The sequence below is a fragment of the Bythopirellula goksoeyrii genome, from assembly GCF_008065115.1.
Lineage (GTDB): Bacteria > Planctomycetota > Planctomycetia > Pirellulales > Lacipirellulaceae > Bythopirellula > Bythopirellula goksoeyrii.
In genome coordinates this window covers 2,726,789-2,842,131 of record NZ_CP042913.1, presented here as the reverse complement: position 1 = coordinate 2,842,131, position 115,343 = coordinate 2,726,789, and the positions used below count along the sequence as shown (strand labels likewise).

At 53.0% G+C, this 115,343-nt stretch carries 93 protein-coding genes and 2 tRNA genes (2 of these 95 running past the window's edge); 61 read left to right on the top strand and 34 right to left on the bottom strand.

The window, feature by feature from the left end; translation table 11 throughout:
* Positions 1 to 1,102 carry the final stretch of a M56 family metallopeptidase gene (locus Pr1d_RS11245; protein ID WP_148073612.1) on the top strand. Its footprint begins 1,667 nt before the window's first position, so 1,102 of the gene's 2,769 nt are visible here — the last part of the coding sequence; the start codon falls outside the window, past its left edge; it ends in the stop codon at positions 1,100 to 1,102.
* A 348-nt stretch (positions 1,103 to 1,450) separates the two neighbouring features.
* Here Pr1d_RS11245 and Pr1d_RS11240 read toward each other — a convergent pair whose 3' ends face one another.
* Positions 1,451 to 2,806, bottom strand: a complete 1,356-nt coding sequence (locus tag Pr1d_RS11240) for a PQQ-binding-like beta-propeller repeat protein (RefSeq protein WP_148073611.1) — start codon at positions 2,804 to 2,806, stop codon at positions 1,451 to 1,453.
* Positions 2,807 to 3,041: 235 nt separating this feature from the next.
* Here Pr1d_RS11240 and Pr1d_RS11235 point away from each other — a divergent pair, with 235 nt between their 5' ends.
* From Pr1d_RS11235 to Pr1d_RS11170, 14 genes are all read left to right on the top strand, one after another.
* On the top strand, positions 3,042 to 4,994 hold the full coding sequence (locus Pr1d_RS11235) for a prenyltransferase/squalene oxidase repeat-containing protein (protein ID WP_148073610.1): 1,953 nt from the start codon (positions 3,042 to 3,044) through the stop codon (positions 4,992 to 4,994).
* Positions 4,995 to 5,141: 147 nt separating this feature from the next.
* Positions 5,142 to 6,905, top strand: coding sequence for a polyprenyl synthetase family protein (locus Pr1d_RS11230; RefSeq protein ID WP_148073609.1), 1,764 nt, complete (start codon positions 5,142 to 5,144; stop codon positions 6,903 to 6,905).
* A 158-nt stretch (positions 6,906 to 7,063) separates the two neighbouring features.
* Positions 7,064 to 7,579 carry a hypothetical protein gene (locus Pr1d_RS11225; protein WP_148073608.1) on the top strand — a complete coding sequence of 172 codons (516 nt, stop codon included), beginning with the start codon at positions 7,064 to 7,066 and terminating at the stop codon, positions 7,577 to 7,579.
* Positions 7,580 to 7,596: 17 nt separating this feature from the next.
* Positions 7,597 to 8,856, top strand: coding sequence for an NAD(P)/FAD-dependent oxidoreductase (locus Pr1d_RS11220; RefSeq protein WP_148073607.1), 1,260 nt, complete (start codon positions 7,597 to 7,599; stop codon positions 8,854 to 8,856).
* Between the two features lie 10 nt (positions 8,857 to 8,866).
* Positions 8,867 to 9,301, top strand: a complete 435-nt coding sequence (locus tag Pr1d_RS11215) for an NINE protein (RefSeq protein ID WP_148073606.1) — start codon at positions 8,867 to 8,869, stop codon at positions 9,299 to 9,301.
* A complete protein-coding gene (locus tag Pr1d_RS11210) occupies positions 9,301 to 10,608 on the top strand; it encodes a glycosyltransferase family 4 protein (protein WP_148073605.1) in 1,308 nt (435 codons plus the stop codon). The genes Pr1d_RS11215 and Pr1d_RS11210 overlap by 1 nt, the downstream gene beginning before the upstream one ends.
* Before the next feature lie 82 nt (positions 10,609 to 10,690).
* Positions 10,691 to 12,664: a PAS domain-containing sensor histidine kinase gene (locus tag Pr1d_RS11205; RefSeq protein WP_148073604.1), complete on the top strand. Its 1,974-nt coding sequence runs from the start codon at positions 10,691 to 10,693 to the stop codon at positions 12,662 to 12,664.
* Positions 12,661 to 13,299, top strand: a complete 639-nt coding sequence (locus Pr1d_RS11200; RefSeq protein WP_148073603.1) for a response regulator transcription factor — start codon at positions 12,661 to 12,663, stop codon at positions 13,297 to 13,299. Before Pr1d_RS11205 ends, Pr1d_RS11200 begins: the two co-directional genes overlap by 4 nt.
* Positions 13,300 to 13,479: 180 nt before the next feature.
* Positions 13,480 to 13,553: transfer RNA gene (locus Pr1d_RS11195), tRNA-Thr, on the top strand.
* Positions 13,554 to 13,787: 234 nt separating this feature from the next.
* The gene (locus Pr1d_RS11190) at positions 13,788 to 15,113 is read left to right on the top strand and encodes a DNA-directed RNA polymerase subunit alpha C-terminal domain-containing protein (protein ID WP_148073602.1); all 1,326 of its coding nucleotides are present in this window, start codon (positions 13,788 to 13,790) and stop codon (positions 15,111 to 15,113) included.
* 14 nt (positions 15,114 to 15,127) lie between these two features.
* On the top strand, positions 15,128 to 16,255 hold the full coding sequence (gene tgt, locus Pr1d_RS11185) for a tRNA guanosine(34) transglycosylase Tgt (protein WP_148073601.1): 1,128 nt from the start codon (positions 15,128 to 15,130) through the stop codon (positions 16,253 to 16,255).
* 215 nt (positions 16,256 to 16,470) lie between these two features.
* Positions 16,471 to 16,845, top strand: coding sequence for a preprotein translocase subunit YajC (gene yajC / locus Pr1d_RS11180; RefSeq protein ID WP_148073600.1), 375 nt, complete (start codon positions 16,471 to 16,473; stop codon positions 16,843 to 16,845).
* A gap of 70 nt (positions 16,846 to 16,915) precedes the next feature.
* Positions 16,916 to 20,152, top strand: coding sequence for a protein translocase subunit SecD (gene secD / locus Pr1d_RS11175; protein WP_168205181.1), 3,237 nt, complete (start codon positions 16,916 to 16,918; stop codon positions 20,150 to 20,152).
* 177 nt (positions 20,153 to 20,329) lie between these two features.
* Entirely contained in the window at positions 20,330 to 20,947 is a 618-nt protein-coding gene (locus Pr1d_RS11170) for a LysM peptidoglycan-binding domain-containing protein (protein ID WP_148073598.1), read from the top strand.
* A gap of 153 nt (positions 20,948 to 21,100) precedes the next feature.
* On the opposite strand, the gene Pr1d_RS11165 is transcribed toward Pr1d_RS11170, so the two are convergent.
* From Pr1d_RS11165 to rny, 5 genes are all read right to left on the bottom strand, one after another.
* Positions 21,101 to 22,051, bottom strand: coding sequence for an alpha/beta hydrolase (locus tag Pr1d_RS11165; RefSeq protein WP_168205180.1), 951 nt, complete (start codon positions 22,049 to 22,051; stop codon positions 21,101 to 21,103).
* 114 nt (positions 22,052 to 22,165) lie between these two features.
* Positions 22,166 to 22,861 (bottom strand): hypothetical protein, encoded by a 696-nt coding sequence (locus tag Pr1d_RS11160; protein ID WP_148073596.1) that lies wholly within the window; start codon positions 22,859 to 22,861, stop codon positions 22,166 to 22,168.
* 119 nt (positions 22,862 to 22,980) lie between these two features.
* Positions 22,981 to 23,418 carry a DUF2752 domain-containing protein gene (locus Pr1d_RS11155; protein ID WP_148073595.1) on the bottom strand — a complete coding sequence of 146 codons (438 nt, stop codon included), beginning with the start codon at positions 23,416 to 23,418 and terminating at the stop codon, positions 22,981 to 22,983.
* Between the two features lie 83 nt (positions 23,419 to 23,501).
* Positions 23,502 to 24,326, bottom strand: coding sequence for a TIGR00282 family metallophosphoesterase (locus tag Pr1d_RS11150; protein WP_148073594.1), 825 nt, complete (start codon positions 24,324 to 24,326; stop codon positions 23,502 to 23,504).
* Between the two features lie 59 nt (positions 24,327 to 24,385).
* The gene (gene rny, locus Pr1d_RS11145) at positions 24,386 to 25,990 is read right to left on the bottom strand and encodes a ribonuclease Y (protein ID WP_238476688.1); all 1,605 of its coding nucleotides are present in this window, start codon (positions 25,988 to 25,990) and stop codon (positions 24,386 to 24,388) included.
* A 918-nt stretch (positions 25,991 to 26,908) separates the two neighbouring features.
* On the opposite strand from rny, the gene tilS reads away from it, so the two are divergent.
* From tilS to Pr1d_RS11130, 3 genes are all read left to right on the top strand, one after another.
* Positions 26,909 to 27,934 carry a tRNA lysidine(34) synthetase TilS gene (gene tilS / locus Pr1d_RS11140; RefSeq protein WP_148073593.1) on the top strand — a complete coding sequence of 342 codons (1,026 nt, stop codon included), beginning with the start codon at positions 26,909 to 26,911 and terminating at the stop codon, positions 27,932 to 27,934.
* A 211-nt stretch (positions 27,935 to 28,145) separates the two neighbouring features.
* Entirely contained in the window at positions 28,146 to 31,361 is a 3,216-nt protein-coding gene (locus Pr1d_RS11135) for an AsmA-like C-terminal region-containing protein (protein ID WP_148073592.1), read from the top strand.
* 101 nt (positions 31,362 to 31,462) lie between these two features.
* On the top strand, positions 31,463 to 31,795 hold the full coding sequence (locus Pr1d_RS11130; protein WP_148073591.1) for a hypothetical protein: 333 nt from the start codon (positions 31,463 to 31,465) through the stop codon (positions 31,793 to 31,795).
* A gap of 1,192 nt (positions 31,796 to 32,987) precedes the next feature.
* Here the strand turns inward: Pr1d_RS11130 and Pr1d_RS11125 are convergent.
* Together Pr1d_RS11125 and Pr1d_RS11120 are read right to left on the bottom strand one after the other, a co-directional pair.
* Positions 32,988 to 34,037 (bottom strand): CPBP family intramembrane glutamic endopeptidase, encoded by a 1,050-nt coding sequence (locus Pr1d_RS11125; RefSeq protein WP_168205179.1) that lies wholly within the window; start codon positions 34,035 to 34,037, stop codon positions 32,988 to 32,990.
* 602 nt (positions 34,038 to 34,639) lie between these two features.
* A complete protein-coding gene (locus Pr1d_RS11120; protein ID WP_148073589.1) occupies positions 34,640 to 35,677 on the bottom strand; it encodes a transposase in 1,038 nt (345 codons plus the stop codon).
* Between the two features lie 113 nt (positions 35,678 to 35,790).
* Here Pr1d_RS11120 and Pr1d_RS11115 point away from each other — a divergent pair, with 113 nt between their 5' ends.
* The 7 genes from Pr1d_RS11115 (at position 35,791) to Pr1d_RS11085 (ending at position 43,267) form a co-directional block, all read left to right on the top strand.
* The gene (locus Pr1d_RS11115) at positions 35,791 to 36,639 is read left to right on the top strand and encodes a lamin tail domain-containing protein (RefSeq protein ID WP_210417955.1); all 849 of its coding nucleotides are present in this window, start codon (positions 35,791 to 35,793) and stop codon (positions 36,637 to 36,639) included.
* A 298-nt stretch (positions 36,640 to 36,937) separates the two neighbouring features.
* Positions 36,938 to 38,200: an exodeoxyribonuclease VII large subunit gene (gene xseA, locus Pr1d_RS11110; protein ID WP_148073588.1), complete on the top strand. Its 1,263-nt coding sequence runs from the start codon at positions 36,938 to 36,940 to the stop codon at positions 38,198 to 38,200.
* A gap of 13 nt (positions 38,201 to 38,213) precedes the next feature.
* Entirely contained in the window at positions 38,214 to 38,567 is a 354-nt protein-coding gene (gene xseB, locus Pr1d_RS11105; protein ID WP_168205178.1) for an exodeoxyribonuclease VII small subunit, read from the top strand.
* Between the two features lie 10 nt (positions 38,568 to 38,577).
* Positions 38,578 to 39,465, top strand: a complete 888-nt coding sequence (locus tag Pr1d_RS11100) for a polyprenyl synthetase family protein (RefSeq protein WP_148073586.1) — start codon at positions 38,578 to 38,580, stop codon at positions 39,463 to 39,465.
* On the top strand, positions 39,462 to 41,375 hold the full coding sequence (dxs, locus tag Pr1d_RS11095) for a 1-deoxy-D-xylulose-5-phosphate synthase (RefSeq protein ID WP_148073585.1): 1,914 nt from the start codon (positions 39,462 to 39,464) through the stop codon (positions 41,373 to 41,375). The genes Pr1d_RS11100 and dxs overlap by 4 nt, the downstream gene beginning before the upstream one ends.
* 50 nt (positions 41,376 to 41,425) lie before the next feature.
* Positions 41,426 to 42,295, top strand: a complete 870-nt coding sequence (locus tag Pr1d_RS11090) for an NAD(+)/NADH kinase (protein WP_238476687.1) — start codon at positions 41,426 to 41,428, stop codon at positions 42,293 to 42,295.
* An 84-nt stretch (positions 42,296 to 42,379) separates the two neighbouring features.
* The gene (locus tag Pr1d_RS11085) at positions 42,380 to 43,267 is read left to right on the top strand and encodes a hypothetical protein (protein WP_148073584.1); all 888 of its coding nucleotides are present in this window, start codon (positions 42,380 to 42,382) and stop codon (positions 43,265 to 43,267) included.
* A gap of 37 nt (positions 43,268 to 43,304) precedes the next feature.
* Here Pr1d_RS11085 and Pr1d_RS11080 read toward each other — a convergent pair whose 3' ends face one another.
* The 4 genes from Pr1d_RS11080 to Pr1d_RS11065 all read right to left on the bottom strand — a co-directional run bounded on the left by Pr1d_RS11080 (position 43,305) and on the right by Pr1d_RS11065 (position 46,878).
* Complete coding sequence (locus Pr1d_RS11080; RefSeq protein ID WP_148073583.1) at positions 43,305 to 44,423, bottom strand: Gfo/Idh/MocA family protein; 1,119 nt, start codon at positions 44,421 to 44,423, stop codon at positions 43,305 to 43,307.
* Complete coding sequence (gene lpxA, locus Pr1d_RS11075) at positions 44,420 to 45,226, bottom strand: acyl-ACP--UDP-N-acetylglucosamine O-acyltransferase (protein ID WP_148073582.1); 807 nt, start codon at positions 45,224 to 45,226, stop codon at positions 44,420 to 44,422. Before lpxA ends, Pr1d_RS11080 begins: the two co-directional genes overlap by 4 nt.
* 58 nt (positions 45,227 to 45,284) lie before the next feature.
* Entirely contained in the window at positions 45,285 to 46,157 is an 873-nt protein-coding gene (lpxC, locus tag Pr1d_RS11070) for a UDP-3-O-acyl-N-acetylglucosamine deacetylase (protein ID WP_148073581.1), read from the bottom strand.
* Positions 46,158 to 46,242: 85 nt separating this feature from the next.
* Positions 46,243 to 46,878 (bottom strand): OmpH family outer membrane protein, encoded by a 636-nt coding sequence (locus tag Pr1d_RS11065; protein WP_148073580.1) that lies wholly within the window; start codon positions 46,876 to 46,878, stop codon positions 46,243 to 46,245.
* A 631-nt stretch (positions 46,879 to 47,509) separates the two neighbouring features.
* Here Pr1d_RS11065 and Pr1d_RS11060 point away from each other — a divergent pair.
* Positions 47,510 to 49,285: an ATP-binding protein gene (locus tag Pr1d_RS11060; RefSeq protein WP_148073579.1), complete on the top strand. Its 1,776-nt coding sequence runs from the start codon at positions 47,510 to 47,512 to the stop codon at positions 49,283 to 49,285.
* 23 nt (positions 49,286 to 49,308) lie between these two features.
* Here Pr1d_RS11060 and Pr1d_RS11055 read toward each other — a convergent pair whose 3' ends face one another.
* Positions 49,309 to 49,977, bottom strand: coding sequence for an MBL fold metallo-hydrolase (locus tag Pr1d_RS11055; RefSeq protein ID WP_148073578.1), 669 nt, complete (start codon positions 49,975 to 49,977; stop codon positions 49,309 to 49,311).
* 205 nt (positions 49,978 to 50,182) lie between these two features.
* Here Pr1d_RS11055 and Pr1d_RS11050 point away from each other — a divergent pair, with 205 nt between their 5' ends.
* The gene (locus tag Pr1d_RS11050) at positions 50,183 to 51,109 is read left to right on the top strand and encodes a DUF1571 domain-containing protein (protein WP_148073577.1); all 927 of its coding nucleotides are present in this window, start codon (positions 50,183 to 50,185) and stop codon (positions 51,107 to 51,109) included.
* 69 nt (positions 51,110 to 51,178) lie between these two features.
* On the opposite strand, the gene xylB is transcribed toward Pr1d_RS11050, so the two are convergent.
* On the bottom strand, positions 51,179 to 52,684 hold the full coding sequence (gene xylB / locus Pr1d_RS11045; protein ID WP_148073576.1) for a xylulokinase: 1,506 nt from the start codon (positions 52,682 to 52,684) through the stop codon (positions 51,179 to 51,181).
* A gap of 123 nt (positions 52,685 to 52,807) precedes the next feature.
* Between xylB and Pr1d_RS11040 the strand changes: the two genes are divergently transcribed.
* From Pr1d_RS11040 to Pr1d_RS10995, 10 genes are all read left to right on the top strand, one after another.
* Positions 52,808 to 54,091 (top strand): type 2 periplasmic-binding domain-containing protein, encoded by a 1,284-nt coding sequence (locus Pr1d_RS11040; RefSeq protein WP_148073575.1) that lies wholly within the window; start codon positions 52,808 to 52,810, stop codon positions 54,089 to 54,091.
* A 143-nt stretch (positions 54,092 to 54,234) separates the two neighbouring features.
* Entirely contained in the window at positions 54,235 to 55,479 is a 1,245-nt protein-coding gene (locus Pr1d_RS11035) for a beta-ketoacyl-[acyl-carrier-protein] synthase family protein (RefSeq protein WP_148073574.1), read from the top strand.
* Positions 55,480 to 55,557: 78 nt separating this feature from the next.
* Positions 55,558 to 55,821, top strand: coding sequence for an acyl carrier protein (locus tag Pr1d_RS11030; protein WP_148073573.1), 264 nt, complete (start codon positions 55,558 to 55,560; stop codon positions 55,819 to 55,821).
* 63 nt (positions 55,822 to 55,884) lie between these two features.
* Positions 55,885 to 57,267, top strand: coding sequence for a phytoene desaturase family protein (locus tag Pr1d_RS11025; protein WP_148073572.1), 1,383 nt, complete (start codon positions 55,885 to 55,887; stop codon positions 57,265 to 57,267).
* Between the two features lie 113 nt (positions 57,268 to 57,380).
* On the top strand, positions 57,381 to 57,599 hold the full coding sequence (locus Pr1d_RS11020; RefSeq protein WP_148073571.1) for a hypothetical protein: 219 nt from the start codon (positions 57,381 to 57,383) through the stop codon (positions 57,597 to 57,599).
* 82 nt (positions 57,600 to 57,681) lie between these two features.
* A complete protein-coding gene (locus tag Pr1d_RS11015; RefSeq protein WP_148073570.1) occupies positions 57,682 to 58,338 on the top strand; it encodes a hypothetical protein in 657 nt (218 codons plus the stop codon).
* A 79-nt stretch (positions 58,339 to 58,417) separates the two neighbouring features.
* Positions 58,418 to 59,866, top strand: coding sequence for a phytoene desaturase family protein (locus tag Pr1d_RS11010; protein WP_148073569.1), 1,449 nt, complete (start codon positions 58,418 to 58,420; stop codon positions 59,864 to 59,866).
* A gap of 11 nt (positions 59,867 to 59,877) precedes the next feature.
* Complete coding sequence (locus Pr1d_RS11005; RefSeq protein WP_148073568.1) at positions 59,878 to 60,312, top strand: 3-hydroxyacyl-ACP dehydratase FabZ family protein; 435 nt, start codon at positions 59,878 to 59,880, stop codon at positions 60,310 to 60,312.
* Positions 60,312 to 61,133, top strand: a complete 822-nt coding sequence (locus tag Pr1d_RS11000) for an enoyl-ACP reductase FabI (RefSeq protein ID WP_148073567.1) — start codon at positions 60,312 to 60,314, stop codon at positions 61,131 to 61,133. Before Pr1d_RS11005 ends, Pr1d_RS11000 begins: the two co-directional genes overlap by 1 nt.
* Positions 61,134 to 61,483: 350 nt before the next feature.
* Positions 61,484 to 63,034: a serine/threonine-protein kinase gene (locus Pr1d_RS10995; RefSeq protein WP_238476686.1), complete on the top strand. Its 1,551-nt coding sequence runs from the start codon at positions 61,484 to 61,486 to the stop codon at positions 63,032 to 63,034.
* A 47-nt stretch (positions 63,035 to 63,081) separates the two neighbouring features.
* Here Pr1d_RS10995 and Pr1d_RS10990 read toward each other — a convergent pair whose 3' ends face one another.
* Positions 63,082 to 64,140, bottom strand: a complete 1,059-nt coding sequence (locus tag Pr1d_RS10990) for a 3-oxoacyl-ACP synthase III (protein WP_148073566.1) — start codon at positions 64,138 to 64,140, stop codon at positions 63,082 to 63,084.
* Between Pr1d_RS10990 and Pr1d_RS10985 the strand changes: the two genes are divergently transcribed.
* Entirely contained in the window at positions 64,139 to 64,978 is an 840-nt protein-coding gene (locus Pr1d_RS10985; RefSeq protein WP_148073565.1) for a CPBP family intramembrane glutamic endopeptidase, read from the top strand. The genes Pr1d_RS10990 and Pr1d_RS10985 overlap by 2 nt on opposite strands.
* 477 nt (positions 64,979 to 65,455) lie before the next feature.
* Entirely contained in the window at positions 65,456 to 66,199 is a 744-nt protein-coding gene (locus Pr1d_RS10980) for a gamma-glutamyl-gamma-aminobutyrate hydrolase family protein (RefSeq protein ID WP_148073564.1), read from the top strand.
* A gap of 230 nt (positions 66,200 to 66,429) precedes the next feature.
* Here the strand turns inward: Pr1d_RS10980 and Pr1d_RS10975 are convergent, their stop codons facing one another.
* Complete coding sequence (locus Pr1d_RS10975) at positions 66,430 to 67,005, bottom strand: DJ-1/PfpI family protein (RefSeq protein WP_148073563.1); 576 nt, start codon at positions 67,003 to 67,005, stop codon at positions 66,430 to 66,432.
* Positions 67,006 to 67,061: 56 nt separating this feature from the next.
* Positions 67,062 to 67,445: an acyl-CoA thioesterase gene (locus tag Pr1d_RS10970; RefSeq protein WP_148073562.1), complete on the bottom strand. Its 384-nt coding sequence runs from the start codon at positions 67,443 to 67,445 to the stop codon at positions 67,062 to 67,064.
* Positions 67,446 to 67,826: 381 nt separating this feature from the next.
* Here Pr1d_RS10970 and Pr1d_RS10965 point away from each other — a divergent pair, with 381 nt between their 5' ends.
* The 4 genes from Pr1d_RS10965 (at position 67,827) to Pr1d_RS10950 (ending at position 72,964) form a co-directional block, all read left to right on the top strand.
* On the top strand, positions 67,827 to 68,327 hold the full coding sequence (locus tag Pr1d_RS10965; RefSeq protein ID WP_390622078.1) for an acetolactate synthase: 501 nt from the start codon (positions 67,827 to 67,829) through the stop codon (positions 68,325 to 68,327).
* 61 nt (positions 68,328 to 68,388) lie between these two features.
* The gene (locus Pr1d_RS10960) at positions 68,389 to 69,096 is read left to right on the top strand and encodes a hypothetical protein (RefSeq protein ID WP_148073561.1); all 708 of its coding nucleotides are present in this window, start codon (positions 68,389 to 68,391) and stop codon (positions 69,094 to 69,096) included.
* 10 nt (positions 69,097 to 69,106) lie between these two features.
* Positions 69,107 to 70,438: an HD domain-containing protein gene (locus Pr1d_RS10955; RefSeq protein WP_148073560.1), complete on the top strand. Its 1,332-nt coding sequence runs from the start codon at positions 69,107 to 69,109 to the stop codon at positions 70,436 to 70,438.
* Between the two features lie 456 nt (positions 70,439 to 70,894).
* The gene (locus tag Pr1d_RS10950) at positions 70,895 to 72,964 is read left to right on the top strand and encodes a protein-disulfide reductase DsbD family protein (protein WP_148073559.1); all 2,070 of its coding nucleotides are present in this window, start codon (positions 70,895 to 70,897) and stop codon (positions 72,962 to 72,964) included.
* A 24-nt stretch (positions 72,965 to 72,988) separates the two neighbouring features.
* On the opposite strand, the gene purM is transcribed toward Pr1d_RS10950, so the two are convergent.
* Positions 72,989 to 74,050, bottom strand: a complete 1,062-nt coding sequence (purM, locus tag Pr1d_RS10945; RefSeq protein ID WP_148073558.1) for a phosphoribosylformylglycinamidine cyclo-ligase — start codon at positions 74,048 to 74,050, stop codon at positions 72,989 to 72,991.
* Positions 74,051 to 74,540: 490 nt separating this feature from the next.
* Between purM and glgX the strand changes: the two genes are divergently transcribed.
* Positions 74,541 to 76,601 (top strand): glycogen debranching protein GlgX, encoded by a 2,061-nt coding sequence (gene glgX / locus Pr1d_RS10940; RefSeq protein ID WP_238476717.1) that lies wholly within the window; start codon positions 74,541 to 74,543, stop codon positions 76,599 to 76,601.
* A 77-nt stretch (positions 76,602 to 76,678) separates the two neighbouring features.
* On the opposite strand, the gene Pr1d_RS10935 is transcribed toward glgX, so the two are convergent.
* From Pr1d_RS10935 to Pr1d_RS10920, 4 genes are all read right to left on the bottom strand, one after another.
* Positions 76,679 to 78,277 (bottom strand): aspartate:alanine exchanger family transporter, encoded by a 1,599-nt coding sequence (locus tag Pr1d_RS10935; RefSeq protein WP_148073556.1) that lies wholly within the window; start codon positions 78,275 to 78,277, stop codon positions 76,679 to 76,681.
* A gap of 258 nt (positions 78,278 to 78,535) precedes the next feature.
* Positions 78,536 to 79,897, bottom strand: a complete 1,362-nt coding sequence (locus Pr1d_RS10930) for a PQQ-binding-like beta-propeller repeat protein (RefSeq protein WP_148073555.1) — start codon at positions 79,895 to 79,897, stop codon at positions 78,536 to 78,538.
* A 173-nt stretch (positions 79,898 to 80,070) separates the two neighbouring features.
* Positions 80,071 to 81,591 carry a cytochrome P450 gene (locus Pr1d_RS10925; protein ID WP_148073554.1) on the bottom strand — a complete coding sequence of 507 codons (1,521 nt, stop codon included), beginning with the start codon at positions 81,589 to 81,591 and terminating at the stop codon, positions 80,071 to 80,073.
* A gap of 17 nt (positions 81,592 to 81,608) precedes the next feature.
* Positions 81,609 to 82,160 (bottom strand): DUF1579 domain-containing protein, encoded by a 552-nt coding sequence (locus Pr1d_RS10920; protein WP_148073553.1) that lies wholly within the window; start codon positions 82,158 to 82,160, stop codon positions 81,609 to 81,611.
* Positions 82,161 to 82,437: 277 nt separating this feature from the next.
* On the opposite strand from Pr1d_RS10920, the gene cbiE reads away from it, so the two are divergent.
* Positions 82,438 to 83,679 carry a precorrin-6y C5,15-methyltransferase (decarboxylating) subunit CbiE gene (gene cbiE, locus Pr1d_RS10915; protein ID WP_148073552.1) on the top strand — a complete coding sequence of 414 codons (1,242 nt, stop codon included), beginning with the start codon at positions 82,438 to 82,440 and terminating at the stop codon, positions 83,677 to 83,679.
* 48 nt (positions 83,680 to 83,727) lie between these two features.
* Here the strand turns inward: cbiE and Pr1d_RS10910 are convergent, their stop codons facing one another.
* The 5 genes from Pr1d_RS10910 to csrA all read right to left on the bottom strand — a co-directional run bounded on the left by Pr1d_RS10910 (position 83,728) and on the right by csrA (position 87,721).
* Positions 83,728 to 84,753 carry a potassium channel family protein gene (locus tag Pr1d_RS10910; protein ID WP_148073551.1) on the bottom strand — a complete coding sequence of 342 codons (1,026 nt, stop codon included), beginning with the start codon at positions 84,751 to 84,753 and terminating at the stop codon, positions 83,728 to 83,730.
* On the bottom strand, positions 84,753 to 85,946 hold the full coding sequence (argJ, locus tag Pr1d_RS10905) for a bifunctional glutamate N-acetyltransferase/amino-acid acetyltransferase ArgJ (protein WP_148073550.1): 1,194 nt from the start codon (positions 85,944 to 85,946) through the stop codon (positions 84,753 to 84,755). The genes Pr1d_RS10910 and argJ overlap by 1 nt, the downstream gene beginning before the upstream one ends.
* Before the next feature lie 62 nt (positions 85,947 to 86,008).
* Positions 86,009 to 87,019, bottom strand: coding sequence for an N-acetyl-gamma-glutamyl-phosphate reductase (gene argC, locus Pr1d_RS10900; RefSeq protein ID WP_148073549.1), 1,011 nt, complete (start codon positions 87,017 to 87,019; stop codon positions 86,009 to 86,011).
* 187 nt (positions 87,020 to 87,206) lie between these two features.
* Positions 87,207 to 87,278: transfer RNA gene (locus Pr1d_RS10895), tRNA-Glu, on the bottom strand.
* 209 nt (positions 87,279 to 87,487) lie between these two features.
* On the bottom strand, positions 87,488 to 87,721 hold the full coding sequence (gene csrA, locus Pr1d_RS10890; protein ID WP_210417954.1) for a carbon storage regulator CsrA: 234 nt from the start codon (positions 87,719 to 87,721) through the stop codon (positions 87,488 to 87,490).
* Positions 87,722 to 88,552: 831 nt separating this feature from the next.
* On the opposite strand from csrA, the gene Pr1d_RS10885 reads away from it, so the two are divergent.
* The 8 genes from Pr1d_RS10885 (at position 88,553) to Pr1d_RS10850 (ending at position 98,063) form a co-directional block, all read left to right on the top strand.
* On the top strand, positions 88,553 to 89,101 hold the full coding sequence (locus Pr1d_RS10885) for a NuoI/complex I 23 kDa subunit family protein (RefSeq protein ID WP_148073548.1): 549 nt from the start codon (positions 88,553 to 88,555) through the stop codon (positions 89,099 to 89,101).
* A gap of 62 nt (positions 89,102 to 89,163) precedes the next feature.
* Positions 89,164 to 89,793: an NADH-quinone oxidoreductase subunit A gene (locus Pr1d_RS10880; protein ID WP_148073547.1), complete on the top strand. Its 630-nt coding sequence runs from the start codon at positions 89,164 to 89,166 to the stop codon at positions 89,791 to 89,793.
* An 88-nt stretch (positions 89,794 to 89,881) separates the two neighbouring features.
* A complete protein-coding gene (locus Pr1d_RS10875) occupies positions 89,882 to 90,412 on the top strand; it encodes an NADH-quinone oxidoreductase subunit C (RefSeq protein WP_148073546.1) in 531 nt (176 codons plus the stop codon).
* Positions 90,413 to 90,430: 18 nt separating this feature from the next.
* Positions 90,431 to 91,636 (top strand): NADH-quinone oxidoreductase subunit D, encoded by a 1,206-nt coding sequence (locus Pr1d_RS10870; RefSeq protein WP_148073545.1) that lies wholly within the window; start codon positions 90,431 to 90,433, stop codon positions 91,634 to 91,636.
* A 208-nt stretch (positions 91,637 to 91,844) separates the two neighbouring features.
* A complete protein-coding gene (locus Pr1d_RS10865) occupies positions 91,845 to 94,196 on the top strand; it encodes an efflux RND transporter permease subunit (RefSeq protein ID WP_148073544.1) in 2,352 nt (783 codons plus the stop codon).
* A 140-nt stretch (positions 94,197 to 94,336) separates the two neighbouring features.
* Positions 94,337 to 95,902, top strand: coding sequence for an SDR family oxidoreductase (locus tag Pr1d_RS10860; RefSeq protein ID WP_148073543.1), 1,566 nt, complete (start codon positions 94,337 to 94,339; stop codon positions 95,900 to 95,902).
* Between the two features lie 14 nt (positions 95,903 to 95,916).
* A complete protein-coding gene (locus tag Pr1d_RS10855; RefSeq protein ID WP_148073542.1) occupies positions 95,917 to 97,149 on the top strand; it encodes a glycosyltransferase in 1,233 nt (410 codons plus the stop codon).
* Positions 97,146 to 98,063, top strand: coding sequence for a class I SAM-dependent methyltransferase (locus Pr1d_RS10850; RefSeq protein WP_148073541.1), 918 nt, complete (start codon positions 97,146 to 97,148; stop codon positions 98,061 to 98,063). The genes Pr1d_RS10855 and Pr1d_RS10850 overlap by 4 nt, the downstream gene beginning before the upstream one ends.
* Before the next feature lie 109 nt (positions 98,064 to 98,172).
* Here Pr1d_RS10850 and Pr1d_RS10845 read toward each other — a convergent pair whose 3' ends face one another.
* Positions 98,173 to 99,768, bottom strand: coding sequence for a sodium:solute symporter (locus Pr1d_RS10845; protein ID WP_148073540.1), 1,596 nt, complete (start codon positions 99,766 to 99,768; stop codon positions 98,173 to 98,175).
* 617 nt (positions 99,769 to 100,385) lie between these two features.
* Between Pr1d_RS10845 and Pr1d_RS10840 the strand changes: the two genes are divergently transcribed.
* Positions 100,386 to 101,057, top strand: a complete 672-nt coding sequence (locus Pr1d_RS10840; RefSeq protein WP_168205176.1) for an ankyrin repeat domain-containing protein — start codon at positions 100,386 to 100,388, stop codon at positions 101,055 to 101,057.
* Between the two features lie 124 nt (positions 101,058 to 101,181).
* Here the strand turns inward: Pr1d_RS10840 and Pr1d_RS10835 are convergent, their stop codons facing one another.
* Both Pr1d_RS10835 and Pr1d_RS10830 read right to left on the bottom strand, forming a co-directional pair.
* A complete protein-coding gene (locus Pr1d_RS10835; protein ID WP_148073538.1) occupies positions 101,182 to 101,763 on the bottom strand; it encodes an HdeD family acid-resistance protein in 582 nt (193 codons plus the stop codon).
* A 198-nt stretch (positions 101,764 to 101,961) separates the two neighbouring features.
* On the bottom strand, positions 101,962 to 103,674 hold the full coding sequence (locus Pr1d_RS10830; RefSeq protein WP_168205175.1) for an esterase/lipase family protein: 1,713 nt from the start codon (positions 103,672 to 103,674) through the stop codon (positions 101,962 to 101,964).
* Positions 103,675 to 104,009: 335 nt separating this feature from the next.
* Between Pr1d_RS10830 and Pr1d_RS10825 the strand changes: the two genes are divergently transcribed.
* On the top strand, positions 104,010 to 104,750 hold the full coding sequence (locus tag Pr1d_RS10825) for a rhomboid family intramembrane serine protease (RefSeq protein WP_148073536.1): 741 nt from the start codon (positions 104,010 to 104,012) through the stop codon (positions 104,748 to 104,750).
* 15 nt (positions 104,751 to 104,765) lie between these two features.
* Here the strand turns inward: Pr1d_RS10825 and Pr1d_RS10820 are convergent, their stop codons facing one another.
* A complete protein-coding gene (locus Pr1d_RS10820) occupies positions 104,766 to 106,682 on the bottom strand; it encodes an acyl-CoA dehydrogenase family protein (RefSeq protein WP_148073535.1) in 1,917 nt (638 codons plus the stop codon).
* 164 nt (positions 106,683 to 106,846) lie between these two features.
* On the opposite strand from Pr1d_RS10820, the gene Pr1d_RS10815 reads away from it, so the two are divergent.
* Together Pr1d_RS10815 and Pr1d_RS10810 are read left to right on the top strand one after the other, a co-directional pair.
* Positions 106,847 to 107,959 carry an aminopeptidase gene (locus Pr1d_RS10815; protein WP_148073534.1) on the top strand — a complete coding sequence of 371 codons (1,113 nt, stop codon included), beginning with the start codon at positions 106,847 to 106,849 and terminating at the stop codon, positions 107,957 to 107,959.
* A gap of 273 nt (positions 107,960 to 108,232) precedes the next feature.
* The gene (locus Pr1d_RS10810; RefSeq protein ID WP_148073533.1) at positions 108,233 to 108,709 is read left to right on the top strand and encodes a CBS domain-containing protein; all 477 of its coding nucleotides are present in this window, start codon (positions 108,233 to 108,235) and stop codon (positions 108,707 to 108,709) included.
* Between the two features lie 43 nt (positions 108,710 to 108,752).
* On the opposite strand, the gene Pr1d_RS10805 is transcribed toward Pr1d_RS10810, so the two are convergent.
* Entirely contained in the window at positions 108,753 to 108,965 is a 213-nt protein-coding gene (locus tag Pr1d_RS10805) for a hypothetical protein (protein ID WP_148073532.1), read from the bottom strand.
* A 160-nt stretch (positions 108,966 to 109,125) separates the two neighbouring features.
* Positions 109,126 to 109,323 carry a cold-shock protein gene (locus Pr1d_RS10800; RefSeq protein ID WP_146451274.1) on the bottom strand — a complete coding sequence of 66 codons (198 nt, stop codon included), beginning with the start codon at positions 109,321 to 109,323 and terminating at the stop codon, positions 109,126 to 109,128.
* Between the two features lie 618 nt (positions 109,324 to 109,941).
* Here Pr1d_RS10800 and Pr1d_RS25750 point away from each other — a divergent pair.
* The 4 genes from Pr1d_RS25750 (at position 109,942) to Pr1d_RS10785 (ending at position 114,216) form a co-directional block, all read left to right on the top strand.
* Complete coding sequence (locus Pr1d_RS25750) at positions 109,942 to 110,106, top strand: hypothetical protein (RefSeq protein ID WP_168205174.1); 165 nt, start codon at positions 109,942 to 109,944, stop codon at positions 110,104 to 110,106.
* Positions 110,107 to 110,648: 542 nt separating this feature from the next.
* Complete coding sequence (locus Pr1d_RS10795) at positions 110,649 to 111,992, top strand: DEAD/DEAH box helicase (protein WP_148073531.1); 1,344 nt, start codon at positions 110,649 to 110,651, stop codon at positions 111,990 to 111,992.
* A 257-nt stretch (positions 111,993 to 112,249) separates the two neighbouring features.
* Positions 112,250 to 112,474: a DUF485 domain-containing protein gene (locus tag Pr1d_RS10790; RefSeq protein ID WP_238476685.1), complete on the top strand. Its 225-nt coding sequence runs from the start codon at positions 112,250 to 112,252 to the stop codon at positions 112,472 to 112,474.
* The gene (locus Pr1d_RS10785) at positions 112,471 to 114,216 is read left to right on the top strand and encodes a sodium/solute symporter (protein ID WP_148073529.1); all 1,746 of its coding nucleotides are present in this window, start codon (positions 112,471 to 112,473) and stop codon (positions 114,214 to 114,216) included. The genes Pr1d_RS10790 and Pr1d_RS10785 overlap by 4 nt, the downstream gene beginning before the upstream one ends.
* 19 nt (positions 114,217 to 114,235) lie before the next feature.
* On the opposite strand, the gene Pr1d_RS10780 is transcribed toward Pr1d_RS10785, so the two are convergent.
* Positions 114,236 to 115,343 carry the 3' portion of a nucleoside permease gene (locus Pr1d_RS10780; protein ID WP_238476684.1) on the bottom strand. It continues 116 nt past the right edge of the window, so only the last 1,108 of its 1,224 coding nucleotides appear in the window; the start codon falls outside the window, past its right edge; its stop codon occupies positions 114,236 to 114,238.

Genomic DNA, 115,343 nt, shown 5'->3' with positions numbered 1-115,343 from the left:
CGACGATTTGGCTGCCTACGATGCCGAACAAATGAAACGTGATTTCGAGCAGAGCCAACAGGCTGGCAGTTCGGCCATGTCAACCTACGCAGGAAACGATGGTAAACCCTGGGTCCGCTGGCTATGGGTCAAGCATCCAGACTTCGCCATGAAGCGGGTAGCGATCGACAAGATTCCGGGTCGTATAGACGTAGAATTGCAGCCCGGGGCTGTGCTAACGGGACGAGTGGTCACGCAGGAGGCAGGAAAGGCTCCCGAACCTGCCAAAAATGTCGACGTTCGCTTGCAACGTGACATGACCCCTGACTGGGGATGGGAGTTCAATTTCCAGACCACCGGAGCCCGAACTGACAAAGAGGGAAATTACCGTTTCGAGTCGCTTCCCTCTGGAAAGTATTCATGTGTAGCTGAAACTGCTGGCTGGGTCACACAAGGTATCGAAGGTGTCGCGCTAAAACGCGGTGAGACGACCGAGACACCTGATTTATTGATGACTCGCGGCGGGCGCGTCCGGATTCAGTTGATTGACGACAAAACAGGTGAGCCCCTTAATTTTGAAAAGCCAACCAAAGGATTTGTGAATCCCTCGCCACGGCCCCGTCGCAACCACCATTACTTCACTCCAAACATAGTGGAATTCTCTCCGGAGGGCATCGGCGAGAAACAAGTTCCTGCGGGGAACTATCTGTTTTATGCCAGTGTGCCGGGCAGCGAGGGCCAGCCGGGCTGGCAAGCTACCACGTATGATAATATCCGCACCGAAGAGGATAGGGATGCATTGCCCACACACGAGCTCAAAGAAGGCGAAGTGTTGGAGTTAGAATTGCGGATGCAAAAGGAACAAGAAATAGCAAAGGGCAGACTGATGCAATCCCCACCACCGAGTGACGATGAGAAAAAATCCCACCCGCGGAAATCAACTGAATTCACTCCTGCGACACCCCCTGCAGATGGTGCGGACCGTGATTCATACGAAAATGGCGTCTTTGTGCCGGAGGACCCTGAGAAATTAAACGAGAAATTGGATATTGGGATCGAAGCCCTGGACGATGACGCCTATGAGAATGGCGTTTTTGAAGACAAGACACCGATTCAACGCTAGGATTTCGCTCCTAGCCGGAGGGCCACTGCCCTCCGGGAAATCCCGGACCGCGTGGCGGTCCGGCTAAGGGGGAATGTCATGACTCAAGCCTCAGCGCTGCTTTCGCGACCATAGCCAACCAATCTGGGAGATTTTCTTCGCACCACTGCCGGTATTCTTCCATCGAGTCGAACGAGCGATACGGGGCATCGTCTAGCAAGGGCGATAGGTGCGGACGAAACCATAGCGGAACCGTTCTTTCAGGGTGGGTTTTCGCGACACCTCGAACTCAGCAAACCATTCGGGCGGGGTTTTGTCTGGTGTGGGCCATACGATTATTGCAGCAGACACCATTGGATTCCGCAGTATTCATTTCTTTTCCGCCACACAATACAACTTCTCACTCGACCGAATAAATAGCTCTCCGTCGCTGATCGCTGGGGTCGCCGAAAAATCACCTTCGTCATTGCCGAATCTATTGACTGCCAGCTGTTCAAACTCCGGCCCAAGTTTCAATACGTAACACAGTCCCTGCCGGGTGATGAAGTACAGTTTGCCATCGGCTGCGACGACGGAGGAATAACTCGAGTTGGAGAATCGACCACGCCGACCTCCGGCTTCTTCTGCTGCAGTCTCATCAGCTGGCGGAGTTTCAAGGCGCTCCTGGTACACTTCTTCACCCGTGGCGGCGTCGATGCAGGTGGCGATATCGCGGCTGATCCAGTAGATCAGGCCATCATGCACAAGCGGAGAGCCGATGCCGCCACGTTCGCGGCTTGTCCAAAGGATGTTCGATTCAGAGACGTCTCCTTTCCCCCCTACTTTGACGGCAATGGTGTCTCCATCACGATTGCCGAGGGCGAAAATGTTGCCGTCGGAGGTGACCACACTCGAAGTGTAGGAATTATCGCCAGGGCCTTTGGAGTACCATTTGAGTTTGCCACTGTCAGAATTAAAGGCCCATATTTCGCCGGGAACAGCCAGAACGACCTGTTTGTCTCCGTCCGGTCCGTCAACAAGAATGGGAGAGCCCCAGGTTCCTGCAAACCCTTCCGCCTCCTGCTTCCAGACCTCACTACCCGTTTCTTTGTCGAGCGCCACAAGCGCATGGTTTTCAGCAGCAGCAGGTACGATGACTAGATTCTTGTAAAGCAAAGGACTCGAAGCGGTACCCCAGTTTTGAATCCCAGATTCCATGCCAACGCTGGTCTGCCAGAGCTTGTTGCCATCCATATCAAACGCGACGACGCCGGTCTTGCCGAAGAAGGCATAGACTTTTTCACCGTCGGAGACTGGGGTATGTGAGGCATAGCCGTGCTCGGCAAACATACCACCATATTCATCCTCCGGGAGATAAGGATCAATCGACTTATCCCAGAGCACTTTACCATTCTCACGGTTAACGCATACAAGATGGCGTTTGAGATCCTCCTGATCGCCTGGCTCGTTGCGGTCCAGCCCGTAGCCACTCCAGCAAGTGACGAACACTTTGTCTCCCACAACGATGGGGCACGAGGAGCCGGGCCCCGGCAGGTCGATACTCCACTTGACGTTTTCGGTGTCTGTCCAGGTTGCAGGCATTGTTTCGGTGTCGGGACTCACACCTGAGCCATTAGGCCCGCGAAAACGTGACCAATCCGAAGCAATCGTATGCGGAACAGAGATTGCCAGAAGAATGATAGATAAACCAAGGGCCGAAAGCCGAGCGGCGTAGCGGTCTTGCATGTTCAATGTCCTTACTGAAAATAGCGAAAAATCGAAAGAGATCCAAGAAATCCCCTACATCATAGGGGGCAATGCAAGCGACTGGATAGGGAGCAGGTCGAGCAAATCGTTGTAAATCCCCGGAGAAACGAGCAATTCGAGGCTGCTCGACAGGTCCGCACCGCATGCCTAAAATGGAGGACACGCCGGTGGGCAGCACTGGCAGTCCCGCCAACCCCGGAGCCAATCGGCTCGTATGACCATGCATGTCGAACGTGAACAGCTTGCCGCTGCTCACTCTACCGCACGCCAGAAACTTCTGGCAGAGCGCAAACACGATCACTGGACGGGGGAGCTATCGAGTTCACCTCTGTGTACTGCTGCAGCTATTAGTGCGCTGGTGCTAGCCGAGCGGCATGTGGATGACACACCCGAAGAGGGCTCAGCGCTGGAGCATAGTTGGCACTCAGGCATGCTTGTCCGTAGTGAGTTGTCCGAATTATTCTCCCAGAGTCTCCGGTGGCTTGCCGAGCAGCAAAACGAAGATGGTGGCTGGGGAGATGCTGATTGCGGCCATTCGACGTTGGCTGCAACCTTGATGGTCAAAGCAGCATTTCATCTGACCGGGGTTCCTGCCAAGTATGCCAATTTGCTGCATAGTGCAGAGAGCTACATCGAAGCCCAAGGAGACATCGCTGGCCTGAAAAAGCATTTTTCAGACGACAAACCCTTTGTGGCTGCAATACTGGCAATCTGTGCGATGGCAGACATCGTCCCTTGGCGCAAGGTTCCTTCGCTGCCGTTTGAGCTGGCCTGCTTACCTGAATCTTTTTTCCGCATGCAAAGGCTTGCCGGATTCGGCTCCATGCTGCCGCTGGTTGTAGCAGTAGGACAAGCAAAGAATCATCATTCTCCGTCACGCAATCCGCTTGCGAAAGGGCTTCGCCATCAAGCAGAGGGCCCAAGTCACGTGGCACTCGCTCGCGTGCAAGCAGCTGATGGTAGTTTCTCTGGTTCAACACTTTACACGAGCTTTGTGATTGCATGTCTCGCTAGCCAAGGACAGTCAGAAGATCCACAAGTTCGCAAGGGTACCAACTATCTCTTGAGCAAGGTGCGTTCTGATGGGAGTTGGTCGGTGTGCCCTGACAAGGATGTTTCGAATACCGTGCTGGCACTCCAGGCATTGGGTTGGAATCTTGGTGAACCTTCCAGCCAGGCGGGCGAACCTTCCCCCGAGGCAGAGGCAGCGCTCCGCTGGTTGATGTCGGCACAAATGTCAGAAGACACCTCCAGGTCTGGCGATGCAGCTGGTTGGCCGAGTTCCCATTGCCCCGGAGCCGTAGGAAATTCATTCGACACGGCAGGTGCATTAATAGCTCTTGCCGAGTGGCGACGACGGTGGCCGCGATGCCGAACTGCAGAAATCACAGGGGCCGCACTCGATGGAGTTCGCTGGTTGATTGAGAGGCAGAACCGCGATGGTGGTTGGGCCCTTTCGTTCCGCGGATCGGGCAAGATGGCCCAGGAAATCAGTTCGACGGATGTTACATGCCAAGCCATGCTGGCACTCAATGCGTGGAAAAAGGTTCTTCGCAAGTCGGCCTCTAGCCATCCCTTGATCCAGTCGATCGAACGTGATCTGCTCAAGGGCCTTGCCTTTCTTGATTCGCAGCAGAGGCCCGAGGGGAGTTGGTGGCCGCTTTGGAGTGGAAGTGAGTTCCATCCGCAAGGAGCCAATCCCGTGATCGGCACCGCACAAGTCTTGCGTGTCTTTAGCGAAATGCAGGTTTGGCAAACGACAATGGCCCAACGTGCTGTTCGCTGGCTAGTCGACGTACAGTTTCCTTCTGGTAGCTGGGGAAGCGGCCATGTTCCCTCACCTAAATCCGTAACCCGTAAGAAGCCAGTAGAACGCGAAGTCCATTCTGTCGGAAGCGTTGAAGAAACTGCCATCGCAATTAAGTCCCTGCTACCTTTTGCCGCCCGGATCCCGGCGGTCCAGACAAGCGTCAACGACGGTCTTTCTTGGCTGATCGAAGCTGCATCTACCCTATCTCAGCTCGATCCCACCCTTGTCGCTTTATATCCCCCTAAAGTATGGTATCATGATCGCCAGCTTGCTTGCTCCTTGGCCGTAAACACGTTGGCTGCGGCATGTCGAGCTAACGAGGTTAAAACGGCCGACGTTGATACGGTTCACGTTTAGGAAAGTCGCCGCCCGAGATTGATTGGTAGACCATGGACGGCTTTCTTAGGCATATGTAATGTGTTGAATTCACAGCCTTTGTTGATGTTGCTGTGAATCGAATTGTTGTGGGATTGACTGGACTCTCGAAGGAAAGAGGAAACAACTGTGGCGGGGAATCCTACCGAAGTCCAGGTTCAGGAGTCGTTGGGAGGACTCTCCGCTGGGGATCCTGCCTCGGCAGGTCTTCTGAAACAGGTTCCTGAGAACCTTGATCTGCGCGACACTATCCGTAGCGAATGCGTTCAACATTCGTTGCAATTCGAGCCCTCTCAAGGTCTTTCCAAAGAAGAATTAGAAGCCGCTGCCCGACTGATTCTCATAAAGCTCCAGCTTCCTGAATGCTATGTCGGCTGGACGATGGTTGTGCTGTCCAACGAGTTTTGGCGAACTCGGGTAACAGCAGTTCCTCTTCCGAGGCGGCTCATGCTGTTGCCAAAAGAGTCTGTCAACAATGGCGAGTTCGACCAAGTTCGTTCCCAGGCGGAGTCCTTGGGCGTGACGGTACATGTTGCTGAGGCTTCGCCTGAAGTCATGCAGCTCTTGTTCAGCAACTCGATCGAAGCGATCGTGGGAGTGGCGAGTCTCGACGTCTTGGAGAAGGCACTCGATATGATCCTACTCTCAGGGGTTCCCGCGTTAGCAGTCCCACTATTGGATGAAGAAAGTGGCTCCCCGTTTGATTCCGAGTGGGTAGCTGAACTATTGCGATGGACTCCATTGGATCATTGTAGTCGTGAATCCAGGTACGCGACCATCTTGCGATCCGCTCGATCCATGTTTGAACCTGCAGAGTTGGTGCGACTTGTACCTCGACTGAGAGGCGGGCCTAGCCTCGCTGAAGTGAATGGAGCGGGCGCTTCGGCATTGGAACCAATTGCGGCGACTGAAACGATCGCCCATGACTTTCTCGCTTTGGGTGGAAAGTATGCCCGACCTTTCATCACGTTGGCCGCCTATCAAGCTATGAGCCAACCAACGGAGTCAGATCGGTCCACATCAAATGGTCAGCCAGAAATCCCTGATGCGGTTCGCCGGGTTGCCTTATCGATTGAGATTTTCCACAAGGCATCGCTTGTACATGATGACATCGAGGATGCTGATGAGTTCCGGTACGGCAGGCCTACGTTGCATCGTGCACATGGCTTGCCTACCGCCATCAACGTGGGCGATTATTTGATTGGCTTGGGCTATAGCCTAGTGAGTCGTGAGTCGGCTTCGCTTGGGGCCGATGTTGTGGGCGATATTGTCGATATTTTAGCCGATGCCCATCTGCGACTCAGCGAGGGGCAAGGGGCCGAGTTACTATGGCGAGATGCGCGGAACAAACTGCTCTCGGTCCAAGATGCCTTAGAAATCTACGCACTGAAAACTTCACCCGCGTTTGAGGCGGCTTTGCTTAGCGGCCTGCGATGCGCAGGCCCGCTGGGAGAAAACCAATCGCGACTCCGAGAGTTCTGTCGATATTTGGGAATCGCATTTCAAATTCTGAATGATCTAAAAGATTGGCAAGGTGACCAAGACAATAAGTTGCATGCCGGGCTCGATACTCTCGGTGGTCGACCTACCGTGCTATGGGCATTGGCCATCGACGGACTCTCTGAAAGTCATTGCCAGGAATTGATGCAACTCGTAGGTACTTCGCTTCCTAGCAACGAAAAGGTTGAGAAAGTGCGGGAACTATATGTACAGTCCCATGTTTTTTCCCAAGCGGATCAGTTGGTTGCACAGTATCAAACGCAAGCTCTTTCCATTGCCAATGAAATCGAACCCGCGTGCCTTCAACGTTTGTTGCAATACTTGGTTGAAACGGTACTTTTTGGCTCTGCCAAGATCGCAGAGTCTGTTTCCCAACCAAACGCAGAGGGGTAGAATAAGCGATAGCACCGCACAAGTATACTTGTTGATTGGGCGTCACCGTCTCAAGTGTGTGCTAAATCATATGACATCTTGACCATAGCCCACACAGATTTGCAAAGCCCCTGACAACTCTCTCCGTTTACACTTTGACGAGAAATGATGTAAACCCCATGATTGAAGAATTATGTGAGTTGTTCTACCCGACGACTGCCGAAGTTGGGGCTTTTGAGGAGGTAGCCGCCGGTGAACTTCCCGATCAGTTCAAAGCGCTCTTGGCACATGACGACCACATGACGGTGACCGTTGAGGCTTGGCACAACAGTCTGGTGAAGCTAAGTGTGCTTAGTGAACATCATGACAAAGATTTCTACTCGCGTCGAATTTTACTGTCTCTGCAGCGCGACGGCTGCCCCGTCCAGTTTGGGATCATGCGCATCTCTCTGGCAGGACTTCCCCAAATTGTCCGCATGGAAATCGAGTCTCAGGCACTTCCCTTAGGACGTATCATGATCCGCCATCATCTGATGCGAGATGTAGAACTTGAACAGCTTTGGCGCATCACTGCAGGCCCGGAACTTTGTAAATATCTGAAATTGAAGCCAGGAGATACTTGTTTCGGACGTACGGCACGGATTCTGGTTGACAAGAAACCTGCCGTGGAATTGCTAGAAATTGTCGCGCCTTGAGAGATACTGGCTAAAAGATGAGCGAATTGAAATCTGCCTACGATTGTGTTGTATTGGGCGCTGGTCCCGCCGGATCTACAGTGGCGACCTTGGTTGCGGCAGCAGGATTTCGAACTCTTCTTGTCGAACGAGCCGAAATGCCGCGGCCACATGTCGGTGAATCGTTGATGCCGGAAACTTATTGGATTTTCGAGCGACTGGGGATCTTGCCACAGCTAAAACGCGACGACTACGCCAGGAAAGTTGGCGTACAATTCGTTAGCAGTTCGGGCAAGGAATCGGCGCCTTTCTACTTTCGTTCTCATGACGACCGCGAATGCAGCGAAACTTGGCATGTCGATCGGGCCGACTTCGACAAACTGATGTTTGATAATGCTGAGAAGCACGGGGCTGAATGTAAAGATCAAACCCGCGCCCTTGATGTGCTACTTGAGGAGGATCAAGCCGTTGGAGTTCGACTTCAGGCATCTGGCGGAAAAGCTCACGACGTCGCTGCCCGTGTCGTCGTTGACGCAACGGGTCAACAGTGCCTGTTGGCCTCCAAGCTTGGCCTGAAGCAAATGAATCCCACGCTACGGAAAGCCTCCATATGGGGTCATTTTCGAGGAGGAAAAGTCGATACCGAAGGGGGCGGAGTTAAGACGGTTATCTTGCAGACGACCGAGAATCGAAGTTGGTTCTGGTACATTCCGCAAACTGACAACTTGGTAAGTGTCGGGCTGGTAGGAGACAATGACTATTTGCTGAAAGGCCGAGGATTGCCTTCTGACGTTTTCACCGAAGAGTTGGCCAATTGCCCAACGCTATCGGATTGGCTAGCCGATGCAGAACCAACTGAAGAACTTCGTGTCGTGAAGGAATTCTCCTACACCACGAATCAGTCAGCGGGCCCCGGCTGGGTGCTTGTAGGAGATGCATGGGGATTTATCGATCCAATTTATTCCTCGGGCGTATATTTCGCTTTGAAATCCGGTGAGCTAGCTGCCGACGCGATTGTAGACGGTCTCCGCGCAAATGACTTGTCTTCCAGGACGCTGGGACGCTGGGTAGAAGGTTTTTCACGCCAAACGAATCTCATCCGCAAACTGGTGCATGCTTTCTACTCGGGCGAATTTCGCGTCGGCCAGTTTGTGACTGAATACCCCGAACACCAGGCAGAGTTGGTAGACCTGCTAATCGGTCGAGTCTTCGATGGACGACCCGGGAAGATTTTTGATGATCTTGACCCGTGGCTGGAAGGACGGATGTCGAAGGAATCGATACCCACATCGGAATAATAGCACTGGCATGGGTCAACAATACGAATACGGCCAAAATCCATACTCCCCCGATCTCGATACGCACAGTCTCGTCATTGGATACCTGCTGTGGATTTTCGGTTTCACAGGATCTCACCGCTTCTATTATGGTAAGCCTGTCTCGGGAACGATTTGGTTTTTCACTCTTGGCCTTTTGGGCATCGGTTGGCTTATTGACTTGCTGTTGATTCCAAGCATGGACAGAAGTGCCAATCGGCGATATTTGGCTGGACCGACTAGCTACACGGCAGCTTGGTTTCTACTTACATTCCTCGGCCTGTTTGGCGTACACCGTTTCTACCTAGGCAAATGGTTCACCGGAATTCTCTACTTGGTAACCGGTGGCCTATTCCTCGTAGGCATCCTCTATGACTTTTGGACGCTTAATGAGCAGGTCGATGAAATGAATGGGTTTTACGTCTAGTGAGAATCGCTTACCTAGCCGCCGGTGCCGCTGGCATGTATTGTGGGAGTTGTTTGCACGACAACACACTCGCCGCGGAGTTGCTGCGGATGGGCGAGGATGTGATTCTCGTTCCAATCTATACACCGCTGCGAACTGATGAAGTGAATGTTAGCCATCGCAAGGTCTTCTATGGTGGCATCAATGTTTACATGCAGCAGAAGTGGGCTTTGTTTCGAAGGACATCTCGTTGGCTTGACTGGTTTCTAGACCACCCTGCCCTCTTGCGGACGATTAGCCACTTTTCCGGAAACGTTGATCCCACGCAATTGGGTGATTTAACCGTCTCAATGCTTCAAGGGGAACAGGGTAACCAGCGAAAAGAATTGGAGAAACTGGTGGATTGGCTGATCGATGAAGTGCGGCCAGAGGTAGTTCATCTCTCGAATTCGATGATGCTTGGGCTGGCGCGCATGATCGCTGAGCGGTTTGGACCTCCGGTGGTTTGTTCCCTATCGGGCGAAGATATTTTCTTAGAGAAACTATCCGAGCCATTCTATTCGCAAGCTCGTCAATTGTTGTGCGAACGGGCTACGGAAATCGATGCTTTTGTTGCGCTGAACAAATATTATGCGGATGAAATGAGTAAGTATCTGGAAGTTCCGCGCGAACGGGTTCACGTCATTCCCCACGGACTCGATTTGGCGGGACATGGAGTGCGGAATGGACAACAAGAAAATGAGCCGCGACGCATTGGCTTTCTTGCACGCATCTGCGCTGACAAGGGGTTGCACCTGTTAGTCGAGGCCTGCGAACTTCTCTGCACTCGGCCCGAATGTCCCGCGTTTGAACTCCATGCCGCCGGGTATCTCGGTAAGGGAGACCGAGATTATCTTCGTAAAATTGAAAGCAGAGTTGCTGACGGGCCATTGGCAAAACGATTTCACTATCATGGGGAATTGAATCGTGAAGAAAAGATTAAGTTCCTTCAATCCCTGGACGTCTTCAGCACCCCCACGGTCTATCAAGAAAGCAAAGGACTTCCAGCCCTAGAGGCTCAGGCGAATGCCGTTCCGGTGGTACTCCCTGGGCATGGATCCTTTCCAGAGATGTTGGAAGCTACAAGTGGAGGATTGCTTTTTAAGCCCCACGATACGGCGGACTTGGCAGAAAAACTGTTTGAAGTCCTCTCCAATACCAGTCTCGCAAAGGACCTGGGGGAACAAGGCAAACTTGGAATTGAAAACAAGTACCATGTCTCGGCGATGGCAGAGCAAACATTGGGTCTTTACCGAACCTTGATTACAGAAAAGACTGCGACTTTGTAGCACATAGTCGCAGTATGGCATGTTACACTCAATAGAAGAGAAATCTTTCCGCTGAATCACGAAACCCTGTTCTATCGGCAAAATGAGCGTCACAGAGAGAAACGTTGATTTGTCCCTTCAGGGAGGATCGTTTTTCGAATCCGTTTGCCTTTATTACCGAGTGGACTCAGCAGGTTGTTTCACTTTTATAAGTCCCGCCTTGGAAGGCTTGTTAGGTGTTCCACGTTCTGAGGTTGTAGGCAAGTCGTTTCAAGACATATTCGATCTCGAACATTCTTTGGGTTTATTTGCGCTGGATCAGCAGAAGGATGGTCATCAAAGTTCGAAAAGCAATACTCGCTGTGCCATAGTACGGCAGAACAACGGTGAGATAGCGATCCTCGAGCTCCAAGAGCGTGTACTTCCAAGTTCTGAAGAGACTTCGGGAGGATCGGAAGGATTGGCCGTAGACGTAACGCACTACGTTAATGCCGCGGTCAAATTAAGCCAAGGCGAACGGAAATATCGCCGTCTAGTGGAGGGATTGGGGGGGGACTATGCCATCTACACGCATCTCCCCAATGGAGAACTGACTTATGTGAGCCCTTCGGTCGAGGAGATACTAGGGTATCTGCCGCACGAGTTAATGGGACTCAATTGGCGGGAACTCATTGGCGAGGACTTTTCAGGCCGAGAAACGGCGGATCAGGTTTTGGCTGATCTCCAGGCAGGGGTTCGGTTCTACAAGTTTACTACGGAAGTTGCTCACGCATCTGGTGAAAAGAGACTCCTTGAAATTCAGCAACGACCGGTGTTTTCACCCGAAGGTCAGTATTTGCTGATGGAAGGAATCGCCAAAGATATCACTGAGATTACTCAGAACGCTGAGGAATTGCGTCGGCTTAAAGAAGAGTTAGAGGTGCGGGTCCGAGAGCGAACTCAAGAACTTAGTCAGATCAACGTCCAGCTTGCAGAAAGCGAATCACGTTATCGGAGCGTTGTCGAGGATCAAACGGAATTCATTTGTCGTTGGAATGAAGGAGGGGTCTATACGTTCGTCAACGAGGCATACTGTCGTTACATGAATATGCCGGCGAGTGAGTTACTTGGTGCTTCCTTTCTGCCAGATATCGTTGAAGAAGATCGCGGTCGTGTGCTCGCCGAAATCGCGGGACTCACTCCCCAAGAGCCAGCCGTGACAAGTGAGCACCGAGTGCTGGATGCGGACAAGAATCTTCGTTGGCACCACTGGACAAACCGGGCACTATTCGATGAACAAGGTATTCTCAGGGGATATCAATCTGTTGGACGAGACATTACTGACCTAAAGCAAGCAGAGGACTTGGTTCAAGATCGCGAAGACCATCTCATGCGAGTGTCTCGCTTGGCAACCATGGGGGAATTGATTTCTGGCATCGCCCACGAGATTCATCAGCCGCTGCATGCGGCCCAACTCTTTGCGGAGGCCACGCGGCGTAATCTTGAAATGGAAGGTGTGGCTAACATTTCAACCGCTATTGATTGTACGCGTGAAATCACGAATTCTATCTCTCGTACTGCAACGATCATCCGCCAATTGCACTCGTTTACAACGACTAAGCCGAGTAAGTTTGAGTTGTTGGATATCAATGAAGTCCTTCACGAAGTTGCCGCGATCTTGAGCTATGAAATCAGAAAAGCAGAAGTTAAATTGCATTATGCGCTACAGAAGCGTTCAATTTCGGTCAATGCAGACAGAGTCCAAATGCTACAACTATTCGTCGATTGGTTTCGGAACGCTTTTGAAGCCATGAGCGGAAATGACCGTGAAAACCGACATCTCGCAATAGCTACACGTCGTGACCGGAGAGAGTTGGTAGTGGAGTTGTGTGACAATGGAGCGGGTACCGATATTGAGAATACTGAGCGATTGTTCGATGCATTTTACAGCACGAAACCTGGACGCTTAGGAATGGGGCTCTCGATCTGCAAAACGATTGCGGAAACGCACCATGCCAAAGTAATCGCTTCCAAGAATCCGACTCAGGGAATGACATTTGCGATGCGACTTCCCATAGCAGAAAGGAAGAAGTTATGAATGGAACCTCTGCGATTGAGCAAGCCATAGTATATATCGTGGATGACGACGAACAAGTTCGCAAAGGACTTGTGGCTTTAGTACAGGCCATGGGTGTCGCAAGCGAGGCCTATCCCAGCGCTGAAGATTTCTTACAAGCGTTTGAGGGACGGCGTCCTGCCTGCCTAGTGACCGACGTCCGGATGCTAGGCATGAGCGGGTTAGAACTGCAGGAACGTTTGTTGCAACTCGGAGTATCGATGTCGGTTATTGTACTCACTGCTTTTGCAACGACTCCTACGACTGTGAGAGCAATGCGCAATGGAGCACTCACCCTAATGGAGAAGCCAAGCAATGACGAAGAACTCTGGAATGCAATTCGCGCAGGCCTGGCAAGCGATCTCCAAAACTATCAACTCGAGCTTCAGCGCAGTTCACTCAAACAGCGGCTTGACAATCTGACTCCGAAAGAGCTGGAAGTTCTCCATCTCATGATCGCAGGAGATGCCAATAAAGTTATCGCCCGCAAGCTGGACTGTAGTATCCGAACTATAGAAAACCATCGACAAAAGGTTTTCCATAAGATGGAAGCCGACTCACTGGCTGAGTTGGTTCGGATGGCGGTCGCATTGGGAATTGTGCCGAACTTAGTGTAAGAGCCGCTCCGCTCCTTCTTTCTTAGCCCGGGAAGGCGATGGTTTGGCCAAAACCAACAATCCCGTTCCGACAACGGCCATCAAGAGCTCCAGCAAGCCTTCTCAATACCCAATGCCCCCCACTGATCGCCCATTGCCTGAGTAGCGGAAATGCTGTATTTTGGCAGGTTTCGGCAACTTGCCAGCGTAGCTTCAATTGGCAGAGCACCGCATTCGTAATGCGGGGGTTGCGGGTTCGACTCCCGCCGCTGGCTCTTACGTGTGGGCCGGCTCAGATTGCGAGCGGTCGTTGATGAATACCGTGGCGGGCTTTTAGGTGAGAAGGCCTACCTGCTACACTAGTGCTTTGACAATTTCGTTTTTTGGGTGCTATCTGACAGAACCACTTGCCCAACAATATGTCCTGTCAGTTGGCACCCGAAGTTTGTCAAATGACGAAGCACTAGGACCTTAGTTTTTGCCGGCGTTTTTCAGGAGCATGCCCCGTTATGTCACAAGTCCTCGATATCGATCTCAAACAAATTGTTCTCTCGAACAGCACCTTTGGACCCAATGAAATCAAACAGATCGTGAAAGCGATCTCATCGGATTACAATAACTTCCGTCTGTTGCGGGACGCAGTAGGAGAAATGCAACAGCAGGAAACTCGCACTCCAGCCGCTTCGGTGCGTCTGGGAGTTTGCCAATACCTGCTTGGTCGCTACTCCGACGCAGTTGGGACTCTGCGGAGTGCCGATGGGGGCGCGCTGACGCACTTCTATCTTGGCAAAGCATTGATGGCACTCGACAAATATGAAGAAGCCTTCACTGCTTTCGAGTCTTCCGAACGAGCTGGCTATAATCGCGACGATGTTGCCCTGGCCAAGAGTGAGGCACTTCGCTATTGCGGTAAGCCCCAAGATGCCATGTTGATACTTGACAATCTTTCGGGAGCAATCGAGCAAACGGCCGATTATCTTTACCAACGTTCTGCGACAGTCTCTGCAACGGGTGGAAACCCCGAGGAAGTAGTGGCCCTCTTAGAGAGAGCTGTCGAATCCGACAACACCCATTCGGGAGCACTCTTTGGCTTGGCGATGGAGAATGATCGTCATGGCAATGATGACTACGCTCGTCAACTTTACGAACGGGCAGCCGCCCAGTTTCCCACGCATGTCGGTACGTTGCTAAATCTCGGATTGCTCTACGAAGATATCGAGCACTTTGAACGCTCCAAGCAGTGCTACCAACGAATCCTGGATACTTATCCCGACCATCCTCGCGCCCGACTCTACTTCAAGGATGCCGATGCTTCGCGCGATATGTATTACGATGAGGAAGCGCGGCGTCGACAAGATCGCATGGCTCAGATGTTGAGCGTGCCGGTGAGCGACTTTGAACTGTCGGTCCGAAGTCGCAATTGCTTGCAGAAAATGGGGATTATGACCCTCGGCGATCTGTGCGAGACTTCCGAGCAAGAACTGTTGGCAAGTAAGAATTTTGGCGAGACTTCGCTTGTTGAGATTCGGGAAATGCTTTCTTCCAAGGGACTCGAACTTGGTCAGTTTGCCGCGACATGGAAAGAAGAGGAGCCAACGTATGATCCCGAAGTCCTCAGCGACGACGAACGTGCTCTGCTGGATCGACCCATTGCCGACCTGAATCTTTCTGTACGTGCCCGCAAGTGCATGGTGCGATTGGGACTCTCAACTATTGGCGAACTGGTTCGTCGCACGGGTGATGATCTCTTAGAATGCAAGAATTTCGGAGTTACGAGCCTCAATGAGGTCCGTGAGAAACTCACCCAGGCCAACTTGAAGTTGCGTGGAGATTGAGCCACTCTGTAACGATGGCCTCCTCGCCTTTCCGATTCGAATTGCTGCACTCTGACACCGGTTGCGATGCACGGCGGGGGCGCCTGCATACTCCGCACGGAACTGTTGAATTGCCGACGTTCATGCCTGTTGGCACGTTGGGTACCGTTAAGGGTGTCGACATCGCTCGACTCCGTGAGACCGGCGCTCAGATCGTTCTGGGCAACACCTATCATTTGGCTTTGCGCCCTGGAGCCAATGTGGTTGCCGAATTGGGTGGACTCCATGTATTCATGGGATGGCAGGGGCCAATCCTCACTGATAGTGGGGGGTTCCAAGTCTTCAGCTTGGCCGAGAGGGTCAAAGTAACCGAGAAAGGCGTCTCGTTTCGATCGCACATCGATGGCTCAGCGTTGGAAATCACTCCGGAGCGATCGATTGCGATTCAAGAGGAATTAGGGAGCGATTTCGCGATGGCTTTCGACCATGTCGTAGCGCTTCCCAATAAGCGTGAGGTCATTGAGGATGCTACCTGGCGAAGCGTCCGCTGGGCCGAACGATGCCTGGAGGCCGCTCAGCGCGAGGACCAGATGCTGCTGGGGATCGTTCAGGGGGGACTCGACCCAGAGTTGCGCCAGAGTTGTGCGAAAGCACTGGTCTCATTAGATTTTCGCGGCTATGCGATCGGTGGACTGAGCGTAGGCGAACCACCGGAGGAAATGTACTCCACGTTGGAGGCGACTGTGCCTGCGTTGCCTACTGAGCGCCCTCGCTATCTGATGGGAGTTGGTCGCCCCGAGGATTTGGTCGAGTCCATGGCACGTGGCGTCGACATGTTCGATTGCGTGATGCCGACGCGAAACGGTCGCAATGCCTTGGCGTTTACCGACCAGGGTACGGTTCGGCTGAGAAACTCCCAGCATGAACGGAATCGGGATCCGTTGGAGGCGAACTGCCCTTGCCCTGCTTGCCAGCATAGCCGTGGTTATCTCAGGCATCTGTTCCAAGCCAAGGAGATGCTGGGACCCATTCTCACGTCGATTCACAACATAACCTACTACCAAAGGCTCATGGCTGAGGCTCGCCAAGCGATCGAGGCGGATTCATTTTCTGAGTTCCGGCGGGCCAAATTGGCTGCTTGGGGGGCCAAGGATTCGAAGTGAGTCTTCCCACGTAGAGCAGGCCTCCAGCCCGTCATGAACAAAGCGAGGCTAGAGGCCTGCCCCGCAGAGGACGACCGGACGCCCTTGTTCCTTCTGGCGCTACGATTTATGATAATTCGTTCTCCGGTCCTAAACTCATGTCAATTAAGGGCATATGGCTGGTGAGCAAGGTAGAATTTCGGTTTTATAGCAAGTAATTCAAATTGTTGGTTTCAATGATCTTTTTTCAGTTTCAGATTGCCAGTCTGCTGGCAGCAAGCGGGCTTGTTTTCGCTCAAGACGCCGCGCCCGAACCACCTGGGTTAGGAAGTATGCTCCCGGGGTTAATCGCAATCATGGTGTTCTTTTACTTCCTGATTCTGCGCCCGCAAAAGAATAAAGAGAGGGCCATGCAGGAGTTGGTCAGCAATCTCAAGGAGAAGGATCGCGTTGTCACAATAGGTGGAATTCACGGTGTTGTGACTAACGTCCAACGTGATCGTGAGGAAGTGACGCTACGTGTTGACGAATCGTCTGGTGCGAAGTTGAGAGTGAGTCTCTCGGCCATCGCCCGGGTAGTAACAGATGAAAACAAAACTGAGGGCTCATAAAGGAAGCTGGTCTACGAATGGCCAGATACGGCTCTCAATAAATGAAATAGTTAGAATGGAAAACTCAAAGATGACAAACGTTCAAACCGGCGGAACATTGCGCAGTTATAGTTTGCCCCTCTCGGCCATCCTGGCAACTACGTTGCTGGTAGGCGTGTCAAGCATTCCTGCGTTGGGACAGGACGATTCTACCGCCGAAATTGCAGGTGCAGCAGAGACTGAAACGGGGACTTTGGAAGTGCCGCGTACGACAACTTCCACTCCGGTCGAAGGTCAGGCTCCGATATCAGGTTTCGTACTCCTGGCGATTGTAATAGCTTTGTTCGTAGTTCCTGTCCTCATCGGCAATTACTTGGCTCGGCGGTGGCGGATGCCGGATTACGGTTGGAAATTTGCTGTGGCAATAGGCTCCTTGCTGGCAGCGGCCGTGGTGATTTACGAAGGAGAGGTTAAGTATGGGCCCGACCTGAGTGGTGGTATTACGCTGATCTACGAACTGCAAGATACGGCAGGCATGGATGACGACGAGGATTCGCAAGGTGGCCAATCAGTCTCCTCTCGCAGCACCTTGGTTCGCCAACTAATCGCTGCCCTCGGAGAGCGCGTCGACCCCAGCGGTACCAAGGAAGTCTCAATCCGTGAATATGGACCGGACCAAATCGAGATCATTATCCCTAAGGCGAGTCCTGCGGAACTCGACTACATCGAGCGGAAGGTCTATACGGCTGGAGCCTTGGAATTTCGTATTACTGCTTCCCCCGTTTTTGCAGAGAACAAGAAGATTATCGAACTGGCTGAGGCACTCCCACCTGGTGAAAACGAGGTCCGCATGGGTGGCCGCAAGGTCGCAGAATGGATGATCTACGACGAGAAGTTAGGGCCGTTCGACAGGCCAGACGATCGGTTCGTAAAACGAATGGCTGGAAAAATCCCGCAAGCCTTGGTGCTTATGAACGATGGCTATGACGTGACAGGAGAATACTTGCAGAAGGCCGCCGCGGGATTCGATGAAACCGGCCAGCCCGAAGTTCGATTCAACTTTGACGATCAAGGGGCTTTCCGATTCGGGCGGCTTTCTGGGCAGCACGTTCCCAATCCTTCGGGACAAAAGTACTATCTCGGCATTATCCTCGATGGCAAGTTACTTTCGGCTCCGGCAATTAACTCCAAAATTACCTCCTCAGGGCGTATTACCGGAATCAACGACAAGGAAGAAGTCGACTTCGTGGTCGACATTTTGAACTCAGGTAGTTTGCCAGCATCGCTTAACAAAGATCCGATTAGCCGCGAAGTCATCAGCCCGACCATTGGCGTCGAGACGGTCCGCATGGGCCGCACGGCGATCTTGGCTTCCTTGGTGATCGTGATGATCTTCATGTTGTTTTATTACCGCTTTGCGGGACTTGTTGCTTGCTTGGCACTAGGAGCCAACCTGTTACTGATACTGGGCGTGATGGTCTTGCTGCACGCTGCCTTCACTCTGCCGGGGCTCGCTGGATTGGTTCTGACGGTCGGTATGTCCGTGGATGCCAACGTGCTGATCTTCGAGCGGATTCGAGAAGAACGTGCTCGAGGGGCTGCCCTCCGCATGGCTATTCGCAATGGGTTTTCAAAAGCCATGTCAACAATCGTTGATGCGAATCTGACGAATCTTATTACGGCTGTGGCAATCTACAAAATAGCTCCCGATAATGTTAAAGGCTTTGGTGTTACATTGATCATCGGGATCGTGATGAGTATGTATTCGGCGATCTTTCTCTCGCGGCTCATCTTCGACGTCGCCGAACGCACTAACAACCTTAAAAAGTTGAGTATGGTCCAGATGATTGGTCAAACAAATTTTGACTTTATGGGCAAACGCGGATTAGCAATCGTCTGTTCCGTGGTTCTCATTGCTATCGGTTTATTCTCAGTGATCGATCGAGGCAACGATTTGTTGAATATCGATTTTACCGGTGGCAGCTCGGTGACGATGGTTCTCAGAGATGACAGCAAAATGCCGTTTTCTGAGGTTAAAAAGATGCTCGAAAAGACCGAGCTGAACGATAAGAATATCTCTCTTGTTGAAGTTGGCACGACGAACTCCCGCTTCACTATCAATTCTGTAGAGCAGGATGTCGAGGCTGTACAACAGATTCTTCAGGATACTTTTGGAGAGCGTTTACAGACGTATCAGGTAACGGCCTCCAACATCAAGCCACTAGGCAAACAAACGAGTTCGACTACTGCCCCTGCAAGATCGCAGGTGAATCTGGTTAACTTTCAGACAGACGAGTCAGCAGAAGGCGAAGACGCCAGCTCCAAGGCAAGTGATGATGCAGAAGAAACGACAGAGACATCGGGTGATGGCGATGCCTCTATTGATACGAGTCCTTCCGTGATTGCCGATCCCTTTGCGTCGGGCACAAGTGCCGAGATAGTTTTTGGAAGCGACGGGGACGAAGATGCCGGTGTGAATCAAGAAACCGCGAGTCAACTCCTCCAAGATGCGCTTGCCGCAACAGGGCATGGCTCAGTCGCCTTTTCCGTCGACAACCCAGAATATCAGCCTGGAAGCGCCCGCCGCTTCGTCAAGTGGAATGTTAAACTGGCGCTTCCTGTGGAGGAATCAGAGAGTGTATTTTCTGAGTTGGAAAAAGCAACCAATAATCAGCCCGTCTTTCCCCTCGCTAATAAGATTGGAGGTCGCGTGGCAGACGATCTGCGCACGAAGGCCTTTGCAGCCGTTTTTGTCAGTTTGGTTGGTATTATCGCCTATATTTGGTTTCGGTTTCAGAAAATCTATTACGGTGTGGCTGCTGTGATTGCTCTGATTCATGATGTGTTGGTTTCGATAGGAATGATTGCCCTTAGTGCCGCAATCGTTTCAGCGATCCCAGGGCTGGCACAGATACTCATGATCGAAAAGTTTCAGATTAGCCTTACCATCGTAGCAGCACTACTGACAATCATCGGCTATTCCCTCAACGACACCATTGTAATATTTGATCGCATAAGGGAGGTAAAGGGCAAGAGCCCTTATCTTACTCGAGACATGATCAATCTGAGTATTAATCAAACGCTCTCCCGGACAATCCTGACCTCATTCACCACTTTGCTGTCGGTAATTTTGCTTTACATTTTGGGTGGTGATGGAATTCACGGATTCGCATTCTCCTTGTTGATTGGAATCGTTGCAGGAACCTACTCTACAGTATTCATTGCGGCTCCGATTCTCCTTTGGATGAGCCCTAACGAGGCGGAGAGTAGTGCAAAGTCAAATTCCCGCGTTTCCAAAGAGTCCATGGCTACGGCATCATCGAGCTAGAGTCTGTGGCTTAGAATGCCTGCAAACTTTGCCGGATCGGAAATGTCGAATCCCTGCGGTCCGTATATCGCGCACTAGAGGATTGAGCCTCAACTGCCGTCCCAGAGTAGTCCGAAGCTGAATTGGGGAAACGTTCCTCATTCAATTCTGCATTACTCATACGACGATTGCATTCTCGTGAGTCGATCCCGCAAACTACTGACTGCCATTGCCATCCTAACTCTCGGGATTGTACTGTCATGGCCTTTTCGCCAGACGCAGGAGTCTTCTGATTCTTCTGCGCATAATGTTGATGATTTTCCACGAGCGATTAACGGAGACCCCATTACCATGGATTCTTCCGGTTCTGAGCCTCACGAACTGGATGTCCCGGTAGCACCCGCCCACGTATCTGCCAGAATGGCTAGCACGAATGATTCTCCCGAGCCACCATCCAACCAAGCTTTGGAAAGCTTCGATCTAGCAAATCATCCTGCCATGCAGTCACATCCTATAGTTTCTCATGAGGACGATTCCTCACCGGACATCGGAGCAACTTCTGGAGTTGCTCGACCTGCCTACAGCGTGGCCGAAATAGAGAGCGGCTCCAACACGCCAGATGATTGGCCTCAAGAGGTCTTACACGTCGTATGCAACGGCGACACTCTCGAGAGACTGGCTGAGCGATACTTGGATGACCCAGGTAGAGGGCTAGAAATCTTCGATCTCAATCGAGATCAATTGAGCAATCCGTACTTACTTCCGATAGGCGTGGAATTAAGAATCCCCGCTCAGGAATCCCGGCCAGTTGATTGAGTTAACTGAGGGTGTCCGGGAAATCGTTTTCCGTCATTTCGAGGTACTCCGAGAAATCTGGCTAGATCCCTCGGAGTACCTCGGGATGACAATTCGCTTTGCCCTTGAATGTAGTAGGTCAAAATCCCGGACACCCTCAATAACTATGAGAGTTTACTCATCTACGCGACGAGCAACCCATTTGAAGTTCTTGTCTGAGAGCCTCGCTTTCAAAAAAGTATCAAGCGCCGCAAGCATTTTGAACCGTGGATCAATCAATAGTTTTGTTCCCTGGAGCGTGGTGGGCAAAGGATATTCATAGAGGTCCTTTAGTTCACGAACGCGCTCGATGGGTGGTTCGGGATGGTATCGCTCAAAGTTCTTGTACACAGTTTGAGCGTCTTTCGAAGCTAGAGTATCCTCGCTGCCATACACGAGCATTATGGAAATTCTTTCAGCTACATCAGGTTGTTTGAGTGCATCAACCAAGGGAAGTCCTTTCTGACGCCAGATAGGTGAGACTAAGACCAATGCTTTGACATCTTGCCCTTGCTTGCGCTGTGCTAGGGGCGGGGCGGACCAATCGACCGCAGCCCAGATTGTTGCGACGTTTGCCCCCATGCCAGTGCCAATCAAGCAGAGTTTGTTAAGATTCAGTTCTTGAGCATCGTTTTTCTCGACCAAGAACTTCCGTACGGCCTCCATATCCAAGCGTACCATATCTCCGTAATCAGCAGGTTTGAATCGAGCTGGATCGATAGTCACAGTGCCGCCGGTTCGGTCAACGGCTGCAGTACTAGATCCGTGACCGCGTAGATCGATCGTGAGAACTGCGTGCGAATCCAGTCGTGGATCACTGGGAGATTGGAGGGCGCGCGCTAGAGTGTTGAAAACTGTGCGGCTTTCCTTGTAGTCGTGAATCAATATGATGGGCACGGCTTCCCTGCCCATGGTACTGCGGTAGTAGGTAGCTCCTATGCGAACATCATCCTTAGTCGTAAGGACGATATCCTCCGGATCAGGTGCGCGAACATTTCTGCCACTTGGTTGAGCGACAGCTTGAGATACTATCAGTCCAAGCAGTGTTAGAAAGAAGAAGCCGCACGAATATCTGCGAGATGCCATGCCATCCCTCATTCAGGAGTCAGGAGTTAGAAGAAGTGATATTCTCTATTCTAACGCACTGAGAAGCAAAATGACACCAAAAATCTGGCACGCCCGCTATCGAACGAAGCCCATTTAGCGGTTCGCAATCGCATCCATGGCGAAATCGACATTGGGATCATGTTTGTAGAACAGGCTGGCTGTCTGGGTAGCGACTACCTCAACGAACTGACGTTCGAATTCCTGGACCGGTTTGTCCGCTGAGGGAATCCCACTGTTACGAGGGAACAGTACCTGGCCCAGGTCGCGACTAAAGACTTCTTTGCCCTTCTGGTTCATGTCATAAACGGTGACATGCACTTCGGCGTTGCCTTGATAGAGCGTCGTGCCCTTGTAGAGATCGAAATTATCGAGCTCGACATAGACAATCTTATCAGCTTTTACTGCGCGACCAAGGTCTTTGTAGTTCTCCCAATCCTGCTTATCAACCCAGTTGTCAACTTCTCTTGGGCTGACGACATCGATGTCGACCACATTTTCTGCTAATAGACTGCTAATCCGCTTTCCGACGTTTCTTGAGGCTCCCGCGTGGCGGTACTCATTCGAAGCGGGAGGGCGGCAAATCACGATCACGCGCTGCTCCTCAAGTTCACTGCACTGAGCTGGGACAACATTGCCTCCCTGCCAGAGATAAATCCCTGTGGCAAGGATCGAATGAATGCAACCTGTGGTTGACACCATCGCCAAAGCTAAGAGAGTAACTCCCCAGCAGCGTGCATACCGAGCTACAATTTGGTGAGAAGAACTTTGTTGAGGGAAAGAGCGATCCATCTTGCTTTCCTTGTTTTGATAAGTGCCGCCTCATCAATGAGGCTGGCTATAAGTTTCCTAGTCAGGTCGCAACGCGAAGCGCGAAGGCAAGTGTGCCTCCAGCTTAGTTTGTCTTCAAGCTAACTTAATATCCGTCGCAGCCAGTCCAGTATCGCAACGACCAAAAGTGCGCTGCCTGCGAGCAGCACGTCCCATTCCCTCGGTTTCCACCACAACCAACGTCCGAAGCAAGCCGACAGCAGCAGCCATGGCACAGCGATTAACGTCGCCAAGCAAAGCAATGTTGCCGCCAGGTTGGCCGACAATCCCTCGGCCATATCGCCGCGCAGTACATGGGCCCAGGCAGTCGTCGCCCCACAGCTGGGACAGGTACGGCCGGTCCATTGATAAAAGCTGCAAGGGGTAAGTCCTAATTGTTCGTGAGTGCCAAACCCTCTTGGGTCAGGCTCCAAGTTGCAGGCTGCCGCGCATAAAACTAGTCCACTCAGGCCGATGGCCGCCAGAATCACGCGAGCAACAGCTGTGAGCGATTCTGACTTCATGGCAGCGTAAACCATCTCAATGCACCATACAGCGCGGAGGAACGATAGCTGAGCTGCCCAGTTTGTTCAAGGCAGAAAATGCGAGACTCCCTGCAATGCTAGCCCGATGTGGCCGATGCTAGCGACTCAAGATCAGAAAGTTCCGATTCGAGGACGCAGAGGCGCTCAACTGCCGTAGCCATACCCGTTTCTGGATCCACGTCGACGATAGTTCCATTAAGTCGCATATCGCCGGTTGCCACGTCGAACTGAGTGGGATTTGCCGTGAGCATAGTTTCCATCACACGGTCGGCCCTACGTCCCAGAATGCCGTCGTGAGGCCCCGTCATACCGACATCGCATTGGAAGGCCGTACCGCCAGGCAGGAGGCATTCGTCCGCTGTGGGAACATGAGTATGGGTTCCCAGCACAGCCGAAACACGGCCATCGAGGTAGCGTCCCATTAACTGAGCCTCGCTCGTAGCCTCGGCATGAAAATCGACAAACCGTACTTTGACTTCTGAAGGCAATTCAGCGAGCACTCGGTCAGCTACACCCCACGGGTTGTCGATGGGTTTCATAAAGAGCTGGCCTAGAAAGCAGCAAATTCCCACTTGCGTTCCATCTCTGGCCTCGACAACCGTCCAGCGTCGTCCGCGGGCTTCGTCAGGCAAATTGGCAGGCCGCACGATGTTGTCTTCACTATCAAGTACCGAGTAGATCTCTTTTCGACGATAGACATGGTCACCCAAGGTAATCGCATCGACACCAGCCTTCACCAGTTTTCGGTAGATCTGAGGCGTGATTCCCGATCCCCCGGCCGCATTTTCCGCATTAGCGATGACTAAGTCCAACTGGTGTCGCTGGACGAGTCCAGCTACGCCGCGAGTGACCATCTCGCGACCAGGGCTGCCTACGATATCACCAATGAAAAGCAGTCGCACGGAAGTTTAACCTGAATGAGGAAACAGGGAGATTGGAAAGGAGGAATTGTTCCTTCTGATCAATGGGCAATCTCGGTGACCCGGGTCTCGCGGATAAGAGTCACTTTGATTTCGCCGGGATAGGTGAGTTGCTCTTCAAACGCCTTGGCAATGTCGCGGCAAATCTTGGCGGAAGATTCATCGGTCGTATCGGATGAACTCGCAATCACGCGGACTTCACGCCCGGCTTGGATCGCAAAGGCTTGGCGTACGCCAGAAAATCCTGTCGCGATGGACTCCAACTCTTGCATCCGTTTGATGTACCTATCCAGGGTCTCTCTTCGAGCACCCGGTCGCGAGGCACTGCATGCGTCGGCGGCAGCACACAACACTGTGTAGGGCATGTCGGGACGAATATCGTCGTGATGACCTAAAGCGGCATGCACTACCTCGGGGACTTCACCGTAACGTTTCAGTAGATCGGCACCAATTTTTGGGTGCCCCCCTTCCAGATCGTGGTCGGCGGCTTTTCCAATATCGTGGAGCAGGCCAGCACGGCGAGCCAGCTCGCCATCCATCCCCATTTCCTCGGCCAGCATTCCAGTGATAAATGCAACTTCAATCGAGTGCCTGAGGACGTTTTGGCTGTAACTCGTGCGGTATTTGAGGCGGCCTAGCAGGTCAATGACACGATTGTGGAGTCCAAAGACTTGGGCCTCTTGCATCGCTTCTTCCCCATGCTTGCGGATTTCACCTTCAATCTCTTTTTCCGTTTCGGCTACCAGCTCCTCGATCCGGGTCGGATGGATACGGCCGTCTGCGATCAACTTATTGAGTGAGATGCGGGCGATTTCTCTACGTACGGGATCGAAGGCACTAACAATCACAACACCAGGTGTATCGTCGATAATCACGTCAACGCCGGTCGCTTTCTCGAGCGCACGGATGTTGCGGCCTTCGCGACCGATAATGCGGCCCTTCATTTCGTCATTGGGGATGTCCACTGTGCTGGTGGTAGCTTCGGCTGTGTGAGCGGCAGCAAATCGCTGCACCGATGTAATCAGAAGTTCCTTCGCCTTCTTGTCGCAGGTTTCTGCAAGTTGCTTTTCATGCTTGAGAATCAGAGCCCCTTGCTCACGAGACAACTCTTGCTCAAGTCGCTTGAGAAGGCGATCCTCGGCTTCCTGCGGGCTGAGGCCGCTGAGTTGGTGCATCGTTTGCCGCTCGAGATTCAGCAGGTCGTCCAATTCCTTCTGTCGTCGAGTGGCGTCATCGAGTTTTTCGACGAGGCGGCGCTGATTGTTCTCGACCATCTTTTCCTGCTTAAGAAGCTGATCGCTACGCTGAGTTATCGCATCTTCTTGCTTGTCGAGATGTCGTTCACGTTCGTGAAGCGTATTTCGAATCTCGTTGTTCTCCCGCTCCAAGCGATCTTTCTCTTGAAGTGCAAGCTCCTTGGCCTCGATAGCTGCTTCTTTGCGGAGAGATTTCGCCTCCAGCTCTGCCCTCTCTATGATTTGGGCCGCCTCTTTGTCAGCATCCCGCTTGCGCAGATAGTCAAAGACCTTCACAAGTCCCATGCCCATCAATGCGGCCACTAGAATGGCGAGTAATTGCATGCCGTCCGTGAGTGCCGCCAAGACAAAGTCAACTGTTGGTATACTGTTTATCAAATTGGATGTCATCGAATACTTTCTTGATAACCGCCTTCGAGGCCAAACTGCGACGGAACGGAGTTCTCCTGTCAAACAGGAGCTGCCTAGCTGGGGAGCAAGAGAGCTGAAACAACGTCAGACTTGAGCTGACGTAATCTCTGCGTGTAAGAAAGATTCTTGAAGAGTCGTTGGTGAGCAGCTAGGCCGCTCACCAATGACAGCATCCACATTTACTCGAGGTTGATACCTTCGGGGTATCGTGCCCAGATTTCTTCCGGTTTGACCATCCGCTTGCAGCTGGCGTTCACTGGCAAGGAGCAAACAACCGGCACCACTCCAGGAGGAGGACGGTTTGCATGGCACCACGACAATAGCGAATGAACGAGCACTCTGCTATCCAGCCAGGAACCTGCAGCAATTGAGCAGTCTTCAAAAGACATCACACGAACTACCTGACGCAGAGCACGAGGGAACCGCCAGCAAAGGGCGATACCAACTGCACCAAGCACAAGGGAGAACAAAGAGATCAGGTAAAGATCGAGCATGTCAACCAAGAATTGGATTACCACAAGTCAATCGAGTGTTCAAGAGTTCAGGACTCTTGACGCACCCTTCAAGAACTTCACAAACACACAACGCTCTGGTGCCGACTGCCATTGCAGACATACCCGGTTCCAACACGCGTATCATTCATACACTCTAATATCTTCCAAACTACAGCCTTCGAAGGACAACTTCTCCAGCAGCTGGAAGACTGCCCCGTATAATATCAGAAAGGTAAGCAAGTGCAAGCCTGGAAGCAGCTTAGGTCGAGATCCAAAGGGTTCAATCCAGCAGAATTACGCAAGCTAGGAATGAGTTTAAGGATTGGGAAAAGGTGGATTTATTCCAAGCTGCGGAGGTACACTATTAGTTTCACAGTTTCAAGGCCTTTGATAGAGACCCTACGTGAATCCCCCAGAACTTGCCCAGAAGTTAACGACACTCTGGCCCCCAGCCAACTGGCTGGATGTGAATGTCGGCATTGCCGTATCAGGGGGTGCCGACAGCGTGGCTTTGTTGCTTTCCTTAGTTCAGATCAAGAAGGAGTTAGGCGGCGATGGAAATCTGGCCGTATTCCATGTCAACCATCACTTGCGGGGGGCTGACTCCGATCTCGAACAGGCTTGGGTCGAAGAGCTTTGCAATAAGCTGGGCATTCCTTTCGAAGCACTTCAAGGGGATGTTGCAGGACGAGCCGAGACAGAAGGTGACGGGATCGAGGCAGCGGCCCGACAAGAACGATATGCTCTGCTCACTCAGGCCGCCGAGCGACATGGAGCTCGTTTCCTCGCACTTGCCCACACTCAGAACGATCAGGTCGAAACGATCCTGTTTCGCTTGCTAAGAGGAACGGGACTCCGAGGAATCGGTGGCATCAATCGATCGCGCGTCCTCACTCCAACACTGACGTTGATCCGACCACTGCTCACCTGTACTCGCGAAGAAATCTTGGCTTATTTATCTGATCGAGAGCAATCTTATTGCACTGACCTGAGCAACGAAGACTGCCGTTTTACTCGCAATCGACTGCGGAACGAACTGTTGCCGAAACTTCGCTGTGACTACGGCCTGAACATCGACCAAGCCTTGCTGCGATTGTCGGAACAAGCGAGCGAAGTTCAATCTTACATTGAAGCCGAAGCGAGAAAGCTCCTAACTACTAGTCTCGATGGGCTGAAAACCAACGCTCAAGCTGGCTCAAACAGTATGAAATTAAAATCCTCTGCTTTGGTAAACCACCCTCCACTGCTGGTTCGTGAGGCATTGCGTATAGCCTGGCGTGAAGCTGGCTTGGCCGAACAGGAGATGAACTTCCAGTGGTGGTGTAAGCTAGCAAGTCTTGTTCAAGGCGATTCTAGCGCGGCAGTGCTCAGCTTGCCGGGAAATGTGAGAGCACAGTCTGCCAACGATCTGCTTCTCCTTGAGTGGTAGCATTGCTGTCGCAGCGCTCTTTCTGGCAGCCAATGGCTAGGCAGCAGTATTGACCGGTTCTTGGCCCTCTATCTAGTATTCCGCTCCCAAAATGCGCAAACGTGGAAAGCTGCGAAGTTAGCCGGGCACAATCCCTGGGCGCCATAGTGTGGTGCTGCGCATCTTCCATGTACAAAAACTTCATTGAAGGAATGGAATCATCCTTAGTTGGTTGATTAACACCTGCTGGTATTTCTTTAAGCTCGGCGTGATCTTTTTCGTGGTCGCCGTAGTGGCTGGAGGGGCGTATCTCTACACACGGATGGACAGTGAGATTCGTTTTCATGTGCAAGAACTCTTGTCGAGTCAATTCCCCCATTTGAATGTCAGCGTAGGTGCTGCCCGCCTCGTCGAGAATCAAGGAATTGCGATTCACAATCTCGTGATCTCCGAAACTTCTAGTAATCAGCTGCAGAGCAATCTTCTCGTAGTCGACGAAATGCTGCTGGAATGTGACGTCGAGCTGAGTCAATTAGTCCGAGGAGCTCCGCAGATTAGACGAATTCTGGTTCGCCATCCCGAGCTGTGGGCATCGCGAGAATTGGATGGCAGTTGGAACTTGGAATCGCTCTGGCCTCCGCCAAGCTGTGGCAATAAACCTCCCCAGATTGTCATTGAAGATGCTCGTCTTACGCTAGTCGACCAGATGCACCCAACGGCTGCGCCGCTCTCGCTTCGAGACGTGGACCTTAACATTCAAGCTGAAACCGTTGCACCAACGAGTACTCTACCCTCGGTTGCCAATCCATCACCCGAACCAATGGCTTGCTTGGGTAGATTTGAGATTAAGGGAACCTTGGGAGGTCCACTTGTTCGCCAAGCCGAGTTTGAAGCGAAATGCGACTTTAGACAACAAAAGCTGGAGTTGTCCGGAAGTCTCGTTGATTTAAAGCTAACGAAAGAACTTCTCTCGTGGAGTGGAGTCATCCTAGGGCCAAAGGCGGAAGAAGTTCAGCTTCAAGGCTCTGTCACAGGCAACTTTTCCGTTGAGCACGAACTAACTGGAAAAGCTCTACCAAAAGTCTCGGCCAAGCTCGCACTAAGTGACGGCAGACTGGAGCATCATCAACTCTCCAGACCTCTTACCGATCTCTCCTGTGAAATCCGCGTTCACGGAGAAACGACTTTCGTCGATGGCCTGCGTTGTAACTGCGGGTCTGCTGGGGTCGCCCTGCAGTTGGAGCGAAAGGGCTGGCAGATCACGGCACCGTTGAGCATGGCTCTACGGGCGGAGAACGTTTCTCTCGATAAAGCGCTTCTAAAGTCACTTCCAGCTCAGCTACAGGCCGAATGGCACAAATACAAACCTACTGGCACCGTAGACGCAGACTTGCAGCTCACATTCGATGGAGTGAACTGGCGGCCAACGGTAACTCTTACCGGCCGCAATCTGTCGTTTGAATCGGACAAATTTGCCTACCGAGTTAGCGATGGCTCAGGCACCTTGAACTATGTGCCATCCGGAGTGACTCAACCTGCCATTCTGAACATCGATTTGGTGGGATACGGGGGAGGACAGCCCCTGAAGTTCACGGGTCAAGTGTTCGATCCGCAGCCTGGGGCGTTGGGGTGGCTTGAAATCGTCGGTGAGAATGTCGAAATCGAAGACCGCATGGTCAATGCCTTGCCGGGCAAGACCAAAGACGTAATTCAATCGATGCACCCCGAGGGGAGATTCAATGTCCGCTGGCGGATTGATCGAACCTTGCCGGGCCAACTCAAACCCTATTCCTCTCTTAACCTGGAGCTTGTGAGCTGTCGGGTCAATTATGACAAATTTCCCTATCCCTTGAGTGGAATCCGCGGAGTCATTCAGGCCGAAGACAACCGCTGGACTTTTAGCAATCTCGTTTCAGGGGGTTCACGTAATGTCCAATGTCAGGGGACGCTCAACCCAAGCGATGCAGGCAACGAGCTTTCGTTGCAATTCATCGGCAAAGAAATTCCCTTCGACGATGATCTTCTGCGCGCTCTGCCTCCCCAGGTACAAAAAGCTTGGAAGGAAATGCGCCCCCGTGGGCGCGTGGATCTTGTTGCTGAAATCTTCCATGAGACCGGCCTGGCCAAGCCTTCGATCCGCGTTGCCGTCCAGCCTCGACCTGATTCGGCCAGCATTCAACCCGAGTTCTTTCCTTATCTAATGGATGGAGTGGCTGGTACTATTACCTACCAAGATGGCAAAGTGCTATTGAACGAAATCCGGGCTCAGCACGGACGAACTACCTTGCGTACCAACGGTAGTGGTGAGTTTCGTGAAGATGGAAGTTGGCACATGCAACTGGAGGGCATGACGGCCGATCGCCTCATGCCCCGACGCGATCTCATCGTAGCCTTGCCACCTCGACTGCAGAAACTTGCGGAACAAATTCGGATCGAAGGCAATAACTTCGGTATTAGCAACGCCGTCGTCAGCTTCTCTAAGAGTGCCGATCCAAATGCCGTCGTTGCCTCGCAATGGGACATGCAACTCGATTGTACCGAAGCGAGCATGCAGGCGGGAATCGATCTGCAAAACATCCACGGCTCAGTGAGGTTGCGTGGTTTTTGTGATGGCAAAAATTGCGAAGAATCCGGAGAACTTGATCTCGATTCTGTTGTCTATCAAAACGTGCAGTTTGTCGATGTCCAGGGGCCCTTGTGGATTGATGATGTGAACTGCCTAGTAGGACGGTGGGCTTGCGAAAAGCAAGGGTTACCAGTCCGACATTTGACGGCCCGAGTCTACGACGGCCGGCTCGCGGCGGACGGATGGGTCACTTTCGAAGACTTGCCCAAATATGGAGTCGAGGCCACACTCACCGATGCTATCCTGATGCGAATGATGGTCGAACGTTTCCGCGGGCAGCAGGCATTCAACGGAAAAGTGGCCGCCAGCTTTAATCTTCGCGGTTCGGGTAGATCGCGTCTCTCATTGGTGGGAGATGGCGATGTCCAAATCACAGAAGCAAACATCTACGAACTTCCCTTGTTGGTAGGAATGTTGAAGGTACTCCGCCATGGCACACCGGATACAACTGCGTTCAATCAAAGTCAGCTGAAGTTCCGTATCGACGGACCGCATATTTATCTCGACCAATTTGACTTCCTGGGAGATGCCGTAAGCCTGTACGGACAGGGTACGACAAACTTCGATCAGCAACTCAATCTGGTCTTCCATGGCGTCGTGGGACGTAACGATCTGCGTCTCCCCTTCGTGAAGAATTTTCTGGACCGCGCCGGGCAATCCATGATGAAGATGTACGTCGATGGCACGATGAGCAACCCACAAATCCACACTCAGCCGTTGCCCGGTATTAACCAACTTATTCAGCAAATCCAAGACGATCTCGATACGACGACAGGTACTTCGACACTTCGGCAGGCGGGACGAATCGAACCGCCGAAATAAGGGGGATAGCTGGGAGTCTAGCGTCGAGAGTCGAGAGCCAGCAGTCTAGCCTGGCTTTTGACTCTCGACTCTTAGCTCTCGACCATCAAAGGAGCCTCGACATGAATGTAGGACCAATGGGTGGCCTGATAGGCAGCGCGGCGGGTGCACCGCTTTCGCAGACATCGGGTAGCGAAACCGAACGAAGCCAACGGGATTCCAGTGCTCAGCAGCGCCAAGTTTCGACAGAAGACAGCGCCGAAAAGGCAGCAGGGATTGGGACCACCGACGAAGACCAAGGCACCTCCGAGCGCGATGCCGACGGGCGCAGGTTCTGGGAAAAAGCTGCCGAGCAGAAACAAGCCGAAACCGACGAGGAAAACGCGGCACTCAAGGAACGGCAGTCAAAGGATCCCAAAGGAATCAGCGGCAGTTCGCTGGATCTTACGGGTTGATCGGCAGTTCTCAGAGTGGGAATGTCACCGCTCAGAGCCAACATGTCTTGTTTGAGATCCAGCGCAAACGCAGCGGGAGTTTCGTCGCTCACAGGAAGTGAAAATCAAAAAACAAAATACAAAACTCGGAGGGGAACCCCCGTTTTCTTGCGGCTAGAGCAAGATTTGCCAATAGTATTGTTACACAAAACCCTCCGCGCGTGCCGGCATACGCTTCGCGCGGAGGTTACTCTCAGCCGCTGGCACACGCGGAAGCGGTGTCACCGAGCTATGCGAAAGTGGTAAATTGTCAAAGAGCGGAGGATTGGGTCAGTTGTCAGTGGTCAGTGGTTCGCGATTAGTCATCCGCCAAGGCGAATCCTTGATTGGGCATTGAAGGTTTGGCCATTCCATTGTTGTTCGGACTGTGCAAACTGGTTGATTCTATCTCACACCTGCGCACCGATGGGGGTGGTGTTGTCGCGCTCCGGTTCTTGGAAACCGAAAATCCAAAAAATAAATAAATCATTTCGAGGGTCACAAGTTGTCACAAATCGTTGTGGAGTAGCGACTTGCGAAAACGCCTCCTTCTGGGTTTTGTGGAGTTTTTGAAAAACAATTCCGCTAAACTAGTCGCTGCCAACTCGCTCAAAGTGCCAAATTCAAGCAGCGCGCAAACCTCGCGCGAGCAAACCCGTAACACTTTGCGAGCGCTGGTGCGTCCCTATTACTTATCGCACGTACCATTATCAGGATGCCGGGGAGAAATTCCACAACGATTTTTGTGCCACTTTGGGAAGGCGCTAGTTGCTAGCCGCAAGTCAGAAGCGGGGAGCTTGTGACGCGTAGGCCGGAACAAGCCGTGCGCAGTTCCGGCATTTGTCTCCAGATTCAAACACTATTGGCAAGCCAACAGTAGCACGAGGCGCAGAGACGGCAGAGACCCTGCGGATACCACTATGGATCGACGCTCTTGAAATGATGTTGACGAAATTCTCAACCGCGCCGGGGCTATTGTTGTCGCTAGGGGGATTTCTTCCCGGAAACAAAAAGGACAGGCACAATTTGGCCATACCAATAGCAAGAAATTCCTGATCGCGACCGCAAGTGATTGCTAGGAAACAACTTGGAATCCGCAGTCTGTTTCAGAACCAGCAAATTATGCCTGTCCTTTTTGTCCGTCAACTCATCCTAGAAAAACGCTCACGTAAACTCAGTTTATAGTTGCCACGAGAAACGGGACTATCACCTTGATATATATATCCGCCGAGATGTGACAGATGATTGCGGATTCCAAACCTCGCCGCCAGTAAAACCATCCGAAGACGGCTGCGGCAATGCCATTCCAGAGCACGACATAGAAAAAAATGCCGGGACTAACCGAAATGCCAAGTGCGACTACATTCCTTAAATGAATAAGGCCAAAAACAAATGCCACTAAGAGGTTGGCCGACCAAAGTACTACCACTATAGGCAATCGACCATGAGTAAGCTGGACTCCCAACCAAGCGATCAGTGTCATAAGGCCGAACCGAAAGAATAGCTCCTCGGTCACCCCTGCTGAAAAAGATGACAGGAGATATTTCCATGGAGCGATATGTTCCAAGGCTTCTACCGCACGAGTGGCATTATCTGTCCACTCAGGCATGAGTACCTTCATGAGCCAAGGATCTGTGAAAGAGAAGACGACACCGATTCCGATTCCCCAAGCAACAGAAGGTACTAACGCTGCTAACCAGATCTGCTTAAGCCTCATTTCTCTTGATAGAGTGGCGTTCAAATATGGCACGCCGAGTGCAAACTTCTCGCCAAGCATGATCCCCAGACAAATACCGATAGTCGAAAGAAGTAAGCGTTGGAAAAAAGATGCCGTTGCTACTTCCCAATGTGACACATCTTGACTGGTCGCCTGCATAACGGCGAAGTCACGTGGCAAGGCTGCTGCCGAAGCAATGATCGCAAGACCAAATAGTATTAAGAAGACCGACCACTTCGACTGACTCGTACGGATTTGATCCTTCAAAAGATTTTTAGCATACCTAGATGGATTTAATGGGACCGAATACTCATTTAATAGAGTCGACAGAAATAGGTTGAAAGCACTATTAGAACCTATGTGTTGAAGGAATAGTTTTAACACAACAAGTATTAACTTAAACTCTTCCAGCTCAAATGCAAGATAGAAGGTATAGTGGCTTTTCCTTCCAATGGGGAATGGTTCGGTATTGACAATAAAGGCATCAAAAGGCAGGAGTTCCGCCAAAGTCCCTCGGTTTAATCGGCCGACGCTAGAAACCTCAACTCCTGCCAAGTTCCGCGGTTTGGCACGGGTATGTTGGTTTGATCTCAGAAAATTACTCTTCTGGAAGCAAAAGGACAGGCGCAATTGAAGAGCGGGTACCATCTCCTTCCTACTTGCGCTATGTGAAGCCCGCTTGGTAGTGTTTCGCTTTCGAATAGCGAGCGAGATGGCTCGGTTCGCCGTGTCAGAGGAAGAAAGTGCGCGATGTTAGCGCAGTTTCTTCACAAGCTTGGCAAGCGTGGCAGAGAATTGGGTTTGGAAGATCGACCGGCTAGGCCGTTGCCAGCCGGATGGCATTGTCGACATGGTGCACGCCTCGACGACTGGCGACCCTTTGTAACCGTGTCGCGTCCGTAAAGCAAAAGGACAGGCGCAATTGAAGAGCGGGTACAAACTACTTCCTACTTGCGCTATGTGAAGCCCGCTTGGCGGTGTTTCGCTCGCGAATGGCGAGCGAGATGACTTAGTTCGCTATCTCCCAGGAAGGAGGTACAAGACGTGAGCACGGTTACTTCACAAGCTTGGCGAGCGGGGCAGAGAATTGGGCCTGGAAGATCGACCAGCTAGGTCGTTGCCAGGCGGATAGCGTTGTCGACGTGGTGCACGCCTCGGCGAGTGGCGACCCTTTGTAACCGTGCCGCGTCCGTGGCAAAGTAGTTGCCCAGCAAACGGGACTTGCACAGTAGCCTGTGAAACCGCTGCTCCCACAATTGCCGGCTCGTGCCGAGTCGGTCGAAGATGTCGGCCACTTCCTCAGAAAGTCGTGCCTTGCCCTGACGGCACAACCGACTGGTATAGTCGACCAACAGCAGATAGCTCCCCAGGGAAAAACCTTCGATCATCCCTTCCCGAGGTCCACCTTTCTTGCGCAGGTCTTCGATGGGACAGAGCCAGTGGTCTGCCTCCAACAGGCCGATGGCCCAAGAACCAGCCACCGAGCCGTGGGCTGCCTCTGAGAGTGCGGGGATTTTTCCCTTTTCTCTGGCATAGCAGACCCGCTGGCGAATCGAGGTATGTTGGCTGGTTTCGGGGGTGGCCGCCACTCCGGCTGCCACCGGGTTGAGATCGATGTACGCACAAGTGGCCAGGAGCGCCTCTTCATCGAGAATGGCGATCGACTTGTAGCGACCTTCCCAAAAGGTCCCCTTGCAGTGGTCTTCTTTATTGGCCAGCCGGGCCAACGGTTCCTTGAGGGCCTTCATGAACCAGCCCAGATTCTGCAGGCGATCGCGGTAGGTGGCGACCCTTTCCGGGTCTTGCAGTTCGTGGTGGACATATTGCCGGACGAGTTGCGCATCCTGCATGTCGAGCGTACGGGGCGGATAGACGCCGAGCCATCGCCGTACCACTTCCTCATCGGACCACCTGGCAGCCGTTTGGGGGTCAATACGCACCAGCAGGTGCAGATGGTTGTCCATGACACTGAAGCCACAGACCGCTATGGCAAAGTTTTCGGCCAGGATTTCGAGTCGCTCTTCGAGCCACGCCTTGCGGTGCTCATGGCCCTCACCGCAGAGAAAAGCCCGGCGTACGCAGCGGGAAATGCAGTGGTAGTAACGGGTTAGCTCCAGATCAACTAGCTGACGACGGGCGAGAGTCATGGCCAAACCTCACAAAAGCAGGGGATGTGTACGCCCGTATACTATCCGCGATTTGGTTGATGTCAAGTTATGACTTTCTAAATTGTGCCTGTCCTTTCTTCTCCTTATAAATTGTGCCTGTCCTTTCTTCTCTGTTCGATGCTGGTAGCAGCATCGTTGATCAACTCGTGTATGGAGATGAGGATTTCCCTGGTTCCATCCGCACCCAGGGTGCAAGTGGATGGGTATCCGCAGCGGGCGCGGCCCAGGATGATCCCTTCGCGTGGACCCTCTCCACCGTTGGCGACGTACAGAATTCGAACCAATCAATAAGCGGACAGACTAGCAGTCCTGGAATCTTCACTATCGATGGAACGCTGCCTGCCGTGCCTAGCCTTGTTATCACCGAGTACATGTATGGCGGTGGGGATGAATTCATCGAATTCACCAACCTCTCCAATCAGCCTGTAGATGTCACGGGCTGGTCCTTCGACGACAACAACTTCGGCACCGGCTATGTCCCGCCGTTTGATATCAGCGTCTTCGGCACGATCGGGGTCGGTGAATCTGTCGTTCTGACCGAAGCGCCTGAAGCTGATTTTCGGCTCAATTGGAACTTGAATCCTGCAGTTAAGGTTATCGGTGATTATGCCCTAGCAAATGGTGGCAACATCGGCCGTGCTGACGAGATCAACATCTACGCTGCTGATGACAGCCTTGTTGATCGCCTTAACTACGGGGACACGGATTTTCCTGGTTCCATCCGCACTCAGGAAATAAGTGGCAATCCAAGTTCTCCAGCGGTCTTGGGCGCGAATGACGTAACCCAGTGGGTGTTTTCGTCAGTCGGTGATGGATTCGGTTCGTACACATCGGCTCTTGGGGATGTCGGTAACCCGGGCTCTTTAGTACCTGAGCCAACCAGCGCCGTGCTGGTGATCCTCGCCGCTGCTGGCTTCTGCCTGCCGGTGCGTAGACGCTAGTTGAGGTCGTCGAGTAGCTCGGCGATTGCCGCTTGTCGCGACACGACTAGTACTTGCTCTCCAATCGCCCGCTCCAGACTTCGCTCTGGGGTGAGCGTTGGAGTTCAAGCTTTAACTTGCCTCCTACCAATAAGTGCGAAGGCAGGGAAGTTGAACCCACCTGATAGGCAAGCAGCCTGAAGGCTGGACTCCAATGATATTCTTCACTTTTGGCCAATTGGGGCGTGGTAGCAGATTCTCCGGCTTGCGTTAGAATGGGGCGGCACATCTGCCAGTCCCTTTATCATTCTGCCTATCCATGCCCACAGATTCGCTTACTTCTGAAAGCACGACCGACGAAAAAATCATGTCGGTATCGCAGCTTACTGCGCAGTTGAAGGGGGTCATCGAATCACGATTCTCATCGGTTTGGGTTGCCGGGGAACTTTCGAATTTCTCACGCCCTCAGTCAGGGCATTGCTATTTCACACTTAAAGACGATACGGCCCAATTGCGCGCTGTGATTTGGCGCGGCACGGCGGTCAGGCTCAAGTTTGAGCTGGCTGACGGTCTGGAAATCGTCTGTCGGGGACACTTGGATGTCTATCCGCCGCGGGGGAGTTATCAACTCGTGGTGGATGAAGTCCAGCCACGCGGAGTCGGGGCACTGGAATTAGCGCTACGCAAGCTGCGTGAGAAACTTGCTGCCGAGGGGCTGTTTGATGCGTATCGCAAACGCGCTTTGCCGAAGTTTCCCCGGCGGATAGGGTTTGTCACCAGTCCGACGGGGGCCGCCATTCGTGATTTTCTGGAAGTGCTTCAGCGGCGCTGGCGGGGGGTGGAAGTATTGATCTTTCCCGCGCGGGTTCAAGGAGGTGGCGCCGCGGCAGAAATCGCGGCTGGTATCCAGTTAGCAAATCGTGTTGAGCCTGCCCTCGATGTATTGGTAGTCGGTCGTGGCGGCGGCAGCTTGGAAGACCTGTGGTGCTTCAATGAGGAAGCGGTTGTCCGGGCAATTGCAACATCTAATATCCCAACCGTCTCGGCAGTCGGCCACGAGATCGACGTGACATTGGCCGACTTCGCTGCCGATGTACGGGCGCTTACACCAAGTGAAGCTGCCGAACGTGTCGTTCCATCGGCCCAAGATGTGACCCAAATGGTGCAGTCTATCAGCACTCGTATCGAGAGAGCTTTTTCGAATCAGGTAACGGCTTGGCGTCAACGACTGGATAGCCTCGCCAGCCGCCCTGCCCTGGCTCGTCCCGAGGACGGCATCCAAAACCTCAGTCGACAAGTAGATGAGTGTTCTCTACGTTTGCAAACTGCCATCAAGTCCTCACTTCGTGATCAAGAGAGCCACCTAACTACTCTCAGCGGCAAGCTAAGTTCACTCAGCCCATTGGCAGTTTTGGGGCGCGGCTACAGCCTTACCCAAGATCAAGCGACCAAGCGGCTCATTACTTCGGCAAAGCAACTGAAAAAGGGACAAGCGGTTGTTACACGGCTGGCCGAAGGTGCGGTTATCAGTACAGTGAATGAGGTGAAAGACTCACTGACAACTTCGTCAAATTCCAAGTAAAAGGACGCAAGCATTGGCCAAGAAAAAACCAAAGCAAGAACAACCGGTATTTGAGCAGTCGCTCAAAGAACTCGAAGCGATTGTCGGCAAGCTAGAAAGCGGCAAGCTCGGGCTTGAGGAGTCGCTCGAACACTATGAGTCCGGCATGCGGCATCTCAAGCAGTGCAACGAACTACTCCGCAGTGCCGAGCGACGCATTGCTCTCGTGACCGGGATCGATGCCGACGGAAACGCTAGGTCAGAATCTTTCGATGCCGATGAAGAGGAATCTTTGGTCACAAAGGGGGAATCTCGCAGCCGCCGGCGAAGTTCCACTGCGAAACGCCGCTCTGCGAGTGAAGTGGACGACGACTCCTCGCTCTTCTAGAATGAATGAGATGAGCCTTTCGACGACACCACCAGGACTTAGCAATTATCTCCACGAGATTGAAGCCGCCCTTAGCGCCGCAGTTCAGTTCGATGCAGATTGCCCCGATCGATTGCGCGAGGCCATGCAATACAGCCTGCTCGCGCCTGGCAAGCGACTGCGACCCCAGTTGGTATTAATGGCATGTGAACTCTGTGACGGGGACACTCAAGCCGCAATGCCGGCAGCAGTTGCCGTTGAGATGATTCATGCCTATTCTTTGGTGCATGATGATCTGCCGGCGATGGACGACGACGATCTCCGCCGAGGGCGGCCTACTTGTCACAAGCAATTCGACGAAGCGACTGCTACCTTGGTAGGAGACGCCCTCCAAGCCCGTGCTTTTGAAATCCTGGCTAGGGATGTCCAACCGCCAGAGTGTGCCGCACGATGCTGCTGCGAATTGGGTCGGGCAGTAGGAGCCACTATGCTCGTTGGAGGACAGGCGGCAGATCTTGCGAGCGAGTTTCAGCAATGTTCGCTCGCTGAGTTGGAGGCAATTCATCGGCGAAAGACCGGGGCCTTGTTCCGAGTGTCGCTCCGGCTGGGAGCCATGATTGCCGACGCTTCCGACGGACAACTGGCAGCGTTGGACGATTACGGCGACAACCTGGGGCTTGCTTTCCAGGTGATCGACGATCTGTTGGATGTCTCGGGCTCAGAAGACCATATGGGCAAGCGACTTGGCAAAGACGCCCACAAGGGGAAAAATACCTATCCGGCAATTCTGGGAATTGAATCAAGCCAGGCCTTGGCAGAAAAACTTATCGAAAATGCGTCCGTATCCCTTGGAATCTTTGGTGATCGGGCTGGTCCCTTGCGCGAACTGGCGCTCTTTGTGAGGCAACGAAATACGTGACCCCCGAAATCCTCCCCACGATCACCGAGCCGAGCGACCTGGAGAAGCTTTCGCTGCCTCAGTTGGAACGGCTGGCCGTTGAAATCCGCGATGTGCTTTGTAATTTGATCGCATGTCGCAGTGCCCATTTTGCTTCCAATCTAGGGGTCGTCGAATTGTGCATTGCCTTGCACACCACATTCGACTTCCGCCGTGATCGGCTCATCTGGGACACGGGACACCAAATTTACCCTCATAAACTGCTCACAGGTCGCTACGGTCAATTTCAGTCGATGCGAACCAAGGGGGGGCTCATGGGCTACCCCAACCCCTCCGAGAGTGAGTACGACCTATTCATGACGGGCCACGCTGGGTCCAGCGTCTCAACAGCCTTGGGGCTGGCAAGTGGGGACGACTTATTGCGCCCCGAAGAGGGACGCTTCTCAGTGGCTGTCATTGGTGATGGAGCATTTCCCTCGGGAGTTGTATTTGAGGCGCTCAACAACGCCAGGAGGCAGAGTGACAAACTGCTGGTAATCCTCAACGACAATCGGATGTCGATCTGCCCCCGCGTCGGGGGGATGGCCGACTATCTGGACCGACTACGGATGAACCCGATGTACAGTGGATTCAAGGATGAGGTTGCGAAGATACTCGGCCGCGTGCCCTTGTTCGGCGATCCGACTGAGCGATTTCTGGTCCAGTTGAAAGAGGCCGCCAAAGCTGGGCTCAGCGGTGGCATGATGTTCGAGGACATGGGCTTCCGCTATGTCGGCCCCATCGACGGACATAACATTGGCCTGTTGCGAAAATACTTGAGGATGGTCCAACGGGGCGATGGCCCGGTCTTGTTGCATGTCGTTACTGAAAAGGGACACGGGTTTCAGCCCGCGGAAGAAGACCCCGTGTTATACCATGCACCGCCGCAGTTTGAGAAACGCGAAGAACGCAAGGTAATTCTCAAGAAAAGCACGTCACGGGCATTTACCCACGTCGCTTCCGAGGCCATTGAGGCGCAAATGCATGCTAATCCCAAAGTAACCGTGATGACGGCCGCCATGTGCCAGGGCAACAAACTGGAGAAGATTCGCGATAAGTTTCCCGATCGCTTTTTCGACACCGGTATCTGTGAGGCCCATACGGTCGCTTTTGCTGCGGGCCAGGCAAAGGTAGGGATGCGGCCCATCGTCGATATCTACAGTACATTTCTGCAACGGGCCTACGACCACATTTTCCAGGAAGTCGCTCTACAGAATCTTCCCGTCACATTCATGCTGGACCGGGGGGGGCTCGCGGGTCCGGATGGGCCCACCCACCACGGCGTATTCGACCTGGGCTATCTCCGGGTGTTCCCGAACATGGTAATCATGAGCCCCGGCGATGCCCTGGACTTGCCGGCGATGCTCGATTTTGCACTGCAGTACGACGGACCCTGTGCGATCCGCTATCCCAAGGCGACTGCGATGGAAATTCCACGTGAGGTTTCACCTATCGAGTTAGGCAAGAGTGAAGTTTTGCGGGCTGGCATGGATGGTTGCCTTATCAGCTACGGTCCACTGGCCAGTCGTTGTCTGGAGGTGGCCAACCGTTTGCATGAGGAAGGCATTGAAATGCGCGTCATCAATGCACGTTTTCTCAAACCTTTAGATAGCGAAGTGATCTTGCAAGCAGTCCGTGAATGCAGCTTCGTGGTAACTGTCGAAGAGGCCGCCTTGGCGGGTGGCTTTGGTAGCGCAGTACTCGAAGCTACCGCTGACGCAGGGGTGGAAACGAGCCACCTCCGCCGTCTAGGCATCCCGGATTTCTATGTCGAGCATGGCGAGCGTGAGGAACTCCTGGCCGATCTGGGGTTGGATGTTGAGGGGATTTTGCGGACGTGCCGGGAATTGGTAAATACCTCATCAAAGCCGTTTGAGCAGCTTCAACCGTAGATAGTTGCTATGCTCTCGTCGGCACCCAGCCCCGTTGTTATGCTAGTAGCATGTCAGCCGTTGCTAGAAAATCGAAATCAACGCGTCAACGGGTGTTGATGCTCGTGGATGAGAGCCGTCCGCATCTCAATGAGCAGGCGGTCAAGCTGCGACCACTGGTCGAGCAACATGTGGATGTGGTTGCATTGGAGGACATTGGCGGCGACTTGCCCACCGAGGAAATTGATTTTGCGATTGTGCTCGGTGGTGATGGTTCAATGCTTCGTGCCGCCCACCGATTGGGCTACCAGCAGTTGCCGATTCTGGGAGTGAACCTGGGGCACCTTGGATTTCTGGCCGATCTGCAACCCGAGCTACTGCCTTTGTTGTTGCCCCAAGTGGCGGCGGGGGAGTATCGGGTGATTTCACACTTGATGTTCGAATGCGAAGTCATTTCTAAGGGGAAAACTGTTCACCAAGCCCTGGGACTCAATGAGGTTTCAGTGCTAGCAGGGGCTCCGTTCAAGATTCTCGAAGTGCAGCTTTACGTTGACTCTGAATTAGTAACCACTTATAGTTGCGACGGCTTGATCGTCAGCACACCCGTAGGCTCGACGGCTCACAGCCTGTCGGCGGGGGGGCCAATCCTGCGAAAAGATTTGCAGGCATTCGTCATTTCGCCGATCAGCCCACACACGCTCACGAATCGACCTGTAGTCGATTCCGCCGAGCGAGTGTTTGAATTGGTCGTTCCCCAGCCCCATGAGGGAACGTCCCTGGTAGTGGATGGCAAAGTTCTTTGTCAGCCGACCGCCAACGACCGGATACGCATCACTCGCAGCAAGGCGCAGTTTCAACTCGTCGAAATTGCCGGATACGGCTACTACCGCACGCTTCGCGAGAAGCTGGGATGGGGTGGCCGCCTACCGCGTGATGATTAAGTTGTCAGTCGTCTGTGGTCAGTAGTCAGTTGCACTACTGACCACCAACTACTGACCCTGACCACTATTTCCTGAGGTGCAAGGATGCCCAACTTAAAAACTCCCCATATCGTTCTGCTGTTGTCTACTATTTCCCTTGTCGGAAATTTCGCGATCGCAGCAGTTGAATCCGCTGATTCAGGCGAAACTTATACTCTCGCCTACAAGTTTGAGTTGGGAGAAGTGCTTCGATATCGCGTTGACCACACGGCCGATATTCGTAGCACCATGGAAGGTACCACCCAGCAAGCTGAGACCAAAAGCGAATCAATCAAGGCATGGAAGGTGACCGACGTACTGCCAAACGGCGAGATGGAGTTTGTGCATTTGGTCGAAGTGGTACGGATGAGCAATCGGGTCCCCAATCGAGCACTGGTCGAATTTGATAGCGAACGCGACACAAGCCCTCCTGCTGGGTTTGAGCAGGTAGCTCGAGCGGTGGGAGTACCCCTGTCCGTAGTTCGTATTTCTCCCACAGGAGATATCATTTCCCGCGAAGAAAAACATCCCCAACCGCCTGTTACTGACGACATGCCTATCACCTTGCGGCTGCCAGAAGAGCCGGTCGCCATTGGCGAGCAGTGGGACGAGTCCTACGATGTCCCCGCCGAAACGAAAAGCGGTGCCTCGATCCAAGTTCGCACCCGCCGGGTTTGTACACTTGAATCGGTTAAGCACGGAATCGCCACAATCACCGTCGAATATCAGATTCTGACACCGGTGAATGCATTCGTTGAATCGAATCTTATCGAGCGATTGACTAAAGGGACCGTGCGATTTGACATTGAAAAAGGACGCATCGTATCGCAAGAGCATGAAGTCGACCGCCGAATCTTAGGGTTCGCAGGCGATTCGAGCGTAATGCATCATGTCTCACGGATGGAAGAACGGCTCCTGAAAGCTGACGAACGACTCGCCCGGAAACCCAAATGAGTGACTTGGTATCACTATTGCAGGCAGGCCCCCTGCACTAACCCGCTTTGCGACGCAGGATAACCGTATCATCTTCCGACCAGTAGTCGTCGATTTCCAGCACTGAATCGCCCTGAGGCTGGGCCATTGGCCCTCGGCGATTTCCTGCAATTCCATCCCATTGGTGGGCATGAACCTGTTGCAGAATCGACTCGGCTACGACCAAGGCATCGCGACCATCGGCACCTGTGACCAAGGGATCGGTGCTGGTGCGGATTGCACGTGCAAAGTCCAGCTGCTCGTCGAGCATTGCGTTCGAATCTTCAACGGCCACCTCACTATTGACAAGCAGTTCAGCGAACAACTGCTCTCGAAGTCTCGACTTCTGATCAACGCTGAGCATATCCACCTGGAACTGCCGGGAAAGAATCTCAGCAGTCGGCTCTACGATCCTGGCTTCTCGTGCTCCAAAATCTACGGTTGCACAGCACTCATCAGTAAATACTTGCATGGAGCGCTCTGCCGTGTGACTGACACGCGACGCGGTGAGATTGGCAATGCAACCTGATGAGAAATGTAAGCGAGCATCAACCATGTCTTCCGAATTGCCGAGGACAGAAATCCCCACGGCTTCAACTCGGGTAATTGGCGAATTCACCATGCTGAGCACTGCATCGATATCGTGAATCATCAGATCGTGTACGACACCGACGTCCGTTGACCTAAACGAATAGGAACTTAGTCGTCGGGCGGTGATGTATTTTGGGTTGTGCAGACGCTTTCTGACAGCCTTCCAAGCAGGATTGAATCTCTCGATATGGCCAACCTGGAGAACCAGTTGCTGCTTCTGTGCTAGTTGGACCAACTCATTCGCCTGTTCCACAGTCGAAGTGATGGGCTTCTCAACCAGCACATGGATGCCCCCCGTGAGCAATTCGCGGGCAACATCACTGTGTGAAAAAGTTGGCGTAGCAACAATCGCAGCGTCGACCAGCCCAAAGAGGTCTTGGATATTGTCGAGTGGCTTGGCACCCGTCTCGGAAGCCAATTGGTTGCGTGCGTTCTCTATTGGATCGACGACAGCCACCAGGCGCGCATCGGGTAGCGAAGCGGCTAGGCGTGCATGAAACTTGCCTAGATGCCCTGCTCCAACGATGGCTAGTCGAAGACGACTCACGCTGCTCTCCTCAGTTCTCGGCCCCGACCGTGCTTCCCTTCCTGCTGATTATCGATGAAGCTCAGCAAGTGTTGGACCTCGGGAGTTTCCTGGTTGTTGGTGCGGAGGATTTCCCTGGCATGTGTCAAACCGACCTTAGAGCGGTAAAGCAGCCGATGGGCGGCGGCTAGACTATTGATCGCATCAGAGGAAAAATCTCGACGTTTGAGTGCCACGATATTGATGCAGCGGGGATGCGCGGCAATTCCCTCGGCGAGCATATACGGCGGAACATCGTGCAAAGCTCGACTGAGCCCCGCTAGAAAGCTGTACTTGCCAACCGTAACAAAGTGGTGAATGGCACATCCACCTGAGATCGAGGCATAGTCCTCAACATGGACATGTCCGGCTAGCAAGCTTCCGTTGGCAATGATGATGTGGTCACCAAGCTTGCAATCATGGGCGATATGGACATTTCCCATAAAGAAGTTCTTGTTTCCGATCCGGGTGATCCCGTCCTCTTTTTCAGTGCCCCGATTGACGGTCACCCCTTCTCGAAACGTGTTTCCTTCGCCAATCTCGACACAAGTGTCACCGCCCGTATAGCTGACATCTTGCGGTTCAGCTCCCAGAACAACGTTGGGATAGATCAAGTTATTGCGGCCGATGGTGACATCCCCCATAACGGTCACATTGTTGAGCAAGCGGGTTCCCCGACCAATCTTTGCTCCAGGTCCGATCATACAGAACGGCCCGATTTCGACTTCCTTGTCGACTTCAGCCCGTGGATCGATCCAGGCGTTTGCAGCGATAGTTATTGCCATTGCTCAATTCTCATAGTTCGGCCTACTGGAAATTCAAATTTCGAAGGTTGCCGCCTGTTTACGCAGTCGCTCTCAACATGGATTGATCAAAACGTGCCGACAATTGCTGAGCGAACTTCGCGTTCAACTGATGCCCGCTTCGATATGCGGCAATGCTTCCAACGATCTCGCATCCCGTCAATGCCATATCTCCAATCAAGTCCAACGCTTTATGTCGCGCACATTCATTCGGAAACCGAAGTTTGTTATTCACAGGGCCTTGTTCGTCGAAGATCAACAAGTCGCGAGTGCTAACTCGTTTGCAATACCCTCGCCCTAGCAACTCATCCGCTTCTCGCTTCAGAATAAATGTCCTACACGAAGCGACCTCTTCAAAAAACCGGTCCGGAGTTACTTCCAAGTCCGCCTGTTGAAAACCAATCGAGGAGTCTTGTGGGTAGTCCAAAGTAAAGGCTACTCGATAAGATTCTTCTGGCGATGGTTTCGCTTCTATCCAACCATCACCCTCGGCAAGCCGCATAGGTTGAGTGACAACGAGTTGCTGTACCGCAGTTTCTTGAGATGTAGAACCAACAGTTTCCAAGGCAGCGACGAACGCCATAGCCGATCCGTCGCATCCTGGCATTTCGCATTGATCGACTCCCACTTCGCAGTTGTCGATCTGCATGCCAGCTAAGGCTGCCAGAATATGTTCGACCATATCAACCTGCACGTTGTCTTTTTTCAAACATGTGCGTCGAGGGACTTCAATGCGGTATTCCGCTTTGGCTGGAACTCGTGCGTGAGGGCCCAAGTCATCTCGAACAAACGTGATTCCACTCCCTGCAGGAGCTGGCCGGAACTCAACCCGCACATCATTTCCACTCCAATAACCAAAGCCGAAAACGGCAATGGGTTGGCAAATCGTGCGTTGTAGACGTGCAGGAGTCATGACAGGTATCTACGAACAACGTGGTGACAGAAACAGGAAACCGTTCGACCGCCTCACGAATGGGCGGTCGAACTCTCACGAATAGTTACTTCAGGGTACCGCCACCAGCACTAGCAGCGGGCAAAGTCCCACCAGGAGTTCCACCCCGATTCAAGAGAGCCAAAATATCGGGTGTGATGTCCACATTATTTTGGAAGACTACAGGCTTGTTTATTGCCCGCAAGATATCTTCGCGATTATTGGGATCAATCGCATCCCCATTAAATCGCAACACCATGCCGATATTGTGTTGTTGGGCATAATACTGAACCGCGTTGCTTACTTCTTGATAGGTCGAGTAGTAGACCTGAGCTTCCCTCTCAAGGAAGTCCCGGCGAATTTTGCCAGCCTTCAATTGAAATTCCGCTTTGAGTCGGGCAATTTCTTCGTCGATCTGCTTGAATTCAGGCGCGCCCGGGTTGTATTGCGTACGAACTTGCTCTTTCTCGGCGATGGTATCTCGCTCGCTCTTGAGTTGGCCATCTGCCGATTCCATGGCCTTCTTCATGTTATCCATCGAAGTGGTAAATCGTTGATAATGCTTGAAGATGTAGGTTACATCGACAACGCCATATCCATATCGAGCTGAATTTGCACTCGGCCCCGCTTCTTGGGACATAGCTTGGTTGGACAGAGCAGCGAGACTAAGCGAAACAATTGAGAATAAGTACAGGGCTTTCACGTCAGCACTCCTTGCTGATTGGGGTCATCCTTGACCGACGTTAGGAAATACCACCCATGGGCACGACGCCCGGCAAGCGGGAGGGGCGGCAGGTAAATTTGCGGGGCGTATTGTGCCGAGAACTCTCTCAGCCGTAAAGAGCATTTCTGCGCTCGATCCGATCCACCGAAATACTGCAAATCGCCGGTGATTATTCCTTAATTTCTTGCTTGCTAGCAAGCAAGGAATTTGTGGTTAGATAGCCTGATTAGATCAAAAGCTGATTTCTGGCAGCCAGCGGAGGAAGCCATAGTACCAATGTCCTACAGAGCACCGGCCTGCGATTCCATTTTCATCGAAATGGCCATGAGCACTCCCGCAAGGACCCCCCAGTCGTTGTACTCGGAACCTACTAACCGAATCTAAGTCCTTTCCCTACTAGAGTTTTGGCATTCAAACCCTACCACTCTGGCCCGATGCTCCCTAAAATCAAAGTGTTGTATGGAATTAAAAACTGAGGGTGATAGGCGCACCTTCAGGACAATTCCAGCATGAGCCACTAAGGACACGTAATACCATTTTGAGTCTTACGGAGCTTAGTTTAGCTTATCTTACTCACTGGGCAGCAATTTTTCTTGGAGAACTTAGGGCAGTGCCGTCGTTGTTTGTAATTCGCGGTCGTGACCAGGGAACGCGCTTCCAATTGGAAGACGCAGTCCACACAGTTGGTCGCACGCAGGCAAATTCGATACGTCTCCACGATACCGAAGTGTCGCGTGAACATGCGGAATTGGTGCGCCGTGGTGACGTCTACGTACTACGTGATCTCAGCAGTTCAAACGGTACTTTTATCAATGGGCAACACGCAACTGATCGTGAACTGGTGAGCGGCGACCAGTTGCAATTTGGCAGATCACTTTTGCTCTATACGGGTTTTGTCGAGAATAGCTACGAAGATATTGCTGACAAAGTAGACATCATACCGCGAGCCGACTCCAATGATGGTTCGCGCATTGTCGCTGCACTGAGTCACTCCAGTGGAAGCGATTGGCTTTTGCCAGATGCGAGCGACTCTTCAAGCCCTTGGATCGCACGCGCTCGCAGCAACTTGCAGATCATGTATCGCACTGCATTGGCGGTCAGCCATACAATGGACATCGACCAATTGCTCGCTCGTATCATGGAAATGATTTTCGACTGGGTCGATGCCGATCGTGGCTGCATCATGCTCTATGATACCGACGCGGACAAGTTAGTACCGAAAGTCCGACGCCATCGGCGAGGCGTTCGAACCGACGATAAGATTTCGATTAGCAAAACGATTCTCGACTATGTCGTGGAACATACCGAAGGCGTACTCACGAGCAATGCGCGTGATGACAAACGCTGGGATCCCACTCAAAGCATTGTCAGCTTGGGGGTTCGTGAAGCTATCTGTGTTCCTATGCAAGGTCGGTACAATGTCGTAGGCGTGATCTACATTGATACTGTGATTACCCCGCAAAGAATGTTGCTCAACGCGGGAAAAATCGATCAATTCACCGAAGAACACCTGCGATTGATGATCGCCATCGCGCACCAAGCAGCGTTGGCGGTTGAGGACACGTCCTACTACAAAGCCATGCTCCAAGCCGAACGTCTCGCCGCGGTGGGTCAAACGATCGCATCCTTGTCGCATCACATCAAAAACATCTTGCAAGGAGTACGTGGCGGCAGTTATCTCATCGAACTAGGACTCGCCGACCATGAAAAACTTCTCGCTGAAAATACCGACGTCGATGCAGCGGCCGATAAGGCTGTCGAGACCATTCGCAAAGGCTGGGGAATTGTAGAACGCAACCAGGAACGGATCTCTGCCCTGGTGATGGACATGCTCACTTTCAGCAAAGAACGCGAACCAGAGCCTCGGGTTGGCGATCTCAACGAACTTGTAAAAGACGTCGTTGAGCTAATGCAGGTCCACGCAGAAGAAACGAAAGTGTCGCTAGCCGCTGAATACGATGAGGCAATGCCACTCTTATTATTTGATTTCGAAGCCATGCACCGTGCGCTCCTAAACGTTGTCACCAATGCGATTGATGCCAGTGAAGAATCGGACGGACCGCAAGTGACGGTCACAACCAGTTTCGATCCCACTGAGAAAACTGCCCGTTTGGTAGTCACCGATAATGGCGCTGGAATTTCGCCTGATGACCTGGACGCAATTTTTCATGTTTTCGTTTCTCGCAAGGGAGGCCGCGGCACGGGTCTTGGATTGCCCGTTAGTCGCAAGATCCTGGAAGAACATGGCGGTCAAATCCTCGTTGATAGCACACCTGGTAAAGGAAGTTCCTTCACTCTGGAATTGCCCGCTAATCAACCCACCAAAGAACAAGTGGCCGATTTTGAGGCCGAATTGGAAGGCATGGATAAACTGGTGAGTGAGTAGAAGAGACAATCTTAATCGCCAGTTCACACATTCGGTTCGCCTAATCCTACGAACGGATTCGTTCGTTTCTCTTCTCCGATAGTCGTCGTCGGTCCATGGCCTGAGAGAACCAATGTCTCATCTGGGAGGATGAATAGCTTTTCGTGAATCGCCTGCTTCAAATCTTCGAAACTTCCATCAGGGAAATCCGTGCGGCCAATGCTTCCAGAAAATAGCACGTCTCCACCAATGACGATCGGTGGTTGAGAATCTTCGATCACGAAAACGACGTGCCCCGATGAATGCCCCGGCGTTTCCCGCACCAGGAGTTTCATACCGGCTAGATCTAGCACGTCTCCCTCCTTGACGGTCTGATCTGCGGCGGGGCTCACAAGGTTGAACCCAAAACCCGCCGAGAGGTTCCCCACGGGATCGGTCAATTTGCCAGCATCGCCGTGGCCAATCACCAAAGGACAGTCCGGCCAGAGTTCTTTCAAATGGCCATTGCCAGCAATGTGGTCCGAGTGCCCGTGAGTACAAAGGATTGCCACGGGAGATAGCTGCTTCTCGGCCAGTACAGCCACAATCTCCTGCGGATCAAAGCCTGGATCGACTATCACACACTCACTCTGCCCTGGGAGTGATAGCACATAAGAATTCTCATCAAACGGCATCGAAACGATAGTTTGTATCACAAGTGCAGCAGATCCCATTAGTACAAATTCCTCTTTTCTCAGCTTCCCGCTGCCCCTAAGATCCCTCGCCTACCGTTCTGGAGTCACTAGCGTCAGGGCGGATGGGCACTGGAGGATCGGGTTAAGTAAACCATACCGATTCGCCCGAAAATTGTAATTGAATTTTCCACTCAGGGCGATAGTTAAGAAGTCCGGCCAGCATTCTTACTGGAGAAATAATATCATGCGTAGCGGTCTATCCGAATTCCTGCCAGCGGCTGCCACTCGTGGCCTCGCGTCTCTCGTTGTAGCCATCCTCAGTAGTTCCACCGCTTTTTCGCAAGTTCAGCAGGACGGCCAATTGGTCGAGCCAATTTTTAGGGTGGCTCATGAGGAAGCTGTTGCCCAGCCCCCTCAAATGGCCTCGCGTATCACCCCCCCTGCCGCTCAAGCCCCACTCAATTTGGAGCTCAGGCCAGGTGAGCATCCCTTGATGCCGGCGATGCGTGTTGCTCAAGAGGGCTTGGTTCGAATAGATACAACGATTGCCGACTACAGCGCCATGCTGATCAAAGAAGAGCGAATAAATGGCGAACTGATGCCCAAAGAGGTCGCATTTATCAAGGTTCGCCATCAGCCCTTCGCGGTCTATATGTTCTTCCTTCAACCTCATAAGGGTCGGGAGTGCCTCTACAACGCCGGGCCAAATAATACCAAGGGTCTGCTCGTCGCCCGTGATTGCGGTTTCAAGAAACGCCTAGGAAAGTTTGAGTTGGATCCCGATGGTCGCCTCGCCATGAATGGCCAGAAATATCCCATCTATAAGTTGGGCGTACGAAACTTGGTAACCGAGCTAATCGACGTTGCCACAAACGATACTCAGTTTGGCGAATGCGAAGTACAAACGAAGCAGAGCGTCATCAATGGTCGCGCTGCCACGCTGATCGAGGTCGTCCATCCCATTCCTCGACAGAACTTCCGCTTCTACAAGGCCGAACTCTTCATCGACAACGAACTGAAACTGCCCATCCGCTACGCTTCGTACATGTGGCCAGAACAACCGGGCGGCGAACCACCACTGGAAGAAGCCTACACCTACGTCAATATCAAGCTAAACAATGGCTTCACCGACGCGGACTTCGACAAGGAAAATGTTGAACTCTTTAAGTAGGGCGTGTGACTCGTTGAGACACGGCTAAGGTTGGTTCGCAACGCGAACCACGGCTACCGGCAAAGTCCTCTACCCCAGCTTCACAAACTCCCCCTTCAAGGCACGGTACAAGCCCTGATACACAGGGAAAGCCTGATCGTACACTTTGCGATTTTTGGCGTTCGGCTTAGTTTCATCCGCCGTCTTGATCGTCGCCGCACAGGCCTCGGTGATGTTCTTGTAGTGACCCGCACCCACGGCCGCCAGCAGTGCCACCCCGTAAGCAGCCCCTTCGTCGGCGACCATGGCAGAAACTGGCTTGCCTAGAATGTCGGCTTGCATTTGCCGCCAGAAGGGATTCTTCGCTCCGCCACCTGAGGCGCGGATCTGTTTCACCGGCACCCCAAGATCGCTCATAATGGCGTAACTGTCTCGCAGAGAATAAGTGACGCCTTCCATGATCGCGCGGGTGAGATGTCCTCGCGTGTGGCTCTGCGTAAGTCCAATGAACGCGCCCCGGGCATTCGGGTCGAGATGCGGCGTTCGTTCCCCCGCTAGATAGGGCAGGAATTGTAAACCATCCGCACCGGCAGGCTTGTCGGCGGCTTCCTTGGTGAGCTGTTCATAGGAAGGTTTTCCCTTGGTGCCCACGGCACACACGTTATCGTGAAACCATTGCAGCGAACCAGCCGCACTTAGCGTTACCCCCATCAAGTGCCACTTCCCACGAACCGCATGGCAGAAAGTATGCAGCCGTCCTTCAGGATCAAATTGCGGTTGGTCGCTGTGAACAAACACCACGCCGGAAGTCCCTAGCGATGTGTTTAACAGTCCACTCTTCACGATTCCGTTGCCCACCGCCCCCGCGGCACAGTCCCCTGCCCCGCCGACCACAACACAATCCGTGGAAAGTCCCAGCAGCTTTGCCGTGGTATCCGTGAGTTTCCCGGTGATCTCCTCCGATTCGTAGCAGGTGCCGAGCAATTTCTCGTCGAGTTCCAACTTGGCGAGCAAGGGTTTAGACCATTTCCGCTTCACAACATCTAATAGCAACATTCCGCTGGCATCGCTCACTTCCGTAGCATACTCGCCGGTCAGACGGCGACGAATCTCGTCCTTGGGCAAGAGTACCTTTGCCAGTCGAGCAAAGTTCTTAGGTTCCTTATTTCGCAACCATATAATTTTCGGTGCAGTAAATCCCGTTAGCGCCGGATTCGCTACAAGTTTTATCAGTGCCTTTCGCCCACCAGCTCGCTTTTCGATTTCTTCACATTCTGCCGCAGTCCGCTGATCATTCCACAAGATGGCGGGGCGAATCACTTTGTCAGATTTATCCAGAAAAACCGAACCATGCATCTGGCCTGAGAGGCCGATTGCCTTAACATCACCAGCTTTTAGTTTTGCCTTCTTTATGACGGCTCGCACGACTTTGATCGTCGCTTGCCACCAATCTTCGGGGTCTTGCTCACTCCACAGCGGTTGAGGATGATGACATGGATAACTCGCCGAAGCTTCCGCTAAGATCTTGCCTTTGGGACTAATCACCAGCGCCTTGGTGCCCGATGTGCCAACGTCGATTCCGATGCAATTGCTCATGCGAATGTTTTTTCCTGTGGGAGTAAGTTATTGGATGATGAGATACACTAGGCCACCAACTACAGCTAGAATGACGAAGTGGAACACACTCAATCCCACCTACCTAGAGCCACTAATCTACACATGATACGCCCCGTTTTCCTAGCACTGATTTGCTTTTTTTCTTTCGGTTGCCGAGAGCAAACCCACGTTACTGACGAAGCTGAGATCCCTACGGTGAGCCCACGGGCAGCGGTCAAGCTGACTCTGTTAGTGGTTGACGATCCCGATCTGGCAAAGGGGATCCAGTTGTTGAGTGGCGAATGGAGCGAGCGAAGTGGCGGAGAATTGGCGGTTGAAACCATTTCGCTTGCAGAGATCCTCAGTGCTGAAACTCTTACAGCGGATGTCGTGATTTATCCTTCACGACAATTGGGAGCGCTCGTGTCCCGACAATGGCTTCGGCCCGTTCGCCAATCTGTTCTCAACGACACGGATCTAGACTACAGCGATCTACTACCTGTGCTGAGAGACCAATGTATGCGCCTCGGAGGTGAAGTTTGGGGAGTGCCTTTGGGTGAAATGCCTTTGGTCCTGGGATGGCACGGTGTGGTCCCTGACAACTTACCAAGGACTTGGGAGCAACTGGATGATTCTCCTAATGTCTTACGCGGATCGACCAATGCAGAAAACGAATTTCCGCTTGCCGCAGAATTCATCGCACGTGTTGTCTCTGCGACTCCGCCAGTTGACCGGGCCACTTTGTTTTTTGAGCCCGAGTCGATGGATGCTCAGCTCGATGAGCCGCAGATGATGCGTGCACTGGAACAGATCCACATTAAGGACGGAGAGGGCCAGACAAGTGAAGAATCATCCTGCCAGGTGACCCTTCCCCCCCGCGATAAGCTGTTGGCCGATAAACTGACACCCCTTCTAGCTTCTGTGGAAATGTTCAACGCAAGTCTCGATCGCTGGGAGAAAACTACAAGCGATGCCGCACCGGTGATTCTCGGATTCTCAGGTCGACTGGTGAGTGTGACGACATCGTCTCGAAACGCCGCTTCAGCATTTAAGTTGCTTCCCTGGCTCGTCAGTGGCAATACGGGAGGTCGACTTAGCCAGCGCAGCAAGGCGACATTGTGGTTTCGTAGTTCTCAAGTGTCGCAAGCGTCAAAATGGCTACCCGCCCAGAGTGCCGAAGAAAATGCTGCTTGGCTAACCGAATCTCTCTCCAAGCGAGATGCCTACCTTGCCCCTCGGCTGCCCGGTATCGACAATTACCTCGCAGCACTCAATGATGCGCTGGCGAGCAAATCAATTCCCGACGCTCTCGCGCACGCCGAAACCGAGTGGAACGCAATAACCGACTCACAAGGACGAGAGCAGCAACGGAAGGCCTTCCGCCAACATTTAGGCCTGCCAGACTAGCTATTACATAGTAGCCGTTGGCGCAATGCCGATGGATCGTGCGGGTTGTCATTTATACCGTTCGGGGGTAGGCTCACAAGTTCCCATTTTCGTCAAATTATCATTCAATCGCGGTATATCGCGAACTATCAATACATACCCTCATGATCCGTAGTGCAGTGGATGACCAGCGAATCGTGATCACCGGCATCGGGCTGACTGCCCCCAACGGTGACAACTTGGCCGACTTTCGTGCTGCGCTCTTGGCCGGCAAAAGCGGTGTCGACAACTATCATATTCGTTACGTTGGGGACACTCTGGCAGGCGAGTGTCATTTCGACGAGCTGCTCTACCAGAAACGCAAAGAGCTTCGCCGCGGCACCCGAGCTGGCAGTGTGTCAATTTATTGCGCCAATCAGGCGGTTGCCGATTCTGGTCTTGAGTGGAGCAAGATCGACCCCGAGCGTGTTGGTGTCTATATCGGCGTGACTGAGCACGGTAACGTCGAAACAGAGAATGAGATCAACGAGATCAAGGCCTTCGACTACGACACGAAGGTTTGGTCCCATCATCACAATCCCCGCACCGTAGCCAACAACCCCGCCGGCGAAGTCACCTTGAATATGGGGATCACCGGTCCGCACTATACTATCGGCGCCGCCTGTGCGGCGGGCAATGCCGGTCTCATCCAAGGCGCGCAAATGCTGCAACTGGGCGAGTGTGACCTGGCAATTGCGGGGGGCGTCTCTGAAAGCATTCGTACCTTTGGAATTTTTGCCGGCTTTGCCAGCCAGGGTGCTCTCGCCGAAAATGGAGACCCAACCAAGGCGAGCCGACCCTTCGACCTCGACCGCAATGGCATCGTTGTCGCCGAGGGGGGCAGCCTCTTCATTCTGGAGCGTTACAGCGATGCCGCCAAGCGGGACGCTAAGATCTACGGCGAATTGGTCGGCCATGCGATGACCAGTGATGCCAGCGATTTTGTCCTCCCCAATCCCCAGCAGCAGGCACGCTGCATGAATCTGGCCCTTAAACGTGCCCAAATCAACGCCGACCAGATCGATATCGTCAGTACCCACGCCACAGCAACCACCAGCGGTGACATCCAGGAGTGTGTCGCACTGAGGAACGTTTTCGGCGATTCAGCAAACACGCTCATCAACAACACGAAGAGCTTCATCGGCCATGCGATGGGAGCTGCCGGATCGCTGGAATTGGCCGGCAATTTGCCATCCTTTGAGGACGATTTCTGTCATCATACGATCAACGTAGACAACCTCGATCCAGAATGTGCCTTGCCGGGACTCATTCTGGGCGAACCCCGCACGAAAAAGGGGGTGACTTACATCCTCAACAACTCATTTGGTATGCTGGGTATCAACTCAGTCGTAATCATCAAGAATGTTTAACGAACACTAGCGAGCCGGGGCGTCCCCGCCCCCGTTCTTACTACGAATAACTATCAATCTAGCGGAGCTAATAACCCTATGAACGCAGAAGAAATCAGAGAAGAAGTCCTCGATATTCTCGAGAACATTGCCCCAGACGAAGACTTGTCGGATCTCGACGATTCGAAAAACTTCCGCGAGCAACTAGAACTCGACAGCATGGATTTTCTAGATATCGTGATGGAACTCCGCAAGCGCCACCGCATCCAAATCCCCGAGGACGACTACCTCAATCTGGCCAGCATGGATTCCACCGTCACCTATCTCAAGCCCATTTTGAAGGACGTAGAAAAAGCCAAATGAATTCGGATTGCGGAATTCGGATTGCGGAATGACATGTAGCTTGCTTCTTCATGAATCCTCGCAATGTATGATACGATCATTATCGGCGCAGGAATGTCGGGTTTGGCGGCGGGGATTCGACTTGCCTATTACGACCAGCGGGTCTGCATTCTTGAGCGTCACACTACGATCGGTGGGCTGAATTCCTTCTACCGCCTACGCGGACGTGATTACGACGTCGGCCTGCACGCGCTCACCAATTTTACGCCAAAGGGAACCAAAAAAGGACCCCTCGCGCGCCTCCTGCGGCAACTCAAAATCCCCTGGGACGAGTTGCAAATATCGCCACAGCTAGGCTCCGAAGTCGTCTTTCCCGGAGTGCGTTTGCGATTCGACAATGAAATCGATCATTTGCGATCCGAGGTTGCCAGCGAATTCCCAGAGCAGGCGGCAAACTTCAATCAGCTCATCGACGCGATTGTCGAGTACGACGATCTCGACCAAACACACCAAGAAATCTCTGCTCGGGAGCGAGTCGCCGAGTTCATCTCCGAGCCGCTATTGGTAGAGATGCTTTTCTGCCCCTTGATGTTTTACGGCTCAGCCCGTGAGCACGACATGGACTGGGGCCAATTCTCTATCATGTTCCGCAGCATCTTTCTTGAGGGACTGGGTCGTCCCCACGCCGGAGTACGACTGATTCTCAAACAACTGGTGCGCAAATTCCGTGGTCTAGGGGGCGAACTGAAACTCCGGGCAGGGGTGAAAGAGATCGTCGTCGAAAATGGCCAGACTACGGGCGTGATACTCGAAAATGGCGAACACTTTGCCGGTCGGCGGGTACTCTCCTCCGCTGGCTGGCACGAAACGATGCGACTCTGTGACGATGGCCAACCCGTCACCCCACGCTCTTCCGGACGACTCACGTTTTGCGAAACCATCGCGTCGCTTGACCAGCAGCCACGTGACTTGGGCCACCGCTCGACAATTACTTTCTTTAACGACAGTGACACTTTCCATTGGACCGTTCCCTCCGAACCGTGCGACGTGCGCAGCGGCGTCATCTGCAGCCCCAACAATTTTGACTACGCTGCCGAGTCCGAGAAAATCTGCGGCACGATGCGCATCACAGCCCTCGCCAATTTCAACTACTGGCAAGGTCTCGACGAAGATACCTATCGCCTCGAAAAACTCCGTTGGTACGACCGCATCACCGATTCCGCCGTGCGGTTTGTGCCCGACTATCGCAGTCGTGTACTCGATACCGATATGTTTACTCCCACCACAATCGTCCGCTTCACCGGCCACGACTACGGCGCGATCTACGGTGCCCCCGACAAACAACTCGACGGCCGCACGCACTTGCCAAACTTGTTCATCTGTGGCACGGACCAAGGCTTCGTCGGCATCATTGGCAGCATCATGAGCGGCATCTCGATGGCGAATCAACACTGCCTGCGCGACTAGCGAGCCGGGGCGTCCTCGCCCCCGACCATCGCCGCCTCGCCGTAGATTTTCGCCATTCGGTATTGTAGAATATAACGATCTTCAAGAGTCGCCTTTTGTCCTCAGGAGGTTTCATGGAAAACTCAGAACTTCGAGAGTTGATAGCCGAGTGCCCTTTACAAATTCGCATGAATGACGGTAGGGAGTACTTCGTCGAGAAACCGGAATTCATTATTGTCGGTGACTACACGGCGGGCATCCTCTACGATGATGAGGGCGTGAAGCGGAACGCAGTGATTTCGATCATCAATGTCAGTTGTGTGATCCCTAACGCAAGCGTGAATGGAAAATAGGCATTCCGATCACGATTTGTGCTTGTGTGCCTTTCTCGTCATATTGAAACTCAAGTTCGGGAAATCCCGGAGAATTCAGGGCATGAAACTTCGCCCGCGAATAAAGCTGCTCACTCTGCTTTTAATCATGACCATCGTAGCACTTGGAACTGCCCTATGGCAAAATAGTCGAGAAGTAATCCCGCTAAGAGACACTGTCCGAGAATTGAAAAAGGAACTTGGACAGTTCTATGTTGATGATCCATCGTTGCTTCATGTCCAACGCCGCAAGACGATAACTGGCAGTTGCTGGAGATGGGAACTATGCCTTCCAACTTCGAGTTCATATCAACTCTATGTCTCGGAAGGTTCTTTTGGAGAGATTTTGCCCGGTGACTTGAATGATTGGCTAGAGAATAACCATCCTCAACGTCGCATTCTTGGCAAGCTGGAACCTGGTCACTTTTCGTTTGAGCTCTCAGTTGAAGACTATGGTGGCAAGTGGTGGATTCGCTATGCTACCAAGAATGAGATTCGTGGCACCATGCAACTCAGGCCTGGAGAAGATTGGTATCAAGAGCTACCAAAGAACATCCAATCCAGTGATGCAGGATTTGAACGCGTTACTCACATGAATGCGGACGAACCAGTTTTGCTGCTGTGTGTGCGGCATGGCATCGAACAACAGGTAGATAATACGTCGGTCATAAATCAGACTGCTGAGAATGCCGAGACGTTAGTTATTTGGATTGGGCCATAGCCGATAGCAAGTGGTTTGCGTCCTATTCCGCGCCGGGTTAGAATGCGAAGAAAATGGACCTCTACAAATTACCCACTCCATGCCCAAAGATTTCCTTAAAGACGCCCAAGATGAATACGACGTGATCGTCATCGGCAGTGGCCTGGCCGGTATGACGGCGGCCAATATGCTCGGGGCGACCGGTTACCGGGTACTTCTCCTGGAGCAGCACTACAAACTCGGCGGGATGGCCACCTGGTTTAAGCGCCCAGGCGGGCACATCTTTGATATCTCGCTCCACGGCTTTCCCTATGGCATGGTCAAGAGTTGCCGGCGGTATTGGACCCGCGAGATTGCCGACAGTATTGTGCAGCTCAACCACATCCGGTTCGACAACCCGATGTTCTCGCTCACTACTTCGTTCAATCGAGAGGATTTCACCAAGCTGCTGATCGAACAGTTCCAGGTGGCACCAGAAGCGGTGCATGGATTCTTCGATGCGGCCCGTAAGATGGACTTCCAGGACGATCAGCACCTCACGACTCGCGAGTTGTTCGACCGCTTCTTCCCCGGCCGAGAAGATGTGATTCGCCTCCTAATGGAGCCGATTACCTATGCCAATGGCAGCACGCTTGAAGATCCCGCGATTAGCTATGGCATCGTGTTTTCCAATTTCATGTCCAAAGGGGTTTACACCTTTCGGGGAGGAACCGATCGGCTGATCGGCCTCATGGAGGCGGAACTCAAACGCAACAGCGTCGATATCCGTATTCGCTGTGATGTGGAGCGGATCCACTGCGAGGGCGGTCGCGTAACGGGCGTCGAAGTCGGTGGCCGTGTTATCAAGACAAAAGCGGTCGTCTCCAACGCCAACCTCAAGCAAACCATTTTCCGGCTCGTGGGAGAGGAGAAATTTGAACCACAGTTTGTTGAAGATGCCCAAGCTGTTCGGCTCAACAACTCCAGTACCCAGGTCTACATGGCCCTGAAGGCTGATGACACGATCGACGAATCCACGGGCGACTTGCTCTTTAGCTCGACGGCTCCCGTGTTTCGAACTGATCTGCTTCTGAGTCGCGATATCACCAGCCGTACTTACTCGTTTTATTATCCTCGTACCCGTCCCGAGGGTCGACCTCGCTGCCTGATTGTCTCCAGCACGAACGCCCGCTACGAAGATTGGGCGGAACTCAGCGAGGAAGACTATGCAGAAAGCAAACTTGACCTTGTCGAGACCACGCTCGACGCCCTCGACAAGTATGTGCCCAACGTCCGTGAGCGGATCGACCACGCCGAAGCGTCTACGCCGATGACCTTCAAGCACTATACCCAGCATGTTGCCGGGGCCAGCTTTGGCACCAAGTTCGAAGGCCTGCGGGTCAGCTTCGACATCCCCAAGCAAATCGAGGGCCTCTATCACGCCGGCAGTGTCGGTATTATCATGTCCGGCTGGTTGGGGGCGATGAACTACGGCCGCATGGTCGCCAGCGACGTCGACAACCTGCTCACGACCAAAGGCTCACGTCCAGCTGCTTCCATCGCAGATTAGTCCCAACATTTATGTCACTCGAAGCCATCAAAGCAGCCATCCCCCATCGAGAGCCTTTCCTCTTGATTGACGAAATCGTCGAACAGTCGGAAGATCGCATCGTCTGCCGTAAGACGTTCACGGGCGAAGAATTCTGGTATCAGGGGCACTATCCCAAATTCCCGATTACTCCGGGCGTCCTCTTATGCGAGGCGGCCATGCAAGCGGGGGCTGTATTGCTGTCCAAACGCGTTGCCGATGATCCTTCGGCAGTGCCCGTGGCGACCCGAGCGAATAACGTTCAGTTCAAGAAAATGGTACGCCCCGGTGACACCGTCCTCATCGAGACCAGCCTCGTCGAACAACTCTCCAACGCTTTTTTCATGAAAGCCCGGGTAACGGTCGATGGAAAGGTCGCCACTCGGTTTGATTTCGCCTGCACACTGACCAAACCCGAGTCCGAGTAATGCCCGCCGACTTTCTGCAACTTGAAGGCAAACGCATCGCCGTATTCGGCGTGGCCAATCGCAAGAGCGTCGCCTGGCATGTGGTGCAGGAGCTTGGGGACGCGGGTGTCGAAGTAGCCTTGGTGGTCCGCTCACCGGAGCGGCGTGAATCGGTGGCCAAACTCGCCGGTGACCTCCCCATCTTCGTCTGCGACGTGGAGTTTCCCGAGCAAATCGAAGCCCTAGCACATGAGCTTTCCGCACGATTCGAACGACTCGATGGTATTGTCCATTCGATCGCGTTTGGCGATTACTCCGAGGGTCCCAAGCCGTTTCACGAAACCAATAAGGAGCAATTCCTGCGGGCCCTCGACATCTCGTGCTTCTCTTTAGTGGCCATCTCGAACGCCTTCAAGGATTTGCTCACTCCCCAAGCGTCGGTCGTGACGGTCTCCATCTCCACCACCCGGATGGCCAGCGAGAACTACGGCTTCATGGCCCCCGTAAAGGCTGCCCTCGATTCGAGCCTAGCCTTCTTGGCGAAATCGTTCAGCAACTTCTCCGAGGTCCGGTTCAACGCCGTAGCACCAGGGCTCTTAAAGACCTCTGCTTCGGCTGGAATCCCCGGCTACGTTGACTCGTATCTCTATGCCGAGCGGGCAACACTCCGGGGTAGGGCCGTTCAAACTGCCGAAGTAGCAGCTACCGTAGCTTTTCTACTTAGCCCAAAATCAAGCGGGATCAATGCCCAGCGGCTAGTGATCGATGCGGGCATGGAAGTGAACTACTTTGACCAGCGTCTGATTGCCGGCTTCCTGGGGACAAACTCGTCAGGAGCCTAGAGATACTTGATAGAGTGCCTCAACTGTCTCGTTCGTATTGTGAAGATTATGCAGACAAATGCATGAAAACCCTAATAAATAAGGGTGTTCGGTGAATTCGATTCTGGTAGTTATGACCACTGCATGATATTCTAGAGGCAGAGGCGGAGTCCCCCCGGGAACTTTTAGGATTATGGAAAGGACCGAAACGGATTGCTGTTTCCCGCACCGACTCCAATGGAAAGCAGAGAACTTTTCTTGGCGGCCTTTGCTCAAAAGGTCTTTGGGCGGGTGCGCTTACTGAATAATATTACAGTGGCCAAATTCCCCATGACACCTCGAGCAGCGCAGGCGGGCCTACAGATTCTTTCATGACCAAAGTAGTGGCTCAGAATCAGAATTTTGTTGATCTAGTAAAACGCAGCCAACTGGTTGAAGAAGAACAGTTGGAGCGTTTCCTAGCCAAGCTGCGCAAAGAGAATGGCGGGAAGCTACCCGAAACTCAAGAAGCCCTAGCCAAGGCCTTGGTCGAAGCGGAATTGCTCACCAACTGGCAATCCGAAAAACTGCTCGCCGGCAAGCATCGGGGATTCCTTCTCGGCAAATACAAATTGCTCCGCATGCTCGGCAAGGGAGGTATGAGCAGCGTTTACCTCGCTGAGCATATCTTGATGCGGGCACGTAGGGCAATCAAAGTGCTTCCGAAGGGTAAAGTCGCCGATTCAACTTACCTCGATCGCTTTCGAATCGAAGCTCGAGCAGCGGCAAAGCTCGACGATCCTAACATCATCCATACTTATGACATCGACGAACACGAAGGCCAACACTACATCGTGATGGAGTACGTCGAGGGGCAAGACTTACACCAATTGGTCAAGGAAAAGGGGCCGCTTGATTATCTGTTGGCTGCTGACTACATCGCCCAAGTGGCTCGTGGGTTGTCGCATGCCCATGAGATGGGACTCGTGCATCGCGATATCAAACCTGCCAATTGTCTCGTCGACAAAAATGGGGTCGTCAAATTGCTCGACCTAGGGTTGGCAAGATTGATCGACGACGAAGCCTCACTCACTCTCGATAACAATGAGAACGTCCTTGGAACGGCCGACTATCTCGCACCGGAACAAGCACTTAATAGCCACAAGGCGGACTCTAGATCGGATATTTACAGCCTTGGTTGCACCCTCTACTTCCTGCTGACAGGCCACCCTCCTTTCCCAGAGGGTTCCATTTCCGAACGCCTACTCAAGCATCAAGTCGAGATAGCCCCCAGCATCTTAAAGGATCGGCCTGACGCTCCCCCGATTCTACTGCACATCTGTGAAACGATGATGGCTAAGAAGCCAGCCGATCGGTATCAGACAGCAGACGACGTCGTCAATCGACTAGCAGAATGGCTGGCGGACCGCGGCCGAGATGTGGGAGACAGCGGCAAGAATCTCGACTCGAAGGGTGGCGTTGGCAGCGACGTCTTCCGCCGATTCGCCCAATCCATCAACCGAGGCAGCGATTCCGGTGGCAGTTCTGCTCCCGGCAAGTCTGCCAAGAAGCTCCTCTCACCGCCTGAAGATAAGCAACCGGAAGAAGACATCGGCTTGGCCCCGATCGAAGAAGAAGCCGAACCCGAAGAATCCGAAGATTTCGCCTCCACCAGCGAGAGCATAACCGACGATATCTCGGCGGCAATGGCAGAAACCGTCTCCGACAAGCCACGAGTCTCGCTGGTCGAAGAAGCCTTTGAAATGGCGGAGAAGAAGGAAAAACTAAAACCCCTTCCACGCTCACTCCCAGGTGAAGTCGATCCCCTCCGCCCGCCGGGATACTCCGGTCCCCGCTACGGCACCCCAGGCTGGGTCTATGGATTGATCGCCGTCGGCGTATTAGTGGTTTTGGTAGTCGGTTTGGTAATCGCATTTTCCTAGACGGACCATTGTCAACCTCGATGCGGAGCCCTAGCGCAGCAGAGCGCTCACTCCTCGCTGCCACCTCGCACCTGCGTCTCGTTCCACTCAACCGCCAACATCTGGCAATTAATCCCCGATCCGATGCCCATCAATGCCACCCGATCACCACTGGCGATGTGCCCCGCCTCGGCAGCCCTTGCCAAGGTAAGCGGCAATGCCGCGGCGCCGGTATTACCAAGGGTCTCAAACGTTGAGAAATCGAGTCCAGGATCCAAACCAAGCGATTGAAAGAGCAGTTTTCGATGTGCGACGCCCACTTGATGACAAATGGTCTTATCGATTTGCTCGCGATCCCAATTGGTGTCTGAAAGAAACCTCTCAAATGTCGCCACTCCGGCAGCCACCCCTTGTTGCATGAGTTGCTCACTATCTGTGTGCATAAAGGTTTCCAGACCTTCACTGCGACACAGCTCATGGTGAGCTGTGGCAGCCAGTACCGTGGCGGTAGTCAAGCGATTCCTAGTACGGCTGATCGATTCGTCGCACAGAAGTACAGCCACACTTCCCGAGCCGATAGTCAGCGACGCCACCAATTGCTTGATGCTCTGGCGAGTCAGCGATTGATCTCCATTGAGTCGCTCGACTGTGTTCTCCACGAGTTGTCGACCACATTCGGTACCCACCACCAGACCCGCCTTGATTTGCCCTAACTCAATCATGTTGGCCAATTGAATGATGCCCGTAAGAATCCCTAGACAAGCATTGGACACGTCACAAAGGAGACAGTCGGCCCGAAGTCCCAGGCTGTGGTGTACCGAACAGGCCGTGGCGGGTTCAAGAAAATCGCGACACACCGACCCATGCACAAGTCCTCCGATGAGATTCGGGGCAAAATTGCTAGCGAGAATTGCCCGTTTTCCGCTTTGGCAACTGATACTCCCAGGAGTAGTACCTGGGGCAAAAAATCGTCGTTCGCGGATGCCGGTCATCAATTCGAGGCGACCTGCAGGCAGGCGAAGGCGCTGATAGACTGGAGCTAGTTGTTGTTCCAGCACGTCGGTCGTCACCACCTCATTTGGCAATGTATAGCCTAGCGATTCCAGGCAGACCCTTTGATACTGCATGAAGTATTACCGATGTTTTCCGTCAATGGACTTGTCACCTCGCTTGTTCACGATACAGTGGGCCGAGTTGTGCGGCAACCGGCAGACTTTATCCAGCAAGAGCCAATCACTGATGGACAGCGAACCCTATACAAGCCGACGAGATTGGATAGCCATCGTCGTCGGACTGATCCTACCAACCGTGGTAACGCTGGCTTATTTCATTTTGGCAGCCAGCGCCCCTCCGCTTGTGCAACAACTCACTTATGGAATAGCCAAGACGGGCCAATTCTTGTTCCCCATACTTTGGGTCATGCTCTTTCAACGACGCCGCCCCCAGCTATGGCCATGGTCTGCGGCAGGCGTGCCAATTGGGCTCGTGTTTGGCTTGATCGTCGCTGCCTCGATGTGGTTGGGCTACCACTTTCTCCTTCAAAAAGTCGCATTCTTCATTGCTGCAGAAGATCAGATCAGAGCGAAAATCGCTGGAATGAATCTAGAAACTCCCACCGTTTTCTTGGGCATTGGCATTTTTTATAGCTTGATCCATTCGCTGCTCGAAGAATACTACTGGCGATGGTTTGTGTTCGGACAACTAAGCGAACGAACTTCTCTAAGTACGGCAATTGTGGTTTCATCGCTTGGGTTCATGGCACATCACGTACTTGTCCTAGGCACTTATTTTGGGTTTTTCTCTCCGATCACCTGGCTGTTTTCCTTGTGCATTGCGGTCGGAGGGGGCGTGTGGGCATGGCTCTACCACCGCACAGGTTCACTCCTGGGGCCCTGGCTAAGCCATTTACTAGTAGACGCCGCGATTTTTGTGATTGGATATCAAATCGCCTTTCAATCGCCCTGAAAACAGGATTTGACAACAATTGACCTGGATGGCGCAAAACACTGCATCTGGTGTTTGTAAGACACTTTTTAGCCCAAGATGTATTATTTACTTGTCTTTCTCCCCAACTCGGTTAGATTCGCTGCCACGACTTGCATCTCTCACGAGCCGCGTGACAACGGCAAACAGCCACAAAGGAGTATTTGTAGCGAAGCAATAGGGACAACTCTCGGCAGTGGAGAGAAATCTTCGCATGGCCGAGTAGGCTTCGAGTGATTTGGATTCTTACAGGTACCAAGGAAGGTACAGACGCGGTGTGAAGCTTCTCTTCTCTCGTGGATACCTGTCAGCGACCCAGTGCTTGCGGCCGCGTTGTTGGATTTCTTGTCGGACAGGATCGTCGGCAGATCTCCCACGGCAGTTTCTTTTGCCTCGCCTGAACTCCGTTGCGGATTAGGACAGCTTGGCGCAATTGCGTCAGAAAGGGAGTGCGAAGCGATGACAAAGCCCGTAATTGGCATGAACGCCGATTTTCGATCGGCCAAGGGAGACACGCCTGCTTATTCATGTGTCGCGGCCGGTTATTACGATGCCATCATCAATGTAGGAGGGATCCCCGTTATTCTCCCCCCGTATGAGTGCGCGGAGGATATCGAAAATGTTCTCGACCGTCTCGATGGGGTGATGCTTGTCGGAGGTGCTGATCTCGATCCCCGCCGAGATGGCTGGATGCTCCATCCCACGGTTAATCTGCAGGACCCCCGTCGAGAATCCTTCGACCGCTGCCTGATGCGGTTGGTTTCAGAACGCCGCATGCCGATGCTCGGCATCGGGGCTGGTATGCAGTTGTTGAATATTTCTCAGGGTGGCAATCTAATGCTGCACATCCCTGATGACCGTCCGACTGCCCTACCACACAAAGATCCGCTGGACCCCGCTCATCGCCACACCTTGGAATTGGTGCCAGGCACTATCATGGAGCGTGTCTACGGAGATGGCGAGCTACGCGTCAACAGCATGCATCACATGGCGGTCGACGAAGTTGCTCCGGGTTTCAAGGTCTCAGCGATTTGCCCCGACGGCATCGTCGAGGCGATTGAGAGCACCATGTCCGATTGGTTTGCGATGGGAACTCAGTTCCATCCCGAAGCACGTACAGCCTCGGCGCTAGATATACGAATCTTTGAAGAGTTTTTGCTTGGAGTTACCGAATTCCAAGGTGCCGTTCGTTTGGTTGCTTGATACGAGAAGTGACCTCCCCCGGGCCACGCTATTCCCCGTAAAGTGGCCGGGGCCTTCGTCTCGTAGGATGCGAGTTAACGACCCAGGACCTGACATTGGTAACGGAGGCCGATGTCAGGTCTTTTTCAATTCTGGATACATCCAGAGGCACACCTGCATCCAGGATTCTCAGACCAAAGAGTTGGTCCGCCTAGGTCGAAAAAATTCGGCAGAAGCGATACTCTCCCCGGTTACTGTTCCAAGATCCTCAGAAACTCTCGCATCCAGGCAGGATTTGCAGGCCAGGCCGGTGCCGTCACAAGATTGCCATCCACACAAACACTATCGAGTCCCGTGCTTGGCGGATCCCAAATCGCCCCCGCACGTTCTAGCTCAGGACGTAGAGACGGATATGCCTGGCATCGCTTTCCGCTGACAACTCCTGCGGCAGTCAAAAGATAAGGCCCGTGACAGGTGACGGCCATTGGTTTCGCGCCATCGGCGAAATGCCTTACGATATCGAGCACTCGCTCGTTGAGTTGCAAGAACTCAGGCGAACGCCCTCCTGGAATTACGAGGCCATCGTAGTTATCCGGAGTCACCTCATCAAAGCTGACAGTAATAGCAAAATTGTGTCCCCGCTTCTCACTATAGGTTTGTTGACCTTCAAAATCATGGATCGCCGTGACGACGTGACTACCCGCCTCCTTGTCGGGACTTGCGGTGTCGACCTGATGACCGACCATCTGCAAGATCTGCAGGGGGACCATCGCCTCGTAATCCTCGACGAAATCGCCGACCAACATGAGAATGCGTTTGCTTGCCATGGAATTCATTCCTGGTGGGTTTCGTTAGGGCCTCTTAAATAAGCTCTCGCAAGTCTCTAAGGAGCCTGATACAAGATGCTCGGCATGCGTTGAATTTCACCCGCTCGATTGATACACGCGATCGTACTCTTCCCTTCGGCCAAGACGACTCCGCCACGCAGAACTCGGTAGCTGTGATCAATACGAGCGGGAGTTGCCCGCTCCACGGTCGTTTCAATCTGCAGCGTGTCGCCAAATTTCGCCGGCGCAATGAACTTGGCCGAGATACTGTGAACGACCAGGAGAATTCCTTGCTCTTCTAACTCCGCATAATCATGTCCTATCGACTTGAGCATCTGAATTCGCGCCAGCTCAAAATACTGGAAGTAGTTGGCATGGTGTACGATCCCCTGACCGTCAGTTTCATAGTAGCGAACTTCAATATCAATCGTATGTTGCATAGCAAACCGCTCTTGGTAAAGCGGGATCTAGGAGTGTTTCGGCAATCAAAAGTTCAGATGGGCTATCCTATACGACCACCAGGGTGACGAACTACCGCTAATTTCGGAGAACTAACATGTCAGATATTCCACCCTTTCGAATGGCCAATTTCCAATTCTCTATGACCAGTCCTATCGAACCTCCTGCTCGAATTGGTTCTTGGTAATTCAGCTCCCTGCTACCTTATAGCTGTACGTTGCAAAACTATGACAAGAACCTTATACTACGCCGGGATTTACTGGCCTTAATCCAATGAAACAGGGCCTTACATTCGGCGTCCTGGGGCTGATTTTTCGGCGTACTGGACAGCGTCGGAACACGCTTTTGTAGGAGACTACTCAATGAGTTCCGTGAGCACTGGTGGTGGCTCGGGAATCGGATTTTCGACCCTGCGAGGACGAGACTACCCTTCCATAAGGCAATTTACCGTTTTCCTCGAAAATCGCGTCGGCCAACTTCTCGAGGTGGTGCGGCGATTTGAGGGAAGCCATGTCCGAATCGTAGCCCTTACGATTTCTGATTCCGCAGAATGTGCGGTTGTGAGATTCTTGCTGAGTGATCCTGAACAAGGCCGCGATGTGTTGGAGCGTGCGGGATTGGCCATCATCGAGTCCGATCTCATCGGCGTCGAATTGCCAGACAGCCCTCAACCTCTGTTGCAGGTTTGCACAGCCCTGCTTCAAGCAGAGATCAACATTTCTCAGGTGTACCCCTTGTTAACTCGACCGCGAGGTTGCCCTGTCGTGGCCTTGATGGTGGACAATATCGATTTGGCCAACGAAACACTGGCGTCCAAAGGTTTCAAAACGATCAATGAAGATGATCTCAAAGAAACCGATTGATGTAGTGGATTTTTCTTAATATCTCACCACTGCCCACTGACCACTAACCACTACCTCCGACATGCCTATCCAAGTCATCTGCCCCGGTTGTCATACGCGTTTTAGTGTTGGCGACCAACACGCTGGAAAGGCCGGTGCCTGTCCGAAGTGCAAAGGAGAGATCAAGATTCCTGAGAAGGGGGATGAAGTCATCATTCATGCCCCGGAGTTGGAAGCAGGTGCTAAAGACGCCAAGGGCCGCAATGTTCTCAAACCGATCAAGCGCAAAGAGACAAAGTTCAGTACAAACATCTTTGTCATGGTCGCAGGGCTCATTCTGCTCAGCGTCGCAATCGCCTGGCTAATTGGACGAAGTGAACTCGATCCGGGGGTACTAAACTGGATTTTAGCAGGGGGTGCTATCCTTCTCGGCCCTCCGCTGGCATATGCCGGCTATTCATTCCTTCGCGACGATGAACTCGGCATCTACCAAGGTACCGACGTCGTGATTCGCTCGATTGCCTGTGGGCTCGTTTATGCCTTGCTCTGGGGAGTCTATGTCTATGTCGGCTGGAACGTATTCGGCGACGATGCGTTCAAAGAAGGTCTCGAAATGCTGCATCTCTCCATCCTCTGCGGGTTGGTGATGGGCATCGGAACCTTTGCCGCTTATGTCTCCTTTGATTTGGAACCTATCTCGGCATTTTTTCACTACGCTTTGTACTTTCTCGTTACGATCCTGCTTCGATTCGTCATGAGCTTGCCGTTCCTACCTGGGATGAAAGATTAAAGCAGCAGCCATGGATACTCTGCGCGAGATCCCCGAAGTAGCGGCCTTGCGTAGCGGCCATGGTTTGGTGCGAATACCGCCCGAATTGGACGTGCCGCTCACCGACCGGGTAAAGCAACTGATCGACAGCCCAGAGTTTCGCCGTTTGGGCCAGATCAGCCAGCTTGGCTTGGTAGCTTTGGTGTATCCGGCTGCCAATCACACACGGTTCGAACATTCGCTCGGCGTCTATCGCATGGCCCTGCTGTTTCTGGATCGGCTGGCCGACGATCCCCGCTTCGCCGCCGCGATCACTCCTCACCATGCAGAGCGTTTTCTTATCGCCGCCTTGCTCCACGACCTAGGGCATTGGCCATTCTGCCATCCCATTGAAGACGTTTCACTGCCCCAGGTCCCCAGCCACGAGTTGTTTGCCAACAGTTTCTTGCTTGAAGGGGATCTCTCCGACACGTTGCGCGACGAATGGGACATCCAGCCTCGTGAAGTGGTAGAACTGCTCTCGGGAAAACCAAAAGACCGACCGAGCCGCATCCTCCAGAGCCTCCTTTCCGGTCCCATCGATGTCGACAAACTCGACTACCTGATGCGCGATAGCTTGCATGCCGGTGTCCCCTACGGTCGCAATTTCGATCAAACTCGCTTGATTCAATCCCTCTGTCTGAATGAATCTGGCGATGGATTGGCGATCACCGACAAAGGAAAAACTGCCGCCGAGATGATGGTCTTTGCCCGCTATGTGATGTTCAGCGAAGTCTATTGGCACCACGCCGTGCGGTCCGCGACGGCAATGCTCCAACGCGCTTTCGTGATGCTGCATCCGATGCTCGACACCGACACGGTGTTTCGCTTAACCGAGCGCCCTCTCATCGACGCCTTATTTGCTGCGGCCGACGACGGGCCTGCCCGTGAACTACTCGACGGACTGTTTGGTCCTGTGCGCCGTCTCTACAAGCGCGTGACACAATACAGCCTTTTCCAGGAGCCCCAACTCTATCAACGCCTAGCCCGCAAGCCATATCCCTGGCTAGTTCGCTGCGCTGAAAATTTCGCAGGCCTGGCAAGCACCGCCATGTCACGAATCGTCGCCCCCCACGAAGTCCTCTTCGATGCTCCCCCGGTAAAGCTGGAAGTAGAGTTTCAAATCGACGTCCACTTCCCCAAGGAACATTGCTACCGCCGTCTCGGAGACATTTCTCCCGTCGTGAAAACCCTGGCCCGTGAACAATTCGACGACTATGTAAAAAGAGTCCGCGTCTTTGCCCACCCCCGGGTAGCCGAAGATTTGCAGTCCTTGCCTCGCTTACCCGAGTTGATCGCCGAAGCCGCGGAACTAACGGGCTGAATTATTGATACTGTCCGAGGGGCAAGAGTCTAAATCATAGCGGTGCGTGACCGCAACTGTCCTGATCACTCAGAGTGATGCTGGAAAAATCGTATTTCGCCATCAACTCAGACAAATGCTAGCAAATCATGCTGGTCACCCAGAATAGCTGAATCCCCTGCTGAGATTGCAATTGCAGAACGATTGAATTCGGGCAAACGGTTCCCAGCCGGACATGAAACTTGGACAAAACGGGTATATTATAAGTGTTACCCCGTCCAAAGTGCTGAGCAACTCAGTATGTGAGACGATTCGATTCACACCGCTTTAATAGATGTCACCAGGTCCTAGGCATTCTGGGCAATCCATCGGCAACCAGAGCGACATTGACCGGGTTTTTTGTCCGTTGGTAGAATCCCGCTTCTACTCATACAGGATGTATGGGTAACTCCCCGCGTCACAAAGGAAACTTACCGGATGTCTGAAGTTCAAAACTTGTCTTCGCGTCGCCTCGTCAGCTTGCTGAGCATGCTGTTGATGGCATGGGGGAGTTTCGCCAACGCCCAATTCGAGTTCCCTGACACTTTTGGTGATGTCGGAGGCGGGCTGAGCGCCAGTAAAGACCCCGTCACTGTGACCGCGGAATTTACACCAGCAGAAGCTGGTCGACCGGCCATTCTCTTTGTGACGGCTGAAATTGGCGAAGGCTTTCATGTCTATGCACTCGACCAAGGATCGCTTCCCGACGGCGGAGGCGGCCCCTTAGCTGCGGCGATTGAACTTTCTGCCAATCCTGAGGTGCGACTCCTAGGGAGTTGGCACCCGACCACTGCGCCTGATACGCATATCGACGACGAGATCTGGAAAGGTCTGCAGATCCGAGAGCATGCCAAAACCGTAACATGGTTTGCTCCGATCGAACTGGCACAAGGTACCGATCCTGCAAAGCTGGAGATTGTCGGCAAGGTTGTCGGCCAAGCCTGCAATCCTCAGACGTGTGTTCCTTTCAATCAACAGTTTCAAGCCCAGCTGGGAGAAGGTCTCCCACTGCCCGCAGGAGTGAGATTTGACTCGGCTGCTGACGTGAAGGCTTCATCTCCTCCATTGACTTCAACAGGTAAACTCTTCTCCGAGCAACCTGGGGCCACAGCACCTGTAGTCGTGGAATCCGGTGAAAGCGGCTCTTTCATTCACCTCTTAGGCTTGGCATTTCTTGGTGGATTGGTGCTTAATGTGATGCCATGCGTACTGCCTGTCATAGGACTTAAAGTCTTTGCATTTATTGAGCAAGCCGGGCAAGATCGCTGGAAGATATTTGCGCTAAACCTGTGGTATGCCATTGGCGTGATTAGCGTGTTCTTGCTGCTGGCAGTTCTCTCGATCGTCTTTGGTCTGGGTTGGGGACAATTGTTCCAGTACCCCGAGTTCAACATCGCGATGGCGGCCGTCATCTTCGCCATGGGGCTAAGTTTCTTGGGAATATGGGAGATACCGATTCCCGGCTTTATCGGCACAAGCAAGGTTACCGAATTTGGTCGCAAGGAAGGCTACGAGGGTGCGTTCGCCAAAGGAACGATTACCACACTCCTGGCAACTCCTTGCACGGGTCCCTTCATGGGGACGGCATTAGTTGGAGTGCTTGGTCGGAGCCCCTGGCAAATCATGGCGATTTTCTTCACCATCGGATTGGGAATGGCTAGTCCCTACATCCTGATCGGTGCGTTCCCTCAGCTAATCCGGTTCCTCCCCAAACCGGGGGAATGGATGAATACCTTCAAGCAACTGATGGGATTCGTGCTGATCGGCACCGTGGTTTATTTGCTGACGTTGCTCAAGCCGCACTATGTGATTCCTACTGTCGCGTTCTTGTTTGGTATCTGGCTGGTATGCTGGTGGATTGGCCGAGTCCCTTTGACGGCCCCCAGCAATCGCCGCTGGAACGCCCTTGGCGAAGGGATTGCCATCGGCACACTCATCGGACTTACGGCGTTCTATTGGCTAGCTCCGATTTTGGAATATCGCCATACGCGAGATGCCAACCGACTTGCCGATGCAAGGTTCGAGCAACTAATCTCCGAAGGTACCGGCGAGTACTCAGTACGCCAAGAACCATGGCAACCCTACAGCGAGAAAAAGCTGCAATGGTTGTTGGAGCATGGGAAGACCGTGCTTATCGATTTCACAGCAGACTGGTGCCCTACTTGCAAATTCATGGAAAAGACCGTCCTGAAAACGGATGAGATGGCAACCGTCTTCCGCGATAACGACATCTATACCCTCGTTGCCGACTGGACGCATCAGGACTCCTCGCCAGAAGTCAACAAGAAGTTACAAGAGCTGGGTACCCAACAGATTCCCCTCTTGGCAATCTACTCGGCACAGAACCCGACGAAACCTACTCTAATCCCCGGCACGTACACGATTGCCGGATTGACTGAGGAACTTCGCCGAGCGGGTCCATCTCTGACCGGTGAAACGAAACAAGGCATGGCCAACGCCGCTCAGGGGTACGGTGCGGCGAGCAGCCCAGGTGCGGGATTACGGTAAGGAAATAGCTGGTAGAATCGTATTCTACACCCAGCGGCATTCGCCTGACCCCTCGACGATGCGGCCAATCTGCCAACTCGCCAAGCCGTGCGAGGCAAGTTGTCCTTGGACGCTCTCGGCGTAGTATTCGCTCACGACGACAGCCATGCCGATTCCCATGTTGAACACGCGGAACATTTCATCGTCGTCTACATCGCCCAGTCGCTGCAGCCACTCAAACACCGGCGGGATAGGCCAACTATCGCGGACGATTTCGGCATCGACGCGAGGATTGAAAATCCTAGCCAAGTTTTCGTGGAGTCCACCACCGGTGATATGAGCGATGCCATGCACCACCGATTTCACTTTGTAGTGGTTGAGCACATCACGCAGCGCTCTCACATAGAGTTGCGTAGGTCGCAATAGGATATCACCGACCGTGCCATCACAACCCTCAGCCTCGTCGTCAACCGTTAGTCCCGCATGTTCGAACACGATCTTGCGTACCAGGCTGAACCCGTTTGAATGAATCCCCGACGACTCGATGCCGATGACCACATCTCCAGGTGCGAGGGCACTACCGTCGAGCATTCGCGAACGCTCCACGATGCCCACACAGAAACCTGCCAAGTCGTAATCTCCCGATTGATAGAGGTCAGGCATGATAGCCGTCTCGCCGCCGACGAGAGCCATGTCGCTTTCCATACAGCCCCGGCTGATCCCACTGACGATGTCTTCGAGGAGTTGAGGATTATCCTCGGCCATGGCGACGTAATCAAGAAAAAATAGGGGTTCTGCGCCACAACAAAGAGCATCGTTGACACACATGCCAACCAAATCGATTCCCACGGTATCGTGCTGACCCGTCAGTTGGGCCACCTTGAGCTTGGTACCGACTCCGTCGGTACACGACACGAGGACAGGATCCTTGTAATTGCGCGAAAAGAGGCCTCCAGAGAAATCGAGTGTGAACAACCCCGCGAATCCATTTTTCCAGGGCAATACACGAGGACAGTGCGTCCTCTTCATCAATGCCGGCAATCGGGCCATCGATTCTTGATAGGTTTCGAGGTCGACGCCCGCATCACGGTAGGTTATTTTTGACATAGAATTTATCTAGTTTTCCACAGGTAGAATGGGCAATTCTACGGTTGGCCGACTGGGAGTGTCAACGACCGTATCACGATCAAAGAGTGCATCAATCAACCATGCTGGCCGTACCGGTTATCCGCCCTCAGATATCTCTCACTTGGCCCCTCTGGAGTTGCTGTGTTGTAGGGTCTGTACTGAGTGGTAAAGCTAATGCGAGTGATGCGCTTCCGAGTAATGCTCCGCACAAACCACCTTACCCGGCAACAGGGGTAACAACAAACATAGCAGGCAACGAAGGTCTGCCATGCTTTATCTCTCACCTCATGTAACTAGGAGACAATAGTCGAAGGACTATGGCATCGCCGTTCGCACACCAAATGCGAATCGGTTTTTGTATTTAGAGACGGGAATCTCATCACACGCCAATGTCCACCACTGAGAGTCATCCAACATGCTGAGTCTTACGACCCCTACGCTTCCCACCCTGAACGGCACCCGGTTCGCCATGCCTGCTTTGCACAAACACATGCAGTTTCACTACCCGCTTCCCTACGGAGCCATCCTCCAGGAAGCAGGGGTGCAATTCGCAGTTTATAGTCGCTCTGCCACCGCGATGCGGATTCTGCTCTACCGTAGGACTTCTGACCGAGAGCCGTATCGAGTCGTGGAACTCAACCCGGCTACGGATCGCTGGGGCGACATCTGGAGCGTCTTCGTCCCAGGCCTCAAGGCAGGCCAATTGTATCACTTCCAAGCGGATGGTCCCTTCACTCCTGAAGAAGGACTTCGCTTCGATCCACGTGCCCGCTTAATCGATCCTTATGCTCGAGCGCTTGCAGGAGACTTCCAGTCCTCTACGGATGGAGTGGTTCGTCCCCCTCGCTGTGTCGTGGTGGAAGACCAATTCGATTGGCAAGGGGATCGCCACTTGAAGATCCCCCTTTCTGAAACAGTCATTTACGAAATGCATGTGAAGGGTTTTACCAAGGGAGCTTCGCGTGACGTCAAGAACGCTGGATCCTACTTGGGTGTGATCGAAAAAATCCCCTATCTGAAATCTCTGGGAATTACTGCCGTCGAACTGATGCCGATCCATGAATTTCCGATCCTCGATCCCTTTGGCAACAAGCCAGAACGCCAGAACTACTGGGGATACGACTCGATGGCATTCTTCTCTCCCCACCGCGGCTACATGGCAGGAGACAAGCCGGGCGATCAGGTTCGTCAGTTCAAGGAAATGGTCCAGGCACTTCATTCCGCCGGGATCGAAGTGATTCTCGATGTGGTCTTCAATCACACTGCCGAAGGCAATCACATGGGCCCCACGCTCAACTTCAAGGGGCTGCAGAATGATGTCTACTACATGCTCAATGATGACGGCACGTACAAGAACTACTCCGGCTGCGGCAACACGCTCAATGGCAATCATCCGATCTGCCGGGAAATGATCTTTCATTGTCTCCGCCACTGGGTTCACAACTACCATATTGATGGTTTTCGGTTTGACCTCGCGTCGATTCTCAGCCGCGATCGCAATGGGGAACTCATGCCCAATACACCGATGGTTGAGATCATCGCTGAAGATCCCATGCTGGCTGATACGAAAATTATCGCCGAGGCTTGGGACGCCGCAGGGGCCTACCAAGTCGGCTCATTTGCCAAGGGGCGGTGGGCCGAGTGGAATGGTAGGTACCGCGACGATATTCGCCGCTATTGGCGGGGCGACTCGGCAGTAACCGGCAGCATGGCTACGCGCCTCTCCGGCTCCAGCGATCTCTATGAGCATAGCGGACGCGATCCTTACCACAGCATCAATTTTATCACGTCGCATGATGGTTATACGCTCAATGATCTCGTCAGCTACGAGCAAAAGCACAACCAGGCCAACAAAGAGGACAACCGCGACGGGGACAATAACAACTACAGTTCCAATTATGGCGTGGAAGGTCCGACGCGACGCAAAGCCATCGTCGAACTTCGTCTGCGACAGGCGAAAAACCTGATGGCTTCGCTGCTCTTGAGTCATGGAACCCCGATGATTGTGTCTGGCGATGAGGTTTTGCGGACCCAGCGGGGCAATAACAATGCCTATTGTCAGGATAACAACCTGAGTTGGTTCGACTGGAAACTCGTCGAACGCAATTCCGAGATGCTCCGTTTCTGCGAAGCCGTGATCGCATTCCGTAAGGCGCAGCCGACGGTCCGCCGAGCAACCTTCCTCACGGGCAAACCTCACAAAGCGGGTGACCTCCCCGATGTGAGTTGGTACAGCCCCGGGGGAGACGCGATGGACTGGAGCCATGCTACCCAGAGTTTGATTTGTGTGTTCAGTACGACAGGTCTCGAAACTCCCATCGCCCGCAACGTGATGCTGTTGTTGCACCCAGGGCCGTCGGAACAGAAATTCCAGATTCCCAGCGAACTGCGACGTCTGCCCTGGAAGTTGTTTTTCGACACGTCGGCCGCCGCGCCTCTGGACGTTTATCCCAAGGCCGATGGGCCGGAACTGCCTGCTCGGGGAAGCTTGCAAGTGACGCACCATTCTATGCTCTGCTATGTGGCATGAGAATTTGGGATGGGGGGCTAATCAGTGAAGGAGTGCAAATGAAAATCTTCGATTTCTAACCACTTACTGCGAGTCCGTTACAGTAGACTCCCCAGTAAGGGTGCCAGAAAAGTCACAGCAAGTAGGGCCACCGGATAGACGGCCACGTAGGCAGTGGAGGCCGCGGAGGAATCAGCGACACGAGTGACGGCACCCAGACCCGGGGTGCTGGTCATCGCACCGCAAACGGCGCCGAGACAATTGAGCGCATCCCAGCCGAAGACATGCCTTGCCAATCCCCAAGCGGCAACCAAAGGTACGAGCGTGACGATTGCGGAGGCCAGTAGGAGACTTCCACCTTGACTCTGCACCACTTGCCAGAAACTTGCACCGGCCTCGGAGCCTGCTCCACCTAGGAACAAGATCAGGCCCAAATCATTGACGAACCGCCGGGCGGCTACCGGCATGCGAAAATTCATTTTCGATATTCTTCCAAAATGTCCCACAACTAGGCCGGCAGTGAGTGGTCCACCAGCCATGCCGAGCTGAAAGGAAATTGCCGGCGATAGGCTGATTGGAATATTTCCCAGCACAACACCGGCCAGTAACCCGATGGCAAACGGCAGAAACTGGGTTTCATTTAGTCGCTGGGCTTTGTGGCCGAGGATAGGCTCGATCCTAGCAAGGTCCGCCACATCGCCCACCAACCGCACTTCGTCGCCGAATTCAAGGGTCGTATGACCCTGGGGCACAAACTCAAAGTCGTCTCTCCAGATCCGAGAAATCGTCAAACCATAGAGCTCGCGAAACTGGAGGTGCCTGAGACTTTTCCCGCAGATGTTTTCTTCGGTGACGATCAAAGTAGCGGAAGAAATTACGGAACGAGGTTCTTTGAACCCCGCCTCCCGAGGCCCTAAGAGCAACTCCAGTTTCTTGATCTCCTCCTCCGAGCCTACCACACGCACATATTGGTTGAGGCACAATCGTGTTCTCGCTTGCGGGGGCATGGCCACATACTTGTCAATGACACGCGAAATAACTGCTCCGGACATTGAGGTCGCCTCGACTTCGCCGATCGTCTTACCTTCGAGCTGAGGATTGGTAATCCGCAGCCAAGCGGAATCGACGACTGGATTGCCGTTGCCTGCATCAGAGCGATTGATCTCCACTTGCCAATCAATTTTCAGCAAACGAGGAACAAGCTGAACGAACAAGACTACGCCAATGACTCCCATCGGATAGGCCACCCCATAGCCGACCGAGATAGTTGGATCTTTCAAGATTTGTAGTGAAGCAGCCAAGCCTGGAGTGGAGGTGAGCGCACCGGCATAGATACCGGTGGCCAGTGACGGTTCGATACCCAACAGCGTGGCCGAAGCAAAGGCGACTAACCATGCGATTCCCAAAGTGAACAACGCCAATACCAAATAAGACAGTCCATAACGTCGAACCGTGCGCAAGAAATGTGGACCTGCCTGCAGCCCTATCGTGTAAGTGAAAAGCACGACCCCCAAATCGGTGAATACCTCAGGGAGGCGAACGCCCCAATGCCCCATGGCCATAGCGACAAACAACACCCCTGAGGCACCCAGCGAGATGCCCCAACATTGGATACGTCCCAGCAGCGTACCAACGGCAATCAAGGCAGTCAGCGCAAGGACAGGCTGTTCGTTGAATATTAAAACCAAATAGTCCAAGGCAGGCACAATCGATAGGAGGGAGGTGCTCTAGGGAGGGACGGGGATTATACCTGGATTCTTGCTTTGAAAAAAGGCGACCGACTGGGGCACACTGTGACGACTGGCTAGCCGCGAACGTAAGTGACCGGAGGGATCTGGGGGTTGGGGAGGGGAGAATGTATTGAGAGCTGAGTGATAAGCGTTGAGGGGCAACTATTGACAAACTACCAACCTCGTAAACTTTGCGGCTTAGCCATCTGGCAAGATACATATCTGCTAGGGCTTCGCCAAGTCGACGCAGATGATCTCATTGTCATTGCGGAGATAAACACGCCGATTGGCAAATGCTGGGTGGGACCAAACGACTTTGCGGCCGGCCATCGTGTTGTCCGGTTCGATTAGGTGGGCTCGGCTTATTTCTTCGTATCCGGCGGGGGTTAGCTCGGCGATGATCAGATCCCCCTGTTCATTGGCGATAAAATAGCGGTCCTCATGCTTGATGAGGAATGCATTCGCCCAGCGATCGGTGCGGCTATGGAGATCGCCTGTCGAGCCAGTGGCCCGCAGGTCTTCCCAGATCCGCTCGCCGGTGGCGAGGTCGAGACAACGGAGCTGGCCGTAGCTGCCCACGCCATAGATATATCCATCCTCGATGAAGGGTGTGCTCATCACCGCATGAAGCTTGTCGGTGTTGCGTTCGCTGTGGCTTTCGCCGCGCCAAATGAGATCGGGCACGGACTCCGAGTTCTCGAAACCCAGCAGCATTGGCCCGTCATAGAACGCCGAGACAAACAGCCTCTCTCCCGCCTTGCGGGGTGTCGCAATCGTCATTCCCGCCTTCACAGAGAAGGGAATCGACCAGAACACCTCGCCGGTGACCGGATCGAGCCCGTTGACCGCCTGGGGATGCCAAATCACCAGTTGCCGACGCCCTCCCAACTCGTAGATCATCGGCGGACAGTAACCTGGCTCGGCAGCCGAGAGCGAGCGCCAGATTTCCTCGCCCGTGTCCTTGTTGAATGCCACCGCTACGCTCCCTTTGCCACCCACCAGGCAAATAAGCCGGTCGCCGTCCAAAAGGGGATGCCCGGCAAAACCCCACACGGGGGCAGGCATGTCGTAGTCCTCTTTCAACTCGCGGGACCACAGAGGTTTGCCCGTCTTGGCATCGAGGCAGTAGAGATCTCCCTCGGCGCCGAGCGTGTAAACTTTGCCGTCGGCCACCAGTGGTGACGTGCGCGGCCCTGCCGCATAGCTAATCGTATACTTGCACGGATATTCATGGGTCCAGAGTATCGAACCATCCGTAGCATCCAAGCAGAGCACCCGTTCGCTGCCGACGGTGGGGGAGCGATCAAAGGCATTGTCGGAATTCTGCTGGCCCTTGTTCAATTGCCGATCCGTGATGTAAACCCTGTCACCAACGATTGATGGCCCCGAATACCCACTGCCAATGGGAGTCCGCCATAGCACAGGTGGCCCCTCAGCGGGAAACTCCCGCATGATCCCATCTTCACGCCACACGCCGTCCCGCTCGGGTCCCAGCCACTGTGGCCAATCATCGGCGGAAGCCGATTCGCTCGCAGCGAAGGCGATACATAGTAGACCGATAACACAATTCAATCGATTTAAGGGCATGTGATTCACTCCTTTGGGTTGGCCTGGGACTACGGTTGAGGATAGCGCATTGGGGTAGAGATGCAAGCCATGGCGAGCCGTAAGTGTAAACGCCCGGAGTTCGAAGCGAATAACTCCGGGCGTTTACACTTACGGCTCGACTGGGACGAGTTGGTGGCTGGTGGTGTTTGAAATTACTTATCCGACGGGTTCTTGAGGAGCATTTCCCACTCGTCTGCAGTGGTCATTCCGGAGGAGGGTTCGCGGAGTTCTAGTTCGACCAGTGTGCCGTCGGCGGGTTTGGTGGAGACGCCTGCTTTTACTGGGTTTTCATCATGCAAGGCTCGGAAACGGAACATCTTTATAAAAACTCCCACCACGAGTGCCACCTCGAGTTGGCCGATGTGTTTGCCCGGACAAACGCGGGGACCATGTCCGAACCCGAAGTGAAGGTGTTCCTTCGAGGGTCCTTTTTCAGCTGACAGGTGCTCCCAACGTTCGGGGGCAAATTCCGTGGCTGTAAAACCTGTCGTCGCTGCGCCCCAATGGTCCTCATGGCGGTTAGCGTGCCAGACGTCGAGCAGGATGTGCGTATTCTTGGGAATGAGCATCTCGCGGCCGTCAGATGTGGTGATCCGGATGGGTGCGGTTGCCTTGCGGGGTAGAAAATAGAGCGACGGCGTTAGACGCAGCGTCTCGTCGAGAACTGCTCCCAAGTGCCGAGCGGCAGCGATTTGGTCCGGGGAATAATCAGCCATGGCTTCGACCTCGCGGTATACTTTCTCTTGCCAAGCTTCGTTCCTTGCTAGATGAGAGATTGCCCAAGTGGCAAACGAAGTTGTCGCTTCCAAGGCACCCGCTAGGAATACTTTGATGTTGCTCCGCAGAGCTTCGTCGGAGGCTTCCGTCTGGAGTTTTTCCCACAGGCCGCGGCCGGTAGGCCTGGCGGCCAGCACTCGATCGGTGAGTTCGTCGAAGGTAGCAAAATCCCGATTGGCTTGGGCATAGCTGCGACTTATCTTTGCCAGCACTGTACGTGGCAAACCGAGCCGATTGGTAACCGTATCGCGGACAATGTGGTCGATGACGCGTTCCAATGCAGGAACATACTTGTCGCGAATTTCTTGGTAGTCTATCGAAGCTCCGAAGAAACAGTCCACCAGCAGTTCCAACATCAACGCTTTTATCTCTGGCTCGACGGCGATCTGAAGACGCGGGGACCCGGTGTCAAGCAGATGTTGTCGAAGGACGAGCAGCCGCTGTCGCACTGTTTTGCGGAACGTTTCTTCAAACTTAAAGAAGACATCCACTTGGAAGAGGGCTGTTTTGCCAAATGGGGCGGCAGATGCCTTTCGTTGCTTGCGCCACATCGCCCCATTGCCGAAGAGGAGAGTATCTTCACCGGTCGCCCGCGCGATGCCAGTCGAAGGAAGTGTATCGCGGTCGAACTGCCCCTCGCGGTCTCCTGTGGAGGTAAGGACTGCGCGGATAATCCCTGGATCTCGAGTGACGAGTACGGCAGGAAAGCCAGGGACATCCAAGTAGCGATTGTGGCGTCCGGGGCCGATTTCCTCATCGGCCTGCCAAAAATAGGCATCCAAAATGTCGATGGGGCGCTGGAAATTCCACGGATGGGGAAAAGGAAGCGTCGGACGCCCCGACTTGAACAACAGCGGCACGCGGGTCGGCTGGCAATCTCCTTCAAAGGGACTCATGGCAAAAATCTGTTGGGTTATTTCCGTTTCATTTCACCGGTCATGAACGTGACCCATTCTCCCTTGTCGTCCATCATCTCTGCGGTTGCGACGACCAGATTGCGGGTTTTGAATTCGTAGCTATCGCGGTATTTTGCCATCTTGCCAGTGCCCATCATGTCGGGGCCTTCGGCAACAAGTGAGAGTTTCTTGCCCGACTCGTCTACCGTCCCTTCATACTGCCAGAGGTGGTCGGTCATGGAATCAACCCACGTGCCCACATATTTTTTCTTCGCAGGATCGTAGCCGAGTGTCTGCACGGCGTTGAAATCAACGCCGCCGATGTCGCCTTGCATTTCATTGACGACCCAGAAGCCGCCGACCTGACGCGATTTCATCGTACCTGAGCAGTCCATGGCGGGAGCGTCAGGCGAAGCCGTGGCTTTGGATGAGGTAGCCCACTCACCCTCGAACTGCTTGAGCCATTCATGTTCCTCTTGAGGCGATGGGAACTGGGGTGTCTGTGCCGCTACGATCGATGTGAACAAAGCGAGGCAGACAATGGAGCATGCTGCAATGAAACGAGACATGGGTTCTTCTCCTGTGTAAGGTTTTCTTCATGGTAATCTTACTCCTACACTCTAGTCGAGCGGAGATTGACTGGATCGACAAGTGCCGCAGGGGTTTCTCGGCTGGCGGGGCAAACGCGATCCACTCTTACGAGCAGGACTCGCCGGGCGCGTCGCGGCTAACCAGGGGCGTCTCGGCCAAACTTGCGATTGCTGACGCGGCTTTGCGTTGCGGCGGAAAATCGTTACGCTGGGGGTAACGATTTTTTGTATATTCGCGTTCGCAGGAGGGATAGACGTGGCCAAGCAGTCGGTTTCGATTATTGGTATTGGTGATGATGGACTCGAAGCCGTTTCCAATTCGGTTCGGCAGTTGATTCTTGGTGCCGATCTTTTGGCCGGTAAGGAGCGGACCCTGGCATTGGTGCCTGAGGCACCGGGAAAGCGGCTGATCGTTGGGACGGATTTGGATGCGGTCGCCTCGGAGATCGACGCTGCCGGGAACGCCAAAGTCGCCGTGCTCGTGAATGGGGATCCCTTGTTCTATGGGTTGGCTCGGTTTCTCTGCGACCGGCTCGGCAACGATCGTTGTGACATTATCCCACATGTGAGCAGCATGCAGTTGGCGTTTGCTCGGGTGAAAGAAAACTGGGACGAGGCGTATCTCACGAATCTGGCCAATCATAAACTCGATACTGTCATCGAGAAAATTCGTGGAGCCATGAAGGTGGGGCTGTTTACCACGGATGCAATTAGCCCGGCGATGGTCGCGAAGAAGTTGCTCGCGCGGAAAATTGATTATTTCACCGTGTATGTGTGCGAGAACCTGGGAGCTCGTAACGAGCGAGTTACTCGTGGAACCGTGGCAGAGATTGCCGCACAGGAGTTTCAGCCGCTCAATGTGATGGTATTGGTGCGCGATGCTGACATCCCCGACCAACCTCGCAGGTCACGGATTCGCAGTAAGTTTGGTAATGCAGACGAAGAGTTTGTGCAATCGACCCCCAAGCACGGCTTGTTGACGCCGGCAGAGGTGCGGGCCGTGGCACTCGCGCAGATGGCTTTGCACTCTGACAGTGTGGTGTGGGACGTGGGGGCGGGGTCCGGATCGGTGAGCATCGAGGCTGCGCAGCTATCCCCTGAGGGGCAGATTTTTGCCATCGAGCAGGACAAAGAAGACGAAGCGCTCATCCGAGAGAATGCCGACCGTTTCGGCGTATCAAACGTAACCCCCGTCTTGGGGACGGCTCCTGAGGTGTGGAGCGATTTGCCGAATCCTGATGCGGTGTTTATCGAAGGGAGCGGCAAGGAAATAGCGAGACTGGCCGAGTTGGCGTTTGAGCGATTGAATCCCGGGGGACGATTGGTCGCCGTAGTGGTTAGCATTCAGGGACTCGATGAAGTCAACAAGGCGCTGACGCAAAAAACATCACAGGTGCAAGTGTGGATGTTCAACATCGCCCGGGGAAAGCCGCAATTGGAGCGATTGCGGTTTGATTCGCTGAATCCGACGTTTCTGGTGGCGGCGGTGAAGGGGTGAAAAGCTGTTAGCGATTAGCAGTTAGCTTTTAGTGAAATCCAACTCTTGCTAATAGCTAACAGCTAACTGCCTCTCTTCGACACAGGTTTCGTAGAACTTCTCTAGATCGGCTTCGGGGCCCATGACGACGACGGTGTCTCCTGGGTACAGAATCTCCTCGTTGGCAGGATTGAACACGGTTTCGCCAGTGGCCTTGCGCAGGGCGACGATCATGGCTTGGTGCTGCGATTCGGCCGCGCCGATAGTTTGACCAACAAAGGGGCTCTCGGCTGTGAATTGGAATTCATCGAGTTCGGCATTCAGACCCGAGTAGTGGTCGCTGAATCTAAACGGCTCCGCAGCGCTTGGATTGACGATCTTTTCTGCCATGCGCTCGGCACCGATCACAGCTGGCAGGATGACCTCGTTCGCACCAGCTTGAAGTAGCTTCTTTTCTGTTTGGGGATGTTCACCCCGGGCAAGAATGTGGATCGAAGGGTTCATGTTTCGCGCGGTGAGGGTCAAAAACACGCTCTCGGCATCGCTGCTGACGGAGATGACGATCGTTTTGGCGCGTTCGATTCCCGCGGCTACCAATACGTCTTCCTCGGTCGCCAAGCCCTCGAGCGTAAGAAACTTTTGGGCCCGTGCCTCGGCAAGGCAGTCCGCACTGGGGTCTATAATCAGAAAAGGCACATTGTGTCGAGCCAGGCGGTGACTTAGATTCTGTCCCACCCGACCAAAGCCGCAGATGATGACATGGTTTTCCAATTTGTCGATTCGCTTGAGCATGCGATTGGCTCCCAGGGCGCGGTCGATTTGGCCTTCGACGATCGCCTGAATGAACATGGCAAGGGTATACGCCATCGACACCATGCCGAAGACGATAACGATAATCGAGAGAAATTGCCGGGCTGATCCGACATCTGGCTCAGGGCTCTGTGAGTAACCAACTCCCGCCACCGTGATGACAGTCCAGTAGATGGATTCAAGAAGCGGCTTGTTGAACCACAGATGGTAGGAAAGAATCGAGGTAATGCAAACGAGGCCAAGAAACAGGGCACCGCGTCTGGCTCGATTCAGGGCTGGGTTCATCAGGTATGGTAGTCGGCGTTAAGTCGAACGTATTCCGCAGTGAGATCGGTGGTCCAAAATCGTGCCGAGGCTTCCCCTCCATCCATCAAGAGCACAATGCCCGTATCGCGTTGGGAGCGCATGGACTCGGAAACAGCAGCTTCGTCGAACTTCACCGGTTGGCCTTGATCGTATAGCAACATGCCATTGACCAGGAGACTCACCTTGGCAGGATCAAACTCTATACCAGCGTAGCCCGCTGCGGAGACAATGCGTCCCCAGTTGGGGTCATTCCCGGCAATCGCTGTCTTGACCAAAGTGCTGTCAGCAACGGTTTTGGCGATTTTGACGGCATCCCTGCGTGTTTGGCAGCCGTGAACTTCAACCGTAATTAGATGGGATGCCCCCTCGCCATCAGCCGGAATGGATTGGGCCAGGTCTTCACAAACCTCGACCAGAGTCGCTTGGAACTTAGCCAAGGCAGGTCCAGAGAGTTGGGGGCCACCTGCTGACCCGTTGGCTAACAAGAGAACCGTATCATTGGTACTCGTGTGGCCGTCGACGCTAATGCAATTGAATGATTCATCGGCGGCGTCCTTGAGGCCGGCGTCGGCATCGTCGGCGCTGATATTCGCATCGGTCAGGATCAGGGCCAGCATCGTAGCCAGGTTGGGTCCTATCATGGCTGCACCTTTGGCGACACCGGTGATGCAAATCTGCACACCGTCGATCTCAAACTCCCGAGTCTTGATCTTGTGGACAGTGTCGGTCGTTAGAATCCCGCGAGCTGCATCGACGAGTGATTGCTCATCGGTGTTGAGCAACGGAAAGGCCTCGTCGATGCCGGCTGAAATTTTGTCCATCGGCAGCATCTCGCCGATTACACCTGTCGACATGACCAATACTTGCTCGGGGTCGACTCCACATGTTTGGGCCGTCTTGGCGGCCATGAAAAGCGCATCTTTATCGCCTTGCTCTCCGGTGCAGGCATTGGCCACACCTGAGTTGGCCACAACGGCCAGAATAGACTTTGCGGGGGTCCTGGACTGACACAACTTGACTGGTGCCGCCACGACCAAGTTTTGCGTGTAGACACCTACAGCAATCGCGGGGCGATCTGAGATGAACAGCGAGAGATCTTTTTTGGTGGGGTTTCTCTTGACGCCCGTGTAGACGCCAGCCGCTCGGTAACCCTTGGGTAGTTTCTCTGCCATAGTGCCATCCACCGAAAACTCAGATTGTCAATCAACTATTCTGAAGGGACATAGCGAACGCCCTAAAGCAAGGCCATTGTTTCTTTGAAGCCGTAAACCACGTTGAAATTCTGTACTGCCGCCCCGGACGCCCCTTTGATCAAATTGTCAATCGCGCCAATGATCACCGCTTTGCTGCCGACAACACGCACCGTCACATCGCAAAAATTGGTGTGGGCAACATCCTTTGTACCCGGTAGATGATCAACGATGCGGACGAAAGGTTCATCCTTGTAAAATTCTTGCAAAGTTTCCCGCAACTGATTTTCCGTGGTGCCGGGAGTCACATCGGCATATGCAGTGATCAGCTCTCCGCGATCCATTGGGATCAAGTGTGGTGTGAATACCACATTGGTTTCCACTTCCGCCCAAGTGCTGAGGATCTGATCGATCTCGGGAGTGTGGCGATGCGTGCCGACACCATATGGCATGAGATTCTCGTTGATCTCGGGGAAATGAAGGTGTGCTTTGGGCGAGCGTCCAGCACCGGTGACGCCACTCTTGGCGTCAATAACTATTCCTTGCGGATTGACCTTGCCGGCTCTCAGCAAGGGCGCTAAGGCTAAAATCGCAGCGGTGGGATAGCAGCCGGGATTCGCTACCAAGTCGGCTCCGCGAATCTGATCACGGAACAACTCCGGTAACCCATACGCCGTCTTTCCCATCCGCTTGGGATCGGGGTGCTTCACCTGATACCATTTCTCATAGACGTCGGGATCATTCAATCGATAGTCCGCACTAAAGTCGATTACCCGGCAGTCGTTGTCCAATAGTTCCGCGATGACTTCTGCACTAGCACCATGGGGCAAGCAGCCGAAGACACAGTCGGCCCTCTCGGCTACTTCGGCAGGCGAAAGATTCTCTAGGCACAGATCAATGCGACCTCGAAGGGCCGGATGCACATTTGCAAGGTGGGGGCGATCCTCTTGGCGGGTTCCCAGCGCAGTGACCTCCACTTCGGGATGCCGGAGCAATAGCTCCAACAATTCCCGGGCGGTATAGCCGGTAGCACCAAGGATTGCCACTCTGATCATCTAGTTTGGCCTAAATCTCTGGAGGGTGAAGGTAGGTTTCCTACGCTGCGGGCACAGCCTTTTGAGTATACAAACGACAGAAGTCGCCCGCCATGGGTTCAGCAATGTGGGAACGGAGCAGGCACACTCCGTGTGCCGTCCGCTTTCTTGCTACTATGAAGCAGAATGGCTTGTAGAGATAATGTAATGACCCCTGCGGGGCTCGAACCCGCGTTGCCGGCGTGAAAGGCCGGTGTCCTAACCACTAGACGAAGGGGCCGATATCAATAACATCTCGGCCAACTTGAAGCTGGAGGGATGATTGACAGGCTGCTTGTCGCCACACGCACTTACGCTGTGGGACTATACAGGTAAGATAATCGTCGGCGGACGTCAAGTGGGAGAGTAGAAGCGGGGAAGCCATCTTTACCCGGAAAACCGCCGAAGCGCCCTAGCTGTCATCGCAGGCCTTGAGCCTAGGCTACGGAATTACTCAGCAGAATTGAGAGAATCGCGCTCGGCTGGTTCTTCATTATTAGCGGTATCGTTTGAGACGGGCAAATTACGGCGAATTGCTTCGTAGACTTCATTACGATGCACTGGAACTTCTTTAGGAGCTTCAACGCCTAAACGAACTTTGTCGCCGCGAATCTCAACGACCACGATCGTGATGTCGTCGTTGATAACGATACTCTCATTCTTTTTTCGAGATAAAACCAGCATGGGTCGATTCCTTCGTAACAGGAGCCTTCATTTCACCTTAGATAAAATCGGCGCGGCCCCCGAGTTGTTGTTTGCAAAATTCCGAAGGTCAAAATACGAGGTGGATTTCCGCAAACGGGCGGAACTTCAAGTGAAGTCCCTGTAATCCACTCTACGTGGTGATTGACCGTAGTCAAGCAATCGGATAGGGCACAAGCTCGGCATTTCGGTCTGAACGAAGGGAATTGGCATGCAATTTGACGCCCATTCAGTGTGAAAAGCAAGGAATTCGGCATGCCGCCCCAACCGGGACCACACTAAGATCTCCGTAAACTATTACTATAAAGGAACTTATATCCATACATTACTCTGGACCAGAATTGTCAATTATCCCAATCCCAGCGATTGATAACTTTCACCAGACTGAAGCTAGTATTAGAAATTGTGAAGTTTTTTTTGATTTATGGCCCCGATTTCGCTCGCATTCTTCCTGGACTTTGGACGCAAGAGGAATTCTGGCATGCCCCATGCTCTGGGGGGATGTGCCGAGACCAAGCAGTAACCGATTCCAGCATCCGTTTGTCATGCCACGCGGGTAGTCTATGCCATGTCGAATTGTCAGTTCATTTCTCTATCCGGGCACCACTTTGGTAGCCGCTTAATTCTCACTCGGACTCGCTCTACTCTAGAGGTCATGACCTGCTGAATAAATCGCGCTTTCTAGCGGTTGCGACGTTAGGAAGTCGTTCTATAATTCAGGTTTCGCACATTTGATTAAACGAAGCTAGCAGCAGTTGCTCATTACCATTGAGACCGCTGGTTGACATTCAACGGAGAGGATCAAGGCAAATTATGATCCAGGGACTCAAACGAGTCTGGCCATGGTTGGGAAACGTTTTTGAGGCGGTGTATACTGTTGCCGACGGAATGTGGGTAACGTTGCGAACCTGGTTCAAGACTTACCGCCCAGATCGAAAGACATTCACCGAACATTTTGAATACCCCGAATTGCCGGTGCCAGTAGCAGCTCGCTATCGGGGCTTCCATCGCTTTGATCTGACAACCTGCATTTCGTGCGATCAATGTGCGAAGGCATGTCCAGTCGATTGTATTTACATCGGCAAAGAAAAAGTCGAGGGAGGCAAAGGCTTTAAGATTACTGGCTACGCAATCGACTATACCAAATGCATGTTTTGCGCGTTGTGCGTAGAACCATGTCCTGTGGATTGTATTTTCATGGGAGGTACTCACGATTTGAGTTGTTATAGCCGGGATGGATGTGTTGTCGATTTCTCTCGCTTGCCACTTGACGTGGCTTGGGGCAGATCGTCGCTCAATCCGACGGCGGTAGCCCAGTCCAAGGTGATCACCGAGCCGGTACATGGTGGTCCGAATCAATAAACGCTGAACTCTGCGACGCACAGTATCGCGATCGCGGCTAATTTAGAAATTAAACAGTAATTATGGCAACACCTACTGCAGTCGTGGCCTATTTGGCATTGTTCGCTGGCGTTGCCGCGGTCTTTCTCTTTGCGAATCTACTCATTGGCAGACTTGTCCGTCCCAATCTGCCTAATGAAGAGAAGCTCGAGGTTTACGAATGTGGCGAGCCGGTAATCGGTTCTAGTTTTGTACAATTCGACTTGCGCTTCTACGTGGTTGCGTTGCTGTTTATCATTTTCGATGTCGAAATTGCCTTCTTTTTTCCTTGGGCCACGGTATTTGGGAAAGCGACTCAACTTACCTCTCCGAACATGCCAATTGTTGCGTCAGAAGTCCTTTCCGAAGGGGACGCGAACCAACTCTCGCCGATGGCGGCGATGCGATTTGAGGAAATGGGTGCCGCTCCTGTCGTAGGAGAAGGGGGCGCCGAAGGAGTTCGTGCCACTGCGCGTAAGCTGGCTTTGACTTCGTTCGCAGATATCGCGGTTTTCTTTGCCGTCTTGCTGGTGGGGTTTGCGTACGTCTGGCGACGGGGAGACCTGGACTGGGTGCGAGCCACCACGAATCAGCGCGGCGAAGTTGTGGGGAGAGCGCCCCCTCGTGCGATGGAAGCGACTCAGCGTTCTGGTGGTTCGGTGCTGTCGGCTTAGAATATTTCGGCCCTTAGAGTTTGCTGCTCCCCCAATTTGTCGGCGATAGTATTACAAATATCCTCAACACTCTCTCTGTGATGAAACCATGAGCGGACAAGCATTCGTTGACCAACTCAAGCAGAAATTTGGCGACAAGATTTCGGGCGCTAATCTGGAAAATGTCGATCCCTGGATCGAGGTCACGCCAGAGGGAATCGTCGAAGTGTGCCAGTATCTTCGCGACGAACCGAGTTTGGCTTTCGACTACCTCAACAGCATAACTGCAGTGGACTATTTGCATACGGATGAAAAGAAGGCTGCCAAAGCTGAATGGGAACCTCATTTGGAAGTCGTCTACCATCTGTTCAGCATGCAACACAAGCACAGCCTGGTACTCAAGGTGATGCTCCCGCGCTGGCAGAACGATGAAGTCGGCAACTTGCCACAACTCGATACGGTTTCCATGATCTGGGCTACGGCCGACTGGCATGAGCGCGAACTTTACGACCTGCTGGGAGTGGAATTCATCGATCACCCAAACATGCGACGAATTCTGTGTCCGGAAGACTGGGTGGGACATCCCTTGCGAAAAGACTATGAAATGCCTTTGGAATATCACGGAATCAGAGGCAGGTAGTCCTGCCACGGAAAATATATGACCGCTACTATCGACGACCCTCGGGTCATTGAATTTGATGTTCGCACCGACGAGATGTTGGTGAATATGGGTCCTCAGCACCCGAGTACGCATGGGGTGTTGCGGCTGGTGCTTCGTACCGACGGTGAAATCGTCTCCGAGGTTACTCCGCACATCGGCTACTTACATCGGTGTGCTGAGAAAATTGGAGAGAACCTAACCCCACGGCAGTGGATTCCCTACACCGACCGGATGGACTATCTCGCGGGCATGAATATGAATCTCGGCTGGTCACTGGCTGTCGAGAAGTTAATGAAGTATGAGCCACCCGAGAAGGGACGTCACTTGCGGGTGATCATTAGCGAAATGGGGCGCATCGCCAGCCATCTTGTTGGCATGGGTGCTTATGGCTTGGACCTCGGGTCCTTCAGCCCGTTTCTATATGCCTTTCGCGAGCGCGAGAAGATTCTTGATCTTTTTGAAGAGGCGTGTGGCGCAAGACTTACCTACAGCTATTTGACTGTCGGAGGGGCAACTGCTGACTTGCCACCGGGTTGGCTAGAAAAATGCTCGGCATTCCTGGATCAGTTCGAGCCGCTTATTGCTGAATACCACACGTTGTTGACAACCAATGCGATTTTCGTCAAGCGAGCAGCCGGGATCGGCCTTCTCTCGCCGGAGATGGCAATTAGCTATGGCACGAGTGGGCCGGTACTTCGAGGAAGTGGTGTGGACCATGACCTCCGGCGAGATGGCGAGGAAATCTATACTGCCATGTACGAAGGTTACGCCTTTGAGGTGATCGTTGAGAAAAATGGGCACTACCCCAAAGACCACAAATATCCCCAAATACCCTCTGATGCAGTACTTGGCGATTGTTGGCATCGATTCTATGTGCGGATGCTTGAAGTAATTCAATCCATCGATTTGGTCCGCCAGGCGATCGAATACTACAGCACAGCAACCGGCAATTATGGCGAACCTGTGAAACTCAACCAGAAACTCCCTGTGGGTGAGGCCTACCTCGAAACGGAAGCACCACGCGGACAGATGGGTTTCTATCTCGTTAGCGACGGTTCCCCGATACCCTGGCGGACGCGTGCACGCAGCAGCTCCTTCTGCAATCTATCGGTCACCGGCCCCTTGTGTGCAGGCTGCTTGATTGCCGATGTGCCAGCCATCGTGGGTTCGCTGGATATTGTGATGGGTGAAATCGATCGCTAAGAATATAGAACACGGATGAACGCTGATTGGGCGGATTTTCACGGATCTGAATGATCTGGGTTGGCTCAGATAGGTGTCATCAGCAAAACCAATCGAAACAGGTGTCTGAATTGGTGGGGAATGAGTCCGCGCTAATCCGCTAGATCCGCGTTCATCTGCAGACCATTTCTTACCTCTTCGCCAACGCACCGCGGAACTGTGCAAATAGATGGGGTTTTCTTTTTTCCTACGCCATCGAGATGCTGTCTTACTTCTAGTGCTACTCGTCTATCCTTTCGTGGTATGGAAGGCCTTGGAAGCTTTTCAAGGGGGATCGACTAATACGGATGATTGGCTTCCGGAATCGTTTGCAGAGACGAACGACCTACGCTGGTTTCAAAAACACTTTGTTTCTGACGATTTGCTCGTAGTGAGTTGGGATGGCTTTACGCTCGAAGATCCACGGGCAACTGAGCTAGCCGATCTCCTGAGCAGCCCTATCGACGTGGGTGATGGGGAGCGAATCGTATTGACTAGAAAAGTCATGACCCCGCAGGATGTGATTGCTCAATTGCAGGCCGAGCCGCTTTCGCTATCGCGGAGGGAGGCTGAGAAACGACTCTGTGGATGGCTTACGTGCGACCAGAGTACAACCGGTTGTCTGTTAGTATTGATGTCTGAAGAGGGTTGGCCCTATCGGGACGAAGTCGTTCAGACCATTGAACAATGGGCTCAGCAAGAAAAGAGTCTGACTAAGAACGATCTGCACCTCGCTGGACTGACGCTCGACTCGATGGCAATCGACGAAGCAAGTAACCGCCACATGGCTGCGATGATGTTGGGTTCTTATGGGCTGAGTATCTTATTGATGGTGCTCTTGTTTCGCAGTGTCGGACTAGCCGTTATCGTATTCTTCGACGCTTTGTTTTGTCAGCAGTTGAGCCTGGCAGTGATAACGCTCTCAGGGACGCAAATGGATAGCGTCTTGCTGATTGTGCCCTCGCTAGTGTATGTGCTGGCCGTATCGACGTGCGTGCATGTGTTGAATTACTATCGTGACAGCCTCCGTGAAGTCTCCCTGGAAGATGCCCCTGCGCAGGCCATGAGGCACGCACTGGTTCCTTGTCTGTTGTCGACGACCACAACAGGGATTGGCTTGATCTCTCTGATGGTTAGTTCACTGGTACCTGTCGATAAGTTTGCCTTTTTTGGCACGGTCGGATTGCTACTTTCTACAGGAATCCTGTTTATATTGCTTCCCTGCCAGCTCTCATGGCTTGGCCCCAGGCTGAAGCTACTGCCTGAGGATCCCGATGAGAGTCCTCCCCAATCAACTGCCTGGACGACTCTCCAAAACATCGTTCAACGATTGCGGTGGCCGATTCTGGTTGCAACCGTGATTGCTTTTATCGTGAGTGGTTGGGGAATCTCCCAACTTCAAACCAGCGCGCGTGTTTACGATTTATTCACCCATGACTCGCGGATCATCCAGGATTACGATTGGTTCGAGGAGAATATCGGTCCTTTGGTCCCACTTGAAATCGTGCTGCGCATGCCTAATGCCGAAGCGGGGAGCAGCGCCCCGGGGATGTTGGATAAACTCCGCCTAGTGGCAACGATTGCTCGTCTTGTCGACAACCACCCACAGATTGGAGCTGTCATTTCGGCTGCCACCTTTGCCCCGCCAATCGAGCGCAAGAGTCGCCGCCCGTTCCAGGTGGCCCGTGAGACGTTCATTAACAACCAGCTGGAAAACTTTCGCACAGAGTTTGCCCAGAACGGCTTCTTCGCCGAAGCTCCCAACGAAGAACTCTGGAGAATTAGTGCCCGCACCTATGCAGGCAGTATATTCAAGTTCAGCGAAGTCATGAATTCATTGAGCAACGAACTCGACCCACTCCTAGAGAAAGCAAGCGCACTCGGATTCAAGAATACGTCGCTTGTCTATTGTGGTGGAGTGCCATTGGTGCAAAAGACACAGCGGCAAATGTTGGTTGACCTAAAGGCCGGTTTTTTGTCGGCCGCCTGGCTGATCTCAGTTGTCATGGTCCTGTTGGCGTTTGTCCATCTATGGCCAGCATGGAGGGAGGCAACTTCTCCCCTACAACGCGGGCAGATCGGAATCAAGAGCTTGCTTGCGGGCGGGGTCTCGATGATTTCCAATTTACTGCCATGCGCAATTATTTTTGGTGCCATGGGATTGATCCACGTAAGGGTCGATATCGGCTCCTTGCTCACAGCAAGTGTTGCCTTGGGAATCGCTGTGGATGACACTTTGCATTTTCTTTCGTGGTTTCGTCGGGGTCTCAGCCAAGGTAGCGATCGCCGAGAAGCGGTCGCATTGGCCTATCGCCAGTGTGGGTTGGCAATGCTCGAAACGACTCTCATCTGCGGACTAGGTCTGCTCGTCTATGCACTTAGCCCTTTTGTACCTATTGCCCGTTTTGCCTGGCTTATGTTCGCAATGCTCTCCGTAGCCCTGGTGGGGGATCTCGTGGTACTTCCTGCCCTTCTCCTGGGGCGTACAGGAGGTTTCTTTCAGGCAGACAAACTGCCTTCGCCTGAAACTGACAATTCTTAGAACAGATCACAATACCCCTGTGGCGGGCCCATGTTCGACCGGTTGCCCGTCTGGTGGGGCTCGCCTAGAATGGCGGGCTTGTGAATGTGAGCGAAAAGGAAGGCGGCGGCATTTAATCCGCTAGACGAGGAAAGAGAACATTGGCAAAGTACACACTTTTGACCGGATCCACCGGCCTACTGGGGCGATACCTGCTTCGTGATTTGTTACTGGCCGGCAAGAGACTGGCCGTGGTTGTTCGGCCAAGCCGCCAGCAGACAATTCAGCAGCGGATAGAATCGATCCTGCAATTCTGGGAAAACGACTTGCAGATGCAATTGAGTCGCCCCGTCATTCTTGCTGGAAACATCACTGAGGAAAATCTAGGTCTCGACGAAGAATCACGTCAGTGGATTGCCGAGCATTGCGACGCGGTCATTCATAGTGCCGCATCACTGACGTTCCTCGAGGAAGCCGATGGCGAACCATGGCGAACAAATGTCGGTGGCACTCACAATGTATTGCAGCTTTGCCACGATACGAATATTCGCAAACTTCACTATGTCTCGACCGCCTACGTCTGCGGAATGCGCGAGGATCGGGTGTATGAATCTGAACTCGACTGCGGACAGGCTTTCCGCAACGATTACGAAAAGAGCAAACTTCAGGCTGAACAATTAGTTCGCGGTGACGACTTCATCGAAGAACTTACTGTTTATCGCCCTGCTGTGATTGCTGGCGATTCCCGGACCGGCTACACGAACACCTATCATGGTCTGTTCCTTTATCTCAAGATTATGTGCATACTGGCCCGCAACACGGAGCCCGATTCCGATGGCGTTCGTCGCACAGAAGTGCAGCTCCATCTAACCGGAGAAGAACAACGTAACGTGATTCCCGTCGATTGGGCAGCGGCGGTTATTAGCCACTTGTTCTGCAATACCGAAGCACACGGCAGAACCTTTCATATCGCGCCACAAGTGCGAATGACCCCTCGCCAGATGATCGAGGCGGGTTGCAGTTATTTCAATTCGACCGGCGTGGAGTTCATCGGCCATGCCGAAGAGCTGGAACTCTCTGACGGGGAATTGCAACGCCATGCCTACGAGAACTCCACCTTGTACCGGGACTATGAATATAGCGATCCCGAATTCGATTTGACCAATTTGGAGAAGTTTGCTGGGCATCTCCCCTGCCCTGTTATCGATGAAGCAATGTTCCACCGCTTTATGAAGTATGGAGAGGAAGACAATTGGGGGAAACGCCGCCTTCCAGAGGCTCGGAACCCCTTAAATGTGGGCAAGTTGCTTGAGAAGGCCGTGAGAAATGTTCCGACTCGGCAAGATCAACCCTTCGAGAATCAGCATCCCAAACAGGAACTTTGCCTCGATCTCACTGGTCCTGGTGGTGGGCAATGGATCATCACCTTGAAGGGCGATCAAATCATTGCGTTAAAACCTGGAAGCAATTCTTCAAGTTGTGCGACAATCACCATGCCAGCCGATCTGCTCGTAGCCCTGATGCAAAAGGACTCAAGCGGAGATCTTTCCCAAGGGCAGAAACTTGCAGGACCCTTGAGTACTTTGAAGGCAAAGGTTTCCAGTGGTGTGGATGGATCGCCTGAGCAATTGTTTATCGTGGCCTTGGGACGGGCTGTTGCGGACCAGGCTTGCGACAGATCTGATTACGATCTTTTGCCGCGCAAAGACCAATCTCAACCTGCGTAGCATTCTATGCTCTTATGTTGATCACCTTGAGCCTGATCGGACTAATGGTGCTGGTTCCCGTGTGGGGTGTGGCACATTATCTCCACTGGTTTTCCGACTACGAACTACCGCCGATCGAAGAAGCAGAGTTACCAAATGCTGCGATAATTTTAGCCGCAAGAGGAGCATCTCCAACCTTGAACGAGTGCCTAACTCGACTTGCGGGCCAAGATTACCCACGGTATCAAGTGTATGCAGTCATCGATCACCCGACCGATCCAGCGAACGCGATTATCCAAGAATGGAGTGCAAAGAATCCAGGCACCTCACTGGAAATCTCCTATCTGGAAAATCCTTTATCGAATGCTTATCTCAAAACGAGCGCTGTCATGCAATGCATTGGCAGTTTGCCCGACAACGTTGGTGCCGTGGTCCTTGCCGATGCTGATACGCTCACTTATCCGACGTGGCTTCGGGACTTGATTCGGCCGCTATTAGTCGAAGGCGTTGGGCTTGTGACGGGCAATCGTTGGTATGATCCTACGGTGCACTCTGTGGGAGGACTCACTCGGTTCTTTTACAATACCCTCTGTGTACCCCCTATGTATTTTATACGAGCTACTTGGGGAGGTTCGCTCGCCATCAAGCGATCTCTGTTCAATACCGAAAGCTATCATGATGGAATCGCTGACTCGTTTAGTGAGGAGGTTATCTTTCAAAAATTGACTCGGCATGCCGGACTAAGCATTGAAGTACAACCTGACGTGATGATTCTCAATCAAGAAAGTTGCTCCCTGAGTGCGGTCTTCAATTTCATGAAGAGGCAACTCTTATGGACGCGACTGTATCATCCAGGATGGATTCCGCTATTGATTGGCCTGTCGTTAGTCTATATCGTTTTTACTGGTTTCTTGTGCGTTGGAGTGTGCGGCCTAATCAGCGGCTACGGCCGCTTGGGTGGAATCATGTTGGGCGGACTCGTTCTGGAAATCATCTCTTGTCAGATTCTCTCCGAATGGCTGCATCGGTCCATTTCTCGGAGAGCTTTGAAGGTACAGGGTATCGAATTTCCGAAAATCGACTGGCCCGCTCGATGCCGCATGCTAGGAGTCCTGCCGGTATCATTCGTCATAATTAGCTATGCCATGTTCGCGGCAGCCATTGCCAAGCGAGTCAAATGGAGCGGCATCACCTATGAAGTCATTCCTCCCGATGGCATTCACATGCTAGAGTACCTCACCATGAATGAGGTTAGTAAAACCCCATGATTACTTCAGCAAGTGTCGATCCTCTCATCCCTCCCCTGCGAATCAATAAGTTCTTAATCGAGCTGATTGCAGAGATAAGTGAGACGCCGACGGATCAGGTTGCATTTCAATTCAAGCAGGAGCATACCGACCTGGGAGGAAGTGTGCGGCGAGCTATGGCTGAGAAAGGAATTCAGTTCTACGAGTGGAGTTCCGAATTAGAGCAGTTTTATGCCTCAACTGATGCGTTCCTTTATGAGACGCTCGTTTGGAATAGGTCGGGTTTAAAGAACGAAATGCGAAGCTGGATTGGAGAGTACCTTGCCAAAGTCTCAACTGCGCCCCAGCGAGTCCTAACTTTTGGCGACGGTTTGGGAATCGACGCCTACTATCTGGCCCAACTCGGTCATGAGGTAACCTATTTCGAAATCTCCCAACAGTGTGCCGAATTCGCCCGTCGGATTTTTGAGCGAGGCAATCTCCAAGTCACCATGCTTGACACTCCGGAGCAACTTGAGCCGAACTCTTTTGACGCGGTGATTTGCCTTGACGTGTTAGAGCATGTCCCCGATCCGCTCTCATTGGTTGGATGGCTCAGCAGCAACTTGCGAGATTCAGGAAAACTTTTCATTCACGCTCCGTTCCATTATCTCCACCCTGCCGTGACGACACACTTGCGAAGTAATCGTCGATATAGCGGCGATCTTCACACGCTGTATGCACCTCACGGTCTCTTTCCGGTTGACGGTCAGCTCTTCTGGAACCCAATCGTTTTTGAAAAGAGCGAATCGGCCAAACCACGACGACTTCCCAGGCAATTGCAGATCGGTAGTTTCTTATTGGGAATCGGCAAGCATTGGTCGACTCCTCATAATTTGGTTGCTCAGATGCTGATTAATACAAAAAGGCTAGCTGCGATGGTGGAAGAGGGGTAGGACAACGAATGTAAATGGACAACGCGCTATGGCTCTCGTCTGGTGAACTGTTTGCAAGAACATTTGGGAGCCTGTTCCCCGATTGCTCCCAATGGCGGAATTTGACGTGTTAGTGGACCGATTTTCGTCGTGAGAACAACAAGCCTAAAAGCACCATCGTCGTCGGCCCAATGACGATTACTAAGAATGAGTTAAATGGACTGGCGAAACGGCTAAGCGATTCCGGCCAGTAGTTGCTTATGGAAAAGGTCATCCACGCAATTACGAGCATTCCCACGCCGAGAACGACAATAGCTCCTCTGCTGGTGATCTTAGGTACCATCAATCCCAGGAGGAATAGACCGACGATTGCCGCGCCCAAGACACTCGACATCAGCCACCATACATCGAGTGCACTTTCCGTCAGCCGTACTAGCACGAGCGCCATGATCGTTCCCATCGCTCCCCAAACGATAGTCGCACCGCGTAGTACACCTACGTGCTGCGCATCGGTCGATTCGGGTCTCAACAAACGCTTGTAGAAGTCGCTCATTACCAAGGTGGCTGAAGAGTTGAGGGAGGTCGAGACGGTACTCATTGCTGCTGCGAAGACTGCCGCGATCAACAGCCCGCGAGCACCTTGGGGAAGATTCGCTGCGATAAAGTGCGGGAATACACGGTCTCCTAAGTCTTTGTCGGTCAGCTCGCTCGCTGTACGGCTAAGTTGCTCCTGGTAACTGGAGGAATCAACCGGCACGCCAGCTTGCATCAACCTTTGCTCTGCAACGATGACTCGCACCTCTTGCGTATCAGCAGGATGAGTCACGTAGTAGGCATAAAGAGAAGAGCCGATGAATAAGAAAAGGGCACTGACAGGAACATAAAGTAACGCACCAAACCACACACTTTTTCTCGCTTCTCCATCTGTTTCTGCAGAGAGGTAGCGCTGAATATAACTCTGATCAATGCCGAAGTTTCTCAGATTGTCAAACAATCCAAAGGCAAGCACGACCCAAATTGTCGGCTGAGAAACATCTAACAGGGACTTACTTCCGAGCGAGAACTTGCCGCCCTCACTGGCAATTTCGATTACTTCCGTGGGACCTCCAGGCATCCCTGCCAGTAGAATGGCTAGAGCTAGAATCGCCCCCGCCATTAAGACGATCGCCTGAATAGCATCTGCCCAAATCACAGCGACGATTCCGCCAACGAAAGAATACGCCGTCACGATCCCTCCGGTCACGATGATCACTTTACGGATATCCCAACCGAACAATACTGCCATGGGCAACGCCATCAGATACATTACCACGCCGATTCGAGCGACTTGGTAGAGTAAGTAGAAACAGCTCGCATAGATTCTGGCCCACAGTCCGAATCGCGTCTCAAGCAAAGAGTAGGCCGAGACTTCTCCTGAATTGCGATAGAGGGGCACAAAATACTGCACTGCGATAAACGCAGCCAAAGGGATACCCAAGGAATAGACAAAGACATTCCAGTTATCCACGAACGCTTTTCCTGGCAAGGCCAGATAGCTAATGCTACTCAGGTAGGTTGCGAAGATCGAAAGTCCACACAACCAGCCTGGGAGTGATCTCCCACCCAAGGTGAATTGGTCAGCAGAATTGTTGCGCCGCCAAAAGAACAAACCCAGCGCCATGATGCCTACGAAGTAGCCGATCAGTACTGCCCAATCGACTCCGGTGAAAAAAACCGCTGCAATCATCCTTTGACACCACCCGTACTTGGTTCTTTCACTGATTAAGGCATGTTCAAAAGTTGTGAGCTATCGCAACACTAACCAAAGTAGCGGAACAAGTGAACTTTGCTACGAAGGTAGTACCCAACGATGCCGCATGCTTACATCTCAACGAAATATAGTGCTCGTGCTGAAATCAAACTATAGATCAACCATAGAGAAAAGCGTCTCATCGACTTAATACGCCTACTAGTAACCCGAGAGACTTCCCAGCCATTACATCAACACAGTGACTCCTTTGATGTTGGCATCACTCCACTGTTCACCCATTCGCAAGAGTGTCACATTGGCGATCCAATGTTGTAACGTAGCCGAAGCTAGAAGGCCTAAAATAGACTACTATGCAAAGTGTGGTCAATGCGTTCTACTGGCAAGAAGGCACATTTAACTGTCGGTCATGGGTTCGAGTCGCATCGGGCTCTGCTCTTTGATTCTTGTGGTGAATCATTAACATTGGTTGGCCGTCTCAAGCACTCAATGCCCCGTTTGAAAGCGAGGGATTGAAGAGCTCCCTGCTTCCGAAATTACCTATCCAGGCATACCTTATGAAAACTCCTGACCTTCGAGTCTGCTGTGGTTGGTCTATGAGTATTATTTTCTCGGCAACTTTGGTGATGTTACTGATCGGTTGCGAGCAGTCAGAAGAGTTGGCAAAGATGGGAGTAGAAGAACCGATCAGCAACGACTCTCCGGTCGACGTGCCTCAGAGATCGGCGAAAGAGACCTCAGAGGAAACGAAAAAGCAGACGCAAAATGTTTCAACCCCCGAAACTGAACAGGTTGAAGTCGATTTCTCGGCATTCCAGGATGCTGCCTTAGCTGGAGATGGCAGAAAGGTTCAGCAGGCGATCGATGGAGGAATCGATGTCAATCAGGCGGATGATCAGCAACGGACTGCGCTGATGTTGGCGGCGTTTAATGGGCACACACCCATTGTGAAACTCTTGCTAGACGATGGGGCTGAGTTAGACCATCGTGATGCCCTCGGGCGTACCGCACTCATGTTTGCTGCAACCGCTGACAACGGCGAGACGGTAGAGTTGCTGATTGACGCCGGTGCCGATGTCAATGCGGTTGATACGGGTGAAGGCTTTACGTCGCTCATGCATGCCGCTGCTGAGGGTCAACTTAAAGTGGTGCAGATTCTCTTAAAGCACCAAGCAGATCCAACTATCCGGGATGTGGATGGTGACACGGCCCTCGATTTTGCCACACAAAACGGACACACTGATGTCGTGAATTTGTTGACGCAGTAGTCTGACTGCTTCGCTGGGCCGAGTGCCGTGTTGCGGCATGACTGTGCGGAAAACAAAAAGGCTGGTCACCGGGATTGGCGACCAGCCCTTTGAGTTCTAACTTCTCTTTACTATTGAGCGGTCCCTAGGCAGCCTTTGCATGCGGCTTGATTCCCAAGCCCAGCATGATCCAAGACCAGCCGTTGAAAATCATCTCGATACCGATGAACAGGCCAATGACCCACAACGCAGAACTTGGCCACTGGCGGTTTATCAGGAGTCCTAGAAGGAATGTGACACCGCCGTTTAGTAGCACCCAACCCCAACCGTGAAACCTTTGCATAAGCGAAGAAAGGATATCAATCAGTCCAACCACCATCAGAAAGATTGCCAGAATCTTCGTAAGGAGCAGAGTATTTTCTGCGGGAGCGTCGATGATCATAAAACCGACTATTCCATAGAGTACACCGACAAACAAATGCATGAGCGTGCCGCTCCATCGGGCCGCCAGGAAAGAGCTGAGAATCTGGGCAATTCCACCCCCCAACAGCAAGAATCCAAACAGTACGACCGAAGCTACTGAAGCGACGCATGGATGAATAATACAAATCGACCCGATCACAATTAAAGCGATGCCGAGCGCTAAGAACGCCCACCAGTGTTCGCGCAGTTGATGTAATTCATGAAGTTTCTCAGTTGCCGCAACGGCAGGTGAATCTGTAGACATGGGATTTTCCTTCCTAAAATAAGACAGGTTTGGACCAAGAAGATCTTGAAGTTTATTTACTCATTATAGGTTTAGGTTACAGTAGCTCGGACGCAAATAAGAAATCAAACCGCGAGAACCTATTATCGGCGTATTCGCTACGATAGGAAGTATTTCCTCCTTCTCAGTCGAGACTTCGAGACTGTCACCTGAAGCCACTCAGTAGAGACCATTTTGGCGTAAATGGATACGGAGGATACGGGCTATCTCAGCTATTGTGATTGGGTCGCGGTGGAGATACTCGTGTTTGGCCTGTACATCTTTCTCGCTTTGGACGCCTTGCAGTCGCGCACTATGAACGGGAACCACACTATCGGAGGGTTCGCCGGTGCATGTGTGATAGCCGTAGCCCACGATCGAATGCAAAGCCACCGAGGGCGAATAGGGCAACGCCAGCGTAGCATTCAACAAGGGACTTGTCGGCTCCAGGAGATCGATGCTCGTGGGGAAACGCTTCTGGAGTTCGGGGCTGAAGAGATTCGGATTATCACAGACGAGTTGACTGTGCATCATCTCAGAGCGTTCAGAAGGGTCTACGAGCGCTGAGCCGAGTCGTCCGATGGGGCGACGTGCCAAGGGTGAACCCTCGTGAGGGGTGCCGATGTAGACGACTCGAGCCACGGAGTTTGAGGGCGGAAAGAAAAATGCGTCATGCAAGTCACGGCGTGTTTGTGGAGTCGTCAGGACATTCGCCAGCGGCCGGTCGGCGACGGTTCGCCAGAGTCGATCGCCGCTTTGGGTAACTTGGAGCTTGGCAACTAGGCCTCCCAGGCTGTGTCCGACCAACACGGTCTGAGACAGCGCAGTATCACAATGGGTGGGATCGTATGTTTGTCGAAGCTCTGTCATCTGACGCCGTAACCTAGCCGCGCTGGTCAGGAAAGGCTCACCCGTGGCATAACGAAAGGCCCACCATTGGTAATGTTCATTCAACTCCGGTTTGGCGCGGAGTTCGTTGATAACATCAACCCATGTGGCCGGATCACTGAGCAGACCATGAATGAAAACAACGGGGATCTTTCCTGGCTGAAATGGCTCGATCATGAACAGGCCATCGCGATCGTCGGCCCTTCCTGGCAAGAGAAAACCATTGAGCCACTGTCGATTCTCCCCTTGCGTTGCAAAGACAAAAGGTGCGGTAATATCGTTAGCCAGCGGAACCTGAGTTCCCGCTACGACGGTCGTGTTCTCACGCAACGGATCATGAAATTCGAGTTGGTAGCCCGACTGCGAGTCATTCGGCCGTAATACGGCAGTAGCAGAGAATATCCGTTCCTTCTGAGTGAAAGGCTGGCGGTATGCCGTCTCTCGTACTACGACCAATGGCACTCCTAGCCCTCCATTGCGAAACGCACGAGATATATTAGGGGAGGCATAATTGCCGGCGGGTTCAAGTTGCCGAAATTCTTCCGGTCCCCAAGTGAATCCTTGATACGTCGTCGGCAAGTGGGTCTTCCCACAGGTCGTGGAAACGGTAACTCCGCGGCACGGATCCCAACGACCAAATCTCTGAGCCGTTACGAGCAGCTTGGCAACCGCTGAGCGATGAAGTTCGGCAGATCGAACTGAGGTCTTACCTTGCTTGGCAAGTTCACGTTCCATCACAGGCCAACTGGTGGTGGCTGCCTGATAATAGAGGTCGACGCAGTCGGGGCACTCGGCGGCCTCGGAATGCTGTGCGGCTGCATAGCTTTCCTCCGCGACCGCCAGCGACCAGTTTCCGATGCCATCCGGATTAGGTTCAGCGTAACAAGGTTGCTGCCAAACGGTTTTCTTTCGAGGCAGAAAGCTGCAACCGCTGCTAATCAACAGGCAGACGGCGACACAGAGAATGTTGCGCCAAAACAGAGAGTTGCGTATCGGGCCTTTCACAAGTGCAAACGTCTCCTCCATGAGAACGGGGCGGCCAGAAAGCGACTAAGCTACTGGTATTGGGGGAATGTGAAAATATACCACGCTCCCTAAGACCAGGCGCGCTCGCGGGCTGCGGCAAGTCAAGTAGTTGGCATGTAGGATTTACAAATGCCGGAAGAAAGAGAGCAACCCGAAAAGTTTATCATTCTACCGAGGAATCAGTCTGTAGAATGAACTGCCATGGTGCGAAAGTTGTCAGACAAACGGCTTGTATTTCAGGCTGTGCCCATCTGATAATGCGGTTTCCCTGAGTTGATTATTTCCGATCTCTGCCAGATGAGTAAGAGCCCTATATGGTATTCCCTCTGAGCGACGACAACGCCGATCGTACATCATTTCCCCTGGTGAACATCATCTTGATCGTGCTCAACGTCGTGGTCTTTGTCGTGTTTCAGGGGATGGGCAAGAACGACAAATTCACGCTTTCCTATTCCACGGTGCCAGCGGAGATTGTATCGGGGCATGATGTGGTGACTGAAGACAAAAAGGTCCGCATGAACACGGCGATCGGGGTGCAGGAAGTCACGATTCCCGGATTGCGTTCAACACCGATTCCGGTTTACCTGACGTTGTTTACAGCGATGTTCATGCACGCAGGAATTGCCCACCTGGCAGGCAACATGTGGTTTCTGTGGATCTTTGGTGACAACATCGAGCATGATCTTGGCAAAGTACGTTATCTGGTCTTCTATCTGCTATGCGGTGTTTTGGCTTCTCTTGCGCATGTCTTTGTCAGTGCGACGGGCCCGTCAGCATTGATCCCCTGTCTCGGTGCCTCAGGGGCGATCTCAGGAGTGATGGGGGCGTATCTAGTGTTGCATCCGCATCGAAAGGTGTTGGTTCTCTTGATCCGTTTTGTGACCGATGTTCCTGGCTTTGTTGCGGTGGGATTCTGGTTTGCTTTCCAAATAGTCAGTGGTTTGGGATTGCTTGGAGGAGATCAGACGGGGGTCGCCTACGGAGCACATATCGGAGGTTTCATCGCAGGGGCAGTCTTGGCACTGCCATTTAAGGCAAGTGTCGCGAAGCAATAGAGCCAAAAGTCGGCCTTATTGCTTTTCATACTTCATCAGGATCTCATCCGGATCAAGTCCTGCGATGCTCTGGAATTTTCCATCGGCTATCGCTGCACCCAACTCAGTCACCTGGCGGTAGTAGGCATTCGACGGGCGGCGACCTGTGTATTGCTGTATCTGTTCCTGACAGAATACATTAGCCGCATCACGAACTATTTCGTCACTTTGGCGCGCTCCGTACAGAGCAGTGCAAAGCACCGTGATTAGGCTCTGGCAACGCAATGAGAGCTCAGCCATGCGGCATTGCCGGTCGGCGAGCGACAATTGAAATTTGCTCATCGTGTTGGAGATTTCTAGTGCCATGTCTTGCAATGCGTTGCAGGCGAATTCCGCATGGCGAGCAAGGACGGGGGGCATCGTGGGTAGTTCACTCTTGGCAGTCGGCAAAAGGCGGCGTGCGACGAGCCATTTCAGATAGGGAAACGCCACGCTCTTGAGAGCCCAAATATGGGCCGGGTTCAGCGGGTTCATTTTCTTAATGCCCGCAGCAGCAAGTGCTTTGCCAACCGGTTCGAAATAGGTTTTCCCGTGGTGTTTTACAAGCGATTTGAAGAAGGCCATGCCAAGCATTTCTCCCTCACCTTCGTAGATACATGGGGCAAGATATTCGTGCACATTGTCACCCAACAGGTGCCCATGGAGGAACGAGCGGCCACCATGAGTTTTCATGAACAGTTCGATCGCTGCGTGTTTCTGGGCTTCGCTACCGAAAATCTTGGCGATGATGCATTCCATCTCGCCACGATAACCCCGGTCGATCAGTCCAGCACACCACGCCACTAGGGCATCGCAGGCTGTGATGAGTCCTGCCATTTGGGCCATTCGTCGCTGCACAAGTTCGCGCCGGGCAATGGGTTCGCTGTATGTGACGCGGAAATTAGCCCAAGGGATCATGCTCGCGAGCATAATCCGCATCGTGCCCGCAGCATTGGCACAAAGGGCTACCCTTCCCAGGTTTAACCCGTGATATGCAATCGTAAGCCCGTCGCCACGAGTCGGCTGAAGCAGATTCTCGGCAGGGACATGGAAATCATTGAAAATAATTCCTCGGTTATAAGTCTGCTTGAGCGCCCACAGGCCGTACTTACGGAGTTGGAAATGCTCGTTTTCAGTCTTCGGCAAATCAACGATCAATACGGCAGGGCGATTCTCGATCAAGCATACCAAGCCGATGGTGCGTCCCGGAACGACATTGGTGATAAAAAGCTTCTCACCGTTAACGACATAGTCGTCGCCATCAAGAACCGCGCAAGTTCGGAGTGCAGTGAGGTCGCTTCCCGCACAGGGCTCGGTGAGAGCAAACGCACTGAGCCGCGATCCATCGGCCAGTCCCGGCAAGAATCGCTGTTTTTGTTCTGCAGTGCCAAATGTGCGCACGGGGTCCACTGCCCCGATGCATCCGTGAACCGACGCCAGGCCGGCAATGGTGGGATCGGCCATGGCCATGCGAGTCAAAAACGGCGCGAACTCCGCAAAAGGAGTTCCAGAGCCACCGAATTCTTTGTCGACCAAAAGACCCCAGTAGCCGACCGAAGCAAGTTCCTGCATCACGGCTTCGGTAATCTTGCCCTGTTCGTCAAGCAAGGTATTGGCAGAGCGATGTTTCCGGACTAGGGTGACCGAGTCGTCCATCACCCGCTGGATGTCGGCGCTTAGAGTAACAGTAGTACTCTGAAAAAGCTCTACCGGCACTCCACGATCCCACACGGCACGGTGTGCGGGAGAGTTCACCGTCTGATATTGCGGGGCAAAGAGGGCTTCGACTTGGTCGTCGGCCTTGTCGATCGCCCCCGTGCGGCGGGCTTCGTCGGAACTCTTGCCGCCGAGTTTAAGCGCAGTCTCAGCAAACGATGCTTCGTGTTCGTCGCCGGGTTGTGTTTCTGAAGTCATCTTTATTCCTTATCGTCAAGAATCAATGTCGATATCACTATTCTACCTTGTGCTAGACGTGATGTAGAGGGATGATATTTGGGACTGAAGACCAGCGGCCGTAGACTCGCGGCCCTTTTGCGTGTGTGTGATCCCTGCCACTAACTACTAGCCACTCACTTCCTATGCATGATTCACGAATTGATAAGCTTGCCAATTTGTTGCTCGATCATAGTTGTTCTCTGAAGTCGGGAGAACACATCTTGATCGAGGCGTTTGATTTGCCAGAGCCGAATTTGGTTACGGCCTTGGTGGAGGGTGCTGCCGAGCGCGGGGCGGTACCACTGGTCAGTTGGAAGAACAATGCCATTCTGCGGTCCCTCTATCGCACGGCGACCGAAGCGAGCATGAAGGCTGCGGCTGAATTCGAGGGTGCCCGCATGAAATCGGTACAGGCCTATGTTGGTATCCGTGGTGCGTACAACAGTAGCCAGTTTGCCGACGTGCCCCATGATCGGATGGACTTGTTTCAGCAACATTGGTGGAAGCAAGTTCACGGGGCTGTTCGAGTGCCGGATACAAAGTGGGTGGTTTTGCGGTATCCCACGGATTCTTTCGCGCAGGCTGCCAACAAGAGCACCTCGGCCTTCGAGGATTTTTTCTTCGATGTATGTACTGCCGACTACAAGGCGATGGGGAAAGCCCAAGAACCGCTAGTAGCCCGCATGCAGGCCGCTGATCGAGTGCGTATCACTGCCCCGGGGACGGCGTTGGAATTCTCGATCAAGGATATCCCCGTAATTCCCTGCAATGGCGAACGCAACATTCCTGATGGGGAAGTCTTTACCGCGCCGGTCCGCGATAGTATCAATGGCATAATCCGCTTCAACACTCAGTCGCGCTATCAGGGGACTGTGTTCAGTGACATCGAATTCGAGTTCAAAGACGGCAAGATCATTCGAGCCGAGTCAAGCGACACCGAACGCATCAATGCCATACTCGATTCCGATGAAGGAGCCCGCTACTGCGGTGAGTGGTCGCTCGGGACAAACAATCGCGTCCGTGAACCGATGCTCGATACACTGTTCGACGAAAAGATCGGCGGCAGCTTTCACCTCACTCCAGGGCAGGCCTACGAAGAAGCCGACAACGGCAACAATAGTCGAATTCACTGGGATCTAGTGCTCATTCAACGCGCAGATTATGGCGGTGGGGATATCTGGTTCGATGACGAACTGATCCGCAAAGATGGCCATTTCCTACCGGCTGATCTCAAAGAGCTCAACGCAGGACTGTAAAGAAGCACGACTCCCCGAGTCGTAATTCTTCCATACCGCGACGAATCCTCTCCCTTGTGGTATGGGAGTCGATATCGACTCGGCGAGCTATTCAACAATGTGAAAAGTTTCACGAAGTGGAGGTTGTGAAATCTTTCACAACTCGTTTCTTGCTTTTTCAACTAGCAATCTAGATGATCCGGATGTTAAGCTGGTTGGTGTTCAACACTTTTCTGTTTTTCTATTTCTTAGTTCTTAGTTGCCGATAATGAAGGCCCTGCGGAGCATCAAGCCATGTGTGAAATTACCGCTCGCGATTGCATGACTACCAGGCTGGTTACACTCAGCCCAGACATGGATGTTATTGAAGCTGTAGAGCTCTTGCTCAAGAAGCGAATCTCCGGAGCGCCTGTCGTTGATCCATTCGGAAACTATTTAGGTGTTTTTTCTGAAAAGTGCAGCATGCAGGTTCTCTTGGATGCAGCCTATGAACAACTGCCGAGTAACCAAGTGCGGATGTTCATGAACACCGAGGCAATGACTATCGAAGCGGATACCCACCTCTTGTCGATGGCTCAGGTATTCTTGCTAACGAATTATCGACGGCTTCCCGTGCTGGAAGATGGTGTACTCGTGGGACAAGTGAGCCGCCGAGACGTCATGCGCGAAGCACTCGGCATGCTCCGTCATCAGGATTTATCCAAAGACACCGGCTCGACTTTGCTCTATCTAAGTGCCGTCGTGGAACGAAGCGATGCCCCGCTTGCCTGAGCGGTTCATTTCACGTGCTGACTAGCGCAGCTACAAAAACGGACTACCGTTTAGCGGTCACAGCTTTGCTGGATTCCTCACGGAGCTTTCTGGCACGTTTTTCGTCGGCCAGTTTCTTTTGACGTGGGGCGTCGGCTTGCTGAATAGCACACTGGGGATGTATGCCGGCAGGTGAATAGGAGTTCTTGCCGCAAATTGGGCAAGTCTTACCATGCGTGGTCGTGTTAAGAGGAAGGGGTTTGGTGTTGTTCTCCATGATCGCACTACTTTCTTCGCACGTTGCCAAAGCATCATGCAAACCGCTACGCGACTTGCCAGCCGGCGCGGCTAAAATAAAGCCGCCCGGTGGCTTTCAGCCACCGGGCGACCGAGAGTTTCTTGTGCCAGAAATGATTCTGGCAGCTTTCATGCGGGTCTTAGGCCAAGACCTTAACGTTTTCCGCACGTGCCCCCTTGGGGCCCTGTCCTTCCGTGTACTCTACTTTTTGTCCTTCGCGGAGGCTCTCATAGCCTTCACCTTCGACAGCAGAACTGTGGAAGAAGATATCTCCCCGCTCGCCCTCGATGAATCCAAAACCCTTTTCAGTCAACTTCTTAATAGTACCTTGCGACACTTCGCATCACTCCTTGCACGCAGAACGAAATAGAACCCGGCCGACGCACCGTGCAGTACACGTACGGCCCAGCTAATGCCGCCCCACTGTGGAGCGGCGTAAGGAGGAAAGCAAGTTGAGCCAACAATGGACCAACCATCGGAACAGGACTGGCAATACGATGCCAAACTAACCAATGGTCGAGTTAAGAAGAACGCTAGTGAATAGAGTCGACATTTGGTAACTAGATATGATTCTAATTAACTATGTCGACAAACCCCCAGCAAAGCATCTTGCGTCGCCTTTGCTTTCCTTTTACCACTTCCTATTGTAGCGTGTTTGAGGCCTGAGAGTCGATAAACCTTCTCTGACTTTCAAAAATACCTGAAATTAAGTGGCCTCTGTTTCTAGTATGACGTCCTGGCAGTGCAGTGTTCCCCCTCCCAAGCAAGCATTCCTGGCCAAGCCATCCCCAACCTCTGCAAAAGGGTTTCTACTATTCAAAGGTTCCTAGAACCCCAGGGGGCCGATACAATGGGCACTGATATGACGTATCAGTTCGTGATTGGCAGGGAATCCGCCAAGTCATTTGCTGACTTGAATCCCCTACTCAATTCGAACTTCAACCCAGGATCGTAAATGGCCAAAAACCAAAACACCTTTGAAAAGATGCGTCGTGAAATGGAAAAAAAGCGGAAAAATGAGGAAAAGCGTGAGCGTCGCCGTAAGCGAAAAGAAGGGATCGTAGAGATCAAAGATCATGAGAGTGACTCGTCTGTGGAAGAGTCAGCGCCAATGGAATAGGCTCACATTACGTCGGGAAGTTAGTAATTAATTGTCATTTTATTTGCCGTATAACAGCTAGAACAACCCTTGAAAATGAGGTCTGAACGGCCACAGTACTTCATACTCCAACAAACGCTAGCTCCGGGCAACTATTGACTCTCTACCCCATTCTGCTACACTTACGCTGCCGATAGTTATGAAGGCGCGAGACCGGGGCGGCTAGTCCGTCTCCGGATCATTCAAAATCGACTGTAGCGGTCTCTTGGGCGAACGTTTAGTTTCCGCCCTGGTATCTTGCTCTCCGACCGCGACTGATTCTCTTGCTCCTGAGGCCCCTGCAGTATTTTCTCGAATGGGAAATCTGTATCGCGAGCCTCCCACTAGTTGAGCTGATTAGCACAGGAATGCTCTGCGCAATCGCTGCAACGTTGGTCGAGCTAAACCCCTACAACGTCCGCGGCATGTTGGGCGTTTAAAACAACCCACCTAGTCGAGCGCCCACCCTGGCAGAGTACTGCCTTTGCGCTCGCACTGTATCCTCTGAAAGAGAGAACTGTTTGATGAAGTTTGAAGATTTAGGTTTGTCTCAGTACTTGCTCCGTGCGATTTGTGGCGAAGGCTATGAGACAGCTACTCCCATCCAGGCCCAGGCGATTCCCATCGTACTTGAAGGTCACGACCTCATGGGCTGTGCCCAAACTGGTACGGGCAAGACGGCAGCGTTTGCATTACCAACCCTCCATGCGTTGGCCGGTGACAAACGCACAAAACTCCGCAAGCGACCGATCCGCTCGTTGGTTTTGGCACCTACGCGTGAACTGGCCGTGCAAGTCACCGCGAGCTTTGCCAAGTACGGAAAATTCACGCAGCTGCACACAACCACCATCTACGGCGGAGTGAACCAGAATCCCCAGGTTCGCGCCTTGCAGAAAGGTGTCGATATCGTAGTGGCCACACCTGGACGTCTGTTGGATTTGATGAATCAGGGACATGTTGATCTGAAACAGGTGGAAATCCTGATACTTGACGAAGCCGACCAAATGCTCGACATGGGCTTCTTGCCTGATTTGAAGCGGATTGTTGACGCCGTACCCAATGATCGCCAAACTTTGATGTTTTCTGCAACCATGCCTGATGCGATCCGGCGACTGGCAGGGCAGTGGCTTGATGATCCAAAGCATCTTCAAGTGTCTCCGAATTCTTCTCCGGTTGAGACGGTCAAACAATCCGTCTTCTTCGTCAACACGCATCACAAACCGCAAATGCTCACGCATTATCTGCAAAATACGGCCTGGGAACGCACGTTGGTTTTTGCTCGCACCAAACATGGGGCGGACAAGATCGTCAAACAACTTGTGCGCGACGGCATTCGTGCTGCTGCAATTCATGGCAATAAAAGCCAGAATGCCAGGGCGCGTACTCTGGAGCAGTTCAAATCGAATCGTCCCCCTGTACTGGTTGCCACCGATATTGCGGCTCGAGGGCTTGATGTCAACTCAGTCTCACACGTTATCAACTACGAGTTGCCTGAAGTCCCGGAGGTTTACGTTCATCGTATTGGCCGGACTGGCAGAGCAGGTGCCAGTGGAATTGCCACTTCATTCTGTGGTGGTGAAGAGCGTGGCCGCCTACGTCAGATCGAGCGGCTTACTCGCCGTGCGATCGATGTGGAGGTTACGCACGCGGAATATGCCCTGCCGGAGAGGTCCAATACCGGAGCGAAAGGAGATTCGCCGCGGCCAAGAAGGTCCTCCGGCAGAAAATTCTATGGCAAGAAACCTCAGTCCGGTTCTACGCGTCCAAAGTCGCCCAAAGCGGGTACGCAGAAATCTGGAGGACAAGCTAACTCCAGTAAGCCTCGCCGCCCCAAACGTCGCCCACGACCTGCAAAGACAGGTGAGTAAGGCTTTCGATCGTCAGGAAGAATATTTAGCCACGGATCGACACGGATCAAACACGGATAAGAATTGGAGCCTCAATCAAATCCGTGACAATCCGTGTTTCATCCGTGGCTAAAATCATTTTGGCTAAGAACGAATCTGGTCCAGACAGTTTGATTCAACTGGAGGGCTCTTTGATTGGAACGGCAGTTGGGCTATCTTGGGGGCACTGTGTGTCCAGCCTTTTTGGCTTCTCAACGTAATCCTCCTCAATCATGCCCATGAACTCTCGAAATTCGCGGATTGGCCTGGCGTTGTTCTCTTTGTACCTGTTGCTTTATGGTGGCTTCGTACTTCTAAATACCTTTTGGCCCGCCACGATGGACGCCACTCCTTTTATGGGAGTGAATGTCGCCATTTGGTATGGTTTTGGCCTGATCATGGCTGCGTTTGTACTGGCACTCATCTACGGCGCCCTCTGTGGACCAACGGAGGAAGAGCAGTGATTTACACGCCTTCGTTTCTCGCGGTCGCCATTTTCTTTCTGTTCGTCGGAATCACACTAGGGCTAAGTTTCTATCTTGGCGGTAGGGCCAAATCTTCAGCTGGCTATTTTGCTGCCCATGGGCAGATTCCTTGGTTCGTGAATGGCGTGGCCTTCGCGGGGGATTACCTCTCGGCTGCGTCGTTCTTAGGCATCTGCGGAATGATCGCCTTTCATGGTTACGATGGGTTTCTCTATTCGATTGGATATCTGGCTGGTTGGGTCGTAGCGCTCTTCGTTGTTGCCGAGCCGATGAAGCGACTGGGTAAATTTACCTTTGCCGATGCACTCAATTCGCGTTTTGATTCACCCGGTATCAAGCTGGCGGTGGGACTAAGCACGTTGGCCGTGAGCGTGTTCTATCTTATTCCGCAAATGGTCGGTGCCGGGGTGCTAGTGCAACCGCTGCTGGGTTTGCCCCACTGGGCAGGTGTAGTCATCGTCGGCGCGGTGGTCATCTTCATCGTTGTCACTGCGGGCATGGTTTCGACCACTTGGGTGCAGTTCCTCAAAGGGTCGCTTTTGGTGATCTTTAGTGCCGTGCTCACCGTGATGATTCTTCAGCGAGGATTTGATGTTGATCCCACTACACCAGAGCCACAGACGGTGACGGTCACTCCCGATGGAAAAGAGATTGTCAACGGTTTGCCGTTTGGCACTGGACCCGGAGAGGCAACACTGCGGCCCGTTGGCTCCGTAGTTCGTTTACCCGGCGGTGAAGCCAGCACGGGTCCACTAGGCCCCCTAGAGTTCTTTAGCACCCTGCAGCAAAGTGAGGTCGTGCTGTGGACCAGTGCGAAATCTACTGCTGAGGATGGATCAGTAACCACGACCTATTTACCCAAGCCCACGCCCGGCAGCCAGGTTTTGCGGCCCGGCGAACATCCAAAATTCAAGGGTATCCGTGGAGATAAGTTTTCTGAGAAGCTAAACTTCCTCTCACTGATGCTCGCGCTCTTTTGCGGTACAGCGTCATTGCCACATATCCTTATTCGCTACTACACGGTCAAGGACGAAGCCGCAGCCCGCAAGAGCACGATTGTCGGCATCGGTTGTATTGGATTCTTTTATGTGTTGACGCTCTATATGGGTCTGGGAGCAATGACGAGCGGCGCGATGGACGTGACCAACAGCAACATGGCCGCCCCGCTCTTGGCAAAAAGCATGAGCGAGTTGCTATTTGCCATTATTTCTGCCATCGCTTTCACAACAGTGTTGGGCACCGTAAGCGGTCTAATTCTGGCATCTGCTGGTGCAGTGGCGCACGATCTGGCTGGATGTTTCACTGGAATCAAGCTTACCGATCACGAGCAAGTTCGGGTCGCCAAGATCACCTCAGTCGTTGTCGGAGTAATTGCCATCGTGCTGGGTATCCTATTCGAGAAGCTCAATGTCAGCTACCTGGTTGGCTGGGCGTTTAGCGTTGCTGCCTCGGCCAACTTGCCTTCGCTGGTGATGCTGCTGTTCTGGAAGGGCGTCACCAAGCAGGGTATTATCGCTGCTGTGGTCGTGGGCATGACCAGTTCGCTGGCGTGGATATTGCTCAGCGCAGACACCTTCTCGGCGGTCTACGGCCTCCCAGCAGAAGACGCCTTGGTGCCATTTAGCCAACCGGGGATCGTGACGATTCCTTTGGGTTTTGCCACATTGATTCTGGTTTCGCTGCTAACACGCAAATCGAACCAAGGCGAGCGGGAGGCGTAAGCCTCGCGCAACTTCACCTTCATTCTGCTGTCTCAGCCTCGACTTTCTCCTCCACCGCTCGATCGTTAAACAAGAACGCGAACAGCAGCATCACGACTCCAGCCATGGCGGCGGGGACGATCCAGAAGCTTCCCCAATCGGTGACTGGGGGTTCTCCGGCAGTAGTGTAGTTCGCAACCAATCTCCCGACGACTTGCGCTCCGATGCCGAGGCCAAGTCCCTGAGTTACCAGCACCAAGAGTCCCTGGGCCTGGCCACGAATTTCTTTGGAGCATTTTTTGTCGGTGTAAATGAACCCTGTCACAAAGAAGAAATCGTAGCAAATTCCATGGAGCAAGATTCCCAGCATGACCATCCACTTGATGTTGCCATCATCTGCCGCTGCGAACAGGCCGTAGCGGGCAACCCACGCAGCCATTCCCACCAAGAGCATCCATTTCACCCCGAGCCGGCGGAAAAACAATGGCATCGACAACATGAACACGATTTCTGAGATCTGCCCAAAGGACATCGCGAACGCCACATCTTCAAATCCGATCTTCTCGACAAACACGGGTGCAAAAGCGTAATAGGCTGCCAGGGGGATACAGATAAGGAATGAACCGAGTATGAACACCATAAATGGCCATTCTTTGAGTAGCGCCAACGCGTCGACGCCGAAGATTTCGCCGAGAGTTACTTTCTTTCCTGCCGCCGGAGGTGGAGTGTGGGGCAGTGTTAAGCTGAAAGCCGCCAATGCTATGCTGGCGATTCCGGTCACATAGAATTGAACTGCCTCCTTGTCGCCATGAAGCCATTTGCTCACGACCCAGTTTGCCGCGATCCACCCGATTGTGCCGAACACGCGTATCAAAGGGAAGTCTCGCTCCTGATCGACAATGTTGTGAAATGCGAGGGTATTGGTGAGTCCCAGAGTTGGCATGTATGCCAACATGTGGATCATCAGCATGGCAATCATGTACCCTGGTCCAGCTTCTGCCGCCATAGGAACGGCGAACATGCTCAAGGCACCAATCAAGTGCATGGTGGCGAGAACGCGTTCCGTAGCAAAGAAACGATCGGCAATCATTCCCAAGAATACCGGTGAGATAATCGCGGCAATTGGCCCCACGGTATAAGCCCAAGAG

Excerpts from the sequence above, each read along its gene's own strand:
- Pr1d_RS11240 (WP_148073611.1), bottom strand. The coding sequence starts at position 2,806 with ATGCAAGACCGCTACGCCGCTCGGCTTTCGGCCCTTGGTTTATCTATC.
- Pr1d_RS11235 (WP_148073610.1), top strand. The coding sequence starts at position 3,042 with ATGACCATGCATGTCGAACGTGAACAGCTTGCCGCTGCTCACTCTACC.
- Pr1d_RS11225 (WP_148073608.1), top strand. The coding sequence starts at position 7,064 with ATGATTGAAGAATTATGTGAGTTGTTCTACCCGACGACTGCCGAAGTT.
- Pr1d_RS11220 (WP_148073607.1), top strand. The coding sequence starts at position 7,597 with ATGAGCGAATTGAAATCTGCCTACGATTGTGTTGTATTGGGCGCTGGT.
- Pr1d_RS11215 (WP_148073606.1), top strand. The coding sequence starts at position 8,867 with ATGGGTCAACAATACGAATACGGCCAAAATCCATACTCCCCCGATCTC.
- Pr1d_RS11205 (WP_148073604.1), top strand. The coding sequence starts at position 10,691 with ATGAGCGTCACAGAGAGAAACGTTGATTTGTCCCTTCAGGGAGGATCG.
- Pr1d_RS11200 (WP_148073603.1), top strand. The coding sequence starts at position 12,661 with ATGAATGGAACCTCTGCGATTGAGCAAGCCATAGTATATATCGTGGAT.
- Pr1d_RS11190 (WP_148073602.1), top strand. The coding sequence starts at position 13,788 with ATGTCACAAGTCCTCGATATCGATCTCAAACAAATTGTTCTCTCGAAC.
- tgt (WP_148073601.1), top strand. The coding sequence starts at position 15,128 with ATGGCCTCCTCGCCTTTCCGATTCGAATTGCTGCACTCTGACACCGGT.
- yajC (WP_148073600.1), top strand. The coding sequence starts at position 16,471 with ATGATCTTTTTTCAGTTTCAGATTGCCAGTCTGCTGGCAGCAAGCGGG.
- secD (WP_168205181.1), top strand. The coding sequence starts at position 16,916 with ATGACAAACGTTCAAACCGGCGGAACATTGCGCAGTTATAGTTTGCCC.
- Pr1d_RS11165 (WP_168205180.1), bottom strand. The coding sequence starts at position 22,051 with ATGGCATCTCGCAGATATTCGTGCGGCTTCTTCTTTCTAACACTGCTT.
- Pr1d_RS11160 (WP_148073596.1), bottom strand. The coding sequence starts at position 22,861 with ATGGATCGCTCTTTCCCTCAACAAAGTTCTTCTCACCAAATTGTAGCT.
- Pr1d_RS11155 (WP_148073595.1), bottom strand. The coding sequence starts at position 23,418 with ATGGTTTACGCTGCCATGAAGTCAGAATCGCTCACAGCTGTTGCTCGC.
- rny (WP_238476688.1), bottom strand. The coding sequence starts at position 25,990 with ATGACATCCAATTTGATAAACAGTATACCAACAGTTGACTTTGTCTTG.
- Pr1d_RS11130 (WP_148073591.1), top strand. The coding sequence starts at position 31,463 with ATGAATGTAGGACCAATGGGTGGCCTGATAGGCAGCGCGGCGGGTGCA.
- Pr1d_RS11120 (WP_148073589.1), bottom strand. The coding sequence starts at position 35,677 with ATGACTCTCGCCCGTCGTCAGCTAGTTGATCTGGAGCTAACCCGTTAC.
- xseA (WP_148073588.1), top strand. The coding sequence starts at position 36,938 with ATGCCCACAGATTCGCTTACTTCTGAAAGCACGACCGACGAAAAAATC.
- Pr1d_RS11100 (WP_148073586.1), top strand. The coding sequence starts at position 38,578 with ATGAGCCTTTCGACGACACCACCAGGACTTAGCAATTATCTCCACGAG.
- Pr1d_RS11090 (WP_238476687.1), top strand. The coding sequence starts at position 41,426 with ATGTCAGCCGTTGCTAGAAAATCGAAATCAACGCGTCAACGGGTGTTG.
- Pr1d_RS11085 (WP_148073584.1), top strand. The coding sequence starts at position 42,380 with ATGCCCAACTTAAAAACTCCCCATATCGTTCTGCTGTTGTCTACTATT.
- lpxA (WP_148073582.1), bottom strand. The coding sequence starts at position 45,226 with ATGGCAATAACTATCGCTGCAAACGCCTGGATCGATCCACGGGCTGAA.
- lpxC (WP_148073581.1), bottom strand. The coding sequence starts at position 46,157 with ATGACTCCTGCACGTCTACAACGCACGATTTGCCAACCCATTGCCGTT.
- Pr1d_RS11055 (WP_148073578.1), bottom strand. The coding sequence starts at position 49,977 with ATGGGATCTGCTGCACTTGTGATACAAACTATCGTTTCGATGCCGTTT.
- Pr1d_RS11050 (WP_148073577.1), top strand. The coding sequence starts at position 50,183 with ATGCGTAGCGGTCTATCCGAATTCCTGCCAGCGGCTGCCACTCGTGGC.
- xylB (WP_148073576.1), bottom strand. The coding sequence starts at position 52,684 with ATGAGCAATTGCATCGGAATCGACGTTGGCACATCGGGCACCAAGGCG.
- Pr1d_RS11040 (WP_148073575.1), top strand. The coding sequence starts at position 52,808 with ATGATACGCCCCGTTTTCCTAGCACTGATTTGCTTTTTTTCTTTCGGT.
- Pr1d_RS11035 (WP_148073574.1), top strand. The coding sequence starts at position 54,235 with ATGATCCGTAGTGCAGTGGATGACCAGCGAATCGTGATCACCGGCATC.
- Pr1d_RS11030 (WP_148073573.1), top strand. The coding sequence starts at position 55,558 with ATGAACGCAGAAGAAATCAGAGAAGAAGTCCTCGATATTCTCGAGAAC.
- Pr1d_RS11025 (WP_148073572.1), top strand. The coding sequence starts at position 55,885 with ATGTATGATACGATCATTATCGGCGCAGGAATGTCGGGTTTGGCGGCG.
- Pr1d_RS11020 (WP_148073571.1), top strand. The coding sequence starts at position 57,381 with ATGGAAAACTCAGAACTTCGAGAGTTGATAGCCGAGTGCCCTTTACAA.
- Pr1d_RS11015 (WP_148073570.1), top strand. The coding sequence starts at position 57,682 with ATGAAACTTCGCCCGCGAATAAAGCTGCTCACTCTGCTTTTAATCATG.
- Pr1d_RS11010 (WP_148073569.1), top strand. The coding sequence starts at position 58,418 with ATGCCCAAAGATTTCCTTAAAGACGCCCAAGATGAATACGACGTGATC.
- Pr1d_RS11005 (WP_148073568.1), top strand. The coding sequence starts at position 59,878 with ATGTCACTCGAAGCCATCAAAGCAGCCATCCCCCATCGAGAGCCTTTC.
- Pr1d_RS11000 (WP_148073567.1), top strand. The coding sequence starts at position 60,312 with ATGCCCGCCGACTTTCTGCAACTTGAAGGCAAACGCATCGCCGTATTC.
- Pr1d_RS10995 (WP_238476686.1), top strand. The coding sequence starts at position 61,484 with ATGACCAAAGTAGTGGCTCAGAATCAGAATTTTGTTGATCTAGTAAAA.
- Pr1d_RS10985 (WP_148073565.1), top strand. The coding sequence starts at position 64,139 with ATGAAGTATTACCGATGTTTTCCGTCAATGGACTTGTCACCTCGCTTG.
- Pr1d_RS10990 (WP_148073566.1), bottom strand. The coding sequence starts at position 64,140 with ATGCAGTATCAAAGGGTCTGCCTGGAATCGCTAGGCTATACATTGCCA.
- Pr1d_RS10980 (WP_148073564.1), top strand. The coding sequence starts at position 65,456 with ATGACAAAGCCCGTAATTGGCATGAACGCCGATTTTCGATCGGCCAAG.
- Pr1d_RS10975 (WP_148073563.1), bottom strand. The coding sequence starts at position 67,005 with ATGGCAAGCAAACGCATTCTCATGTTGGTCGGCGATTTCGTCGAGGAT.
- Pr1d_RS10970 (WP_148073562.1), bottom strand. The coding sequence starts at position 67,445 with ATGCAACATACGATTGATATTGAAGTTCGCTACTATGAAACTGACGGT.
- Pr1d_RS10965 (WP_390622078.1), top strand. The coding sequence starts at position 67,827 with ATGAGTTCCGTGAGCACTGGTGGTGGCTCGGGAATCGGATTTTCGACC.
- Pr1d_RS10960 (WP_148073561.1), top strand. The coding sequence starts at position 68,389 with ATGCCTATCCAAGTCATCTGCCCCGGTTGTCATACGCGTTTTAGTGTT.
- Pr1d_RS10955 (WP_148073560.1), top strand. The coding sequence starts at position 69,107 with ATGGATACTCTGCGCGAGATCCCCGAAGTAGCGGCCTTGCGTAGCGGC.
- Pr1d_RS10950 (WP_148073559.1), top strand. The coding sequence starts at position 70,895 with ATGTCTGAAGTTCAAAACTTGTCTTCGCGTCGCCTCGTCAGCTTGCTG.
- purM (WP_148073558.1), bottom strand. The coding sequence starts at position 74,050 with ATGTCAAAAATAACCTACCGTGATGCGGGCGTCGACCTCGAAACCTAT.
- glgX (WP_238476717.1), top strand. The coding sequence starts at position 74,541 with ATGCCTGCTTTGCACAAACACATGCAGTTTCACTACCCGCTTCCCTAC.
- Pr1d_RS10930 (WP_148073555.1), bottom strand. The coding sequence starts at position 79,897 with ATGCCCTTAAATCGATTGAATTGTGTTATCGGTCTACTATGTATCGCC.
- Pr1d_RS10925 (WP_148073554.1), bottom strand. The coding sequence starts at position 81,591 with ATGAGTCCCTTTGAAGGAGATTGCCAGCCGACCCGCGTGCCGCTGTTG.
- Pr1d_RS10920 (WP_148073553.1), bottom strand. The coding sequence starts at position 82,160 with ATGTCTCGTTTCATTGCAGCATGCTCCATTGTCTGCCTCGCTTTGTTC.
- Pr1d_RS10910 (WP_148073551.1), bottom strand. The coding sequence starts at position 84,753 with ATGAACCCAGCCCTGAATCGAGCCAGACGCGGTGCCCTGTTTCTTGGC.
- argJ (WP_148073550.1), bottom strand. The coding sequence starts at position 85,946 with ATGGCAGAGAAACTACCCAAGGGTTACCGAGCGGCTGGCGTCTACACG.
- argC (WP_148073549.1), bottom strand. The coding sequence starts at position 87,019 with ATGATCAGAGTGGCAATCCTTGGTGCTACCGGCTATACCGCCCGGGAA.
- csrA (WP_210417954.1), bottom strand. The coding sequence starts at position 87,721 with ATGCTGGTTTTATCTCGAAAAAAGAATGAGAGTATCGTTATCAACGAC.
- Pr1d_RS10885 (WP_148073548.1), top strand. The coding sequence starts at position 88,553 with ATGATCCAGGGACTCAAACGAGTCTGGCCATGGTTGGGAAACGTTTTT.
- Pr1d_RS10880 (WP_148073547.1), top strand. The coding sequence starts at position 89,164 with ATGGCAACACCTACTGCAGTCGTGGCCTATTTGGCATTGTTCGCTGGC.
- Pr1d_RS10875 (WP_148073546.1), top strand. The coding sequence starts at position 89,882 with ATGAGCGGACAAGCATTCGTTGACCAACTCAAGCAGAAATTTGGCGAC.
- Pr1d_RS10870 (WP_148073545.1), top strand. The coding sequence starts at position 90,431 with ATGACCGCTACTATCGACGACCCTCGGGTCATTGAATTTGATGTTCGC.
- Pr1d_RS10865 (WP_148073544.1), top strand. The coding sequence starts at position 91,845 with ATGGGGTTTTCTTTTTTCCTACGCCATCGAGATGCTGTCTTACTTCTA.
- Pr1d_RS10855 (WP_148073542.1), top strand. The coding sequence starts at position 95,917 with ATGTTGATCACCTTGAGCCTGATCGGACTAATGGTGCTGGTTCCCGTG.
- Pr1d_RS10850 (WP_148073541.1), top strand. The coding sequence starts at position 97,146 with ATGATTACTTCAGCAAGTGTCGATCCTCTCATCCCTCCCCTGCGAATC.
- Pr1d_RS10845 (WP_148073540.1), bottom strand. The coding sequence starts at position 99,768 with ATGATTGCAGCGGTTTTTTTCACCGGAGTCGATTGGGCAGTACTGATC.
- Pr1d_RS10840 (WP_168205176.1), top strand. The coding sequence starts at position 100,386 with ATGAGTATTATTTTCTCGGCAACTTTGGTGATGTTACTGATCGGTTGC.
- Pr1d_RS10835 (WP_148073538.1), bottom strand. The coding sequence starts at position 101,763 with ATGTCTACAGATTCACCTGCCGTTGCGGCAACTGAGAAACTTCATGAA.
- Pr1d_RS10825 (WP_148073536.1), top strand. The coding sequence starts at position 104,010 with ATGGTATTCCCTCTGAGCGACGACAACGCCGATCGTACATCATTTCCC.
- Pr1d_RS10820 (WP_148073535.1), bottom strand. The coding sequence starts at position 106,682 with ATGACTTCAGAAACACAACCCGGCGACGAACACGAAGCATCGTTTGCT.
- Pr1d_RS10815 (WP_148073534.1), top strand. The coding sequence starts at position 106,847 with ATGCATGATTCACGAATTGATAAGCTTGCCAATTTGTTGCTCGATCAT.
- Pr1d_RS10810 (WP_148073533.1), top strand. The coding sequence starts at position 108,233 with ATGTGTGAAATTACCGCTCGCGATTGCATGACTACCAGGCTGGTTACA.
- Pr1d_RS10805 (WP_148073532.1), bottom strand. The coding sequence starts at position 108,965 with ATGGAGAACAACACCAAACCCCTTCCTCTTAACACGACCACGCATGGT.
- Pr1d_RS25750 (WP_168205174.1), top strand. The coding sequence starts at position 109,942 with ATGGCCAAAAACCAAAACACCTTTGAAAAGATGCGTCGTGAAATGGAA.
- Pr1d_RS10795 (WP_148073531.1), top strand. The coding sequence starts at position 110,649 with ATGAAGTTTGAAGATTTAGGTTTGTCTCAGTACTTGCTCCGTGCGATT.
- Pr1d_RS10790 (WP_238476685.1), top strand. The coding sequence starts at position 112,250 with ATGAACTCTCGAAATTCGCGGATTGGCCTGGCGTTGTTCTCTTTGTAC.